Raw genomic sequence first — 93128 nt, 5'->3', positions numbered from 1 at the left:
CTTGCTCAGGGGCTCGGCTTGCTCAAGGCTCGGCGCGCTCTGCCGGCTTGCTTTCGAGGCGGTCCGCTGCCGGCCGGCCACTCATTGACCGGCGTGCTTCACTGGGCCGGTGAGCGACATGAATCGCGAACCCGCCCCCGGCGATGCCCCGACCAGCCATTTCTCGGCCGGCCGAGCTCATCGTCAGCCCGCCGGAGAGCCAACAACCGGCGATTCGGCAGCGGACGCTCCGACAGTCGACACCTCCGCGACAGACCCTCTTGGACCCGGCACGCCTGAAACCGGCTCGCCTGAAACCGGAACTCCTGAACCCGGAACTCCTGACATCGGCGCTCCCGGGACCGCGGGTCCTAGGACCGGCGCTCGCCCGACCGGCGCTCGCCCGACCGGCGCTCGCCCGACCGGCGCTCGCCCGACCGACGCTCCTGGGACCGACGCTCCTGGGACCGACGCTCCTGGGACGAGCGCCCCCGGCGCCGGGACATCTGAAACCGGCGCTCCTGGGAGCGACTCTGCGACCGGGAGCGCTGCGACTGGCGCTTCCGGAACTGGCGCTCCCAGAACTGGCCTTGAGGGGACTGCGGGGGAAGCTGACGAGCCGGAGGACTGGGCCGGGCCGGCGGGGCGGCGAGCGGCCAGGCGGACGGGGCGGCGTGGGTTCGCGGAGGCTGGCGACAGCGCGCCGAGCGCGGTCGGCTCGGCAGGCACGGCGGACAGCGGGTCGGGCAGCGCGGGCTCGGGCAGCGCGGGCTCGGGCAGCGCGGGCTCGGGCAGCGCGGGCGATGGTCGGGGTGGGACCTCGGGGCGGCGGCGTGGGCGGCGCAAGATGTGGCAGTTGGGGGCGGCTGCGGAAGGGCCGCTTGATGAGCTGCAGGCGCGACGGCGGCGGTGGTTTCTGGTCGGGATCGCGGTTGCGGCGGGCATCGTCGTGGTGGCGCTCTGTGCGGGCACATTGTCCGTGGTGTCGGCGATCCGGGGGGTCAAGGAGCGGGCGTCGGATGCTCGGGAGGTGCGCGAGCGGCGGGCGACCGACTGCCTGAGACTGGAGCAGCGGCTGAATCGGCTCACCCCGCCCGGCTCGACGCCTGGGCCGGCGGCTCGTGCCACGGCGATTCGCGACGAGAACGCGGCACTTCGCATCTATCTTGACGAACTGGACAGTCAACGGGATCAGGATGCGTGGCGACAACTGCTCGACGCTCGCACAGTGTTCGCCGACGCACTCGACAAGCAGGCTAGATCCCGTACACCAGCGTTTTATGTCGAACCCCGGACCGCCGCCGGCCTGGCCGTGTCCGATGAGCTCGCCCGCTGGTCGCCGGCGCCCTGCGCCGGAGCGGTCCGGCGGTTGGCGGCACCGGAGCTCTAGCAAGATCCATTACCTTGTTTGCGCACGTCGATGTGAGCGGGGCTCAAATTTGTGACCTGGCTGACCTCCCTGATCGGCAAAGTGTCGGACCCTCGGCGTAACGTGTGCCCCACATCACGCACCTAGGGCGGCTGGCGGGTTCGCCCGTTACCGCCGAGTCACTGGTTAGGCACGTCAGGGAGATCGAATGACGACGACGGCAACGAGGCCGGACGATGGGCGCAGTCGCGCCGCGATCGCGGCGAAGACGTTGCGCACCGACCGATGGTGGCTCCCCCCACTCATCACCTTTCTGGGCCTCGCGGCATGGGTCACTTATGCGACCGTCCGCGTCTTCATGCACAAGTGGTATTACGTCGACGACTACCACTACTTGACGCCGTTCTATTCGCCCTGTCTCACCGATCGGTGCGTCGAGGGTTCCGCCGAGTTCGGCACCCCGCTGCCCTCGTTCTGGCTCATTCCCGAAGCGGCGTTCACCCTGCCGTTCCTGCTGCTCTTCCGGCTGACGTGCTATTACTACCGGAAGGCGTACTACCGGGCGTTCTGGCTGTCGCCGCCGGCCTGCGCCGTGCCCGACGCACACCAGAAATACACGGGCGAGACCCGTTTCCCGCTGATCTTCCAGAACATCCACCGCTATGCGTTCTATGCGGCCGGGATCATCTCGCTGATCAACACGTGGGACGCGGTCCGGTCGTTCCACAGCCCGGGCGGATTCGGCTTCGGGCTGGGCAACATCATCCTGGTCGCCAACGTCGTGATGCTGTGGGCCTACACGCTGTCCTGCCACTCCTGCCGGCACATCGTCGGCGGGCGGCTCAAGCATTTCTCCAAACACCCGTTGCGCTACCGGTTCTGGCTGCTCGTGTCCAAGCTGAACGCCCGGCACATGATGCTGGCCTGGATCACGCTGGGCACGCTCGCGCTGACCGACTTCTACATCATGGCGCTCGAGGCCGGCTGGTTCTCCGACCTGCGCTTCGTGGGCTGAGGGGACGACGACGATGACCACACGCATCGAACGGCACCACTACGACGTCGTCGTGATCGGGGCCGGCGGCGCCGGCCTGCGCGCGGCGATCGAGGCCCGGCTCGCCGGCAAGCGCACCGCGATCATCTCGAAGTCGCTGTTCGGCAAGGCGCACACGGTGATGGCCGAGGGCGGCGCGGCCGCCGCCATGGGCAACGCGAACTCCAAAGACAACTGGATGGTGCACTTCCGCGACACCATGCGCGGCGGCAAGTTCCTCAACAACTTCCGGATGGCCGAGCTGCACGCCAAGGAAGCGCCGGAGCGCATCTGGGAGCTGGAGACCTACGGTGCGCTCTTCGACCGCACCAAGGACGGCAAGATCTCCCAGCGCAACTTCGGCGGGCACGAATACCCGCGCTTGGCGCATGTCGGTGACCGTACGGGTCTGGAACTCATCCGTACGCTGCAGCAGAAGATCGTCTCGCTGCAGCAGGAAGACTTCGCCGAGACCGGCAGCTACGACTCGCGCATCAAGGTCTTCGCCGAGACCACGATCACCGAGTTGCTGCTCGACGGCTCGGAGTCGGCCGACGGTGGCGCGGTCAAGGTGGCCGGCGCGTTCGGCTACTACCGCGAGACCGGCGAGTTCCTCCTGTTCGAGACCCCGGCCGTGGTGCTCGCGACCGGCGGGGTCGGACGCAGCTACAAGGTGACGTCGAACTCCTGGGAATACACCGGTGACGGCCACGCCCTCGCGCTGCGGGCCGGCGCGACGCTTATCAACATGGAGTTTCTCCAGTTCCACCCGACCGGCATGGTCTGGCCGCCGAGCGTCAAGGGCATCCTGGTCACCGAGTCGGTCCGGGGTGACGGCGGGGTGCTGCGCAACTCCGACGGCAAGCGCTTCATGTTCGAGTACGTCCCCGACGTCTTCCGCAAGCAGTACGCGGAGACCGAGGAGGAAGCCGACAGGTGGTACACGGACCCCGAGAACAACCGGCGTCCGCCCGAGCTGCTCCCCCGTGACGAGGTCGCCCGCGCGATCAACAACGAGGTCAAGGAGGGCCGGGGCACCCAGGCCGGCGGCGTCTTCCTCGACGTCTCCACCCGAATGCCGGCCGAGACCATCATCAAGCGCCTGCCGTCGATGCACCACCAGTTCAAGGAGCTGGCCGACGTCGACATCACGAAGCAGCCGATGGAGGTCGGTCCGACCTGCCACTACGTGATGGGTGGTGTCGAGGTCGACCCCGACTCCGCAGCCGCGGCCGGCAGTGTCATCGGCCTGTTCGCGGCCGGCGAGGTGTCCGGCGGCATGCACGGGTCCAACCGGCTCGGCGGCAACTCGCTGTCCGACCTGCTGGTCTTCGGCAAGCGGGCGGGCGAGCACGCGTCGGCCTATGTGGACGCGCTCGGCAAGCGGCCCAAGGTGGCCACGTCCGACGTCGAGGCGGCGCTGGAGGTGGCGCTGGCTCCGCTCAACCGGCAGGGCGGCGAAAACCCGTACACCTTGCAGCAGGATCTTCAGGCGGTCATGGGCGACCTGGTGGGCATCATCCGCCGGGAGGGCGAGCTGACCGACGCGCTCAAGCGGCTGCAGGAGCTCAAAGTCCGGGTGGCGAACGTCGGCGCGGCGGGCGGCCGGCAGTACAACCCGGGCTGGCATCTCGCGCTCGACCTGCGCAACATGATGGTCGTCTCGGAGTGCACCGCCAAGGCGGCGCTGGAGCGGGAGGAGTCGCGCGGCGGCCACACCCGCGAGGATTTCCCCGGCATGAACCCGAAGTGGCGCCAGGTGAACCTGGTCTGCTCGCTCGACAAGTCCGGTGACGTGCACCTCGAGCACAAGCCCCTGCCGAAGATGCGCGGTGAGCTGATCAACCTGTTCGACCGCACCGAGCTGGCGAAATACCTGACCGAGGACGAGCTGACCGAGTTCGACGCGCTGGAGGCGAAGTAATGGGCACCAAACGTCACTTCCGGGTCTGGCGCGGCGACCAGCAGGGCGGCGAGATCGAGGACTACGACGTCGAGGTGAACGAGGGCGAGGTCGTCCTCGACATCATCCACCGACTGCAGGCCACTCAGACGCCCGACCTGGCCTGCCGGTGGAACTGCAAGGCCGGCAAGTGCGGCTCCTGTTCGATGGAGATCAACGGCAAGCCGAAGCTCGGCTGCATGACGCGGATGTCCACCTTCGAGGAGGACGAGACCGTCACGATCACGCCGCTGCGCGCCTTCCCGGTCATTCGCGACCTGGTCACCGACGTCTCCTTCAACTACGAGAAGGCGCGCGAGACCCCGGCGTTCGCCCCGCCGGAGGGCGTCGCCCCGGGGCAATACCGGATGCAGCAGGTCGACGTCGAGCGCTCGCAGGAGTTCCGCAAGTGCATCGAGTGCTACCTCTGCCAGAACACCTGCCATGTGGTCCGCGACCACGAGGAGAACAAGGCGGCATTCGCCGGGCCGCGCTTCTTCATCCGGGCGGCCGAGCTCGACATGCACCCGCTGGACGCTCGCGAGGACCGGAAAGAGTACGCCCAGGCGCACCAGGGCCTCGGATATTGCAACATCACCAAGTGCTGCACCGAGGTGTGCCCGGAGCACATCAAGATCACTGACAACGCGATCATCCCGATGAAGGAACGCGTCGTCGACCGTCGCTACGACCCGCTGGTCTGGCTCGGCCGCAAGATCTTCCGGCGGGACGAACTGGAGCACGCCGGGTCGGGTCGAGGCGGCGAGTCGATGGCGCCGAGCACCTCCACCGGCGTGACCGGGGTGGCGGCAGGCACGCCGTACTCCAGCGCCCGCGGACCCGAGGCGCCGGCGGTCCGTGACGACGGCCGGATGGACGTGGCCGAACTGCTCCTCCCGCAGCAGGGCGGACCGTCGCCGTTCGGCGACGACCAGGAGTTCCCGCTCCCGCCGGGTGGGCTCGTCTACAACCACCCCTCGCCGGACAAGGACGAGGCCGACCCGCACTGACCCGATCGGCCGCCGGCCTTGCGGCCGGCGGCCGTTTCGCCTACGCCAGTTCTGGCGGCCGTTTCGCCTACATCGCGGTCTACCTAGGCCGGTTTGCCGGCGGCCAGCCAGCTCTCGAGGCCGTCGAGGAGCCGCTCGAGGCCGAAGGCGAAGGCCTCGGTCCACATCCGCTCCGGGTCGTCCAGCGTGGCATTTTCCTTGCGCCACCGGTCGTAGTTCGGGCTGTCGGCGGAGACCCTGTCGAGTAGCGGCTTCAGCTGCTCGGCCATCTCCTCGACCGGCATGCCGGCGCGTTTGGTGGCCGTCACGACCGCGGCCTGGGTGGTGGCCGAGCCAAGCGCGTGCGCGTGGATCATCGAGCTGACGTGCGAGACCTCGAGGCCGCTGAAGCCGGCTTCGGTGAGCAGCGCCACGCTGCGCTCACCCATGCGCATCGCATTGGGGCCGAGAGTCGGCTTGGTGCCGAACAGGCCAAGCACCCACGGGTGCCGCAGGAACGCGGCACGCATGCCGTTGGCCATCACCGACAGCGCCATCCGCCAGTGGGTGTCACCCGGCTCGGGCACGTAGATCTCGCCGAGCACCTCGTCGACGACGAGTTCGAGCAGGTCATCCTTGGTTGCCACGTGCCAGTAGAGCGAGGTCGCGCCGGCGCCGAGGCGGGTGCCGAGCCGGCGCATGCTCAGGCCGGCGAGGCCCTCCTCGTCGAGCATCGCCAACGCCGCCCGCACGATCTGCGCCCGGTCGAGAGTGGGCTGACCGGCCCGCTTGCGCGTTGGTGGGCGCAGCCACACCGAGTCGAAGAACAGCTCAGCCATGGCATCAGTCTATCGAGGGTCGAACAAGGTGCGATCTCAATGGTACGGTGTGCGAGTAACTCGAACACCGTACGAGGGATCTCATGACTGAACGCAATCCCCACAGGTGGCTGATCCTTGGTGTGCTCTGCCTGAGCCTGCTCGTCGTCGTGATCGACAACATGGTTCTCAACATCGCGATCCCGGCCCTGATCCGCGATCTGGGGGCCAGCTCCTCCGACATCCAGTGGATCATCGACTCGTACATCCTGGTGTTCGCCGGCCTGCTGCTCACCGCCGGCAGCCTCGCCGACCGACACGGCCGGCGTCGCGGCCTGGTCATCGGGCTGACCGTCTTCGGTGGAGCCTCGATCCTGGCCGTCGTCTGTCAGACCCCGGGTCAGCTGATCGCGGTCCGCGGCCTGATGGGCGTCGGTGCCGCGTTCCTCATGCCCGGCACCCTGTCGATCCTCACCACCGTCTTCGACGACGAGGAGCGCAAGAAGGCCATCGCCATCTGGACCTCGGTGTTGATGCTCGGTGCGCTCGGCGGCCCGACCGCGGGCGGCTTGCTGCTGGAGCATTTCTGGTGGGGCTCGGTGTTCTTGATGAATATCCCGGTCGCCGCGCTCGGAGTGGTGGCGGCGCTGGCGGTCATCCCGGAGTCGCGCGGTCCCGCCGGCCGTCCTGACCTGGTCGGCGCGCTGCTGTCGATGATCAGCACGACAGCAGTGGTGTGGGGCGTCATCAGCTCGGCCAAGGAGGGCTGGGCGTCGGCGCAGACGCTGAGCGGGTTCGTGATCGCCGTGCTCGGACTTACCGCGTTCGCCGTCTGGGAGCGGCGGGTCGCCGAGCCGATGCTGCCGCTCTCCCTCTTTCGTAATCGGAACTTCGCCGGTGCCAGCCTCTCGCTCGTGCTGCTGTCCTTCTCGGCCGGCGGCACGCTCCTGGCCCTCACCCAATACCTTCAGTTCGTCCTGGACTACCCGCCGGCGAAAGCCGGCCTCGCCTTCATCCCGATGATCGTCACTACGATGATCTGCAATGGCCTCGGCGTGGTCGTCGACAAGAAGCTCGGCGCCCGGGTCGCCCTTACCTCCGGTCTGTTGCTGATGGCAGCCGGCTTCGTCGTGATCGCCACGCTCGAACCGGGGGACGGCTTCCTGCACCTGGCCACCGCGATGATCCTGATGGGCGCGGGCAGTGGCGTGGCTGGTCCGGCCGCTGTCGGCACCCTGCTCAGCGCCCTGCCGCCGGAGCGCGCCGGGGTCGGATCGGCAGTCAACGACACTGTGCAGCAGGTCGGAGCGGCACTCAGCGTGGCCGTGCTGGGCAGCATACTGGCGACGGGATACCGGGCATCGATGCCGTCCGACGTCACCGAACAGGCGCGGGAATCGATCGGCGATGCATTGCGGATCGCGGCCCGGACCGGCGACACGGCCCTGGCCGAGCTCGCCAAGGCGGCCTTCGTCGACTCGTTGTCGATCACTGCGATGGTCGGCGTGGTGGGCGGGATCGCGGCAGCCATCGTCGCCGTCTCGGCTCTCCGCCCCAAGCCGGACGCCCCTGCCTCCACGTCAACCGCGCCCGATGAAGCCGCCGTGGCCGCCGAGCACTGACCCAGCGATCCCGACCAAAGTCAATAATCGAACGGATGTACTAGCATTATCCCGTGACCAGCAACTATCAACCGTCGATGCTCGATCTCGCGGCCGGGTCGGCACCCGCTCTCGAGCCGCTCGCGGGCCGGATCGTCCGGCATCAGCTGACCGTCGGGGCGTGGGTCGACGTGCTGCCCGGCTGGATGCAGGGTTCCGACGAGGTCTTCGAGACGTTGCTGGGCATCGACTGGCGAGCGGACCGCCGCCAGATGTACGACAACGTCGTCGATGTCCCCCGGTTGCTGCGGTGGTTCGGCGGTGACGAGCAACTGCCCCATCCCGCGCTCACGAGGGCGAAGGCGATGCTTTCCGCCCACTACGCCGAGGAGTTGGGCGAGGAGTTCGTGACAGCCGGCATGTGCCTCTACCGAGACGGCCGCGACAGCGTCGCCTGGCACGGCGACACCCTGGGCCGCTCCGCCCGCCACGACACCATGGTCGCCATCCTGTCCCTGGGCGCCCCGCGCCAGCTGTCCCTGCGCCCCCGCGCCGGCGGCCACGACACGCTCCGCTTTCCCCTTGGACACGGCGACCTGATCGTCATGGGCGGCTCATGCCAGCGCACCTGGGAGCACGCCATCCTGAAAACCGCAAAGCCCGTGGGGCCGCGCGTGAGCATCCAGTTCCGCCCGATCAACGTCGCCTGAGGCGCTTGCCGGTAGCTGAGCACGGCAAGGAGGGCCAGTCCGAGCCGCCGGAAAAGGCGTGACCCGGGAGCCCGCCGAGGCGCCACGACCAGGCACGACCGGGGCGCCGCCTCGATGCGGCGTGACCGTGGATGCCGGGCGCCCCGCCGGGGCGAATTCGACGAGGTCGATGTCTGGGTGGGCGAAATCCCGCGTGGGTTGATTGGTCTTAGTCGATTCATGTGCGGGGCTTGTTACGGACAAGTAACGAAAAGGTTGACGTCCGGGCGGGGAAAGTTACACTGCCAGTGTAAATAGTTGACCATCGCTCTCTCCACTTCGGACGTCTGCCGGTTGACTGGGAGGTGACCTTGTCCACGCATGTTGAGCAGGGGCTTTCGCTGCACGACATCACGGTTCGCTTCGGTGGGCTGGTGGCTCTCGAAGACGTCTCGCTGCGGGTTTCGCCCGGGCGGGTGGTGGGGGTGATCGGGCCGAACGGGGCGGGGAAGACGACGCTCTTCAATGTGGTGTGCGGGTTCGCGGTGCCGCAGTCGGGGTCGATCACGCTCGACGGGAAAGCGTTCAGCCCCAAGCCGCATCAGCTTGCCCGGCACGGGATCGCTCGCACGTTGCAAGGGGTCGGGCAGTTCAACGGGATGACGGTGCTCGAGAACGTGCTCGTCGGGGTGCGGCACCGGGGGGCGGGCACGGCGGCGGCCTACGAGGCCCTGGAGCGTTGCGGGGTGGCGGACGTCGCCGACGCGTACCCGGCCTCGCTGCCCAATGCCCGGCGCAAGCGGGTCGAACTTGCTCGGGCCCTCGCGTCGCGGCCCCGGATTTTGATGCTCGACGAGCCGGCCGGTGGGCTCGACGGCGCCGAGATCGACTGGCTGGCCGAGTTGATCAAGGCGGTGGATACCACGGTTCTGCTGGTGGAGCACCACATGGACCTGGTCATGTCGGTGTGCGACGAGATTCTGGTCCTCGACTTCGGCAAGCCGATCGCGCTCGGCTCCCCGGCCGAGATCCGGGCCGACGACAAGGTCACCGAGGCCTACCTGGGGACGGCGGCGTGAGCGGGCCCAGGCCGCCGCTTCTTCGGATCGACGGGCTCAGCGCGGGCTACGGCGGGGCGGCGCCGGTGCTTCGGGACGTCAGCCTCACGGTCGAGAGCAAACAGATCGTTGCGGTGCTGGGGGCGAACGGGGCGGGCAAGACGACCCTTTTGCGTACGGTCTCGGGCCAGCTCCGCAGCAGCGCCGGCCGGGTCGTCTTCGACGGGGTGGATCTGCGCGGGGTCAAGGTCGAGCGGATGGTGCGGCACGGCATCGCGCATGTCCCGGAGGGGCGCGGCGTCGTCACCGAGCTGACCGTGGACGAGAACCTGCAGCTGGGCGGGCTGTGGCGGAAGCCCCGGCCGGCGCTCGACGACATCTACGACCTGTTCCCGGCGCTGGCCCGGCGCCGCGGCCACCTCGGGCACCAGCTGTCCGGTGGGGAGCGGCAGATGCTGGCGATCGGCCGGGCGCTGGCCGCCGAGCCGCGGCTGTTGTTGCTCGACGAGCCGTCGCTGGGGCTGGCGCCGAAGATCACCGCGCAGATCATGGCGCTGCTTCGGGACCTGCGGGATCGCACGGGGCTGGCGGTGCTGCTGGTCGAGCAGAACGTGCGCAGCGCGCTGTCCGTGGCCGACGAGGGGCTGGTGCTCTCGCTGGGCCGGGTGGTCACCCGCAACGACGCGGCGACGCTGGCCGGCGACGCCGACCTCCGACACGCGTTTCTGGGGTTCTGACCGTGGACCGATTCCTTTATCTGACATTCGACGGGCTCAGCCGGGGTGCGGTCTACGCGGCGTTCGCGCTGGCGCTCGTGCTGATCTGGCGGGCGGCCCGGATCGTGAACTTCGCACAGGGCGCCATGGCCGTGGCCACGGCCTATGCCGGTTACTCGGTGGCCAACGCGACCGGCTCCTACTGGCTCGGCTTCCTCACTGCTGTCGTCGCCGGGCTGCTGCTCGGGGCGGTGGTCGAGCGGGTGGTGATGCGGTTCGTCGACCATTCGTCGCCGCTCAACGGGGTGGTGGTGGCTCTCGGTCTCGTCCTGATCATCCAGGGGGTGCTGGGGATGATCTACGGCAACGAGTTCCGGCCGGTCGAGGCCCCGTTCAGCCGGGACGCGTTCCTGATCGGCGGCGTCGCCCTGCTCTCGCGGTACGACCTGTTCGTGTTCGCCGCGGTGGGTGCGGTGGTCGTTCTGCTCACGCTTCTTTTCACCCGTACGCCTACCGGACTGCGCATGCGGGCGGCCGCGTTCGCCCCCGACGTCTCGCGCCTGCTCGGCGTTCCGGTCGGCGGCATGCTGACCCTGGGCTGGGCGCTGGCGGCGGCGGTCGGTTCGCTGGCCGGGATGCTCGTGCTCCCGACCGAGCTGGGCCTGCACCCGAACGCGATGGATCTCCTGTTCATCTCGGCGTTCACGGCAGCGGTGCTGGGTGGCCTGGACAGCCCGGTCGGCGCGGTGGTGGGCGGCCTGGTGGTGGGACTGGTGCTGGCCTACGTGAGCGGCTACTTCGGCGCCACGGTCGCTCCGATGGCGGTCCTGTTCCTGCTCGTGGCCGTCCTGCTGACCCGGCCGGCCGGACTGTTCGCCAAGGCGAAGGCGAGGACCGCATGACAACCGTGGCCATACCCGAAAAGGTCGAGCGGAGACGAGTGCCTACCCGGCGGCGAGTCAGCCCGCTGCTGGTCGTGCTTGTCGCCGCGGCCGTGATCGCGGTCCTCACCTACACCCTGCCGCCGTTCCGGAACTACCAGCTGGCGACCATCGGTGCGTACCTCTGCGTGACCGCGGGACTGACGGTCCTCACCGGACTCAACGGCCAGCTCTCGCTCGGGCACGGCGCCCTCATGGCGACCGGCGCCTACACCCTCGCCCTGATGCAGAACCGCTTCGACATGCTGGTCCTGGGCCTGGCGGCGGCGATCGTCGTGACCACCGCGGTCGGCGCGATCATCGGCTTGGCGGCGGCCCGGCTGCGCGGTCCCTACCTGGCCGGCCTGACCCTGGCGGTGGCGGTCGTGGTCCCGTCGATCACCAGTACGTTCGACGAGACGTTCAACAGTGATCAGGGTCTGACCGTCGCGCTCGAACCGCCGCCCGGCACGATCGGGGTCGAGCAGTGGCAGGCCTGGCTGTGCTGGGGTGCCGCGCTGGTCACGGTGCTGCTCCTGGCGTACGCGATCCGTGGTCGTTTCGGCCGTGACCTGCGTGCCGTACGCGATGACGAGACCGCCGCCAAGCTCGCCGGGGTCGGCGTCGCCCGTACCCAGGTCCTGGCCTTTGTCGTCTCCTCGGCCTGCGCCGGTCTGGCCGGTGCCCTTTTCGCCGTGCTCGCCCAGAGTGTCTCCCCCGGCGCGTTCCCGCTGACGCTGTCGCTGTTCCTGCTGATGGCGATCGTGATCGGCGGACTCGGCCGGCTGTCGGGCGCGGTGATCGGCGCCTTTCTGCTGGTGGCGCTTCCTTCGGTGGCGCAGTCGATCGCCGAGGACGCCGGCTCGCAACGGCTGGAGGGCAACCTCGCGCTCACCTTCTTCGGCGTCGTGCTCGTCGTCGTCATGCTGGCCGCCCCCGGCGGCCTGGCATCCCTGCGGTTCCCCACAAAGCAGGCATCCCTGCGGTTCCCGACAAAGAAGGCGTCCCTGCGGTTCCCGAGAAAGAAGCAGAAAGGCCAAGAATGAGACGCACCGCGACCGTCCTCGCCGCGCTGCTGCTGGCCGCCGGCTGCAGCAACGGAAACAGCTCCGGTGGTGGCAGCGGCGACACCCCCGGCGTGACCGACTCCGAGATCGTCGTCGGCACGCACATGCCGCTCACCGGCCCGGCTGCGGCCGGGTACTCCAAGATCGCGCCGGCCACCAAGGCCTACTTCGACTACGTCAACGCGAACGGCGGCGTGTACGGCCGCAAGATCACTTACAAGATCATGGACGACGGCTACAACCCGGCGAACACCCAGCAGGTCGTGCGGCAACTGGTGCTCCAGGACAAGGTCTTCGCCATCCTGAACGGGCTCGGCACGCCCACGCACACCGGCGTGCTCGACTTCCTCAAGACCAACCGGGTGCCCGACCTGTTCGTGGCGAGCGGTAGCCGCAGCTGGAACCAGCCGGACAAATATCCCGGGACGTTCGGCTTCAACCCGGACTACACGGTCGAGGGCAAGATCCTCGCGACCCACGTCAAGGAGACCTACCCCGGCAAGAAGGTCTGCTTCCTCGGGCAGGACGACGACTTCGGCAAGGACAGCCTGGTCGGCGTCGAGAAGGTCCTCGGCCCGGTCGCGGCCAAGCAGACCTACGTGACGAGCAACCCCAACGTCGGCCCGCAGATGGGCGCATTCAAGGCCGCTGCCTGCGACGTCATCATCCTGGCCACCATTCCCGGCTTCACCGCGCTGTCCATCGGCACCGCCGCGAAGATCGGCTTCAAGCCGCAGTTCGTGGTGAGCAACGTCGGCTCCGACCCGACCACCCTGACCAAGACGCTGGGCCAGGCGGCGGGACTGCTCGAGGGCGTGGTGGCGGCCGGTTATCTGCCGCTGGCGAACGACGACGCGAACCCGTGGATCCAGCTCTTCAAGAAGGTCAACACCGAGCACAACGCCAACGCCGAATTCGACAACAACGTCGTGTACGGCATGTCGGTCGCGTACCTTTTCGTCCAGTCGTTGCAGGGCGCCGGCAAGGACCTCACCCGCGACAAGCTGACCGCCGCAGTGGTGAATGGCGGCTTCACCGGGCCGGGCCTGGTGTCCGTGCGGTACTCGGACAAGGATCACTCGGGGTACGGCGGTGAGCAGCTGACCAAGATCACCGGAGGCAAGGCGGCCTACTTCGGTACGCCCTACCAGACCGACGACGGCGACGGGCCGGTCACCGCGTACTCCGGGGCGGCGGTCACGCCTCCACAGAACGGAATTCCTACGGCACAGTAACGTCTGAGATCGAATCGAAAAGCGGACGACGTCTGAGATCGAACAGATAAGCGAACAAGGGAGCGGCGATGGCGGACCAAGTGGCGATCGTGACCGGAGCCAGCCGGGGAATCGGCTTCGCCATCGCACAACGCTTCGTGGCCGAGGGTTACCGGGTGGCGATCACCGGGCGTAACGCGGAGGCCCTGGACCAGGCGGCCAAGGATCTCGGTGGTCCCGAGGTCGCGATCGGCATCGCCGGCAAGGGCGACGACGCCGACCATCGCGCCGAGGTGATCGACACCGTGCTCGGCCAGTACGGCCCGATCACCACGCTGGTCAACAACATCGGCATCAACCCGGCATACGGGCCGCTCGGCTCGCTCGACCTCGGCGCCGCCCGCAAGATGATCGACGTGAACGTCCTCGGCACGCTCGGCTGGGTGCAGGAAGCCCTACGTGGCGGGCTCACCGAGGGCGGCTCGATAGTCAACATCTCCTCGGTCTCCGGGGTCCGCCCGGCGCCCGGCATCGCGTTCTACGGCGTCACCAAGGCCGCCCTGATCCACCTCACCGAGGAGCTGGCCGTCGAGCTGGCCCCCAAGGTGCGGGTCAACGCGGTCGCCCCGGCGGTGGTCAAGACCAAGTTCGCGACCGCCCTCTACGAGGGGCGCGAGGAAGAGGTCGCGGCCACCTATCCGCTGCGCCGGCTCGGCGTGCCGGAGGACGTGGCCGGCACGGTCGCCTTCCTCTGCGGGCCGGACGCCGCCTGGATCACCGGCCAGACCATCGTCATCGACGGCGGCGTGACCCTGACCGGGGCGGTCCAGTGAGCGGGCCCGATGCGGGGAGCCGGCCCGAGGCGGGGAGCCGGCCCGAGGCGGGGAGCCGGCCCGAGGCGGGGAGCCGGCCCGAGGCGGCCCGGCGGGTCGTCGTCACCGGCGCCGGTGGTGGCATCGGGGCGGCGCTGGCCCGCCGGTTCGCAGCCGACGGGGCCGAGGTCGTCGTCAGCGACCTCGACGCGGCGGCGGCGCAGGCCGTGGCGTCCGAGATCGGCGGTCTCGCGGCGCCGGCCGACGCCGCGAACGAGGACGACACCCGGCGGCTGATCGAACTGGCCTGGGCCGAGCTCGGCGGCATCGACCTGTTCTGCTCCAACGCCGGCATGCTCAGCGTCGGCGACGAGAACACTCCCGACGACGACTGGGCCCGCTCCTGGAACGTCAACGTCATGTCGCACGTCCACGTCACCCGGCACCTGCTGCCGCGCTGGCTGGACCAGGACGGACCGCACCGGCTGCTGATCACGGTGAGCGCGGCCGGCCTGCTGTCGATCCTCGGCAGCGCGTCCTACGCCGTCACCAAACACGGCGCGCTTGCCTATGCCGAGTGGCTGCGAGCGACGTACGCCCATCGGGGTCTGATCGTGCAGGCTCTTTGCCCGCAGGGTGTGCGCACCGACATGCTGACGCGGGGCGAGACGAGCGGCAGCGCGAGCTCGACGATGCTGGCCGACGGTGCGCTCGAACCGGCCGAAGTGGCCGAGGTGGCGGCGAAGGCGCTCGACGGGGAGAACTTCCTGGTCCTACCGCATCCGGAGGTGGCCGAGTACTACCGGCTGCGGGCCGCCGACACCGACCGGTGGCTCGGTGGGATGAACAAGATCCAGCGGACGTTCGAGGGCGGCACCCGGTGAAGGGCCTCGACCTGGCCGCACTGCAGAAATATCTCGGCTCCGCGCGCGAGCTGACCGGGACGATGTTCGTGGGCGGGCGGTCCAACCTGACCTACGCGGTGACCGACGGCTCGCAGCGCTGGGTTCTGCGGCGCCCGCCGCTCGGGCACGTCCTGCCCACCGCGCACGACATGGTTCGGGAGCACCGGGTTCTGGAGGCGCTGTCGAAGGCCGGTTTTCCGGCGCCGCGTCCGGTGCTGCTCTGCACGGACATCTCGGTCATCGGTGCTCCGTTCTACCTGATGGAGCACGTCGATGGGCGGATCTATCGCGACGAATCGGACTTGGCGGCGCTCGGTGCCACCTCCTTGCACAGGTTGATCCTGTCGTTGGTGGACACCCTGGCCGACCTGCACGCGCTCGACCCGGCGGCGATCGGGCTCGCCGATTTCGGGCGCCCCGACGGCTTCAACCAACGGCAGGTCAGCCGGTGGAAGAAGCAGCTCGACGCCTCCCACAGCCGCGATGTCCCCGGCATCGAGGAGCTGCACGCCCGGCTGGCCGTGGACATCCCGGGCGGCGGGCCGGGCACGGTCGTGCACGGCGACTTCCGGCTCGACAACGTCCTGATCGGCGACCAGCTCGACGTCAAGGCGGTGCTCGACTGGGAGATGTCCACGCTCGGCGACCCGCTCAGCGACGTCGCCCTCATGCTTGTCTACGCGGAACTGCCGCTGCAGGTCGGTGACGGTGCGGCGACCGTACCGATGAAGGTGCCCGGACATCCCACGCTGCGCGAGATGAGTGACCGCTACGCGTCGCGCAGCGGACGCGATGTCAGCGACTTGCACTGGTACGTCGCGTTCGCCGCGTTCAAGCTCGCGGTGATCCTCGAGGGCGTGCACTACCGATATGTTCAAGGCCAGACGGTCGGTGCCGGTTTCGAGTCGATCGGCAACCTGGTCGGCCCGCTGGTGATGCGCGGCCACGAGGCGCTGGAGGGAAACTGATGGACTTCGACTTCGACGCCAAGACTTCGGACTACCAGAAGCGGTTGCTCGCCTTCATGGACGAGCACGTCTACCCCGCGGAGCCGTCGCTCGCCTCGCACGACGGCTGGGAACCGCCGGCCGTGCTGCCGTCGCTGCAGGCCGCCGCGCGCGGCGCGGGCCTGTGGAACCTCTTCCTGCCGGGCTCGAACGGCGCCGGCCTGACCAACCTCCAGTACGCCCCGCTCGCCGAGATCACCGGCCGCAGCCCGTCCCTGGCACCGGCCGCGCTCAACTGCGCCGCCCCCGACACCGGGAACATGGAGGTGCTGAACGAGTTCGGCTCCGCCGCGCAGCAGGAACAGTGGCTCCGGCCGCTGCTGGACGGGTCGATCCGCTCCGCGTTCGCGATGACCGAGCCGGGCGTCGCCTCCTCGGACGCCACCAACATCGGCACGCGGATCACCCGCGACGGCGACGAATACGTCATCACCGGCCACAAGTTCTACATTTCCGGCGCGATGAACCCGAACTGCAAAATCTTCATCGTGATGGGCAAAACCGACCCGGACGCCGCCCGCCACGTGCAACAAAGCATGATCCTCGTGCCCCGGGACACCCCCGGCGTGCGGGTCGAGCGCGGCATGCGGGTCTTCGGCTACACCGACGGAGATCACGGCGGGCATGCCGAGGTCTACTTCGATGACGTACGCGTACCCGTCGCGAACCTGATCGGCGAGGAGGGCAGCGGTTTCGCCATCTCGCAGGCGCGCCTCGGCCCCGGCCGCATCCACCACTGCATGCGCCTGATCGGGATGGCCGAACGCGCCCTGGAACTGATGTGCACGCGGGCGCTGGCTCGCACCCCGTTCGGCAAACCGCTCGCCGAGCAGGGCGTGGTGCAGGACTGGATCGCCGAGTCGCGGGTGCGCATCGAGCAGGCCCGCCTGCTCGTGCTCAAGGCCGCCTGGTTGATGGACACGGTGGGCAACAAGGGTGCGCACACCGAGATCCAGTCCATCAAGATAATCGTGCCCGCCACCACGGAATGGATCGTCGACAAAGCGATCCAGTCGTTTGGCGCGGCCGGTGTCGGGCAGGACACTCCATTGGCCGGCCTGTGGGCCGCCGCCCGCACCCTACGCCTCGCCGACGGCCCGGACGAGGTGCACAAACGCTCCCTGGCCAGACGGGAGTTGAACCGCTACCGGAGCGACAAGTGACTCAGAAAGTGGACGGCCGCACGGCCCGTTCCGAACGAACCCGCAACGCGATCGTCGACGCCCACCTGCAACTGATCCGCGACGGCGACCTGCGCCCCACCGCCGACCGGATAGCCAAACAGGCCGGGGTGTCGCTGCGCGCCCTGTGGTCCCACTTCGCCGACATGGAGGCGCTGTTCGCCGAAAGCGGCCAGCGCGTCCTGGAGTCGAGGGACGCGGCCCACCGGCCGATCTCCGCCAAGCTGCCGCTGCCCGACCGCATCGAGGCCTACTGCAAACAGCGCGCCCGCATGCTCGAGCAGATCACCCCGAACGCCAAGGCGTCGGCGGTGAAGGAGCCATTCTCCGAGGCGCTGCAGAAGTATCGAAAGCTGCACTTGGCGCGGGTACGCGAGGAGGTGTCGGCCCTCTTCGCCGCCGAACTGAAGGGCGACGAGGAGTTGCTGAACGCGGTCATCGCGATAAGCATGTGGTCCACGTGGTCGACCTGGCGCGACGTGATGGGCTTGTCCGCAACAACCGCGCGGGCAACCATGGCCCGCGCCATCACGGCCCTGTTGACCGTCGGACATTAGTGCGAGGTTGACCTCGGATCATGGTCTCCGGGCAGCCGGTCGACGGTCAGGCAGATCAGCGTGCCCTCCAGAACATGGTGGTCGCCTTTGTGGTCGAGCCACGCAGCTCGATGCGTCAGCCTGGGGTGCAGCCGGTCCTAGCTGATGGCGATGGCGACGGCGACGTCGTCACTCGGGCCCCGCCGGACCCCGTCCAGGACCGCCGTCCACGACGTGCGTCCGGGCTCGAGCGCGCGACAAACGAGTACGGCCCGCCCGGGATGAACTGATCAGCGTTGTGGCCACGGCCATACTCGTGACAGAACAGCCGGTCCGGGCTCGTCGCGGCATCGGGTCGCAGCCACGGGCTCACATCGACCGCGAGCATCACCGGCCGTTATCCGCGCGTGGCCACACCAGCCCCGCCAGCACGATCCGCAGCTGTTCAACATCGATCTGGCCCTGATTCAACCCGTCGTATATGGCACCGTGACCCCGCCAGTGCTCCGCCACCAAGGTCAGATCCACCAACGCCCTCACCGGCACCTCGGTGCACAACATCATCGCAGCACACATCGCCAACGAGGCCTTCGCAATTAACCCGCCTCGTCGCCGAAGACGTAGCCCGGCTCTGAGCGGAGAACTGTCAGCCAGCCGGGGCATGGTGTCCGCGCCGCGCCACCCCGCTGCGCCGGGGCGCGGCGAAGATTCCGGCGCTTTATCGAATTCCAGAAAGGGTAAAACATTGGGAAGCGACGGGATAGGCCGCGAGCCCCACTTCCTCGATCAGCTCGGCCATTCCGACCGACGGATTCAACTCCCGGACCAATGATTCCGTCAGCGGCACGGTCCTCCATATTTGTTCCACGGCTTCCCTGGAAACCGGCATCGGGTAATAGGTCTCCGCGAAATCCACATAAAGTGGGGGAGCTTCTTCACAAAGAACCCGCATCATTTCAGAACCATCGACATCCGACGAACTGGTATCCGTCTCCGGAAGATCGACGCTCCCGTGCCGCCATTGCCCGTCCGTCGCCGCCCGCCACATACAGAAGGTAGCCGAAAGAACATCCTTATACATGAAACTTGGCTCTTCGAGAAGGCTTTCAAACTCCGCAGGAAGACCGTCGAGCATCCCAGGCCAAAGCTCATCGCTATTCTCTGCCGGGCTCATCGGTGACTCATGAGCGAAACCACGAACGAACGCGCCTGCCGGAAAAGTGACAGACAGATCATCGCCAGTCCCGCTGTCCATCCAGAACAACTGCGAATCGAGCCGCCATTGGACTGAATAAAAATAGCGGCGCGAATCTGCATTCGGACACAGGATTGCGTCCAGCACAGCTAAAGACTGCGCACGCTGCCGTAGTAGCCCTATGCTCGGCATGATTCGGGCAATCTCATAGACGGACACTCATCATCCAATCATTCGGGCCACCTTCATACTGGCTGGAAAACCGGCTATCTCGGCACGTCAATCAGGTTAAGACCACGTGCGTCTCGCATCAACCCTGCCTCGCCCAACGTTCGTTCGTCCCATTCGTCGACCGTGCTGTTTGATTTGCTCCGGTTACACGCCCGACAGGCGACACATCCATTATGCGCCGCCTCGCAGCCATTCCGCGGCCCGGCCGAAGCCGGGCCGCGCGCACGCGCTATAGGCCTACGGCCCCGCGCGCACGCCCGCCTACGTCAGATCACGCACGGCTTGGACGAAGCTCCGCACTTTCAGAGACACCGCAGCAGATAGATCGGAAGATATCGATGTTGCGTCGGCTTTGACGGCAACGATGACGGCAACGCCGTCGCACGTCGGCAGACTTCGGCGCACGCAGCACCGACCTGGCTACAGATTGTAGCCAGGTCGGTGCGCCGCATTACGCGAGCTTTTATCGACGAGAATTGCTCGCCGAACCCCTCGCCCTAGAGACCCTATTCGGAATCCAGCGGGTAGGAGTCAAGCCAATCCCAGTCGCCCGGCAGGCCTCGCAAGAAGGACAGACCTCGATCCAATGCCTCACGCAGGGAGCGGAAGTCAGAATGGAACGACGCCGATTCACCCAACCCCGGGCCAGACAGCATTAGCGTCCACGGTTTTTGCCCGAAGCCAAACCTCTCGTGGTCAACCTTGAGCAATGCAGAGACCCCACGACGACCCAAGTCCTCCATCAGTTCGGGGAGGCCGAATCCAGTTTCGATCATTAGTAGCCCCTCAGCATACCTGCGATTTCACCGACATCCATCGTATGGCCCTTCTTGGTCGAGTCACTGACTCGGGCAATCACCGACCAGAGATCATCCGATGTCGGTCCGCTGATGACGTTATTTCTGCGCATCAATTCTGAGACGACTGCATGAGCGGTCCGTTTGTTGCCGTTATTGTACATGTGCGAACCGGCAATATCTCGAATCATGACCCCGGACTTCTCCCAGAAGCTTCCATATCGAGAAGCATTCGCCAAAGCATTGGCTGCCGATCCGTTCAGTTCTCTTTCGCCACCGAAACTGCGATTGATGGCATCGATCTCGTCGGGCGCGACACCATTCTTAAAGCCACCGCCGCAGTTGTGGACGAGGACCGGGGTTGTGCCGGCGAGCACATAGTACGTGTGGACGTCTTTGATGGTTAGGTCGTACATGGTCTGGGCGTCGGTGAAGTTGTTGACGCTCAGGACTGTGATCGAGGTGCCGTCGGTGGAGCGGAGACTGTCGCCTTCGGTGAGGTCGCCAGCGTTGACCCAGCGCTGTTGTGTCTCGTCCCAGAACGGGTGGTACTGGGTGGTGTGCACAACCGTGGCCTGGCCGTCGGCCTTCACGGTGACATCGGTCAAGGCGGTGTCATGGTTGACGTGGACCTCGTCGACCACCCGCTCGGACTTATCCCCCGTCTCCGGGTCGCCGGCCAGCACGTGGTCGCCGACCTGCACGGCACCGATCTGCTTGGCAGTCCCGTCCGACATAACCACAGCCGTGGTCGGAGCGAAGCTGTGACAACTGGGCTTCGGTAGGGCCGCGCCCTCAGCCGATTCCGCGGCACCGCGCGTGAAGGCTCCGCGGGTCAGGCCGCTGGCTATGTTGCTGGCTTCCTTCTTCATGGCGGCGGCACCCGCGTTGAACGCGGCCCGGCCACCCGCTCCGGAAGCCAAGTTGGAGAAGCCCGCCCTGAGACCCGCGTTGCCTATGGAGCCCAGACCGCCGGTGAAACCGCCGACCACCCCGCCGATCGCGCCCTGAACCAGCATGCCGCCGAGACTGAAGTTGCCCTTGTGCTCGACCTTGGTCTCGACCGCGTACTGCACCATGCTGCCGACCGCACCCGCGGCGGCCCCGCATGCGACCGCGCCCACACCGGTCCAGCCGATCGCCGCCTCGCAACCCAAGCCGACCACGATGCCTGCGGCGGCGCCGGCGATGACGGCCTTGTGGTCGTCGATCCAGCCGCCGGCCTTGCACGTCCAGCCACACTTCTTTTTCTTCTTCGGCGTCGGCTTGCTCGACGGCTGATCGTCGTCGTTGTTGCTGCCGTTCTTCAGGAGCTGATATGCCTCGTTGACACTCTGTTGGCTACCCCCACCGTCCGGCGTCGCGAACATCTCGCCGGACGGGTCGGACTTCATGACCGGGCTGTTGTCGGAGTAGGCGTAGCCCTCCATCGACTGCGGGTCGCCGCTGTCGAGTACCGGGTCGACCGAGATGAAACGGCCCAGGGCCGGATCGTATTCGCGGGCACCGAGGTGAGTCAGACCGGTCGGATCGGAGGTGCCGCCGACGAAACCCTTCGTATTCACCCACGGCGTCGATGTGCCGCGGGCCGTGCCGAACGGAGTCTGGCGGCGGATCGTCGACGTCTGGGTCTGCTCGTCGACGCTGACGTTCTGAGTGCCCTGGTGGTCGGAAGCCAGCCAGGTCAAACCCGACGACGTACGCTGCGCGACCGTGCCACCGCCGAATGAGTAGTAGCGGGTACAGCTCGTAGCGCCCGTGCTGTTGGTGAAGCGCACCTCTTCGTTCGGCAGGTAGAGCGTCTTTCCACCGGTGTCGCGGCTGATCAGCCGGTTGCCGTCGGCGTCGTACAGGTAGCTGGTGCTGCCGGCCGTGTCGGTGACGCTCTGCAGGTTGCCCTCGGCGTCCCAGACCAGGGTCTGCGTGCCGTTCGGGCCGGGGCGGGTCTTGGTGTTGCCGGCCTTGTCGTAGGTGTAGGCCGCGGAACGGGTGCCGGTGTTGTCGGTCGTGGTAGTGCCGTCCAGGCCGTGCGGCTGACCGGTGGTCGGGTCCGTCGGGGTGCTGTCGGTGTAGGTGTAGCTGGTGGTGACATCACCGTTGGCGGTTCCGTGGTCGGTGAGCGAGGCGCGGGCGCCGCCCAGGCTGTAGGTGTAGCTCTGCCAGTACGGCGCGGCTCCGCCCAGACCGGCCGTGGACCGGGCCGTTGCGCAGTTGCCGGAGGACGGTGTCCAGGCTTCGGTCAGCCGCTGGTAGCGGTCGTAGGTGAAGCACTGTGTGTCGGCCGCGGCGTCGTCGGCCATCTTCGTGACATTGCCGGCGTCGTCGTACGTGTAGTGCAGGTCGGTGACCGTGTTGGGCGAGATGCCGTCACGGTGGACGCTTATCTCGTTCATCCGGCCGGTGGTCTGGTCGGTTTCGAAGTTCAGGTAGGCGCGCGAGCCGGTGCCGCTGTAGAAGCCGGTGTAGAGCGTGTACTGCGTGGCGTGGCCCAGCGCGTCGTACTTGCTGTCGGAGACGATGCTCGACCCGGTCTGCGTGCCGTAGGAGTTCAGCAGCGTCGAGGGCTGGTCGTCACCGTTGTAGCCGTAGAATGCGGTTTCCAGTTGCAGGTCACCGCTGGTGGGATAGCCGGCCGCCCGTACGCTCCCGTCGGCGTTGTAGCCGGTGGAGAACTTGTAGTCGCCACCGAGCCCGTTCTCCCCGGACGGAATCGTGACCATCGACTCGGTCGGCTGGTAATGCTGGTCGTACTTGTTGACCGCCGTGATGTAGCGCTTGGTCCCGTCGATCCGGCTGGACTGGGAGGGCCGGCCCAGCACCCGCGTGGTGGTGCCGTCGAAGAGGGCCTGGTCGTAGTCCCACTGGGCGAGCTGGCCCGACGAGGAGACGCTCGTGCCCTTGTAGAGTCCGATCTTGCGGTCGAGCGCGTCGTAGGTGTGGAACAGCTGCGCGTTGTTGCCATCCTGGCTGGTGGTGAGCTTGCCGGCGTCGTCGTACTTGTACATGGACTTGCCGGCGTCCGGGTCGGTGCTGCTGATCTTGCGGCCGCGGAGGTCGTAGGTGTAGGTCCACTTGCTGCCGTCGGGCGTGGTGACCGAGTCGAGCAGGCCTTTCGCGTTGTAGGCGTAGTCGGTGTGGTCGTAGTCGGTGCCGGTGGCCGACCGGGTCGGATACTGCCGCAGCTGGATGGTGCGGCCGCGAGCGTCGACCCAGGTCGAGGACGCGGTGGCGCCGGTGGGCGGTTCGACGTCGGTGTGGTCACCGCCGTAGACCGTTGTGGTACGCCAGCGCTCGACCGTGCGCGGCTGGAAGATCGAGCTGATCGCCCGGCCGGCGCCGTCGAAGACGGTCCGGGTCTGGTTGGGTACGTCCTCCTGCTGCATCGGCTTCACCACCGACGTGCCGGGCGAGCCGGTCGGATCCCAGTAGGCGCCGTTGCTGAGATAGGCGCGTCCGGCGGCGTCGTAGAACGTGTCGGTGAGGATCCGGCCGCCCTTCGGCGACGACGTCTGGGTCTGCCGGGTACGCAGGAGGCCGTCGTAGAGGGTGTACGACTTCGTGACCCCGCCGGTCGGGTTGATGTGGCTGGTGGTCACGGCGTTCACGCCGTCGGTGCGGATCAGGTAGTCGTAGGCGACGTCAGCGGGATCCGACAGGCTGCGGCCCGGGGACCACATGCCGGTGAGCCGGCCCAGACCGTCGTACTTGAGGGTGGTCCGCAGCTGGTTGACGTCGACCGTAGCGGTGGCCAGACCCCAGGCCGGCTCGATGATGCTTGTCGTGGTCCAGCCCATCGGGTTGGTGTCGACGGTCTGCGTGACCGGCCCGGTCCGGGCGGGCGTGTACGCCGTCGCCGAATGATGGTCGAGCACGTCCCACGAATCGACCACCCGGCCGAGGTCGTCGTAGGCCGACTTGGTGACCGCCTTGTAGCTGGGACTGCCGTTGTTGTAGGCGATCATCTGGTCGGTCTCGGTGACGTCGCCCTTGGTCGGCGCGACACCGTACCCGTGACTGTCGTACAGCGTGAGCGCGTCCCCGATGACGTTCGCCTCGGCGACGGTGCCGCCGGTCTGGCCGCAGCCCACCGCGTACGTCTGAATTCGCTGCGGCAGCGACGTCAGCCACAGCGTGGTGTTGCGGGGTTCGTACGTGGTGGCCGTGCATTGTTCGTCGCCGGTCACCGCCTCGTCGCCGTAGTCGTCGGTGCGGGTCGGCATCCCGTAGTCGTCGAACGTGGTCTTGGTGTAGGTCGTCCGGGTCCACGGCGCGTGGTCGAGCGTGACCCGCGAGTGGGTGCCTTCGATGTTGACGAACCGGGACTCCACTGTCGCACCGGCGATGGTGCGGGTGGCCCGGGCGGCCGACTTGACCGGGTCGTTGATCTCGCCGGACACCTCGGCGCCGTCGGGCCCGTTGAGCGTCCGCGTCTCCCGGACCATCCCGGTGTACGCGTCGTCGTCGGCGACAAGCACGCTCCGCGAGTCCTTGACCGAGGCGGACCGCTTGGTGGTCGCGGTGAGGTAGTCGCCGTTCATGCCGCGGAAGTAGGTCGACTCGGTGTAGGTCTGGCCGCCTGGATCGCCGGTGGTGACCCCGACCTTCTCGTAGCCTCGCCACTGCGACCAGGTCTTCGCGTCGTCGTCGATGAGCCCGTCGTCGTCGGTGTAGTGCCACGCCGGTGTGCCGATGTAGTCGTAGTGATGCAGGACGCGGGTGGCACCGCCGGTGCGGTCGGTCTCGGTGACCTCGTTGACGACGTAGCGGTTGAAGTAGTCGGTCTGCTGGGGGTATCCGGACGGCGTCCACTTCACCGGGTAGCAGCGTTTGGTGTTCTGCGCCGGGCTCGACGGCTTGCTGGTGGGCGAGCAGTCGGTGTCGAGGTAGTCGACGTGGACGATCGCACCGGTCTCGCTGTTGATGTCGGTGAGGCGCCGCCAGTTCATGGGCGGTGCGTTGTCGACGGCGTCGACCCGGTTGGGCAGGTTCTTGCCGGTGAACGTCACGTCCGGGATCGACGTACCGTCACCGCCGCCGACCAGGCCGACGTGCGAGATCTTGGCAAGCCACAGGCCGGCCCGGGTGCCGTCCTCGGGGTCGGGGTAAGAGTGGGTGAGCGTCCACCGCTCGACATTGCGGAACTTACCGGTAAGCGCCTCGTACGTGCCGGTGGTGACGGTGGCGAGGCGCCGGGTGCTGAAGAACGACGGCATCCGGGCGGTGCAGGTGGTGCTGCTCGTGCAGGCCAGGTCCCAAGGTGTGTCCGGCCAGTGGGTGCCGTCGTGGACGGTGCAGTTGTTGAGGCAACGATCGTCGTAGCCGAAGTCGACTCGAGCGGACGCGTGCCCGTTGAAGATCGTGTCGGTGCCGGTGGCGAGATCGGGTTCGACCCGGGTGCCGTACGAGACGTGGTCGAGACGGCCGCCCCGGATGTAGGACTTCACCCCGACCGCGGACGACTGGTAGTTGTTCGAGTCCGTCCCGTACCAGAACGACATGGTGTTGTAGTGCGGGTCGACGACGTAGTCGAGGTTCCAGCGCCAGCCCTGCACGCACGACGACGCCGCGAACGTGTCCTTGTGGCATTTCTCGCCCGTGTTGTTGCCGAAGACCGGCACGGTCCACGCCGACATCGTGGTGTCACCGGACGAGTAGCCGGGCAGCTTGTTGCGACCGAACCAGTACTGCGTGCCGTTGGCCGAGGTGACGACCCACCACTCACCGTTGTAGGTGCCGTTGTCCGCGCCGAACCGCCGCTCGATCCTCGAGCCGTCGTCGTTGCGGAGGTGCCACAGGTTCTCGTTGGCGTTGTCCCGGATCAGGTCGCCACCGGAGCCGTTCAGCGACAGCGACGCGTTGTCGGTCACCCAGCACTCGTCGTCCGAGGTACCGCCGTCGGAGCTGCAGTTCCTGTAGCGCCGCTCGATGAACCCGCTGGTGCCGAGCTCGAAACCCTCACCGATGTCGGACGGCTGATTGTTCGACGAAACCATCCGCCCGTCGACCGACTGCGACGAATAGCCCAGCTCCACCGTGGGCATCGGCCCGTTCAGGCCCGGCGGCACGCGCATCGGGAAGGACCAGGAGAAGTTTCCGGAGGATCCACCGGCCGACCAGGTGCCGGACGCGTTGAGCGTGGTCGCGCCGTAGCTGCCGGTCGGTCCGGTCGGGGTGGCGGCGAGCGCCATCAGCGTCGACGCCCCCACGGCGACGTCGGCGGTCGCCTGCTTCGCGGCGACATCATTCCGGGTGGGGACCGGCTGGCCGGCGCATTCCTTGCGCTCCGGGGTGGTCAAGGCACAGTCGGGGAGCCGTACGAGTTGGAGCCGTGCCGCCCAGTCACCCCCGTACGCGGTCGCGAACTTTCTGTAATCGACGCTCACCCCGACAGAACCGCTCTTCGTGAGCGACCCGGCCGTTCGGCCCACGCGGAAGAGCAAGCCGGCCATCTTCGCGCGGGCCGAGGTCGCCTGATCGAGGATTTCCACGCGCGTGGTTGAGGAAGCCTGGCCGGCGACCCGAACCGGCGCGGGGCCGTCCGCCGTGGGCCACACCGGTTTGGGCTGGTCGGCAGCCCGCTTGGCGTGGTCGGACGGAAGCGACTTCACAGGCACCGCACGCACAGCGACGTCAGGCTGCACGGCTGCCGCGGGCGGGGCGTAGGGCTTGGGCTTGGCCGCCCAGGCCGGTTGCTGCTGCAGGGTGACGAGCAGGGCGGCCGACATCGCGAACGAGACCGCCGCGCCGAGCCGGGAGTTCCACTTGTGCATGACCGGCTCAGCTTTCTTCGATGGGGACAGGCTGAGAGAACGTGATGGCTTTGCTGGCGCGCAGCGCTCGCATGACGGTCTCGTAGTAACTGACGCCCTGCTGTTCCGGGCCCCAGGTCCAGATCTCGATGTCGTTGCCAGTGGCAGCCGAGTCCGGCAGGTTCTTGAAGGCCACGGTCTGATTGCCGCTCTCGTCGAAGATCACCTCGAAGGTGAACCGGACATTCGGGTGATCGGTGAGGACGGCGTCGCGCCATTCGATGACGGTCCTCCGGTTGGGCGCCGTCCCCGACGTGCCGGTGTACACCCTCGTCTGGCTGTCGGCCTTGACGTCGCTGGCCGGCCACACCCATAGGCCGCCTGCGAGTGCGTTGCCGTCGGTGTCCGAGGTGAACTGGATCTCACCCTTCTCGATCACGCCCACGGACGAGACTGTGCGTCCGAAGTACGGGATCTGGAAGCCCAGTGGCACCGTCACCGGAGTGTCGCCGTTGAGCGCCACCGCGGTGGCGCCCGGCGTGAACGCCGTCGTGGTCGGAGCGCAACTGGGGTCCCAGTCGTCGATGCGGGGCACCAGCGTGAGGTCGACAGTGCGGTCGCCGGTGACCTCGAGGTCCGGCTCGCTGTTGCGCACACAACCGGCCAGCCCCCAGAGTCCGTACGTCCCTTCCTCGACGTCGGTGAACTCGTAGTGGCCGGCGGAGTCCGTCCAGTCCTCGTAACCTTCCATGTACGCGTAAGCGCCCAGAGCGGGCTGGCCGTCGTAGTAGGCGGTGCCGGAGACCGTGTAGCTCGGGATCGGCCACGCGTCGTCGGGGTAATCGAAGAGCAATGCCGTGTTGTTGGCCAGGGTCGGCGTCTCGAAGACGTGCTGCACCGCGTATCCACCACCGGGACTGGTGATGCCGACCGCCGCGACCGCGCCCTTCGAGTTGTCGTCATAGAGCCCCGAGTAGAGGAATGTGATGTCGCCGTTGGGCGCGAGCATCACCTCGAAGTTGAACCGCGGTGCGGTGGCCGGGTCGTCCGTGACGAAGCGGACGTTGCGCCACTCGATGAGGAAACGCTGAGCGGCCCCGGTCCCGCTGGCCTTCGTCCACACGCTCGACTGGGAGTCGAGCTCGAGATCGGCCCAGAACGGCATCAGGGCGGCAACCGGCGCGAAGTCGCGGGCCGGCAGGCTGACCGGAGCGTAGTCGATCCAACCCTTCGGGTCCGAGAACGTCATCACGCCGTTCGTGGAGAGCCACGCCTGGTTGTAGGTCTTGCCGTAGTAAGGAAGCGGGAACGGCAGCGCGATCGGGCCGCTGACCTCGTCGTCCCCGGTCAGGTCGACCTTCGTGGTACCGGATGTGAACGCGGTGTTCGGCGTTTCCGCGCAGCGGTAGCCGAATCGGTCGCCTTCGGACTTGAGTTGCAAGTCGCGAACGGTCGCGGAGTGGATCTCCACCCCGGTTGTGGCGGTAGCCGCCGCACAGCCGGTGCCGAGTCCCGACGCGCTCACCGAGTAGTCGCCCTCGTCCATCCCGGTGAACGTGTAGCCGCCGGTTGCGTTCGAGGTGGTGGTCAGGTCGCCCGGTCTGAGCAGAACCGTGACGCCGCTCAGCGGGTTCCCGTTGGCCCCGTCGGTGATCCGTCCGGTCAGCGACGGCGCCGTGGTGAACTGCACGATCTCGGCCGCGGCCGCCGACTCGGAGCCGGCCGCGTCGACGCCCCACGCGAAGAACTGCGCCGCGCCCTCGGAGGTCGACGTGACGGTTACGGTGACCTGCCCGCCGGCGGACGGCAACGTCACCGTCGTCGCCGCACCCGTGCCGAGCTGGTATTTCACCTTGGTGACCGCGGTGTCGCCACCGGCGCTGAGCACCGCGGTCAAGTTCCGCCCGGCGTAGGTGCTCTTGCTGCTGAACGTGATCAACGGCGGGTTCGGATAGTTGATCAGCGCGAACTCGTGCTCGGCGCTGCCCACGACCCGGCCGTAGATCCGCACGTCGTCGATGGCACCCGGGAAGTAGCTGCCGGAGGACGCCCGGCCGACCGTCACCGCCCCGGTGGCATCGAACGAGGTCGCCGTGGCGGTCGACGTCTGTAGGGTGCCGTTGATGTAGAGCCGCAGCGCGTGCGAGGTGCCGTCGTAGGTGGCCAGCAGTCGGGTCCAGGCGCCGGTGGGGGCGACCGCGTTGGACAGCACGGCGACCGTGGCCGGCGCGCTCACGTCGGTCGGCGCGACCGCGAACCGCCACTTCTGGTCGGGTACCGAGTAGCTGAGCTGATAGGCCGACGTGTTGGAGCCGCTCTGGGCGACGATCACTCGCTGACCGGAGCCGGTCAGCGAGTCCAGCTTCACCGTGGCGGCAATCGTGAAGCTGCCGTTGGAGTGCAGCGTCTTGGCCGCGCCGGTGTCCGGGTCCTTGGTGGCGATCGGCCCGCCCGTGGCCGCGGATTGCGAGCCGCCGTCCAACTGGAGGGCCTTGCCGTAGCCGCCACGCCCGGCCACCCACGTCCCGCTCGCGGTGAGGGTGTTGCCGTGCATACTGCCGTCGATGCCGGTCTGGCCGTCGAATGTCCACCGCGCGTCGGGCCCGGTGCCGGCTCGCACGCTGAACGTGTAGGTGAGCGGCGCCGAGTAGTTTCCGGCCTTGTCCCTCGTCCACACCCGCATGTTGAAGGTCTGATCGGCGTCCGGCGTGATCATGACGGTCGCCCCGGGGCTGGTCTGGGTCGCCGCGACCTGGGTTGCCGCGGCCGCGCTGACGCCGGGGTCGAGCGTGTAGGCGTAGCCGGCGAAGTCGGCCGGGACGACGCTGGGCGGCTGCAGGGTGAAGCTTCCGGCGGTGCCGACACCGCCGTGAAACTGCCCGTCGTTCGGATAGATCGTCGAGGTGACGCCCGCGGATGGGCCGGGTGCCGTGACGTCGACCTGGAACTCACAATTGGCCGAGTACTGGCCGTAGTCGATGCTGTCGTTGGCGATGGCCTGCACGATGTAGACCCCGCCGTCGGTCAACTTCCCGGCCGGAATGGCGGCGTTCGCGTACTGGCCCGAGACGACCGACGTCTGTGCGGCGGTCTGCGTGCTGGTGCGGCTGCCGCCGTAACTGTAGTAGTAGAACCAGCCGGTGAGCAGCTTGGCCGTGCCGTCGGGGTCGCTCACCCGAGCCCGCAGCGCCGGTGTCAGCGTCCGAACGTAGGGCCGCGAAGCGCCCCGCGTGCACGGCTGGCCGTCGATGGTGATCTGGTCAGGCACGCTCGGGTATGAGTTGTAGATGACGGTGAGCAGCGCCGTACCGGCGTCGAACTTCTTCCACTGATTGAGGCTGCTCTCGTCGACCGCCCGCAGACCGAGGGCGATGGTGCCGTTGGTGCCGCCGGACGCGGTCTGCAGCGCCGAGGTGACCCCCCACTCGGTCCGCCGCCGCACCTTGTCGTGTGCGTGGCTGTTCGCGGTGGCGAAGACTTTGCCGCTCCAGCTCGCGGAGTTGTTCTTCCAGTTGGTCGCGGAGTTGATCGCACCGACGACCTTCACCTGGGTGCCGTAATTGGTATTCGTGTAGGAGTAGACGGTGTCCATCGACAGCTTCGCGTCCTGGACGTGCTTCTGCAGAAGCACGGAAATGTTGAACGCGAAGATCGATCGATAGATCATCGAGACCGGCTGGTTGGTGTAGCCGACCTTGGCACACTGGATCGACGCGTATGGACTCGGACAGTCCTGTTTGTCGTGGCTCCAGTACTCCTGATCCGGATACTTACTGTTGATCATCGTCCAGGCGGTCTTGCCGAGTGCCGGGTCGATGTAGACCGGGAACTTGGTGGCCCGGTCCCGCAACATTGTGATGTCCGGGCGGACGATCAGATCGTTGGCGGCCAGTTGCACAGGCATCGCACGGCGGGCAGCACCCGGGGTCACGACCCGGGCGGGCGGGCTGTCCCGCACCGGCGTCGAATCCCACATGACCGGGTTGCCGGAGCCGAACAGCGTGGCGCCGGAGTCGTCGACTGCGCGCAACACCCCCGACTCCTCCTGCTCGAGCCGCAGCCCCTTGACCGTCGTGTGGAACCGGATCTCGGCCAGTGCCGGGTTGGCGGCGGCTGTCGCGTTCTTGACCACGAGGACCTCGGAGAACCCTTCGGCCTGCGCGGTGAGAACCAGATCCACACCGGGAAGGACGTCGGCGTACGTGGCATTCGCCCCGGACAGAGTCGGAGCCGGAAGCGCGGCGGTCCAGTGCAGTCCGAGTTCGGCGCCCCCCTTGCCGAGGGTCGCGGCCGGTCCGGTGCCACCCCCGGAGAACGAAATCTTCAACGACGTCGCAACCGGTGTGATCCGCCCATCGGCGGCGCGCTTCAGCGTCGGGTCGGGCTCGACCCAGTGCCCATCGGAGCCGAGGACTCGCTGGACAGTCGCCGCGGTCTCGGCGGTGAATGATCCATTCGGGTTCGCGTAGACCCGGGTCTTCTCGCCGAGCCCAGCGAGCACCTCGACCCGACCCTCGCAGCTCGCTGCGGCCTTGGTGGCGGCGGTTTCGTCGGCGGCACTGGCGGGACATCCGGCCGGTGGCACGGCCATCGCCGAGGGCGCCGCACTCACCACGGCGACCGGAATCAGAAGGACTGCCGAAAGATTGGACAGGCAGAATCGCGCACGCCGACGCACCAACGCCACCGTCTTCCCCGTTAAGAAGGCCGCAAAAGATGGATGGGCGTCCGGTTTCGGTTGAACGCTGATCGGAGATTAGGCACTCGCGCCATACATCGTCAAGAGCATCAATATTGACTATTATCTAAATAAACGTGACGTTATGGATGTCGGATCGCATTACGCAGGCGGATTCCGCTGAAACCGACGGAGCTGGCGATCACCTCGTTCCAGAACGGCCACAGGTTGGGCAGCAGGCGCAGTTGGATGCCGGCCGCCTCGTGGCAGGCGAGCAGGCTGCCGATCGGCTCCGGGTCGGCCAGGGGAGTCACCGGCTCGGTGGCCACCATGGCGTGTGGGTCGGAGCCGGGGGAGGCGATCGGCGCGAAGGCGGTGGCGGCGAACCGGTAGGTGTAGACGGTGGTCGTCCGCATCGCGTCCAGCCAGCCGTACTCGATGGCGTGGGCGCGGCTCCCGCAGCCGGCGCCGATGAGCCGGGCCCGGTCGTCGGGGGTGGTGGAGTCGCGGATCCACGCCATCGCGCGCGGGCACTGGCGCGGAAACCAGTAACTGGGGGCGTTCCGGGCGTCGACCGCCCACACGTAGGGCGTCGTCTCGGCGGATGTCGCCGCTACGTGTGGGATGAAGCGCTTGATTGTCGGGTCTTCGGAGAAGTGCAGGACCTCGCCCGGGTTCGGTCGCATCCGGACAGAATTACAGGTGCACCACCGAGCGGGCGCCCTCGCCGCGGGACATGCGGTCGAACGCCTCCGGTACGTCGGCCAGGGTGATGCGGTCGGAGATGAGGTGGTCGATGTTCAGGTCGCCGGAGAGCACGTCGGCGGCCAGCCGAGGGATCTCGGTGTCGAAGTCGGCGGCACCGTAGACGGATGAACGCAGGGTGCGGGCCGACGAGAAGATGTCCAATGCGGACAGCTGGACCAGGTCGTCGTTGCTGCCCATGCCGACCACCGTGACGTGGCCGCCGCGGCGGGTGGCGCGCCAGGCGGCGCGGATCGTGGCGGCCCGGCCGACGCATTCGATGGCGTGGTCGGCGCCGCGGCCCTCGGTGCGGATGCGGATCTCCTTGGACAGCGCGTCGGAGGAGACCACGAAGTCGGTGGCGCCGGCCGCGGCGGCGAGTTCCTGCTTGGCTTCGGAGACGTCCACCGCGATGACCGAGGAGGCGCCGGCCGCGCGGGCGGCGGCCACCGCCGAGAGGCCGACGCCACCCAGGCCGATCACGACCACCGACTCGCCCGGGGCGACCTCGGCGGTGTTGCGTACGGCACCGGTTCCGGTGAGCACGCCGCAGCCGAGCAGGGCGGCCTTCTCGAACGGCAGTTCCGCCGGGACCCGGATGACGGCGTTGGCCGGTGCGACCACGTAGTCGGCGAACGCGCCGAGGCCGAGCGAGACGTGTACCGGCGCGTCGTCGAGGGTGATGCCGTTCTCCAGCGCGGCGATACCCGACGACGTGGCGCACAGCCACGGCTCGCCGTTCGAGCAGAACCAGCATTCGCGGCAGGGTGGCTGCCAGTTGAGCACCACGTGGTCGCCGGCCGCGGCTCGGGTCACGTGCTCGCCGGCCTCGACCACCTCGCCGGCGGCTTCATGACCGAGCACCAGGGGGTACGGGGCCCGGATCGTCCCGTTCACCATGGACAGATCCGAGTGGCACACACCAGCGGCCCGGACGCGTACCTTGACCTGACCCGGTCCGATCTCGGGCAGCCGCAGCTCGGCGACGGCCGGCCGAGCACCGGCGGAACTGACGACCAAACCGTTGAAGTAGTTGCTCATCGCTGAATCGCCTTCGTCTGCTGGAACTCGGCCAGACCGTATTCGCCGAGCTCGCGCCCGACGCCGGACTGCTTGTACCCGCCGAACGGCGCAACCGGGTTGAACGCCCCGCCGTTGATGTCGACCGCACCGGTACGCATCCGCCGAGCCACCGCCAGGGCCCGGTCGGCCGAGCCCCACACGCCGCCGGCCAGGCCGTAGCGCGAGTTGTTGGCGATCGCCACGGCTTCGTCGTCGTCGGCGAACGGGATGATCGACAGAACCGGGCCGAAGATCTCCTCCTGGGCCAGCTCCGACGCCGGGTCGACGTCGGCGAACACGGTCGGCGCGACGAAATGCCCCTTTTCCGGGAGCACAGCATCCGGTCCCCCGGCAACGAGACGCGCGTCGGCCCGGTCCACGAAGCCGCGTACCCGGTCGCGCTGGGCGGCGGAGACGAGCGGGCCGAGCCGGGTGCCCTCGTCGAAGGGGTCGCCGACGGTGTAGCCGGCGGCGGCCTTGGCGGCCAGCGAGACCGCCTCGTCGTAGACCGAGCGGTGCACGAGCATCCGGGTCCAGGCGGTGCAGGTCTGACCGGAGTTGAGGAAGGCGTTGCCGACCCCGACCTTCACCGCCTTGACGACGTCGGCGTCCTCGAGGATCACGTTGGCCGACTTGCCGCCCAGCTCCAGGGCGACCCGGGCGATGCGGTCGGCGGCCGCGTGCGAGATGGCCCGGCCGGTGGCGGTGGAGCCGGTGAACGACACCATGTCGATGCCGGGGTGACCGGCGATGGCCGCGCCCACCTCCGCGCCGGTGCCGGTGACCAGGTTGAGCACCCCCCTCGGGACCTCGGCCTCGAGCGCGGCGTCGAACAGCAGGTAGGCGACGAGCGGGGTCAGCTCGCTGGGCTTGAGCACCACCGTGCAGCCGGCCGCCAGGGCCGCCGCCACTTTCGCCACCACCTGGTGCAGCGGGTAGTTCCACGGGGTGATGGCCCCGACCACGCCGACCGGTTCGTGGACGACCAGGGAGTTGCCGATCGTCTCGGCCGGCTGCGGGCGTACGGCCAGATCCGCGTACCCCCGAAGGACCGTGAGTGGAAGTCCGGCCTGCACCGCTTTCGCGACCTTGAGCGGCGTGCCCAGCTCGAGCCCGACGGTCTTCGCGATGTCGCCCGCCCGGGCGGCGAGCGCGGTGTGCAGCCGGTCCAGCACCTCGCCGCGGTCGGCCATCGACCGGCCGGCCCAGCTGTCGAAGGCGTCCCGGGCCGCCGTCACCGCGCGGTCGACGTCGTCCGCCGTGCCGGCCGGAACGTGCGCGATGGTCTCCTCGGTCGCCGGGTTCTCGACGCCGATCGTGGCGGCGGACGACGGCGGCACCCACGCGCCACCGATGAACAGATGCGGACGGTCCAGCGAAGTCATCGGCGACTCCCCATTTCTGTCTTCAGGCCGTTGATGAGCAGGTCCAGGCCGAGTTCGAAGGCACCTTCGTCCACGGCTCGCTGATGCGCCGCCAGCCGGGGCGCGTTGTGCAGGTGCGGATAGCGGTCGTACAGCTCGGGGTCGATGTCGAAGCCCAACGCGAACGAACCTAGCGCCGAACCGGTGACCAGGTAACGCATGAGCGCGCCGATGTGGGTGGCGCGGGCCGGTGGCCAGCCCGCGTCGACGAGCGCGCCGAAGACGGCTTCGGCCATGGCGAGGCCGGCGGGCCGGCGGCCGGGCCCCTGGGCGAGGACCGGGACGATGTTCGGGTGCTGGGCGAGCGCGGAGTGGTATTCGGTGGCCCAGCGGCGCAGGGCCTCGGGCCACTCGTGGCGCTGGAAGACCGACAGATCGATGGTGGCGATGACCGCGTCGACCACCGCATCCACGATGTCGGCCTTGGTGGGGAAGTGGTTGTAGAGCGACGGGCCCCGCACGCCGAGCTCGGTGGCGAGCCGCCGCACGCTCAGCGCCGCCAGCCCTTCGGCATCAACCAGCGCGCCGGCCGCGGCGACGATCCGCTCGCGGGTCAGCAGCGCCTGTTTCGGTCGCGCCATCGAAGCACCCTTCCCAAGGAAAACTTACGCCGCTAGTTTAAGCCCATGGACTTCTCGCTCACCGACGAGGAACGTGCGATTCGCGATACCGCTCGTCAGTTCATCACCAAAGAGGTCATGCCGCTGGAGCAGGAAGCCCTGCTCCGCGAGCGCCGCCACCAACCCGGCCTCGAGCTCAGCGAACTGCGCGAGCTCCAGCAGAAGGCGAAGAAGTTCGGCTTCTGGGGCCTGGCCACCCCGGAGGAGTACGGCGGGATGAACCTGCCGGCGATCCTCCAGTCACTGATCTGGACCGAGCTGGGCCGCACCTTCGTGCAGTTCAAGTTCGGCGGCGAGGCCGACAACATCCTCTTCTACGCCAACGAGGAGCAGAAGCGCGAGTTCCTGCTGCCGACCATCGAGGGCGACCGGATCTCCTGCTTCGCGATCACCGAACCGGGCGCCGGCTCGGACGCCGCCAACATCAAGCTCCGGGCCGTACGGGACGGAGACGACTGGGTCCTGAACGGTGAGAAGACGTTCATCACCAACGGCAACGACGCCGACTTCGCGATCGTCGTGGCGGTGACCGACCCGGCTCGGCGGGCGAACCAGGGCGGCGCCACCGCGTTCCTGGTCGACAAGTCGATGGGCTGGCGCTCCGAGTTCATCCAGACGATGGGCGAGGGCGGGCCGGCCGCGCTGATCTTCGACGACGTCCGGGTGCCGCACCGCAACATCCTCGGCGAGCTCGGCCAGGGCTTCGAACTGGGCATGAAATGGATCGGCAAGGGCCGCTACCTGATCCCCTCCAACGCCCTCGGCATCGCCGAGCGGGCCCTCGGCATGGCGATCGACTATGCGAACACGCGCGAGACCTTCGGCAAGAAGATCGGGACGAATCAGGCCATCCAGTGGATGATCGCCGACTCCGAAGTGGAGATCGAGGCCGCCCGCTGGTTGATCCTGCGCGCCGCGTGGACCGTTGACCAGGGCGAAGACCCGAGGCACTCTTCATCAATGGCCAAGCTCTACGGCGCCGGGATGGTCAACCGGGTCGTCGACCGGGTCATGCAGGTTCACGGCGGCATGGGTTACACCCGCGAACTCCCGATCGAACGGTGGTACAGGCAGGTCCGCCTGATGCGGATCTACGAGGGCACCGACGAGATGCAGCGGCTGATCATCTCCCGCGACCTGCTCCGGGGTTACACGAAGATCGGAGGACACCTCGCATGACACAGTTGTCGCTGGCCACCGTCCTGGCCGAGGCGGCCCGGAAATACCCCGCGCAGCCGGCGGTGATCGACAGCCTGACGGGTGAGCGCATCACCTACGCCGACCTGTGGTCCCAGACCCTGGCGTACGCCGCCGGCCTGCGAGCCCTGGGAGTCGGAGCCGGCGACACGGTGGCCATCCAGATCCCCAACCTCGCCGACTTCCCGCGGGTCTACTACGCGGTGCTCTCGGTCGGCGCCACGATCGTGCCGATGCACCTGCTGCTCACCCCGGCCGAGAACGCCTACGTGCTCGAGGACAGCGGCGCCTCGCTGCTTGTCGCGCATTCCTCGCAGCTCGCCAACGCCACCGAGGCCGCCGGGCGGACCGGGACCAAGGTGGTGTCGGTCGGGCCGGCCGTCCCGGGGATCGAACGGCTGGAGGACGCGTCGGCGGCGGTGCCGCCGCTGCGCACCTACGAGAGCCGCGAGGCCGAGGACGTCGCCGTCGTCTTCTACACCAGCGGGACGACCGGCAAGCCCAAGGGCGCGCTGCTCACCCACCTCAACCTCGTGATGAACACGATGGTCAACGTCTTCGACATCCACGACCTGCGACCGGGCGACGTCGTGCTGGGGTGCCTGCCGCTGTTCCACACGTTCGGCCAGACCGTCGGCATGAACGGCACCTTCCGGCTCGGCGGGACGCTGGTGCTGATGGCCCGGTTCGCCGGGGATGCCGCGATCGACCTGATGGTCAAGGAGAACGTGACCATCTTCCACGGCGTACCGACCATGTACATCGGTCTGCTGGAGGCCGCCCCCAAGGCCGATCGCCTGCCTGAGCTGCGGTTGTGCGTCTCGGGTGGGGCGTCGCTGCCGGTGGCCGTGCTCGAGAAGTTCGATCAGGTCTTTCAAGCGAAGATCTTCGAGGGGTACGGGCTGTCCGAGACCTCGCCGACCGCGACCACCAACCAACCCGCCTTCGGCACCCGGCCGGGCACGGTCGGACATCCGATCTGGGGGGTCGAGGTGGAGATCGCCCGGCCCGAGATCGACGACCGGATCGAGCTGATGGACGCCGGTGAGCTCGGCGAGATCGTGATCCGGGGGCACAACGTCTTCGCCGGCTACCTCAACAACGAAGAGGCCACCGAGCAAGCGGTGGTCGACGGCTGGTTCCGCTCCGGCGACCTCGGCACCAAGGACGAGGCGGGCTTCATCACGATCATCGACCGCAAGAAGGACCTGGTGATCCGGGGCGGCTTCAACGTCTACCCGCGCGAGGTCGAGGAGGCCCTGGCCCGGCACCCGTCAGTGGTGCAGGTCGCGGTGATCGGGGTGCCCGACGCGGTGCACGGCGAGGAGATCTGCGCGGTGGTGGTTCCTGATCCGGGTGGCGTCACGGCCGAGGACCTCATCGAGTGGTCGAAGGAGAAGCTGGGCCGGCACAAGTACCCGCGCCAGATCCGGTTCGTCGAGTCGCTGCCGCTCGGGCCGAGCATGAAGGTGCTCAAGCGGGAGCTGCGCAAGACCTACTCAGCCCCGGCTTCGCCGGAGTAGCTCCGGGAGCTCGGCCACGATCGGCTTGTCCGCGGGCAGCCAGGGCACACTGTCCAGCTCGTCCGCGGACAGCCAGCGTATGGCAGTGTGCTCGAGCGCCCGCGGCTGGTCGCCGCCGAGCAGAGTGACGGCGAACACCCGCAGCACGGCACGGCCGTGCGCGAGCGGCACGTCGGGACCGATCCGGTCACCGACCTCGACGCGGACGTCCAGTTCCTCGACGCACTCGCGAGCGAGCGCATGTTCGTCGGACTCGCCCGGCTCGACCTTGCCGCCGGGGAACTCCCAGCGGCCGGCGACCTCGGGCGGGGCGGACCGTTCGCATGCGAGGACGCGACCCTCGGTAATGATGGCTGCCGCCACGATTACTTTGCGTGACTTCGCGGCGCTGACCTGCTGTTCCCCCGGCATGAGATCAGAGCTTCCCATAAAAGTTAACCGTTCTGGTTGCCCGAGCCGTCCCGATCGTCACGCAAACACGGATATGTGGGCGTGGACATGTTTGCGCCGGAAGACAAGACTGTGGGCACCGACCATGACGACACGGCGACAGTTTGGCCACAAGCCGGCAACGACGCCTAGGGGGTGCGGCGATGCGGGCCAGAAGGCGACGGGGAAACCGGTCCGACTATCTGACCGATGCACTCGCTCTGCTGAGCGGGTGGGAGCGCGACGGCGTACAGCTCAAGCGCGAGCTGGCGTGCGACGAAAGTCAGCATGCCGCATTGACGGAACGAATCAAGGTGGCGGCGGACACACTGCACATCCGGCCGAGTATCCGGCGTTTCGACGGTCACACACAGATCTGTCTCGGCGACCGTGACGGCGAGGCCATCACCGACGGTGAGGTCACTTTGGCTGCGCGAATCGAAGATTTCTACCGCACCGTGGTGGGCAGTCAATAGCTACGCTCGGCCTCATGAGCGACGTCATCTACGACAACAAGGGCCAGCTCCAGCAGATCCAGAGCGGCCTGCTCGAGGGCGAGCAGATCATCGCCGTCTACGACGCGGTCGGGGCCGGTACCGGCTTCATCGGGCTGACCAACCGGCGCGTCATCATCCAGGACAAGTCGTTCGTCGGTAAGCGCGTCGCGATCACCAGCATTCCGTACAGCAAGGTGAGCAGCGTCAGCGTGGTGAGCAACAAGAGCTGGGCCGGCGAGTTCTTCTCCTCCGGCACCATCGTCATCACCGTCGGCACGCACCAGCACGAGGTGGAGTTTCGCGGGGTCGAGAAGACCCAGCACGTCCACAACGTGATCCTGCACTACGCGTCGTAGGTCAGCGTTCTGATGGGCAGCGGCGTCTCCACCACCGAGCCGTCCGCTGCCCGCTTCAGCTCGTAACCCTTCGGCCCGTCGCGATCCGCGACCACCTCGGCCAGCTCCGCTCCCCGATAGACCAGGGCGGCGCCGTCGTCGGTGGCATAGCCGTCGCCGAGTGTGCCGTCGGCGACCAGCTCGTGCATCTTGGGCCGCCGCTGCGCCTCGCCGTCGTAGTGCACCCCGTTGCTGTAGGGCAGCCAGCCCAGCCCGTCGGTGAAGCCGCGCAGCTCAGGGCCGTAGCTGTCGGTGCTGCCGCCCTGGTGCCAGCAGATCGAACCGGCCGAGATGCCGCCCAGGATCACACCCTGCTGCCAGGCCTCGTACAGGATCTCGTCGAGGCCGTGCGCGCGCCAGACCGCGCAGAGGTTGGCGACGCTCCCCCCGTGCACCCAGATGATGTCCTGGGACAGCAGGTGCCCCCGGATGTCGGAGATGTTGGGCATCGGAAACAGCGCCAGGTGCGACGGACGGAACTCGGTCCCGGCGAACGCCGAGTAGCACGCCCCGATCAGGGTCTGCGGATCACCCGTGGCCTGGGTGAGGAAACAGATCTTGGGTGCCGCCGAACCGGACAACTCGGCTGCGAACCGATGGATCCGGCCGGGGCGGAAGTCGTAGGGCCCGCGCGGTCCGTGCTCGAATCCGGCGCTTCCCGCAATGATCGTCGTCACCGCATCATCATGGCGCACGAATCGGCGGTCTCCAGGACGAGATCCGCCACCAGGTCGATCGCCTCCGACAACCGCAACGGATCACCGTCGGTCGCGCCGAAAGCCGCGTCCACCCGCTCCCGGAACCGCTCCGGAGCGCCCGGCAACCCGGCCGCGGCCGCCACCGCGCCCTTCTCGTTGATGAGCCACCGCCCGGCCGCCCCGTGCAGCGCGTGCGCGCACACCCCGACCGCCCGGAAGAGACAGCCGGCCACATAGGCGCTGTCCCGCCGAGACACCGCCTTGCGGGCCAGCGCGACGAGGAAATCGGCCTCCCACAGCCCGGCGACGAGCGACTCGGACAGCTTCGCCGGGAAGACCGACAGCTTCTCCCGCAGCGCGGTCAGCTCGCCGCTCCGGTCGACCAGGATGCGGCTGAGGGCGAGCTCCCCCGCATAGGCGTGGTCGGGAAACCCGAGCGGATGCCCGGTCTGCTGGTGGAACGCGTACTTCCCGCGCTCGGCGTCGGCCCAGCTCGCGAGCACCCGATCGAGATCGCGGTAGATCCAGTCGACGGCGGCACCGTCGATCTTCAGCCAGCCACCGCCGTCGACCCACGGGCCCCAGCCACCCGGCGCGGTGACCACCGCCGACGGGCCGGCGATCGACTTGGCCAGCCGGTCGAGCCGGTCCACGTCGAGCGGATGTCGGTAGTAGAGACCGACGTCGGTGTCGGAATCGTCGGCGTGGGCGCCGCGGGCCCGGCTGCCGCCCAGCACGATGCCCACCACGCCGGGCACCTCGGCGACGCGCAGGGCCAACTCGATCAGACGTTCATCGCTCAGCGACACGGCTCAAGTGTTCCCCGGGCGGACCCGTGCCGACACCGAATTCCCGGTCAGCAGGAGAGTTCGAGTTGATCGAGGAGCACGACGTCCGGGTCGGCGGTCGCGGCCGATTCGTCCGTACACGCGGCCGGCAGCCCGAGCGGAACGCACGGCCCGCACTCCGTGTGCCGGCGCGAACGCGACCCCAACGCCACGATCTCGTCCTGTGGCTGTTTGGTGACGGTCGAGTCGATCAGCCGCCGCGCGCCCGGCCGCCCGCGCGTGACAGTCACGGAATAGCGCACCGTCTCCATCCCGGGCACGCCGGGCCGCTCGACCCGCCGGGTGCCACGCGGCAGGGTCGGGTCGCGGAACACCTGCGTCTCGAACGGGATCGCCCGCGTCTCCACCTCGGTCCGGGTGATGGTCACCGGCGCGGCCGGGCGCGCGGCAGTCGTCGACGTGCCCGCCGGCGCATGCGGCCGGACCTGCGGCCGGGTCTGAGTCTGCGTTCGGGTCTGCGGCCGGGTCTGGATCCGGGTCCGGGTCCGCACCTGGGGGCGGGTCTGCAGCTGGGGGCGGGCCTGGACCCGGGTCCGGAGCTGAGTCTGCGGCCGGGCCCGCGGCTGGGTCCAGGTCCGGGGCTGCGTCCGGGTCCGAGACTGGGTCCGGGTCCGGGTCCGAGGCTGGGTCCGGCCCTGGGCCCGGGTCCGGGCCTGGCTCTGGGCCCGGGTCTGCGCTTGGGCCCGGCCCTGGGCGGCTGCCGTCCCCGGCCGCCGGAAGTCGGCCGAGGACCGGGGCAGAGTGCGGTCGGCCGGACTGACGTCGCGCACCACCGGCGGGAGCGGGTCCCCACGGAAGACCGGTGGCTCGACCGGCGATTCATCGGCCGGCGGGACCAGTGCCGGGCCGGCCGCTGCCCGCCCCGCGTCGGTATCCGCCTCGGTCTTGTCGTCGCCCAGCACAAGGGTGGCGATGCCGATGACACCACCACCGACGACAAGCAGCAGCGCACTGGCGAGGGTTGTCATCCGTACCCAGAACGGCAACCTGGCCCACCAAGACTTTCGTGGCATTTCAAGCAGTTGCTGCCAAGAGTCACTAGTTGTCTGGTTTTGCACCACAGCATTGTGCATTGCGAAGCTCGGAGCGCAAGCATTCGCCCCGCGCTCGTACGATCGATGCCATGTCCGCCACCACACCCCCGGACGGGCTCACCTCGCTTTCCACGGAGGAGGAGGCGGTCATGCGTGCCCTGGGCCGCCTGATGCTCGTCCTGCCACGGGCCCTCAACAATGACCTCGAGCGCGAACAGCGCATGACCGCCAGCGAGTACAGCGTGCTGCGCCACCTCTCCGAGTCGAGATGCGGCCGCATGCGCATGAGCGAGCTCGCCCAGGCCTGCGACATGTCCCTGAGCGGCATGACTCGCCTGGCCGCGAAGCTGGAGCGACAGGGCTACCTCAAGCGCACCAAATGCGACTCGGACGCCCGCGGCTGGAACGCCGAGCTCACCGATCAGGGCCTGGCTCGGCTCCGCGAGGCGTGGCCGACCCACCTCGCCAGCGTCCGCCGGCACATCTTCGACCACCTGTCGGAACTGGACCTCCACAAGCTCGCCAACGCCCTGAATGCCATCGCCGCCGACTCTTGACGTATTCCGTTATGGGTATACGATTTCTCCATGGCACGTGCGGCAACCACGACGGATGCGTTCAACGCGGTCGCCGAACCCCGGCGACGGCAGATCCTCGACCTGCTGGCCCAGGGCGAGCGACCGGTAAACGACCTGGTCGAGATGCTCGGCCTGGCCCAGCCCCAGGTCTCCAAACATCTGCGCGTGTTGCGCGAGGTCGACCTGGTCCGCGTCCGCGACCAGGGCCGACAGCGGCTCTACCGGCTCAACGCCGCGCCGCTGCGCTCGATCCACGACTGGCTGCGCAAGTACGAGCAGAACTGGACCGCCCGCTTCGACCTGCTCGACACCGTTCTGACGGAGCTCAAACAGGAGGAATCCGATGGCCTCAGCGAAAGTCACCCTTCCGTCCGACACCCAGATCCTGATCACCCGTGAGTTCGACGCGCCCCGTGACCTGATCTGGCGCGCCTACACCGAGCCCGAGCTCATCAAACGCTGGTGGGCCGGCGAGCGCGGCACCGTCACCACCGCCGAGGTCGACCTGCGGGTCGGCGGTCGATGGCGCTACGTGATGACCGCGAACCCCGGCTTCGAGGTGGCCTTCCACGGCGAATACCGCGAGATCACCGCCCCCGAGCGTCTGGTCAACACCGAGGCGTTCGAGGGCATCCCCAACCCCGACAGCAACGCCGCCCTGGTGACGGTGACGCTCACCGAGAAGGACGGCCGGACCTATCTGGAAGTCCTCACCGAGATGAAGGACCGGGCCGGTCGGGACGCGATCATCGAGTCCGGCATGGAAGGCGGCATGCAGGAGTCGTACATCGCCTTGGAGAAGGTCGCCCAGTCACTCGCCTAGGCCGTACACCCGGAGGGTTTCCGTGAGCATCTCCTCCTGGACAGCCGCCGGATAGGCATCGGGGTCGGCGGCGGCGAAGGCCGCCGCCCCCTCGACCATCGCGCCCAGCGCCACCGCCACCGTGGCCCGCCGCCGCGCCGCCCACTCCGGCGCCGCCGCCGCGACCAGGCGCTCCAATCGCTCCCGCCACAGCCTGTTGTTCCGGCGATGAATCTCGATCAGCTCGTCATCGGCGAACGCGGCGGCCAGGAACCCGATCCACACGACGCTGCCGTTGATCGACTCGGGATCGATGGCCAGCCCCTGCCGGAGCACCGCCCGCAGCGCGCCCCGAGGCGTCGCGGCGGCGGCCTCGAGCGCCTCCACCCGGCGGCGACTGGTCTCGTGCAGCAGTTCGCGCGCGTGCCGCAGCAACGCCTGCCGGTTGGGAAACCGGTGCATGACCAACCCGGTCGTGCAGCCGGCCGCGGTGGCCACGGCCCGCACCGTCAACCGCTCCAAACCCTGCTGAGCCAGCACGTCCCACACCGCCCGGGACAGCGCTTCCTGCTGAGCGGCCTGATCAACCGTGCGTGACACGCGTCTCGCCTCCCCTGTCTCGTAACGGATGTTACCGTAACGCCTGTTACGACTGCACCGGGAGACTTCATGAACTGGACCATCGAGGAACGACCCTGGACCGACCCGGCGGGCGCCGCCCTGCGCGCAGCCCAGCGCACAGAACTCGACGAGCGGTACGGCACCGACGAGCACGAACCCGGCGCCGCCCCCTCCGCCGCCGACATCGACGTCTTCCTGGTGGCACTGGACCCCACCGGCGAGGCCATCGCGTGCGGCGCCCTACGCCGCCTCGACCCGACAAGCGCCGAGCTCAAACGCATGTACGTGGCGCCGGCCAGCCGCGGCTCCGGCGTGGCGACCGCCGTACTGCGCGCGCTGGAGGAGCGGGCCTACTCCCGTGGGTGGACAACGTTGCGCCTGGAGACGGGGCCCGCCCAGCCGGACGCCATCCGCTTCTACCGGCGCGAGGGCTACCAGGAGATCCCGCTGTACGGCGCCTACATCGGATCCGAGCTCTCGGTCTGCTTCGAGCGCTCCTTGCCGAGCAGCCGCTCCTCATTGCCGAGCAGGCGCTCCTCGTAGTCGCACGCCGCTACGGCCGACAAGCTACGCCGCCAAAGGTCGGCGAGAATGGCCGAGACAGTTCGGATCCGATCGTCCAGGCTGACCCGCGGCGCGAAGTAGAACTCACACACGTGATCGAAGAACAAAAAGCCGGACCCGGCACCGGCTTCCTCGTTGTCGTCCACGAAAAACTCAAGCCCCTCCGCGTCGACCGCACCCGCTATCCACGCGCTCAATTCCGCGCGCCCAGGCGCCCCGTGGACGAAGACCTTGCAGTCCAACTCCGACAAGTCGACGTCTTCGGCAACGGTGAGCGGCGGCTCATCCAGGCGCGCTGAAACGATCCAAGTCTCGTCCTCCTCGGAGGTGACGCCACACACCACGCGTTCACCGAGGTCCATCGCGACGAACTCCGGTTCGCCGGCGTAGGTCCCCAGATGCTCGGCCAACTGGACCGGACCGGTGATCATCACTTTCCGCCAGCCCTGCCGCCGCGCGCCAGGTCCAGCGAAATGAATCCAAAAAGGACGATCAGCGACGATTACCCGCGCTCTCGTGGCGATCTCCAGCCACTCCTCGTCGACTTTGTTCAGAAGTGCAGGAGAATCGTCCGGCACTACCGAATCCGGCGTGACCCCGGCGCCGATAAGCAATTTCCAGGCGGTCATGGGCGACACAGTTGGGGACGACGATTCGTCCAGGAGCGTAAGACCCGCTCGCGAGAGCGCCTCGTCGCGGCCCGGCTCGCTCAATGCCTGAACCGGTCGAACACCGAGCGAGATGACACACCCGTCAGCTGCGTCGGGAACATACGACCGTCCGTATAGAACTCCGGATCGGGGAGTGCTCTCAGCACATCCGCGAAACGCGGGGTGTCTCCGTCCCCCAGGTCCAGGACACCGACATTCTGACCGTCCGATGCGTACTCGAACATGAGGCCCGCCTCGCCGGACGCCTCGTACCAGAACTTCGTCGTGGCGATCAGCTCGCCGCTCGCGGCGTACTCCAAGCCCATGATCAGCTTCTCGGCACGATCGACGAGCTCGGCAACGAATCGCTGCGCCACGCCGTCGACGGCATATCGAGCGGTGAGTTCCCAGTGGAAACCCGCCGGTGCGGGCTCGCTGCCGGCTATCGCGAAGTCGATCCCCGGGTAGTCACGTGGGTGAGTCTCCAGGATCGAGCCAAGCTCCTCGGCGTAGTAGTCGACCTCGACCAGTTCGCCACGCCTGTAGAGCTCAACCCGGGTAAGCGCGCCGGATACGTCGAACAGCCTGCGCGAATACCTGTCGGCCGCGCTGACCTCCTCGGCCGTCGCCTCGACCGAAGACTTCGGGTCCCAGCCCAGGGACAGCTTGCTGCTCATGCTCGACCCACCGGAAGTTCCATCCACGGATACATCATCAACACACTCGATTCTCGCATGACCGAAAAATCGATACCCGGAAGCGAGAACTCCACGACGATCGGCAGAAGTTCATTCGGCGTTCGTATCGACTATTTCCGGTCGGTGAGTGGGGACCCATCCAGGCGCGCCGAAACGATCCAGGTCTCGTCCTCCTCGGAGGTGACGCCACACACCACGCGTTCACCGAGGTCCATCGCGACAAATTCCGGTTCGCCGGCATAGGTCCCTAGGTTCTCGGCCAACTGGACAGGACCGGTGATCATCACTTTCCGCCAGCCCTGCCGCCGCGCGCCGGGCCCAGCGACATGAATCCAAAAAGGAACGCCGGCGACGAGCACCTGCGCCCTCGTGGCGATCTCCAGCCACTCCTCATCGACCTTGTCCAGATGTCCAGGAGAATCGTCCAGCACTACCGAATCCGGCTTGACCCCGGCGCCGATAACCAATTTCCAGGCGGTCATGGGCGAAACAGTCGGGAACGACGACTCTTTCAGCAGCGTCAGACCCGCTCGCGAGAGCGTCTCTTCTGTGTTCCCGGGCTGATCCATCATTTTTCCCTCGGATAGTCCAGATGGTGCTTACCACCCATTTGAGCATATCGCTCGGGCTCCGAGGTAGCGTCCCATCCAAAGTTGACAGCCATGCGCGTCCGGTCGATCTTGGGCTCACCAGCGTGGAAATGAGGTCCACGGTTCGGATCGTTGAGATGCTCGGCGATCACCCTCGAACCGTCTTCGGTCTCGAACTGCAGATAGGTTCCGTGTGCGCCCTCGTCCCTTGAAAAAAGATAGTTCGGGAACCCTCGGCGCAGAACATCGCTGCCCACCTCCCACTTGGCATCGGGGGTGGTTCCGAGCGGAATTCCGGCGCGTTCATATGCGGCGTCCAGCGCCTCTTGCCGACTGCCGAAGGGAATGTTCACCACTTTCGGCTCATTCGATGATCCGGCCGGGTCGGCGGCGATGAACGGGCCGTCTCCCGTGTGCATCGGGCGCGGGCGGGCCTGTCCGTCCACCGTCAGCGCGTCCATCCGGACCACGTCCGACGGGAAGCCGTTGCCGGAATGGGTGGGGATGGGATGGCGATCGTTCAGGGAACGGTTCTGCGGATCGAGATAGAGAATCGTGCCGTTCTGGTTGACGGCCGCCACCTCGTGCGTACGGCCGGCTTGGTCCTGCGTCGTTATGAAGGCCATCGAACCGTGGCCCAGGCCGAGCAGGTGATCGCGCAGCCGACTCTGGGCCAGTCGGATCTGGTCACGGGCGGTCTGCGGGTCGGTCGTCGGGCTGACGTTTGTCAAGCCTTCGAAACGGCCGCCGGTGGTGCTTTCGATGCGGGCGGTCACGCCTCGCTCGGCGCCCGTGGGGCGGTTCGGGTTGCCGTTGCGGTAGCCGTCGAACGTACGTGGCGCGGACACTCGAGGGCGGCCGTGCATCCACGTGTCATAGAACGACAAGACCGTGTCGCCGCAATTGTTGGACCGGGTCGGATCGGCTTCCGGGCCGCCGTCGTTCTGCAGGCCGAACCAGTTTCCGTCCCGCGGGTCGGCGTGCCGCACCGGGTTGCCGTCGCGGTCGCGTGGCATGGCACGTTCCAGGTCGGTCTGGTGAATCGCCAGGGGCAGCCGCAATCCGCCGCGCTGGTTGTAGCGGCGCGACATGTCGATCGGATGCGGGCCATCACTGCCGGTCAATGCCGAGCGGTCGCTCGTCTCCACCGGGCCGGGCGCCAGGTCGTTGCCGCCGTCGACCTCGTTCAGCCGTCCCCAATCGTTGCCGGTCAATTCGACGTCGCCGAGGTCACCGCCGTTTTCCACGTCACGGGCGTGGGCTCGGAGGTCGTACGCGTCCTCCATCGCCTGGTCCCGTTCGGCCCGATGCCGATCGACGGCCGCAAGGTCCCCCCGCCGATCGGCCGCGCGGATGGCGTCGGTCAGTTGGTCGGCCCGGTACTCCTGAGCGCGCGCCTGATCCCGCAGATCGCGCCCGACGTCCTGCCGGTGCGCGTCGGCATAGTCATGCCGCGTCTTGTGGTTCGCGTAGTCGTAGTTCTCCCGGCCACGCCGATCAGCGACCTCACGCGCATCAACATCCGGCGCAAGCGCCGTCGTCATCCGCGTCGGCTCAAGCACCGACAGCGGGTCACGGTCGGTCTTTGCCGAATGCGGTTCGAGTGCCGACAGCGGATCGGAAACTCGCGGCCCATTTCGCATTTGCTGGGTACGGGCGGAGCCGTCATCCACAGCCGACCCGTCCCGGTTCTCCACCACCGGCGTCGCATCAGTCCTCGGCGCCGTCTCGATCGTGGGCGTCGCCCGAGTCGGCGGCGGCTTTCGTGTCTGTGGCGGCTGCGGCTGCGGCTGCGGCTGCGGCTGCGGCTGCGGCTGCGGCTGCGGCTGCGGCTGCGGCTGCGGCTGAGTGTTCACCGGGGGTGGGGGCGGCTGGTTGACCTGCTGGAGCTGGGCCTGCTGGAGCTGGGCCTGCTGGAGCTGGGCCTGCTGTTGCCGGTAGGCCAGCGGCGGAGGCGGCGGCACCGGCTGCCTGCTGTGGTAGGGCGCCGGCGGCGTGTTCGGCACCGACATCGGGTGGCCCTGGCCGTCGACCATGAGCGCGTTCACCGTGACGACGTTGGACCCGTTCGTGGTGCCGGTATGTCCGTAGAGCGTGCGGTGCCCCGGCCCGCCGGCGAAGTTGGTCGCGTCCTGGACGTCGCCGGTCTGCGGATCGACGAAGTACAGCGTCCCGTTGTGGTTGACGGCGTTCCAGGCATGCCAGCCGCCGTGGCCGTTCGGGCCCTCCCACTCGTTGATGATGATGGCCATCGAACCGTGGCCGCCCTGCAACAGGGTTCGGGCCACCGAGGCGAACGCGTTGTCGATGTCGACCTTGGCATCGGCCGGTGCCTTGTGCGACACGTTCGGCGTGACCTGCGTGAAAGAACTGCCGGTCGCGTCCTCGGCCCGGAAGTGTCCGTCCGCCTCACCGATGTGCCGGTCGTACCCGCCGTTCGAATAGGTGTCGACGGTACGAGGCGCGGACACAGTCGGGCGCCCATGGACGTACGTCTCGAAGAACGACAACGAACAGTCGAGACAGTTCACCCCACGGGTCGGATCCGCGCTCGGCCCACCGTCGTTGAGGAGCTGAACGTACGGCCCGCGGGGGTCCGGCGTGCGCAGCGGCACCCCGTTCTGATCGCGCGGCACCATCCGCTCAAGGTCGGTCTGGTGCAGCTCGAGCGGCACCCGAAGCCCACCGGGCCGGTTATATTTCCGCAGCGTACGGGCATTCGGCGGGTTGCCGCTGCCGGACAACGCGGACTGGTCGTTGCTCCATAGCGGCCGATCCGACAGGTAGCCGTCGTCGCCGTTGGCCTTGCCCCAGTCCGGGGACTGCCGAAGGTCCAGCATCCGTATGTCGACCAGCTTCTGATCGAGCCGGAGGTTCGCCTCGGCTTCCTTCCGCTTGTACAGCGCCTCCATCCGACGGTGGTGGTCGGCGCCCCGGAAGTTGAGCAGCAGCTTCGACCGCCGGGCGGCCCGCCGCGACCTCTCCTGCTCCTGCTGATAACGCACGATCTCCCGGTCGATCGGGCCGATCTCCCGGTAGTAGACGTCGTTGAGAACGTCCCGCTTCCGCCGGTCGTACCCGTCGAAATACCTGCTCTCAGCCCGAGCCTCCGCAGCCGTCCGCGCCGTCAGGTGCGGCCGCGAATGCGCAGGCCCCGCCGCCACGAACGCGTCGTCCGCCCGTCCCCGGTCCCCTTGCTCTGGCCGCGAGTCCCCTGGTCCCGGCCGCGAGTCCCCGGGGGCCGGCCGCGAGTCCCCGGGGGCCGGCGGCGGCGTCCCCGCATCGGGCCGCCCAGACTGCGCGGGAGCCGGCGGCGAAGGCCTGGTCGGCGCCGCGCCATTCGGTCGCCCTACGTCCGTACCACCCGGCGCCGTCCCCGAGGGCGAGGTCGTCGGACTTCCGGCCGCCGGGCGCGTGGCCGCCGGGCCGGCGCTCGCGGGACCAGTGCTCGCGGGACCAGTGCTCGTAGGCCCCGTCGTCGTAGGACCGCCGGTCGTAGGAGTAGCGGTCGCAGGACTGGTCGTGGTCGAAGCGAAGCGGGTCTCAATGTGCGGGCTATTCGAAGTCGGGCCGCTCGAAGTTGGGCTCGGGCTCGTGACACCCGGACTCGTGATGCTCGGGCTGGCCACGCTCGAGGTCGTGACAGTCGGTCCGGCCACGCTCGGGCTCGTGACGCTCGGGCTCGTGACGCTCGGGCTCGTGACGCTCGGGCTCGTGACGCTCGGGCTCGAAACACCGGCGCTCGTGACGGTCGGGCCTGGGCCGCCAGGACCCGCAATGCTCGAGCCGGAAATGCCGGAACTCGCGACGCTTGAGCTCGTGACACTCGGACCCGATGTGCTCGGGCCGGCCAATCCTGCGCTCGACACGTTCGGGCTGGAGACGCCGGCGCTCGCAATGGTGGGGCTGCTGACGCCGGAGCCCGAAAAGCTGGTATTCACGCTTGGCGCGGAGGTCGGGCCAGCAGTGGTGATCGAAGGGGCTGCGGAGTTGCTCGTGTTCGGCGCGAAGTTCACCGCCGGCGCGTTGTTGCCCCCGGAACCGCCGGCCGAAGCGGATAGCGGCGAGGAGGCTGAGAGGCTGGTGTGCGCGGGGGCGTCGACCGTGGGCGCGGCTGCGGCGAGCGTGGCCTCGCCATGGGCCGATGACGAGGTGTGAACGGTCCCCGAGGGCGCGGCGCCCGTGATGGAAACCGACGAATCGGAAGAAAGCGAGGAACCGGAGGCCGCGCCATGTGACAAGACCGAAGCGCCCGGGGACGCGGCATGCGAAGAGGAATCCGGGAACGTGGCGTGCAGGGGGCCCGGGGAAGCCGCGTCCGAGAGGCCCGAGGAAGCGGCATGCGAAGGGCCTGGGGAAGTCGCGTGCGAGGAGCCTGGGGAAGCGGCGTCCGAAAAGCCTGGGGAGCCTGGGGAGCCTGAGGAGGCAGCGTGGGACGAGGGCGCTGGGGAGTTGCTGGTGGGCACGTCGGCGACTGCGGACGTCAACGGCGTACCGGAAGGGGTTGATCCGGGGGACGCGGCCGGCGGTAAGTCGCTCAGGGTGAGGTCGCCGGCGCCGACGAGGGTGGCGTTCAGGCCCTTGACGTCGTGGTGGGCGTTGCCGATCGCGGAGCCGGTGGCGCCGGAGGTGGCCGATTTGGCGAGGCTGTCGAAGTCGGACAGGTTGCCGGTGGCGGCGTTGCCGCCAAGGTCGCCGAGGAGTTCGGAGGCGGCGCCGCGGAAGATGCCGCTGCGTTTGCCGGCGCCGATGTTGCCGCCGCGGGCGGCGAAACCGCCGGCCGCGCCCGCGCCGGTGGCGATGCCCAGGTCGGCCAGGTCGCCCAGGTCGAGTTTGTTGCGGCCGGTCGCGGTTTGGTAGGCCGTGATGCCGGCGTTGGTGAGCAGTTCCTCGCGGGCTTCTTCGCGGCCCTCCTTGAGGGCGTGCTTGCCGAGCTTCTTGAGCCCCTTCTTGGTGAGCACATCCTTCGCGACGCGCTTGCCCATGTCTTTGAGGCCCTGTTTGAGGGCCTTCTTGGCGAGCTGCGCGACCAGTTTCTTGAAGATCTGCTGGATCGCCATGCGGGTCGCGGCGATCAGCCCGCCGGCGGCGGGTGAGGCGGCGCCGAGAGTGAGGGCGACGGTTACCGCCATGCCGATCAGCTCGATGACGAAGATGCCGAGTTCGATCCAGGCTTCGAGTTTGGCGCTCTCGATGTCGGCGCCGCACTCCTCGACCATCTTGCCCATCTCGGTGGCGAACTCGACGAGGGCGTTGAGCGGGGCGTCGGAACCGTCGGCGACCCTGTGCCAGGCCGCGATGAACGCCTCGACGGTGGTGCCGGCACCACCGTACGCGTCAATGATGATCTGGGCCGCCTGGGCGGCGTCGTCCCTCGGCGTGACCATGGCGGTGGCCAGGTCGTACCACTGGTCGGCGACATCCCAGGTGATCTTCTCGTTGCCTTCCGGCCAGTCGAAGCCGACCACCCATTCGAGCGCTTCGTAGGCCCAGCCCGGTAGATCCCACGGGCAGAAGTCGAGTGGATGCGGGATCGGACTCGGCAGGACGGTCATGACGTCCGGTAGGACTTGCTGACGTTCTCGCCGGAGCGCTGGTCGGCGCCCAGGTTGTCCTCGACGGAGGCGATCGCGGCGTCACCGAGCGACTCGACGTAGACCGCGACCTGGCCGAACGCCTCGGTGAACTGCTGGAGCAGCGGGGCGTAGTTGCTGTGGAACGCCGCCCCGATGTCGTCCCTGCCCCACGGCTGTCCCTGGCTGGCGACGGCGATCGCGGCGACGGTGCTGTTGTCGAGGCTGACCATGCTCTTGCCGGCCGAGGAGAGGTCGCGTCCCCCGGCGGCGGCGCGCTGCGGGTCGAGGGAGAGCTGCTCACCGCCCATCGTCGTCGCCTGCCTCGGTCATCACGCGATCCTGGCGGGACAGCAGCGTGCCGAAGTTGCCGTCGCGCATGAACCGGGCCGCGCCCGAGTCGGCCGGCAGATATTCGCCGACCATCTCCTGCACCTGGTCGGTGGTCTTGGCGACGGCCTGTTCGACGGTCCGCAGGATCTTGCGGGACAGTTCGTCGGCGTCGGCCCGGCGGTAGATGTCGGGGTCCAGCTCGAGGTTGATCAGCTGGCCCCGTGGCCCGACGGTGGCGCGGACCAGCCCATCCGGCGATTCGGCCGTCACGGCCATTCTGGACAGACGCTCCTGCATCTCGTCCAGCCCGGAGCGCAGGCGTTCGTACTGTGACACCACATCGTCGAAACGGGCGCGCAGCGCACGGTTCGCGTCGCGGTCGGCCTGTCTGGTCACGGCGTCTCCCCCCGAAAACTCGCGATTTGCCAGAAAAAACTACCAGCCGGCGCCCTCCCGGGGCTGCCCGCCAATTGACGTTGTCGAATAGTTCTAAGCTCGCTCCGAGGGACCGAAGGGGGAGCGGCCTAGATGATCACGCTGGCCGAGGCGGAGCGGATCGCCACGGGGTGGGCTGAGAAGGAATCGATGTGGCGCGGTTATCCGTGCACACCGCACGTCGATGAGCTGGCACTCGGCTACGCGGTCTGGATGCGGCTGCCCCCGGACGTGCGCACCGAGCCCGGCCAGGACGTGACCACAGTCATCGATCGCGCCACCGGCCGCCTGTCGCACTGGCCGCCCGCCCCGCTCGACGAACTCGACCAGCGTTACTCAGAACGCCGCGACGCCGCGGTCGGTTCACATCAGACCGCCGACCCCGTCGCCGAGCTGTGGCGGGAGGCGTTCCGCCGGGTCAGCCCCGCCGTCGCGGCGCACCTCACGCTGGGCGGCCGGCTGTTCCGGGCCCGCGGCGCCAAGGGCGACCAGGAATTGCGGCACCATCCGATCGTCGCGCGGTTGCTCGGCGCGGTCCCGCGGGGCGGCCTGGTGCGGGGTGCCGACCGGCACGCCGAACTGCTGGTCGTCTCCGACGTGCTGTTCGAGGCCGACCGGGCGCGCACCTCGGGCGGCCAGGAGCCGCTCACCCTCGACGAGGCCGGCCACCTGCTGCAGCAGGGCCTGTTCGAGACGTTCCACATCCGCGAGTCCGGCGACCCGCTCGGCGGGCAGCCGGCCGCGCTCTGCGCCACCTGCTCGGACCTCCTCCTCGCGCTCCGGGTGATCGCGGCCGAGGAGCGTACCTATGTGGAGGCTCAGCGGTTGACCTCGGGTGACGACCCGGTGCCGGGTCTTTTCCCGGCCGAGGTGGCGTGGGAGCTCGCGGCCGGCGGCTGGGATCTCGGCACGATCGAGGAGCGGGCCCGCGAGGGCGTGGAGACGGTCGTCGGCATCGAGATCACCGAGGGGTCGGAGTTCACCATGCGGCTCTTCGACGCCGCCCGGGACGCCTACGTCGAGTTCTACCGGGTGGCGCCGCGGCGCAACGGGCCGGGTCGCGCGCAACGCGTCCGGGAGTTCGCGATCGGCGGCGGCTCGATCCAGCACCTCGCCGACCCGCTCGCCGAGTTCGGCATCATCCTCGACGCGCAGGTCTTCCCGCTCGGCGTCGAGGGTGCCGACGAGGCGGTCCTGGTGATCGACGACCGCGGCCGGGTCTTCGCCCTCGACCAGGGCGGCGAGTGGTTCATCGCCGACACCGTGCACGAAGCGCTGGTCGCCCTGCTCACCGGTCGACCGGCGGCGCGCGTACGCAACGACGGCACCTGGGAGACCGCATGATCACCCGAGCCGACGTCGAGGCCGCCGCGGCCACCTGGGCGCGAGCCGAGTCGCTCACCGCCGTGATCGACGAGTTCGACCTCGGCTTCATCGTCCGCCTCCTGCCCAGCGACGTCGGCACCGGCGCGACAGTCGTCGACCGGGCGACCGGGCGGGTGTCGACCTGGCCCAACCTGCCGGGCGGCACCCTCCAGCGGATCTACCGGGAGCGGCGGGCCGACATCGTCGACCCGCCCCGCACCGCCGACCCGGAGGTGCAGCTGCGCCGCGAGGCCCGCCGCCGGATCGCCCCGAGCGTCGCCGCGCACGCCACCGTCGCCGGGCGGCTCTACATCGCCCGCGGGGCCAAGGGCGATCAGGAGCTCAACCACCACCCGCTGGTGCTGGAACGGCTAGCCGAGCAGACGCCGCAGGAAACGGTGCGCGGCTGCGAGCGGCACGCCGAGTTGCTCGTCTGCTCCGACGTGCTGCACGAGACGGATCGGCGGCGGTCCCTGGCGGGTCAGGCTCCGCTGACCCTCGACGAGGCTCGGGCGCTGCTGCGGGAGTCGACGTTCGAGACATTCCAGATCCGGGTGCCGGGTGACCCGCTCGGCGGGCAGCCCAACGATCCGTGCGAGACCTGCACGTACGTCCTGACCCAACTCGCCCTGCTGGAATGGTCGGCCACCGGCGCGCTCCACCCGAGCACCGCCGCGCCCGAACCCAACCCGGACCCGGCCCGGTTCTCCGACGTGGTCGCGTCGGAGTTGCTGCGCGGCTCATGGCTGCCCGACGTCGCCCCCGAGATGTACGTCGCGATGGCCGAGTTCGAGATCGGCCACGCCCTCGAGGTGCCGGGTCAGCAATACCGCCACGAGTCGTTCCCGGCCGCCGTCGACGCGCTCGCCCAGACCGGCTCGGTGGTCCTGCACCGACGCGCGCCCGGCCTCGAGCAGCGGACCCGACTGGTCTACATCTCCCCCGACTGGGCCCAGCACAGCGCCGACGCACTTGGCGAGTTCGCCCAGGTCATCGGCGCCCGGCTGATCCCGATCGGGAGCGTCAACAACGAGTCGGTCCTGGCCGTCGACGAGCGCGGCCGGATCTTCGACCTCGACCAGGCCGGCGAGTGGTTCATCGCCGACAGCTATCTCGAGGCGCTCGAGACGCTCACGCTCGGCAAGACCACCCACCGGGTCCGCGACGACGGCACCTGGGGTTACTGACGGCGCCAGATGCTGACCTGGTCCGTGCGGTAGGCCCGCAGGAGCTTGAAGCCGTACTTCGTGCCGTCGAAGTTGAGGTCGGCGCGACTCGGGTAGTACCGGCCGATCATGACGTCGGCGTCGGCCGGCGGCTCGTCCTGGGAGAGCAGCTTGACCTCGGACCAGTACACGTCGTGGTAGAGCACGTAGTAGGCGTTGTTCGTCATGTGACGCCCGAAATACACCTTGTCGCCGGGGCCGACGCCGATCTTCCCGAGGTCGACGGACAGCGTGAACCGCTTGCCCAGCGGCTCGATGACGTGGTTGCGCATCACCGACATGGTCACGCCGTTCGCCACGACGATCAACGCGAGCACCGGGATCGCGAGCTTGCGCAGGCGCGTGACGGCCAGGAGCACGGCCAGGCCGACAAGACCGATCAAGGCACCGACGTACGGGCGGAGACTGCCCCATCCGGCGGTGATCGTCATGATGTCCGGGCCACCGAACGGACCGTACGACAGGTGGTGCCCACGCTCGGCCGTGTAGTTCAGCCGGTACGCGATCACCGCCCCGCCCACGGCCAGGATCAGCACCGGGACGATCGCGTATTTCAGAAGGCTGCGGAGCTTGCTGTCGACCAGGACGGCGAAGCCGAACAGGATGTAGAACGGGACGAACACCTGCACGTAGCGTGAGTAGAGCGCGTCGGCCGTGGTGTTCACCAGGCCGGCGAGGATCACCGCCGCCCCGAGTGCCGTGCCGATCATGCTGAACAGGGCGACACCGGCGGTCCACCGGTAGGCCGCGTCGCGCACCGGCCGGAACATCTCCACCGCGCTGGCCGCCCAGGCCAGACCGGCCAGACCGGCGGTGACCACGCACATGTACCAGATGTTGGTGCCGAACGAGGCCGCGAACACCTGCAGCCGCTGGCCGCTGGTGAAGACCGACAGGGTGCCGCCGCCGACGATGTCGCCGCGCAGGTGGACCTTGGTGCCGACGACCATGATGAGGATCTGGTTGAGCACCGCCATCAGCACCAGCGGCGCGGCCGCCAGGGCCGCCATCGACCAGGTGGTGCGGCGCCGGAAGAGCAGGAAGGCCAGGAACGCGAAGTAGACGAGGGCGAGGATCGTGCCCCGGATGTGCACCATGTAGAGCACGCCGGTCAGCACGCCCGCGGTGATCGCCGCACCCTTGCGCTCCGGCTCGCTCAGCCACCAGTGGATGGCGAGGAACCAGCCGAGCAGGATCGGCGCCATGATCGAGTCGGTCATGCCGACGAGCGACCAGAACACCCCGGCCGGCATGGTGGCGGCGACGAAGGCGGCGGCCAGCGCGACCCAGGTCTTCAACCCGAACATCCGCCGGGCCAGCAGGTAGGCCACCGGCAGGGTGAGAGCGCTGACCATCGCATTGATGACGTGCACGATCTTGTACGAGGTCGCGAAGTCCAGGCCGAACATGAACGCCGGCGAGACGAGCAGCGGGTAGCCGATGCGCCGGAACAGCGGTGTCTCCGAGCTGAAGCCACCGGGGCCACCGGCGATGGCCCGGGCCGCGTTCATGTAGCTGTCTTCATCGGAGTGCGCAATCGGGTGCGTGACCGGATGTCCCAGCCACAGCCGCCATAGAACTCCGGCCAGCCAGCCAAGAATGAGAACGGCCACGATCACCCATCGGGTGCGGCCATTGTCCCGTTTTGTCGCCGTCGTTTCGCCGTGCGAAATCGGCATGACGCTCGTCGCCATGGTGATGGTTTTTCTTTCCTGCCGGGGACCGGTCGCGTCTACCAGCGAATGACCGGGCGAACGATAGCAGTCGGAAGGCGCCGCTACCGCCCCTCGTACCGCTACACATAAACCTACAGAACGGACATAACTCGACCATCCGCCGTTAAGCCGTTGTAGCGGAATGCGGCAAACATCAGCAACTGTCGCCGCGCATAGGCCGCCGACAGGATGGTGTAGTGTCCGCTCGCCGAAGCTCTGACGGCGGGGGAAAGGTAATGAGGCTGGTATTTGTAACGGCGACCACAGGCGTGATCATGCTGGTCGTCATAATCGAGTTGTTGCGACGACGGCAGCTGCGCGAGAAATACGGCGCACTGTGGCTGCTCGTGGCTATTGCCGTGCTTCCGCTGGCGTTCGTGCCGACCCTCCTCGACGGGTTCACCGAGTTCCTCGGCATCGCGTCCGGATTGAGCCTGTTCCTGTTCCTGAGCGTCGTCTTCCTGCTCCTGGTGACCGTGCACCTCTCCTGGGAGAGCAGCCGGCTCGAGGAGGAGACCAGGAGCCTGTCCGAAGAGATTGCCCTGCTTCGGGCAGATGTAGCCGAATTGCAGGAGTTGCGGGAGAAAGCGAAAACGCCGTGACCGCCCCCACCGCCGAACGCGTATTGACGATCCTCCCGGCCTGGAACGAGGCGGAGTCGATCGCCGCGGTCATCAAGGAACTTCAGCAGGAGATGCCGGGCATGGACGTCCTGGTCGTCGACGACTGCTCCCGCGACGCGACGGCCCGGGTGGCGCGCGCTGCCGGGGCCAAGGTCCTGCGCCTGCCCTACAACCTGGGCGTCGGCGGAGCCCGCCGCCTCGGCTACCGGTACGCCGTCGAGCACGACTACGACATCGCCGTGCAGATGGACGCCGACGGGCAGCACGACCCGCGCTACATCCGCGACATGGTGGAAGCACTCGACCGCGCCGACCTCGTGATCGGCGCCCGGTTCGCCGGCGAGGGTGCCTACCAGGTCCGCGGGCCGCGCCAGTGGGCAATGAAGCTGCTCTCCAAGGCGCTGTCGGTGATCGCGAAGACGAAGCTGACCGACACCACCTCGGGGTTCCGGGCGTGCCGCGGCGAACTGATCAACTTCTACGCCTACAACTTCCCGGTCGAATACCTCGGCGACACGGTCGACACCATCGTCCAGGCAAAACGATCCGGTTACGCGATCACCCAGATCCCGGTCTCGATGCGGCCACGACAGGGCGGCACCCCGAGCGCCTCACCGGCCAAGTCCATGGTCTACCTGTTCCGTTCCGGCCTGGCCCTGCTCCTCGCCCTGGTGCGCCGGTGACGGCAGTCAGCGAATCCGTTCTCCGGATCACCAAGAGCAGCGGTTTCCGGTTCCTCATCGTCGGCGGCACCAGCGTGGTGGTCGACGCCGGCCTGCTCTGGATCCTGCACGGCGTGCTCGGCATGTGGTTGTCCCCGGCCACCGCGCTCGCGTTCCTGGCCGGTTTCGTGGTCAACTTCGGCCTCAACCGCCAGTGGGCCTTCGCCTCCACCGGCCGCCTGCGTCACCAGCTCGCCAAATACCTGGCACTGGTCGCGGTGAACCTGCTGATCACCGTGCTGCTGGTGAAGGCGCTGACCGCGCTGGGCGTGATGTACCTGATCGCGAAGGTCTTCACCACCGCCATCCTGTCGACGGTCAACTACTTCATCTCCCGCCGGTGGATCTTCATCTAGGCCCGATCGACCCGTCCCGCATCCAGCACCTCGGCACGTCCGCGGCGCACATGCTTGCGTAACGCAGCCGCGCGAGCGAGCCTCAGCAGTGATTGCCACCTCCTGCTCGTCGTCGGAGAGCAGCTTTGAGAGCCCTTCGCGGTCGAGGGCCTGCGCGGCCGCGCAGGCCCCGGCAGGCGTCGAGGTCGAGCGGGAAATCACGATCCGGCTCGACGAGCGAAACCGCCCTGAGCCGGACTTCCTGGTCACGACGGGACCCCAGTCCTATGTGCCGACCGGGATTCATCGCCACGACCGGCGCGCCACGGTGCCGTGCCCGATCAGACTCGACCTGGACGGCTGGTTCCCGGTCCCCGTCATTGAGCCGGGACACCAACGCCGTCAGCAGTGGTCCTAGACGTTGAAGCGGAACTCGACCACGTCGCCGTCCTTCATGAGGTAGTCCTTGCCCTCCATGCGGACCTTGCCGGCGGCCTTCGCGGCGGACATCGAGCCGGCCGCCATCAGGTCGTCGAAGCTGACGATCTCGGCCTTGATGAAGCCGCGCTGGAAGTCGCTGTGGATGACGCCGGCGGCCTCCGGGGCGGTCGCGCCGACCGGGATCACCCAGGCGCGCGCCTCCTTGGGGCCGGCCGTCAGGTAGGTCTGCAGGCCGAGCGTGTTGAAGCCGACGCGGATCAGCTGGTTGAGGCCCGGCTCGGTCTGGCCGGTCGACTGGAGCAGCTCCAGTGCCTCGTCCTCGGGCAGCTCGATCAACTCCGACTCGATCTTCGCGTCCATGAAGACGGCTTCGGCCGGGGCGACCAGGGCACGCAGTTCGTCGAGGAACTCGGCGTTGCCCAGTTCGGCCTCGTCGACGTTGAAGACGTAGAGGAACGGCTTCGTGGTGAGCAGGTGCAGCTCGGCCAGCAGCTCGACGTCGAGGTCGGCGGCGGCTGCGCCGGTGTACAGCGTCGTGCCGTCGTTGAGCAGCTTGAACGCGGTCTCCGCGGCGGCCACGACGGGCGCCCGGTCCTTCTTGAGCTTCGCTTCCTTCTGCAGGCGCGGCAGCGCCTTCTCGACCGTCTGCAGGTCGGCCAGGATGAGCTCGGTGTTGATCGTCTCGATGTCGTCGGCGGGCGAGACCTTGCCGTCGACGTGCAGCACGTTGGGGTCGCTGAACGCGCGCACGACCTGGCAGATCGCGGACGCGTCGCGGATGTTCGCGAGGAACGCGTTGCCGCGGCCCTGCCCCTTCGACGCGCCGCGCACGAGACCGGCGATGTCGACGAAGCTCACCGGGGCCGGCAGGATCTTCTCGCTCTTGAACAGCTCGGCGAGCTTCTCCAGGCGGTCGTCGGGCAGCCCGACCACACCGACGTTCGGCTCGATCGTGGCGAACGGGTAGTTCGCCGCGAGCACGTCGTTCTTGGTCAGGGCATTGAACAGGGTGCTCTTGCCGACGTTGGGCAGGCCGACGATTCCGATGGTGAGGCTCACGGAGTCCCAGTTTACGCAGGGTTCGGCGGCGCTTCGGCGGGGGCAACACTGATGTCCGATTCCCGCCAGCCCAGGCCGGGCCGACCGGGGCAGACTCAACGGCATGGAACTGGACTTCGAACGCTGCTACCGAGCCGTCGACAGCCGGGACCAGCGCTTCGACGGCTGGTTCTACACGGCCGTGACCAGCACCGGCATCTACTGCCGGCCGTCCTGTCCGGCCATCACCCCGAAACGGGCGAACGTCACGTTCCACCCGAGCGCGGCCGCCGCCCAGCGCGCCGGTTTCCGCGCCTGCAAGCGCTGCCGCCCGGACGCCGCACCCGGCTCGCCGGAGTGGGACGCGCGGGCCGACCTGGTGGGCCGGGCGATGCGGTTGATCGGCGACGGCGTGGTCGACCGGGACGGCGTGCCGGGCCTGGCGAGCCGCCTCGGCTACACCGAGCGTCACCTCAACCGGCTGCTCACCGCGGAGCTGGGGGCCGGGCCGCTGGCCCTGGCCCGGGCCCAGCGCGCGCAGACCGCGCGGATCCTCATCGAGACGACCGACCTCGGCCTCGCGGACATCGCGTTCGCGGCGGGTTTCGGCAGCGTGCGGCAATTCAACGAGACGATCCAAGAGGTGTACGCGCAGGCGCCGAACCAGCTCCGCGAGCGCCGTCCAGTGGCCCGGACCGAGGTGGGAACGATCAACCTGCGGCTCGCTTACCGGTCCCCGCTGCACGTTCCGGCGCTGCTCGACTTCCTCGAGACGCGGGCGCTGCCCGGGGTCGAGGAGCGCGTCGGGAACACGTACCGCCGGGGTCTGAATCTGCCGCACGGAAGCGCGATGGTCGCGCTGACCCCGGAGAAACGCTGGGTCTCCGCCACCCTGCGGCTCCGCGACGTGCGCGACCTCGCGCCGGCGGTGGCGCGCTGCCGGCGGCTGTTCGACCTGGACGCCGATCCCGACGCGGTCGACACCACGCTGAGCGCGGACGTCGCGCTGCGCGCGTCGGTCGATACCGAGCCTGGTGTACGGGTACCGCGAGCGGTCGACGGCTTCGAGATGGCGGTCCGCGCGATCGTGGGTCAGCAGGTGAGCGTGGCGGGCGCCCGAGCGACGTTGACCCGGATGCTGCGCGCCGCCGGGCTTTCCGGCGTCGCGTCGCCCCCCACCGATCGTCGGCCCGCCGCTCTCCCTGACCTCGTGGGCTTTCCCGCCGCCGCGGAACTGGCCGAACTGCCGGACTCGGCGTTCGGGATGCCGGCGAACCGGCGACAGACGATCCGGCAGCTGGCCGAGGTGGTCGCGGCCGGGAAGATCGACCTGGAGCCGGGCGCGGACCGGGAGGAAACGGTCGCGCGGCTGGTGGAGCTGCCGGGGATCGGCCCGTGGACCGCCGGATATGTGGCGATGCGGGCGATCGGCGATCCCGACGTGTTCCTGCCGACCGACCTGGCGGCGCGACGGGGCGCGGCCGCGCTCGGCCTGCCCACCACTCCGAAGGCCCTGGAGAAGCACGCCGAGCGGTGGCGACCGTGGCGTTCCTACGCGCTGATCCGGCTGTGGCGAGCGTCGTGACCGGAGTTGTCCACAGGCCCACAGAAAATCTCCCGGCCCCGCCCCGAACCGGCCAGGCTTGTTCCCGAACCCCCTGGAGGACCCATGTTGAGATACAAGACGATCGACAGCCCGGCCGGCCCGCTCACCATCGTGGTGGGCGAGACGGGCGGCGTGCGCGCCGCCGGTTTCACCGGTGACGTGAGTGAGCTGCTGCCGCTGATTCACCCGACACTGCGGGCCGACGCGCGTCCCGACGACGACATCGGGCCGGTGCTCGAGCACCTGCGGTCCTATTTCGACGGTGCTCCGCTCGCGCTCGACCAGGTGGTGGTCGAGCAGCACGTCGGCGGCGAGTTCATCGCGCACGCCTGGCGGGTGATGCGCGAGATCAAGCCGGGCAGCCCGGTGACCTACAGCGAGTTCGCCCTGCTGGCCGGGCGGCCGGCGGCGTTCCGGGCGGCCGCGGCGGCCTGCGCGCGCAATCCGGTCGCGCTCTTCACGCCCTGCCACCGGGTGCTCCGGCTCGACGGTTCGCTCGGCGGCTACCGCTGGGGGCTGCCGGTGAAGCGCTGGCTTCTCGACTTCGAAGCGACCCACTGACGTGATTATCGGAGGCCCGGTGCGGGCGGCAGTCGTAGCATTCAGGCCATGACTGATACGGGAACGACCGCGCGCGCCGGTCTCCCCGAGCGTCCGTCGCTTGACGGCCTCGAGGACAAGTGGGCGCGCCGCTGGCAGGAGGAGGGCACGTATGCATTTGATCGCTCGAAGGAGCGCTCGGATGTGTACGCCATCGACACCCCTCCGCCGACCGTATCGGGCGAGTTGCACATGGGGCACGTCTTCTCGTACACCCACAGCGACACCGTCGCGCGCTTCCAGCGCATGCGCGGAAAGACCGTCTTCTATCCGATGGGCTGGGACGACAACGGGCTGCCGACGGAGCGGCGGGTTCAGAACGTCTACGGTGTCCGCTGCGATCCGAGCCTGCCCTACGACCCGCAGTGGCAGCCCCCGACGCTGAGCACGTCGGCGAGCCGGGGCAAGGAGACGGTCTCGATCTCGCGGCGCAACTTCGTCGAACTGTGCGGGCGGCTGACGGCCGAGGACGAGAAGGCGTTCGAGGCGTTGTGGCGGCGGCTCGGGCTCTCCGTCGACTGGAACCTGACCTACACGACGATCGGGGCCCGGGCGCGGGCCGTCTCGCAGCGCGCCTTCCTCAACAACCTGGCCCGCGACGAGGCCTACACCGCCGAGGCACCGACGCTGTGGGACGTCGGATTCCGCACCGCGGTCGCGCAGGCCGAGTTGGAGGACCGCGAGCGCCCGGGCGCCTATCACCGGCTGAAGTTCCACGGTCCCGGCGGTCCGGTCGAGATCGACACGACGCGGCCGGAGCTGCTGCCGGCGTGTGTCGCGGTGGTTTTCCACCCGGGCGACGAGCGTTACCAGCACCTGCTCGGCAAGACGGTCCGCACGCCGTTCTTCGGCGTCGAGGTCCCGGTCCACGAGCACCCGCTGGCCGCGCCCGACAAGGGCACCGGCCTCGTCATGGTCTGCACCTTCGGTGACCTGACCGACGTCATCTGGTGGCGTGACCTGCGGCTGGAGACCCGGGTCGTGCTCGGTCGCGACGGCCGCTTCCTGCCCGACCAGCCGGCCGGTGTCCCGGTCGCGGCCTACCAGCAGTTCGCCGGCCTGACCGTCAACGCGGCCCGGCGCGAGATCGTCCGGTTGCTCGTCGAGGCCGATGACCTGGTCGGCGAGCCCACGCCGATCACGCACCCGGTGAAGTTCTACGAGAAGGGCGACTCGCCGCTCGAGATCGTCACGAGCCGGCAGTGGTTCATCCGCAACGGCGGGCGCGACGGCGAGATCCGCGATCGCATGCTGGCCCGGGGTCGCGAGCTGCGCTGGTTCCCCGAGCACATGCGACACCGCTACGAGCACTGGGTGACCGGCCTGACCGGGGACTGGTTGATCAGCCGGCAGCGGTTCTTCGGCGTGCCCATCCCGATTTGGTACCGGCTCGACAACGCTGGCGAACCGGACTACGACCAGCTTCTCATACCGGACGAATCGTCGTTGCCAGTCGACCCATCCTCGGAGTGTCCGCCGGGGTTCGACGAGTCGCAGCGTGACGTCCCGGGCGGCTTCACGGCCGATCCCGACGTCATGGACACGTGGGCCACCTCGTCGCTGACGCCGCAGATCGTCGGTGGCTGGCACGACGACGAAGACCTGTTCCGGCGGGTCTACCCGATGGACCACCGCCCGCAGGCGCACGAGATCATCCGCACCTGGCTGTTCTGCACGGTCCTGCGCGCCGACCTGGAGGGTGACGCGCTGCCGTGGCGCAACGCCGTCCTGTCCGGCTGGATCCTCGACCCCGACCGCAAGAAGATGTCCAAGTCCAAGGGCAACGTCGTCACGCCGATGGACCTGCTGGTGCAGAACGGCTCCGACGCGGTCCGCTACTGGGCGGCCAACGGGCGGCCCGGTGCCGACCTCGCGTTCGACCCGGCCCAGATCAAGGTGGGCCGGCGGCTCGCGACCAAGCTGCTCAACGCGTCCAGGTTCGCGCTCGGACCGGGCGCGGCCGCGGCGCTTCGGCAGCCGGTCACCGAGCACCTCGACCGGGCCATGCTGATCCGGCTGGCCGACGTGGTCACCGCCGCGACCGAGGCCTTCGACCGCTACGACCACACCGAGGCGCTCCAGGTCACCGAGAGCTTCTTCTGGACGTTCTGCGACGACTACATCGAGCTGGTCAAGGAACGGGCCTACGCGCAGGGCCCGGCGGCCGACTCGGCGCGGGCGGCCCTGGCCGCCGGCCTGTCGGTGCTGCTGCGCCTGTTCGCCCCGTTCCTGCCGTACGTCACCGAGGAGGTCTGGTCGTGGTGGCGCTACGGCTCGGTGCACGCCTCGACCTGGCCGACGAGGTACGAGCTGACCCGGGTCGCGCCGGACGGTGACGCCACCCTGCTCGAACTGGCCGGCGAGGCGCTGCGCCAGGTCCGGCGGGCCAAATCCGACCGGAAGCTGTCGATGAAGGCCGAGGTCCCGCTGGCCGAGGCGCTCGGCCCGGCGGCGATGCTCGACCGGCTCGCGCTCATCGAGGGCGACCTGCGCTCGGCCGGCCGGATCGGCAAGCTCGACCGCCTGCCCGACCGTACGCCGGAGCTGGTCATCGCCTGCGCGTTCTGAGCCGTCGCCGGGTTCCGGGGAAAACCGGGACCCGGCAACCCGGCCGGGGCAGCATGAGGGCATGTCGATCGCGCCCGAGCAGGTCGAGGCCCCGGCCACCGACGCAGTGCTCTTCCGCTCCTCGCCGATCCGGACCTTCGTCGCCATCTTCCTGCTGCTGATGGTGTCCTTCGCGGCGGTGTCCCCGATCGTCGCGATCGCCGTCGGCGGCACCGGCAACCCGTGGTGGCAGACGTTCCTGCAGGCGGCGGTGATCTGCGTGCTGGCCGCGGGTGCCTACGCGTGGTCGACCCGCGGCTCGCTGACCACGTGGGTGCGGGTCTCCTCCGGCGGCCTCGAGGTGGCCGCCCAGGGCAGCGACCCGATCCTGCTGGACTGGCCGGACATCGAGTCGTTGGTGGTGCGCCGGCAGGGCATCCGCACACTGCTCGAGGTCACCCCGGTCGACCTGGACCGGGTGCACCCGGTCGACGACGACGGCGGCCCCGGCGGCCCGGCGATGACCCTCACCGGCGACGGCCCGGCCTTCACCGCCGACCTGAGCGAGGTGTGGCCGGGCCCCCGCGCCCTGAAGCGCGAACTGGCCCGGCACATGCCCTCGAAGCCGATCGCCTGACCCGCCACCGCAAAGCCGCAGCCCGGCGGAGAAGCTAGAAGTCGAAGTCTCCGCCGCCGTCGAAGCCACCGCCGCCGTCGAAGCCACCCAGGTCGTTGCCGCCGTCGAAGTCGCCCGCGGCGTCCTGGAACCCGTCCTGATAGCCGTCGCCGTAGCCCATGTCGCCGAAGCCCGGCGAGAACAGCGCGTCGAAGATCAGCATGCCGCCGAGGACACCGGCGCCGGCGCCGAGCGCGGTCTTCCAGACCGGCGTCGAATACCACCCGGCCGGCACCGGCCGGCCCTGCACGCGGCCACCCGGGTAGTAGTACGGCGTGTCGGCGCCCGGCTGCGGGCCGGCTCGGTAGCTGTGCCCCTGCACGTTCACCTCACGCGCCTGCGTCAGCTGACCGACGCCCTGCGCACTGGCCAGCGGCGGCAGGTCGGGACCGGGGTCGAGGCCCATCGCCACCCGGGCGGCCCGGACGTACTGCAAGCCCTCCAGCGCCGATTCGCGGGCGAGGGAGAACTGGTGGGTGGTCTTGGCCTGCTGAAGCTGCCCGCCCGCGGCGTTGTAGCGCTCGCTGGCGTCGGCGAGGGCCTGCCGGGCGGCCGGCTCGTCGGCGTGCAGGTTCATCACCTGACCGCCGAGGCGCTCGTACCACCGCTGGGCGTCGGCCCGGGCGTCCTCCAGCCGCGTCGCCTCGGACGCGCCCTGGTTGCGGCGGGCGAGCAGGACCACGAGAAGGACGATGATGACGATGCCCAGAATCAGCAACACACTCATGTTCCAACGGTACCTTCACGATTCTTGTCGTACCGGTCTGGCAGTCTTCGTGGGGTGACCGTCGCAACGCTGGCCGTGATTCTTCTCTGTCTGGCGGCCGGCGCCGCCCTGGGCTGGCTGGCGGCGCGGTTGCGGGCGGCGGCCGACATCGCCCGGCTCGAGGCGACGGTCCAGGCCCACCGGGACGGTGAGGAGCGGCTCGAGCAGTCGCTGCGGGCGTTGTCCTACGAGTCGGCCGCCCAGTCGCAGGAGTCGGTCGCGCTGGCGGTGGCCCCACTGCACGACACGCTGCGGCGTTACGAGCGGCGCGTCGGCGAGTTGGAGCGCGACCGGGTCGACGCCTACGCCGAGTTGCGCGAGCAGGTGCGGGCCATGGGCCAGGTCTCCGGTGAGCTGCGCACCGAGACGAAACAGCTGGTGGCGGCATTGCGCACGCCACAGGTGCGGGGCCGCTGGGGCGAGCATCAGCTGCGCCGGGTGGTCGAGGCGGCCGGTCTGCTGGAGCACTGCGACTTCGCCGAGCAGGTCACCGGCGCCACCGATCATCAGGGCGTGCGCCCCGACCTGGTGGTCACGCTGCACGGCGGACGCAGCGTCGTGGTCGACGCGAAGGCCCCGTTGGATGCCTATCTGGCCGCTGCCGAGGCGCGTGACGAGCGCACCCGCGACGACCATCTCGGCCGGCACGCCCGGCACCTGCGCGGGCACATCGACGCGCTGGCGAGCAAGCAATATTGGACTGCGTTCGAGCCGTCCCCCGACTTCGTGGTGCTGTTCGTGCCGGCCGACGCGTTCCTCGACGCGGCGCTGCAGCACGACCCGTCGCTGATGGAGCACGCGTTCCGGCGCAACGTGGTGCTGGCCACGCCGGCCACGCTGGTGGCGATGCTGCGCACGGTGGCCTATTCGTGGCGGCAGGAGGAGCTGGCCCGCAACGCGGTCGAGGTGCACGCGCTGGCCCGGGAGCTCTACGGCCGGCTCACCACGCTCGGCGACCACGTCGGCAAGCTGGGCACAGCGCTGGGCGGGGCGGTGACGGCCTACAACCGGGCGGTCGGATCGCTGGAGTCCCGGGTGCTGGTCAGCGCCCGCAAACTGGCCGAGATGGGCGTCTCCCGGCAGGAGCTGCCCACCCCGCCACAGGTGGAGACGGCGCCGCGGCAGCCGCAGTCACCGGAGTTGTTCGTCGAGGACCTCAGGCCTTAGCGGCGGCCGCGGCCTTCATGTCACGGCGCAGTTCCTGCGGCAGCGAGAAGGTGAGCCGCTCCTCGGTCGTGGTGTATTCGGTGACCTCGCCGAAGCCGCGTGCCGCCAGGTGCGACAGCACGTCCATGACCAGGTCCTCGGGCACGCTGGCGCCGGAGGAGACACCGATCGTGGTCGCACCCTCGAGCCACTCGTCCTGGATCTCGGAGGCGTAGTCGACCAGGTGACCGGCGCGGGCGCCGGCGTCGACCGCGACCTCGACCAGCCGCACCGAGTTCGACGAGTTCTTCGAGCCCACCACGATCACCACGTCGCAGTCGGGAGCGATCTCCTTGACCACGTGCTGGCGGTTCTGCGTGGCGTAACAGATGTCGTCGCTGGGCGGCGACTGGAGCAGCGGCAGCTTGGTCTTGAGCCGGGCCACCGTCTCCATCGTCTCGTCGACCGAGAGCGTGGTCTGCGACAGCCAGACGACCTTGGCCGGGTCGCGCACGACGACCTTGTCGACCGAGTCGGGACCGTCGACCAGCTGGATGTGCGCGGGCGCCTCGCCGGCCGTGCCGACGACCTCCTCGTGGCCCTCGTGGCCGATGAGCAGGATGTCGTAGTCGTCGGCGGCGAACCGCTTGGCCTCGTGGTGCACCTTGGTGACCAGCGGGCAGGTGGCGTCGATCGCCTTGAGGTTGCGGGCCCGAGCCTGCTCGTGCACCTCGGGAGCGACGCCGTGGGCCGAGAAGACGACGGTGGACCCCTCGGGGACCTCCTCGTTCTCCTCCACGAAGATCGCGCCACTCGCCTCGAGCGTGCTCACCACATGCTTGTTGTGCACGATCTGCTTCCGCACGTAGACGGGCGCACCGTACAGCTTCAGCGCCTCCTCGACGGTCTGCACCGCCCGGTCGACGCCGGCGCAATAGCCGCGCGGCTTGGCCAGCAACACACGCTTACGAGCTTCGGTCACCCGGCCATGGTACGTGGGGACGACCGCTTGCGACCCTCGTGCGATCGGCGCCACAACGCCGGGGCGGCATACTCGTCGGGTGGTGGACGAGATGTTGGTCGATGAGAAAAGTAGCCGGTGGGCAGCCGCCGGGCGTCTGGCGCGCTGGATCATGGGCGCGTTATCCCTGGTGGGCGGCCTGACCTGGATCCTGGCGGCGTCGCACGGCCCGACCGATCTCGCGGTCGGCCTGGTGCTGGCGGCGGCCGGTTTGGTGCTGCTCATGCCGCATCGCATCGAACTTCCGCGCCGGTTGACCGCGCTGGTGGTGGCCGGCTTCGCGGTGGTCGGCACGGTGGCCGGGCTGGTGGTGCTCACCGAGCGGGTCGGCTCGTTCGCCTACGTGGCCGACCGGGGTTGGCCGTTCATGTGGGTCCAGCGGTACGCGGTTGCCGACGACGCCGCGACGGCCCGGAGCCTGGCCGCGTCCGCCAGCTGGACGGTCGACATGATCTCGTTGAGCGTGAACCTGTTGGTGTGGGCGTACGCCGGCATGTTGCTTGTGGTGATCGGCGTGCTGATGCGTCGCAACCGGGATGGCCAACGGCCGGATTCGGCCCGGTAGGGCGGCTTTTGCGGCAATACTCGGTCGCATGCGCGACGCCGGGCCGCGAGCCGCCGACGAGGAGCAGGGCCTCCAGTCCTACCTGAGCATGGCTCGCCTGCTGGTCGGCTGGGCCGGCCTCGGGTTCGGCGCGCTCAACCTGCTGATGGGCCTGGTCAGCGCGCCCTACGTGATCTTTCATGGGGTGGTGCTGGCCACCGGCGGCGTGCTGCTCTCCGCGGGTGCGCTGCGCCGCCGGCCGGGTCGGATCGCCTGGCCGACCGGCCTGGGCGTGGCCCTGGCCGGACTGCTGATCAGTTCGCTGCCTCGCACGCCGGCGACGTTCTGCTGCATGAGCGAGTTCGACAAGCGGCACGGTTTCCCGTTCACCGTCCTGGCCCAGCAGTCCGGGCACTGGCAGCTGGACGGCGCGCGTCTGCTCGCCGACCTGTTCTTCTGGGCGTGCGTCGGAACGCTCGTGCTGTTCGCGCTCACCGCCGTCACCCCGGCCCCACGCTCGGTCCCGCGCCCGGCGCCGGAGCCGCCGCCGAGCACCGCCCGGCACGCCGAGCCACGGCCCGAGACGGTGGACGACGAGAATGTCAGAGGTCTTCCGTAGTCTGGCCGGGTGAGTGACCCCGAGACGCCGAAAAGCTCCGCCGACGAGCCGTGGCCGGTTCGCGTGGTCAGCCAGAAGGTCGGGGCCTGGATCGCGAAGCTCGGCTGGGTGTGGGTCGACGGCCAGGTCGCCCAGATCAGCCGGCGCCCGGGCTCGGCGGTGGTGTTCCTGACCCTGCGCGACCCGTCGGCCGATCTCAGCCTCACCGTCACCGCCCACCGCGACGTGCTCGACGCCGGTGCCCCGGAGCTGTCCGAGGGCGCCCGGGTGACGCTGCACGCCAAGCCGGAGTTCTATCCGGCGCGCGGCACCCTGAGCCTGCGCGCCGACGAGATCCGCCAGGTCGGCCTGGGCGAGCTGCTGGCCCGCCTCGATCGGCTGAAGAAACTGCTGGCCGCCGAGGGCCTGTTCGCCCGTGAGCGCAAACGGCGGCTGCCGTTCCTGCCCCAGCGCATCGGCCTGATCACCGGCCGGGCGAGCGCGGCCGAGCGGGACGTCCTGATGAACACCCGCCGCCGCTGGCCCGCCGTCGACTTCCGGGTGATCAACGTGCCGGTCCAGGGGCCGACAGCGGTTCCGCAGATCATCGACGCGCTCAAGGTGCTCGACAACGACGACACGATCGACGTCATCGTGATCGCCCGCGGCGGGGGCAGCGTGGAGGACCTGCTGCCGTTCTCCGACGAGGCGCTGTGCCGGGCGGTCTTCGGCGCGCGCACCCCGGTGGTGAGTGCGATCGGCCACGAGACCGACGCGCCGCTGCTCGACTACGTGGCCGACCTGCGCGCCTCGACCCCGACCGACGCGGCCAAGCGCCTCGTGCCCGACCTTGGCGAGGAACGGCAGCTCATCGAGTCGGCCCGGCGCCGCCTCGACCGGGCCGTGCGGACCCTGATCGACCGCGAGGAGCACCGCGTCGAGGCGTGGCGGTCGCGGCCGTCGCTGGCCCGGCCGGAACTGCTGATCGATCAGCGCGCGGCCGACGTGACGGCCCTGCGGGACCGCGCGGTGCGCAACCTCGAGCATCGGCTCCGCCGTGCCGACGACGACCTGCGGCACACGGTGGCCCGGCTCCGCGCACTGTCGCCCGCCGCGACCCTCCAGCGGGGTTATGCGATCGTCCAGCGCGCCGACGGCCACGTGGTGCGCGCGGCAAGCGATGTGAAGACCGACGACGTCCTGCGGGTGCGACTGGCCGAGGGCGAGCTGCACGCGACCGTGAAGGAGAGCTAGACATGGCCGACGAGACGCTGAGCTACGAGCAGGCGCGCACCGAGCTGGCCGGCGTGGTCGAGCGGCTCGAGCAGGGCGGCTCCTCGCTGGAGGAGTCGCTGTCGCTGTGGGAGCGCGGCGAGAAACTGGCCGACGTCTGCCAGCGCTGGCTCGACGGGGCCCGGGAGCGGATCGACGCCGCCCGGGCCGCGCGTGAGTCGGATTAGGCGTTGAGCATGGCGTAACTGCCGGACGGCAGCTCCTTGACCTTGCCGGTCGGCTTGGTCAGCGCGGCCTGCTCGCCGTAACCGGTGACGGTGAAGGTCCACTTGCCGGCCGGGGTCTGCGAGGCCTCGGACGCCGGGGCGTCGATCACCAGTTCGGTGAGCCGGCCCTTGTCGTCGAGCTTCGCGGTGTAGGGCAGCTTCGCGGCGCCGGCGCCCATGCCCTCGAGGGTGTCGTTGTCGAGGAAGCCGTCCGGCGACTTGACCTTGGTGCCGTCGATCGTGCCGGTGATGGTCTTGCTGTCGCCCTTGGCGTCGGAGGCGGCGGCGAGCAGCGCGCCGACGTCGATCACGTCCGGCTTGCTCAGGTCGAGGTCGAGGTCGCTGCCCTTCTTGAGCTTGGTCGTGTCGACGTGGAACCAGGTGTCCCCGGGGGCGCCCTTGGAGAGCATGCTCTTGCCGTTGGAGCTCATCCGCACCCAGCGGTTCGGGTTGGTGATCACGAACTCGAGCTTCATCGTGAACGACTCGGCACTCGCGTCGATCGCCAGCTTCGCGCTCTTGCTGGGCAGGTGCACGAGACCGGTGACGACGGCACCCGGTCCGTCGACGCCGAAGGCGTAGTTGCCTTCCTTCATCGCCTTGGTCGACGAGGCCAGGGCGGTCTTGGGGTCGGCCGCGGCCGTGGTGGTGGTCGTGGTGGCCGGGCCGGTGCCACCGGCGGTGTCGGTGGAGTCACCGCAGCCGCTCAGTCCCAGGCTCAGAAGGCCGGCCAGAGCCGCGGTGGCGAAGGTTCCCCGTGTAGTCATCATGGCGCGGAACCTTAGATGAGCGTCGAAGTATACGAACAGACCAGGTGGGGTTAGCCGTTCAGCCGGGCGTAGCCGGAGGACGGCAGATTCCGGATCTTGCCGGTCGGCGCGGTCTGCGACTTCTGCTCGCCGTACCCCGAGACGGTGAGGACCCAGCGGCCGGCCGGCGTCTCGATGTCCAGTTCGGCCAGCCGGCCGTTGCCGTCCAGGTTCGCGGTGAAGGGCAGGGCCGCGGGAAAGTTCAGGTACGCCGACTGCGTCCGGGCACCGTCGACGGTGCCGGTGATCGTCTTCGGGTCGCCGGTCAAGCCGGTCGTCGCGGCCACGATCGTGTCCAGGCCGACCAGGTCGGGGTCGGTGAGCTCGAGGGCGAGATCGCTGCCCGGCCGGACCCGGCTCGAATCCACCAGGTACCAGGTCGGGCCGTCGGCGGACCGGCGGACCCAGCGGTTCGGCTCGGCGATCACGAGCTCGACGGCGTCGGTCGTGATGCGGGCGCTCTCGCTCGGCAGGTGCACGATGCCCTCGGTGGTTCGGGCCGGCGACGCGACGACGAACGTGTAGTTACCGGCCTGGAGGGCTTCCGCGGCGGTGCCGAGCGCGTCCCGCAGCTCCGCCGACTGGTCGTAACCGGGGGCCGGAGCGGTGGGACGGGGCGAATCGCCGCACCCACCGAGCAGCGTGGCAAGGGCGGCCACGGCGACAGCCACCCGCAATGTGGTCATGCCGGGGCAGCGTAGGTCTAGCCCAGAGCGGTGGCCAGGGCCTCGAGGTTCGACATGTCGGTCTTGCCGACGACCAGGATCGTCCGGTTCGGCGAGGCGAGAACCAACGCCTTCTCCCCCGGCCGGGCGTCGTACACCGTCCACACCCCGGCCGCGTTGCGGTAGTTGCCGAGCGCCTTGGCCGAATCGCCGAGCTCACCGGGCAGCAGCGAGGCCGTCGGCACACTGCTCTCGACCAGCTGGATCGGGTCCTTGTCGGGGTCGACGTAGCCCAGGCGCAGCGTGGCCCCGGTGGCCTGGCGCTTGAAGGTGGCGCTGGAGGTGTGCCAGTCGTCGCCGAGGCCCTTCGGCGCCAGCACCGGGAACGCGCCCGCCTGCTGCGCCTCCTGGATGGCCGGGGCCGGGTCGACGGTGATCGGCGCATCCCCGCTGAGCAGGGTGCGGTAAAGGATCAGCAGCAGCGCGATCGGCACGATCAGAACGGCCAACGACACGAACATGTCGCGCGGCGAACGTTCCTCGCCGCGGCGCAGGCGCGGAGCTTCCTGGGGTACGGGATCCACGTCTCCATTGTTAACCATGTCGCTGACGCGGGACTTTGCGCATCCGCGCATGTGAGGATCGGGTGATTACCAGCCCCGCAACGTCGCGAGGAGGCCTTCTCATGCCTGCCCGTTTTCCCCAGGATCTCGACCGCAACATCGCCCTCGACCTGGTCCGTGTCACGGAGGCGGCGGCCATGGCCGCCGGCCGTTGGGTCGGTCGTGGCGACAAGAACGGCGGTGACGGTGCGGCCGTCGACGCCATGCGCAAGCTGATCAACTCGATCCAGATGCAGGGTGTCGTGGTGATTGGCGAGGGCGAGAAGGACGAGGCCCCGATGCTGTTCAACGGGGAACGGGTGGGTGACGGCACCGGCCCCGAGGTGGACGTGGCGGTCGACCCGATCGACGGCACCACCCTGATGAGCAAGGGCATGCCCGGCGCGGTCGCGGTGCTGGCGGTGGCCGAACGGGGCGCGATGTTCGACCCGAGCGCCGTCTTCTACATGGAGAAGATCGCGGTCGGCCCGGACTGCGCCGACGTGGTCGACATCAACGCCGGCACCACCGAGAACCTGCGCCGGATCGCCAAGGCGAAGCGGTCGAGCATCTCCGACGTCACGGTCTGCATCCTCGACCGGCCCCGGCACGCCGAACTGGTGGCGGAGGTGCGCCAGGCCGGCGCGAACATCAAGTTCATCTCGGACGGCGACATCGCCGGGGCGATCTCGGCGGCCCGGATGGAGTCCGACGTGGACGTGCTGATGGGCATCGGGGGTACGCCCGAGGGCATCACCGCCGCCTGTGCCCTGAAATGCCTGGGCGGCACGATCCAGGCGAAGCTGTGGCCGAGCGACGACGCCGAACGGGAGAAGGCGCTGGCCGCGGGGCACGACCTGGACCGGGTGCTGACCACCGACGACCTGGTCACCGGTGACAACTGCTTCTTCGTGGCGACCGGCGTGACCTCGGGCGACCTGCTCAAGGGCGTCCGTTACCGGTCCGGCGGCGCGCACACCCAGTCGATCGTGATGCGGTCGAAGAGCGGGACGATCCGGGTGATCGACTCGTACCACCGCCTGGAGAAGCTCGCGCTCTACTCCGCTGTGGACTTCGACGGCCACCTGCCGACCGTGCCGATGGGCGACCCGGTCATCTGACCTCGAGTGCCCGGCGCAACAACGACTTGAGCTGGCTGACCTCGTCGGCCGTCAGCGCCGCCAGAAACGTGCGCTCCGCCTCGGCGTGGATCCGCGACCCCTCGTCGAGGAGTTCCCGGCCCCGCTCGGTCAGGTGCACGAGGTTGCGCCGCCGGTCGACGGGGTCGGGCCCCCGCCGCACCAGACCTTTGGCTTCGAGCGCGTCGACGAGGGCGACCATGGTGGTGCGGTCGACGCCGAGCCGGCTTGCCGCCTGCTGCTGCGCCAGCGCCTCCGAGCCGCCGAGGACCGTGAGCACCGCCAGCTCGCGCCCGGTGAGGCCGAGCGGGGCGAGCGCCGCCGCCGACCGCTCCGCAAACGCCGACTGAGCGTGTTTCAGCAGGTAGCCGAGCCGATCCGCGAGCATGTCGCCAGAATAGCCGCAGCACAGATAGTCAGTATCACTGACGATCAGCTAGCCTGAGCTTTATGGGGAGACTTGAATTCGGCTGGAAGGCCTCGCAACAGCACTTCACCATCGGCGAATACCGCGAGCTGTGGACCGTGGTGGACGAGAGCGGCTTCGACAGCTGCTGGGTGTTCGATCACCTCCGGCCGATGGGCCGGGACCGCACCGGCGACATCTTCGAGGCCTGGACGATCCTGGCCGCGATGGCCCAGGCCACCCGGCGGGTGCGGCTCGGCACGCTGGTGACCGGCAACGGTTATCGGCATCCGGCGCTGCTGGCCAAGATGGCGGCCACCGTCGATCACCTCTCCGGTGGCCGGCTCGACGTGGGGCTCGGCGCCGGCGGGGACCCGGAGGCCGACGCCATGGTCGGGCTGCCGGTGGCGGCGCCGCGGGAGCGGGTCGAGCGGCTCGACGAGGCCGCAGCGGTGCTGCGCCTGCTCTGGGACACCCCGGTGGCCGACTTCGCGGGCAAGCACTATCAACTGGCCGGAGCCGTCGCCGATCCGAAGCCGGTGCAGCGGCCGCTGCCGCTGTGGATCGCGAGCAACGGCGAGCGACTCGGCCTGCGCGTGGTGGCGCAACGAGCCGACGGCTGGCTCACCGCGACCTTCGACGACGAGCCCGGCGACCTGGGGCGGTTGATGGCGGTGCTCGATCGGCATTGCGATCAGGCCGGGCGCGACCCGGCCGGCCTCCGTCGCGGCGTGCAGTTCCCGGTCGGCGAAGACGCGGACCGGACGCTGCGGGCAGCCGCACGGTTCGCGGCGGCCGGTTTCACCGACCTGGTGCTGATGCCTCGCGGCGGTCGGGTCGAGCAGGTCGCCGAACTGCTGCCGCGGCTTCGGGAGCTGGGCTGATCGTCCTCAGAGGTCGGTGAGCGTGGTGCCGGCCGAGGACGGTGCCAGGACCCGCTTGGGGCGCTTGCGGCGGAGCAGAACGGCCGCGAGCGCGCCACCGAGCAGGCCGAGTAGATGACCCTGCCAGGAGATCGCCGCGTCGGTCGGCAGGATGTTGTAGACCTGGTACCAGTACAGCAGGCCGATGAACAACGCCACCGCGAAGTTCCACCAGCTGCGCTCGACCAGGCCGCGGGTCAGCAGCAGGCCGAGATAGCCGAAGATGACGCCGCTCGCGCCGACCACCACGCTGTTGGGGTCGCCCACGAACCACACGCCGAGGCCGCTCACCAGCATGATCAGAGCGGTCGACCAGATGAATCGGCGCACCCCACCGGCCAGGGCGAAGGTGCCGACCAGGATCAGTGGAACTGCGTTGCCGTAGAGGTGGTCCCAGCCGGCGTGCAGGAACGGGCTGAACAGGATGCCGTCGAGGCCGTTGACGTGGTGCGGGATGATGCCGCCGGCCACGTCAAGCTGACCCGAGCCGATGCCTTTGTCGATCGCCTCGACCAGGAACAGGAGCGGGATGACAGCACACATGGTTACGAAGGCTCGGCCCAGCGAGGCGTAGAACGCATCGGTTCCGAACTTCGCCGCTTCTGACTGTGGGTCGGTGCCGCCGTAACTCATCGTTCGATGGTCCCAGGCAACGGCGAAAGCCGCCAATATCAGCTCAGCCGAGCGACCGCTTTGCGAATTTCGTCGCGGAACGTAGCGATCTGGGTGTAGACGCCCGGATAGCCGTCTCGGGCGCAGCCCAGCCCCCAGCTGACGATGCCGATCTGCACCCACCCACCGTGCGCGTCGCGGCCGACCATGGGTCCGCCCGAGTCACCCTGGCAGGTGTCGACCGTCTTGGTGCCGGCGCAGATCGACTCGTCGGCGACCAGCCGCACCCCGGCCCGCTTGTACTCCTTGGCGCACTCGTCGTCGGAGACGGTCGGCACGGTGGCGTAGTGCAGCCGTTGCTCCTGCTTCAACGAGTCCTCGCGGGTCTGCCCCCAGCCCATGACGACGAACTCACCCTTGTCGGCGTCGGTGCCGCTGAGCGGGAGCACCGGCAGGTTCAGCGGGTGGTCGAGGCGGATGACCGCCCAGTCGTCGCCGCGGGTCTCGTCGCGGAAGCCGGGCGCCCGGTAGACCCGTACCGAGTGGGCGCTCTGCGCTTTGGGGGATTTCAGGTCGACCGCGCCCGCCACGACCTCGATCTTCTCGGTATCGCCGGTCCCGTCCACGCAGTGCCCGGCGGTGAGCACGACGCGCGGCGCGGTCAACGCGCCCCCGCAGCCCATCGACAGCCGGACCACCCAGGGGAACTTGCCCTCGGGCGCCGGGACCCCACCGACCACTTCGCGGATCGGCCGCCGCGCGCCGCCGGCGTAGGCGACCCCGGCTATCGCGGCCAGCCCCACCGCAATGGCGCCCGCCAGCAGTCGAGACACGACATTTCTTGCCATAAGCCGCATTTGATCACAACAAATCGGCCGCGCGGCATACGCCGCGCGGCCGATGATCAAGTTCGTCCAATTAGTACGGAATCAGTACCAACCGGTGTCTTGCGAGTGCGACCAGGCTCCACAGGGGGTGTTATAGCGGCCTTCGATGTAGTTGAGGCCCCACTTGATCTGCGTGGCCGGATTGCTCTTCCAGTCCGACGCCACCGACGCCATCTTGCTGCCGGGCAGAGCCTGCGGGATTCCGTACGCACCCGAGCTGTGGTTCGTGGCCTTGTAGTTCCACCCGCTCTCCTTCTTGAACAGCTTGTCCAAGCAGGGGAACTGGTCGAGCCCGAAACCGGCCTGGAGCATCAGGGCACAACCCACGCCCCGGCTGCCGCTGTATTCGCTGCAGGAGCTCGGGATGTCGCCGGTGTAGGAAACCGGGCCCCCGCTGTCGGCGGACTTGGTCTTGGCCGTCGCAGTCGCCGCCGCAGCAGCAGCCGCGGCCGCCTCAGCCGCCGCCTTCTTCTCGGCGATCGCCTTGGTCTCGACCGTGTGCGCCTTGGTCGCTGCCGACTTGGCCTCCGTCGCCGCCTTGGCCGCCGCGTCACCCTCAGCCTCGCGCTGGAACGCGCGCGCCGCGGCGTGCTGGCTCTGGCGCTGCTTGAGCAGCTGCATGTCGTCCACGTCCACCTGGACGATGTTCGACGCTTCGGAGGTCCGCTGCTGCGCCTGGACCACTCGGTCCTGTCCGAGGTACACACCCGCGATCAGACCCGCCACAAGCAGGCCGACCGACGCGACACGCACTCCGACCCGGCTCGCAAGCCGATTCACGAAGTATCCCTTCGTCGGGGGCAATGACGCGGCACGTCCGGCCACCGGGAACGGTGGTGGGCCGTGCCGCGAGCACCGCGACCACTCGGGCCGACATCTCGATCAACTTCGATCGGGAAAGTGGCCCGACGTCGATCTCCGACGAAGACGACCACGCGATGATGCTCGCCGAACACCATGGCGCAGAGTTAAGTGGATGTGAAATGGTGGCGCGCTACTGTGACTTTGCTCACGCAAATTTTACGCGCAAACCAGGCGAAACCTCCCCCGCACGAGTGTCACCTCAGAGAGGAATCTCCTCCAACAGGTCGGTGACCACCTCGGCGATCGGTGACCGTTCGGAACGGGTGAGCGTGACGTGCGCGAAGATCGGATGTCCCTTCAAGGCCTCGATCACGGCGGTTACGCCGTCGTGTCGCCCGACCCGCAGATTGTCCCGTTGCGCGACGTCGTGGGTCAGCACGACGCGCGACCCCTGGCCGATGCGGGACAGCACGGTGAGGAGCACGTTGCGTTCGAGTGACTGCGCCTCGTCGACGATCACGAAGGCGTCGTGCAGGCTCCGGCCGCGGATGTGGGTCAGCGGCAGCACCTCGAGCATGCCGCGCGCCATGACCTCCTCCATCACGTTGGCGTGCACCACCGCGCCGAGGGTGTCGAAGACCGCCTGCGCCCACGGCGACATCTTCTCGTTCTCGGTGCCGGGGAGATAGCCCAGCTCCTGGCCACCCACCGCGTACAGCGGGCGAAACACGATCACCTTCTTGTGGCGGTTGCGCTCCATCGTCGCCTCGAGGCCGGCCATCAGCGCGAGCGCCGACTTACCGGTGCCGGCCCGGCCACCCAGCGAGACGATGCCGATCGACTCGTCGAGCAGGATGTCGAGCGCCACCCGCTGCTCGGCGGAGCGGCCGCGCAGGCCGAAGGCCTCCCGGTCCCCCCGGACGAGGCGGATCGACTTGTCGGGATTCACCCGGCCGAGCGCGGAGCCACGTGTGGAATGAATCACCAGGCCGGTGTGGCACGGCAGGTTCTCGGCCTCCTCGACCTCGAGCTCCTCACCGGCGTAGAGCGCAGCAACCCGCTCCTCGCTCAGCTTGAGGTCGGCCATGCCGGTCCAGGTCGGGTCGCTGGCCTGGCCGTGCCGGTATTCGTCGGCGGTCAGGCCGACCGAGGCCGCCTTGACCCGCAGCGGCATGTCCTTGCTGACGAGCGTCACGTCGCGGCCCTCGGCGGCCAGTCCCAGCGCGACCGAGAGGATGCGGGTGTCGTTCGAGTCGTTGCGGAAGCCGTACGGAAGCACACTCTGGTCGGCGTGGTTCAGCTCGACCTGGAGGGTGCCGCCCTCGTCGTTGCAGAGCACCGGCGTGTCCAGCCGGCCGTGCTTGATCCGCAGCTCGTCCAGCATGCGCAGCGCCTGCCGCGCGAACCAGCCCAGCTCAGGGTGATGCCGCTTGCCCTCCAACTCCGAAATGACCACGAGCGGAATCACCACTTCGTGGTCGGTGAACCGGCGGAACGCCGCCGGGTCGGACAGCAGGACCGAGGTGTCCAGAACAAAAACCCGGCCCTGCGGGGCCGGTTCCGCGTCGGCGTGACGGTCACGGGAGGTGCGTCCCGTGGCGGCGCGGGTGCTGGATTTGTTGCCCTCGGCGTCAGATCGGCGTGGTGTCACAGGCCTGCTCCAGGGGCGGGCGTGCAACCCGTCGACGCCCGCGGTTCGCACCTCCGGTGCCCGGCACGTACACGGGGTCGGATTGCGGGCCCCGTGGCGTACTTGTCGCAGGTCCGGGCCTACCGTCTGGCTCGGGATGACCCCGCGCCATGGGAAGAACGCTAGCGGTGATCGAACCAATCCGGTAGTACGCAAAACTTGGCTCGCGACAATTTCTCGGGCTCGCAACCGGACGTACGACAGGTAATCTGGCCTCGTGGCTGAGACTCCGCGCCCGAACCATCCGCTGAGCATTGCCGACGCGTGGGCGGTAACCGCTCAACGGTCGGCCGAGACCACCTTCTTCTTCGACTTCGACGGCGTCTTGTCGCCCGTCACCGACGACCCGGACGCATCACAGCCGGTCGCCGCGGTGCCGGGCGTGCTCGAACGACTCGCGACCGCTGTGCGGCGGGTAGCGATCGTGTCCGCCCGGCCGGTCAGTTTTCTGCGGTCGCGATTCCTGTCGTTGGAGCGGGTCGACCTCTACGGCCTCTACGGCCTGGAGGTCTGGCACGACGGCGAGGTGGTGACCGAGCCGGCCGCCCTGCCCTGGATACCGGCCATGGAGAGCCTGGCCGACCGAGCCCGCACCGAGCTGCCCCCACAGATCCTGGTGGAGTTCAAGCGCCTCTCGGTGGCCCTGCACTACCGCACCGCCCCGCAACTCGGGGGTGAGGTGGAGCGCTGGGGTCACGAGCAGGCCGAACGCCATGGCCTCAAGATCCAGGGCGGTCGCATGGTGATCGAGCTGAAACCGCCGGTCGACCAGGACAAGGGCATGGTCATCACCGAGGGCGTCCGCAACGCGGGCTGCGCCTGGTATTTCGGCGACGACATGTCCGACATCAAGGCGTTCGACGCGCTGCGCGCCCGCGAGGCGGTCGATCCCGGCTTCTTCGGGGTCGCGGTCGCGGTGGCCAACCCGGAGACCGGCGCCGACGTGTCCAACGCGGCCGACCTGACGCTCGACTCGCCCGATGCCGTGGCCCAGTTCCTCACCGACGGTCTGAGTCGCTTCTGACGCGCTAGGCGCCGTAACGGCGCTGCCGGTTGCTGTACGACCGCAGCGCCCGGAGGAAGTCGATCCGGCGGAAGTCGGGCCAGTTGGCGTCGTGGAAGTAGAACTCCGAGTGCGCCGACTGCCACAGCAGGAAGCCGGAGAGCCGCTGCTCGCCGCTCGTGCGGATGACCAGGTCAGGGTCGGGTTGGCCGCGGGTGTAGAGGTGCTCGGCGATGTGCTCGACGTCGAGAACCTCGGCGAGTTCCTCGAGCGTGCCGCCGCGCGCCGCGTGCTCCTGCATCAGCGAGCGCACCGCGTCCGCGATCTCGCGGCGCCCGCCGTAGCCGACCGCCATGTTGACCTCGACCCCGACGGTGCGGTCACGGGTCTTCTCCTGGGCCGCCTTCAGCGCGGTCGCGGTGTCGGCCGGGAGCAGGTCGAGCGCACCCACCATGCGCAACCGCCAGGGGTTGCCGTCCTCGGCCAACTCGGCCGCGAGGTCCTCGATGATGTTCACGAGTGGGTCGAGCTCGGCCGACGGGCGACGAAGGTTGTCGGTCGCCAAGAGGTAGAGCGTGACGTGCTTGATGCCGGCCTGGTCACACCAGGCGAGCAGCTCCTTGACCCGGACGGCACCGACGCGATGCCCGTCGTTGGGGTCGACGAAGCCCATCTCACGAGCCCAGCGCCGGTTTCCGTCACACATGACGCCGACATGCTGAGGCACCGGCTTGCCGGCCAGCTTTCCGGCCAGCCGCCGCTCATAGAACGAATAAACCAGAGACCGCACGCTCATCGGGGCCAACCCTAGCCCTGTCAACGGCGGGCGGCGTCGTCCGGGAGGGTTCTTTTCTGCCGTCCCGCGCATCCGGGGAGGGCACGCCGGGTGCGGCGAGCACGGCTCACCGCACCCGGAGATCAGGCGTCGGCGAGGCGGGCGCGCAGGGCGTCGAGCTCAGCCCAGAGTACGGCGGGCAGCTTGTCGCCGAACTCGGTGAACCACTCGGTCACCTGCGGAATCTCGGCCAGCCACTCGTCCCGGTCGACGCGCAGCACCGCTTCCAGCGCGGCCTGGTCGAGGTCGAGGCCGGTGACGTCGATCGCCCGCGGCGTCGGGACCTGGCCGATGGCCGTCTCGACCGCCTCGCCCGTGCCGTCGAGGCGCTCGACGATCCACTTGAGCACCCGGCTGTTCTCGCCGAAGCCCGGCCACAGGAAGCCGCCGTCGGAGTCGCGCCGGAACCAGTTGACGTAGAACACCTTCGGCAGCTTGGCGGCGTCCCCCGAGGCGCCCTTGGCCATGTCGATCCAGTGCTGGAAGTAGTCGCCGGCGTGGTAGCCGATGAACGGCAGCATCGCCATCGGGTCGCGCCGCACCACGCCGACCTGACCGACCGCCGCGGCTGTCGTCTCGCTGGACAGGGTGGCCCCGAGGTAGACCCCGTGCACCCAGTCGCGCGCCTCGGTGACCAGCGGAACCGTGGTCTTGCGACGGCCACCGAAGAGGATCGCGTCGATCGGGACGCCACGGGGATCGTGGTATTCGTCGGCAAGAATCGGGCACTGTTCGATGGGCGTACAAAATCTGCTGTTGGGGTGGCTCGAAGGGGTTTCGGACGACGGGGTCCAGTCGTTGTTCTTCCAGTCGGTGAGGTGCGCGGGGGGCTCGCCCATGCCCTCCCACCAGATGTCGCCGTCGTCGGTCAGCGCCACGTTGGTGAATACCGAGTTGCCGCGGGCGAGCGTGCGCATCGCGTTGGGGTTGGTGTGGAAGTCGGTGCCGGGCGCGACGCCGAAGAGGCCGTATTCCGGGTTGGTGGCCCAGAGCCGACCGTCCTCACCGAACCGCATCCAGGCGATGTCGTCGCCCACCGTCTCGACCTTCCAGCCGGGCAGGGTCGGCTCGAGCATCGCGAGGTTGGTCTTGCCGCAGGCCGACGGGAACGCGCCGGCGAGGTAGCGGACCTGACCCTCGGGCGAGGTCAGCTTCATGATCAGCATGTGTTCGGCGAGCCAGCCCTCGTCCCGGGCGGCGACACTGGCGATACGCAGCGCGTAGCACTTCTTGCCGAGCAGCGAGTTGCCCCCGTAGCCGGAGCCGTAGGACCAGATCTCCCGCGTCTCCGGGAAGTGCGAGATGTATTTCGTCTCGTTGCACGGCCACGCCACGTCCTGCTGACCGGGCGCCAGCGGCGCGCCGACCGAGTGCAGGCAGGGCACGAAGTCCTTGTCCGCACCCATCGCGCTCAGCACCTCGGCCCCCATCCGGGTCATGATGCGCATGCTGGCGACCACGTAGGGGCTGTCGGTCAGCTCCACGCCGAACATCGAGGTCGGCGCGTCGAGCGGGCCCATGCAGAACGGGACGACGTACATCGTCCGGCCGGTCATGCAGCCGCGGTACAGCTCGGTCATCGTCGACTTCATCTCGGCCGGCGCCATCCAGTTGTTGGTGGGACCGGCGTCCGCCTCGTCGACCGAGCAGATGTAGGTGCGCTCCTCGACCCGGGCGACGTCGCCGGGGTCGGTGCGGGCCCGGAACGAGTTGGGCTTCTTGGCCGGGTCGAGGCGGACCAGGGCACCGGAGTCGACGAGGGCATCGGTGATGCCGCTCCATTCCGACTCCGAGCCGTCGCACCAGACGATCCGGTCCGGCGTGGTCAGGGCGGCTACCTCGTCGATCCACGCGAGCAGACGCGGGTGTGAGGTCGGGGGCTGAGGCAAGGCGATCTCCTTCGGTCGGCACTGACCAATGACCCATCGCGGCCGGTGACACCCGGCCCGCAGGTCATGGGAGTCAACTCAGACTAGGGCGGAGAGGGATGGCGTTCGTCGGTATTTCCTGTGGACAACCGCACAATCCTCGGTCGATGTGCTTACAGACGATCGATTCTTCGCTCCCAAGCGCACTTCCGCGCATCAGCGGGGAAACAGCCGGCACGCGGCTGGCCGTTCGGTTGACTTCCGTAAAACGGACTTAACGCCCTAAACTGCGGGTATCTGGTCTTTCCTCTCACTTCCGCTTCAGGGGGCAGGAATGACGACGCCGATCGCTGAACCCGACTCGGATACCGACCTGCTGGCCGCGGTCCGGGGCGGCGACACCGCCGCCTATGGAACGCTCTACGAACGGCACCGGACCGCCGCCCGGCAGCTGGCGTACGGGCTCACCCGCGACCCGGCCGACATGGAAGACCTGGTCGCCGAGACGTTCGCCAAAGTGTTCGCCTCGCTGCGCTCCGGCCGAGGTCCACTCGTCGCGTTCCGCGCCTACCTGAACACGACCATGCGGCACGTCTGCTACCACCGAGCCCGGCACGACCGGCGACTCGAGTTCACCGACGACCTGTCCCGCTACGACGAGGGCGAGCCGTTCACCGACCCGGCGCTCGACCGGCTGGAGCGGGCGTACGCGGCGGCCGCCTTCAGACAGCTGCCCGAGCGCTGGCGGGACGTGCTCTGGCAGACCGCCGTCGAGGGCAACACGCCCGCCGAGGTGGCCGGCATGCTCGGCATGACACCGAACGCCGTGGCGGTGCTCGCTCATCGGGCTCGTGAGGGCCTGCGAAGTCTCTATCTCCAGCAGCACATCGCGGTCGCCGAGCACCCGGAATGCCGATGGGCGGGCGACCGGCTCGGCGTCCACCTGCGGGGCCGGCTCGCCCCACGGGACGCCAACCGGATGCGCGGTCACCTGCGCTGGTGCGACGAATGCCGGGGGCGGGTCGCGGAAATCAGCGAGATCGACGGGCTCCGTCACCCTCCGTACCGACAGCGTCACCATGCCCCGTCGGCCGGTTAAGACTCGCCAACGAAAACTGCGGTGCGTGACGCGGGTCGGTACTCTCGGAACGTGCCCGAAACCCCGCAACCGCAGCCTCATGATCCGCGGTCACGCGGGCTGCGGACCAAGCTGCGGGCGCTTCTCCGCGAGGTGAGCAAGTTCGGCACGGTCGGTGCCATATCGTTCGCCATCGATCTGTTCATCTTCAACGTGTTGCTGCAGACTGGTGTCGAGACCCTGCTCGCCAAGACGATCTCGACTGTCTTCGCCACGACCGTCGCGTTCACCGGCAACCGGTTCTGGACCTGGCGGCACCGCACACACGACAACATGGCCCGGCAATACACGATGTTCTTCGTGCTCAACGCGATAGGCCTCGGCATCGGCCTGGCCTGCCTCGCGATCAGCCACTACGGCCTCGGCCAGATCTGGCCGGAGCTGCGCACCCCGCTGGCCGACAACATCTCCGGCCAGTTCGTCGGCACCGCGGTGGGCACTCTCTTCCGCTTCTGGTCCTACCGCCGGTTCGTGTTCCGCGACACATCTCCCCCCGATCAGGGCGGCTCGGGGCAGCAGTCGGGCAGGCCCACGACTAACGTGGCGACGCCCTCACCCGTCCGTGACTCGGCGTGACCGCCATTTCCCCCAAAGGTTGTCCAATGCCCTCAGCCAGTACGTTGCCGGAGCGCTTGCGCCGTCTCGCTCCCGAAGCCATCGCCTTCGGTGTCATCGGAGCCGGTAACACGTTGCTCTACATGGCGATCACCTGGCTCGCCCTGCCGATCGGCGCGGTCAAGGCCAGCATCATCGCGACAGTGGTCACCACCACGCTGGCGTACTTCGCGAATCGTTACTGGACCTACCGCCACCACACGCGCACGGCCCTGCGCCGGGAATACGCGCTGTTCTTCGGCTTCAACCTGGTCGGCATGGTCATCCAGTCCGGCATGGTGGCGATCGGCAAGTACGGTTTCGGCCTCACCGAGCAGCACGACGAGGTCGCGTTCATGGGCGTGACCCTGATCGGCATCGTGATCGCCACGGTGTTCCGCTTCTGGGCCTACCGCACCTTCGTCTTCCTCAAGCCGCCGGTCGACGGCCACGAGGCCGACCTGGCCGAACTCGACGCGATGGCCGGCCTGGCCGAGCTCAGCACCGAGCAGCCCGAACCCACCCGCTAAGACCCGAGCCCACCCGCTAAGACCCGCGGAACAGCCCGCCCCGCTTGCGCTGGGGCGGCACCTCCGGCTCGTCCTCGGGCTCCCCGTCCTCGTAGTCCTCCGGGTTTCGCAGGCGGTCCTGCTCGATCACCTCATACAAGGCCGTCTGCACCTGGTTGGCCCGCGGGACGCCGGCGAGCACCGCCGCCTGGTCGCCGATCGACTCGATGGTCAGCGTGCCGGCGCCGAAGACGCGGTCCAGCAGCGATTGCGTCATCAAGTGGTTGTCGATCCGGTTGAGCGGCAGATCCCGCCGCTCCCGGGCGAGCACGCCGTCCTGCAGCAGGACCCGCTCGGTGGTCACCACGTAGTGCGTGCAGCGCCAGATCACCAGCGGGATCACGCCGTACCGGATGCCGTAATAACCCATGATCAGGGCGACCACGCTGAACGCCAGGTAACCGCCGTTGTTCTGCGGCAGCATCACCCAGGACAGAATCGTCGTCGCCAGCGCCAGGAGCGCGACCAGGCCGGGGCGGATCGCCGTCTTCCCATGCGGATGCAGGTGGAAGACGACTTCTTCCGCCTCGGTGAGAACCTCGTCCGGGAACGCCACGCGGTCAGCGTACGTGCAGCACGTCACCGGCCGAGACGCGATGGGTGACGCCGTCAGCCGAACGGACCACCAACTGCCCACCGTCGTCGACCGAGGTGGCCTCGCCGAGGATCTCGCCGCCCGCCGGCAGCAGCACCCGCACCTCGCGCCCGAGCGTCGCGCACCCCCGGCGGTACGCCCCGAGCAGCCCGGACAGTTCCGCGTCGCCGCCCGCCTCGCGCCAGCCGCCGTACCATCCGGCCAGCCCGCGCAGCAGCGCCCGCAGCAGCGGATCGCGGTCGAGCCCGGCCGCCCCGGCCACCTTCAGCGACGTCGCCGGCAGGCCGTTCGTCCCGGGCAGTTCCTCCCGGCGGGTCGTCACGTTCAGTCCGATGCCGACGACCACCACATCACCGGACGCCTCGGCCAGGATGCCGGCACATTTGCCGCCGCCCACCAGCAGGTCGTTCGGCCACTTCAGGGCGGCGTCGACCTCGGCGACCCGTTCCACCGCCTCCATCAGGGCCACCCCGGCCATCAGCGGCAGCCAGCTGAAGGCGCCCGGCCGGAGCGCCGGCCAGTCCCGTTCCGGCCGCGCGAGCCCCGGGCGCAGCAGCACGCTCAGGGTGAGACCGGCCCGCGGCGGCGACGTCCACTGCCGCTCGCGGCGGCCCCGGCCGGCGGTCTGCTCCTCGGCCACCACCACCAGGCCCTCGGGTTCGTCGGCCATCGCCGCCGTGGCGGCGTCGGCGTTGGTGGAGGCGGTCCTGGCTCGTACGTCGATTCGCGTCCACAAGCCGTTCGGCGTGACCAGGGCACGTTCCAGCGAGCGCGGCGAGAGCGGCGGGCGGTCGAGGTCGGTGTACGGCGACGCGGGCATTCACCGACTTTAGATCAGCGGTGCGGCGGATCGGCCGCGTGCCTGCTTACATACCTCGTGCTCGGGTCGGCCGGCGGTTCGGTGTCCGGGCCCGGGGCGGAGTCGATCGACGAGATCGTCGGGCGGGGCCGCGGGCGGGGCCGGTGGCGCTCGGCCGGATCCTCGAACTTCTGGTTACGCATCGGCCAGGTGCTGGGCGGGCGGGATCGACGGTCCTCGTTCATCGGCCAGACCGAGACGAACTCGGTGGGCTCGGCCGGGACCGGGTTGAGGTCGAAGCCGGTGGCGGGCTCGTAGTCGGGCACCGCCGGGAGCCGCTCCACCAGCAGCGGCCAGCCATAACCCTGCGCCGACGGCTCCGGGTCGGGGTTCAGGTCGACCGGGATCGGGGTCCAGTACTCGCCGGCGCGCGGCTCGTTCGCGGGCTCCTGGTATTCGGGGCGGACCCAGCCCTCGACCCGGTCGCCGTAGCGGTCGGGCCGCGGCGGACGCGTGGCCCGATCGGCCTCGGCACAGAGATCGCTGTCCTCGGCGGGCAGCGGCCGGTCCAGGCCACCGAAGACCTCGCGTTCGCCGCGCCGGGGCGGCGCGTCGAACAGGGCCACTCGATCGATGTCCTCGAAGCGCGGCTCTCCGCTGTGCCGCGCCGACGGGGCGTACAGAGCCTCGTCGTCCTGGTCGAAGCGGCTCCGGCGGCCCCGGCGACGCCTCGCCGGCGGCTCCGGGAACAACTCGTTCTCGACCGGGGCAGGGTCGAACTCGGCGTCGTCCGGGTCGGCGGCGAACCCGAGCGAGGCGAGACCGCCGTGTTCGTCCTCATCGGAGGAGTCGGCCACGCCGTACGCCTTGGTCCGCCCGCCTGGTCTCGAGACCACCGTGCGTCGCGCCGCCCGCCGGGCCCGCCGCGACCTCGCGGGTTCGCCCTCGACCGGCAGTTGTTCCGCCACCTCGACGAACTCCGGTTCGGGGAGTTCGTCCGGAACGGGCGCCGGTTCGTACGCGTGCACCGGCTCGAGGACGGGCGCCGGCTCGAAGACGTGCACCAGCCCGGAGACGGGCACCGGCTCCGGAGCCAGGGCCGGCCGCGGCCGGGGGGCCTCGATCGCCTCCGGGTCCCGTTGGGCGTGACGATTCGCACCGCCGAACAGGACGGCGCGGAAGCTGATCAATGTGGCGAGGCCACCGGCGATGAGGGCAAGCCCGGCCGCGGTCATCCAGTTCGTCACGAGAACAGTAACGAATCGGGCATTGCGTGCGAAACGCTCCGATAGTGGCGCCGCTTTCTTCCAGGATTACGATCACCCCGGAGATACTCGCCGGTAGCCACAGCCGTGAGGAGCATCGTGACCACGCAGCCGGAAGCGGTCCAGGCCGACATCCACACCACCGCCGGGAAGCTCGCCGACCTCGAACGGCGAACCGACGAGGCAGTTCACGCCGGATCCGCTCGAGCGGTGGAGAAGCAGCACTCCCGAGGCAAGAAAACCGCCCGCGAGCGCATCGAACTGCTGCTCGACGAGGGATCGTTCGTCGAGCTCGACGGCCTGGCCCGGCACCGGTCGACCAACTTCGGACTCGACCGGAACCGGCCGTACGGCGATGGCGTGGTCACCGGCTACGGCACCGTCGACGGCCGCCAGGTGTGCGTCTTCTCCCAGGACTTCACGGTGTTCGGCGGCTCGCTGGGCGAGGTCTTCGGCGAGAAGATCGTGAAGGTCCTCGACCTGGCGATGAAGATCGGCTGCCCGATCATCGGGATCAACGACTCCGGTGGCGCCCGCATCCAGGAAGGCGTCGTGGCGCTCGGCCTCTACGCCGACATCTTCTTCCGCAACGTACGGGCCAGCGGCGTCATCCCACAGATCTCACTGATCATGGGGCCGTGCGCGGGCGGTGCCGTCTACTCGCCGGCCATCACCGACTTCACCGTGATGGTCGACCAGACCTCGCACATGTTCATCACCGGCCCCGACGTGATCAAGACGGTGACCGGCGAAGAGGTCGGCATGGAGGAGCTCGGCGGGGCTCGCACCCACAACACGCGCAGCGGCAACGCGCACTACCTGGCCTCGGACGAATCCGATGCGATCGACTACGTGCGGGCGCTGCTGTCCTACCTGCCGTCCAACAACCTGGACGAGCCGGTCATCTTCGAGGAACTCGCCGCCCTGGAGATCTCGGACGCCGACCGCGCGCTCGATCAACTCATCCCCGACTCGGCCAACCAGCCCTACGACATCAAAACGGTCGTCGAGACCGTCGTCGACGACTTCCTCGAGGTGCAGCCGCTCTACGCGCAGAACATCGTGGTCGGCTTCGGCCGGGTCGAGGGCCGCCCGGTCGGCGTCGTCGCCAACCAGCCGATGCACTTCGCCGGCACCCTCGACATCGCGGCCAGCGAGAAAGCCGCCCGCTTCGTGCGCACCTGCGACGCCTTCAACATCCCGGTGCTGACCTTCGTCGACGTGCCCGGCTTCCTGCCGGGCACCTCCCAGGAATGGGACGGCATCATCCGGCGCGGGGCCAAGCTCATCTACGCGTACGCCGAGGCCACGGTCCCCAAGGTCACGGTCATCACCCGCAAGGCGTACGGCGGGGCGTACGACGTGATGGGGTCCAAGCACCTCGGCGCCGACCTGAACTTCGCCTGGCCGACGGCGCAGATCGCGGTGATGGGCGCCCAGGGCGCGGTCAATATCCTCTACCGGGGCGAGATCGACAGCCCCGAACGTCGCGCCGAACTCATCCAGGAGTACGAGGACGCGCTCGCCAACCCCTACATCGCGGCCGAGCGCGGTTACGTCGACGCGGTCATCGCCCCGTCGCAGACCCGCACGCAGGTGATCCGGGCGCTCCGGACCCTGCGTACCAAGCGGGAGACCCTGCCGCCGAAGAAGCACGGCAACATCCCGCTCTAGGTCAGCACGCCGCACCGCCGCACCGCCGTGGCGCCGTGGCGGTCAGGCGGACTGCGGCAGCCACTGGCCGGCGAGCATGAAGGCGCCGATGACCAGGGCCCCGACGTTGACGAGCAGGAACACCCCGACCCAGAAGAGCGCCGGGACATGGCTCAGGTGGGCCAGCTGATCGGCGTCGGAGTCCCGCATGCGACCCCGGCGGCGGAGGCTCTGCAGCTCGAAGACCGGCCGCACTCCACCGAAAAGCAGGAACCAGACGCCGGCGTACGCGAAAGCGGCCTGCACCTGCGGACTCGCGAACCACGACACCGCGAACACGATCGCGCCGGTCACCAGCACCGAGACGACGCCGAACGCGTTCCTGATGTTGATCAGCATGAGCAGCAGCAGAACGATCGCCAGCCACAGCAGCAGCGTGATGCGGTTGCCGCCGAGCAGCCACGCGCCCAGCACGCCGATCAGCGACGGCGCGACATAGCCACCCAACAAGGTGAGCATCATGCCGGGCCCGGTCGGTTTACCCGACGACAGGGTGAGGCCGGACGTGTCGAACTCGAGGCGAATGCCCCGAAGGCGCCTGCCGGTCACGAACGCCATCAGAGCGTGCCCACCCTCGTGGGCGATGGTCACGGCGTTACGCGCTATCCGCCAGACCGGGCGGAACCCGACTGCGAGCAGCCCGGCCACCGCGGTGAGCAGCACGAGCAGGCCCGGGGGATCCGGCTGGGCGCCGAGCAAATTGTCCCAAAGATCAGATACACCGTCGATCGCCACGCGGGCGACTGTAGCCGATCACGCTAAGCGCGACGTCGGGCAACGGCCTCACGAGTCTTCGAAGTCGTCTGCTGGGCGAGCAACTGACGGGCCGCGAACACGCCACCGGCGACCACCGCGAGAGTCGCGAGGATCAGCACCATGGCGACCACGCCCCCGGTCGCGACGAGCAGCGCCACATCGGCGACAGCCACCAGCATCCAGAGCGCGATCTTCGGCATACTGCCGTGTCGTCGGCGGCTCATGAGGGCACCTCCATCTGTGATGACCGATCAATTACCCACTTGACCTCGATCATGCACATCGACGGTGCTACAAAGGCTGGAACGTCTGGTAGATCAGCTTCAGGTCGCTCTGCGAGGCGGCCCAGTCGCTGGTCGACACATACCAACTCAGCGAGAACGCCGCGCTGCTGTCGACCCGGATGTTCCGCCGGATCACGTGCTGCGGGTTCCCGGAGTCAGTGGTGTAGGTGAACTCCCAGTCGGCCACCGACTCGTAGTTGCGGTAGGTGGCCGGCTTGAGGCTGATGAGGTGGTAGTCGAGATAATTGCGGTCGCGCTCCTGCTGCTGCCAGTCCTTGAGCGCATCCGGCTTCGGCGACGTCGTGCGGCCGAGAAGCAACATGCGGTTGTTGTACTTGAACCGGATCTCGGAGTCGCCGCCGCTGATACCGGTGAGCTTCGCCGGCAGCGCGATCTTGAACGCCGGCACGTTTCCGCTAGCCGGATAGGTGCGATACGACCAGTTGGCCGGAATCGCCACGTCTCCGCCGGCGGGCGGCGCGCTGCTTGCCGCTTTCGACGGCGCCGTGGTCGTCGGAGCCGCCGACGACGGGGCAGCCGACGACGGCGCGGTGCTCGCCTGCGCCTTGGTCGGTTGCGGTCCCGGCGTCGTCGCCGTCGGTCCGCCCACCCCCGGCGCCGCGCCCGACTTGTCGTCGTCCTTGCCGAACGCCTGCGCCACCAGCGTCACAATCAGAGCCAGCACCAGCAGGACGATCGCCGCCCCGATAGCCGCCTGCCGATAGGTCAGCCGAGTGCCGAAAACCGTCACGCCACCCCGCACGGGCCGCGGCTCCATCGGCCGCCAAGCCGGCCGACTGGACCGACCGATCCCGCCGAGCGGCGAACCCGGCGCGATGCCCTCGGCCGGCTCGACACCCGCCTCGGCTGGACCCGACAATCCCACAACCGGACCCTCGGCCACCGCCTTACGTGGGGCGCCACCGGCCTTCCGTTCTCCAGCCTCAGCCGTACGCGCTTCAGCTTTCCGCGCCTTGTTTGCGCGCGCCTCGGCCTTGCGTGCTACCGCCTCGCGTGCTTCCGCCTCTGCGTCGGCCTTGTTAGTCGACGTCTCCGCCGGCGTGTCGAGCGGCTTGGCTTGGGCGTTCAGCGGCGCGCTCGGCAACGCGGCTTCTGCATCCGCCGCGCCGGCCTGCGCCTCGAGAGTCTCAGCAGGCGCGCTTTCCGCGTTGGACTTCGCACCCGACGAATTGCCGGGAGCGCCCATCGTCGCGGCCTTCGCACCGAGCGTCTCCGCCTCTGCGCCCGGAGTCGCAGTGCCTTCAGTTCCAGCAACTCCAGGCCCTTGAGCTGCTGCGTCCTTGGTCGCTGCGCCCTCTGACCCTGCGCCCTGAGTTCCAGAGCCCTCCGTCGCGGCGCCCTCCGTCGCGGCGTCTGAGCTCTTGGGCTTGGCGTTTACCGACTTCGCCTCGATCGACGGTTCGGCGTTATTCGACGGCGCGGGCGCATCGGTCGCCTGGGCGGACTCCGACTCAGCGCGCGTTTCCGACGTAACGGTCGCCGCAGCGACTGCCGTGGCGGCTGCTGCTGCCTCAGCGGTCGCGGTTGCCTGGCTCGACTTGGCGGATCCGTCGGATTTGCCATCGTCGTCGGCTTTAACGGTTTTGTCCGTCGACGCAGCGCTGTTCGCCTTGGCCGGGGTGTTCGTCGACGCAGAGCTGTCCGTCCTGGCGGCGCTGTCCGTGGTCGCGGCGCTGCCTGTCTTGGCCGAGCCGCCTGTCTTGGCGGCGCTGCCCGCCGTCGCCGCGCTACCGATCGTCGCCGTGCTACTCGCCGGTGCGTCGCTGCCCGTGGTCGTCGCGCTGTCCGCCGTCGCCGGGGCGCCCGTCGTCGCAGAGCCGTCCGTCTTGGCGGCGCTGTCCGTCGTCGCGGCGCTGTCCGTCGTCGCGGCGCTGTCCGTCGT

Annotated in this window: 86 protein-coding genes and 2 pseudogenes; 47 read left to right on the top strand and 41 right to left on the bottom strand. The window is 68.8% G+C overall.

Translation table 11 applies throughout. The annotated features are described in order from the left end of the window. The first annotated feature begins 826 nt into the window (after positions 1–826). The 4 genes from Afe05nite_RS02780 (at position 827) to Afe05nite_RS02765 (ending at position 5333) form a co-directional block, all read left to right on the top strand. Complete coding sequence (locus Afe05nite_RS02780; protein WP_203815345.1) at positions 827–1369, top strand: hypothetical protein; 543 nt, start codon at positions 827–829, stop codon at positions 1367–1369. A 187-nt stretch (positions 1370–1556) separates the two neighbouring features. Further along, positions 1557–2363: a succinate dehydrogenase subunit SdhC gene (gene sdhC / locus Afe05nite_RS02775; protein ID WP_203815344.1), complete on the top strand. Its 807-nt coding sequence runs from the start codon at positions 1557–1559 to the stop codon at positions 2361–2363. A gap of 13 nt (positions 2364–2376) precedes the next feature. Next, positions 2377–4305, top strand: coding sequence for a fumarate reductase/succinate dehydrogenase flavoprotein subunit (locus tag Afe05nite_RS02770; RefSeq protein ID WP_203815343.1), 1929 nt, complete (start codon positions 2377–2379; stop codon positions 4303–4305). After that, complete coding sequence (locus Afe05nite_RS02765) at positions 4305–5333, top strand: succinate dehydrogenase/fumarate reductase iron-sulfur subunit (protein WP_203815342.1); 1029 nt, start codon at positions 4305–4307, stop codon at positions 5331–5333. The genes Afe05nite_RS02770 and Afe05nite_RS02765 overlap by 1 nt, the downstream gene beginning before the upstream one ends. Positions 5334–5416: 83 nt before the next feature. Here Afe05nite_RS02765 and Afe05nite_RS02760 read toward each other — a convergent pair whose 3' ends face one another. Beyond that, the gene (locus Afe05nite_RS02760; protein ID WP_203815341.1) at positions 5417–6151 is read right to left on the bottom strand and encodes a TetR/AcrR family transcriptional regulator; all 735 of its coding nucleotides are present in this window, start codon (positions 6149–6151) and stop codon (positions 5417–5419) included. 83 nt (positions 6152–6234) lie between these two features. Between Afe05nite_RS02760 and Afe05nite_RS02755 the strand changes: the two genes are divergently transcribed. The 12 genes from Afe05nite_RS02755 (at position 6235) to Afe05nite_RS02700 (ending at position 17857) form a co-directional block, all read left to right on the top strand. Further along, the gene (locus tag Afe05nite_RS02755; RefSeq protein ID WP_203815340.1) at positions 6235–7752 is read left to right on the top strand and encodes an MFS transporter; all 1518 of its coding nucleotides are present in this window, start codon (positions 6235–6237) and stop codon (positions 7750–7752) included. A 53-nt stretch (positions 7753–7805) separates the two neighbouring features. Beyond that, positions 7806–8441 carry an alpha-ketoglutarate-dependent dioxygenase AlkB gene (locus Afe05nite_RS02750; protein ID WP_239117499.1) on the top strand — a complete coding sequence of 212 codons (636 nt, stop codon included), beginning with the start codon at positions 7806–7808 and terminating at the stop codon, positions 8439–8441. Positions 8442–8791: 350 nt separating this feature from the next. Then, positions 8792–9499, top strand: a complete 708-nt coding sequence (locus Afe05nite_RS02745; protein WP_203815339.1) for an ABC transporter ATP-binding protein — start codon at positions 8792–8794, stop codon at positions 9497–9499. Further along, the gene (locus tag Afe05nite_RS02740; RefSeq protein WP_203815338.1) at positions 9496–10215 is read left to right on the top strand and encodes an ABC transporter ATP-binding protein; all 720 of its coding nucleotides are present in this window, start codon (positions 9496–9498) and stop codon (positions 10213–10215) included. Before Afe05nite_RS02745 ends, Afe05nite_RS02740 begins: the two co-directional genes overlap by 4 nt. Positions 10216–10217: 2 nt before the next feature. Continuing rightward, a complete protein-coding gene (locus Afe05nite_RS02735) occupies positions 10218–11096 on the top strand; it encodes a branched-chain amino acid ABC transporter permease (protein WP_203815337.1) in 879 nt (292 codons plus the stop codon). Then, positions 11093–12160: a branched-chain amino acid ABC transporter permease gene (locus tag Afe05nite_RS02730; protein WP_203815336.1), complete on the top strand. Its 1068-nt coding sequence runs from the start codon at positions 11093–11095 to the stop codon at positions 12158–12160. Before Afe05nite_RS02735 ends, Afe05nite_RS02730 begins: the two co-directional genes overlap by 4 nt. Then, the gene (locus tag Afe05nite_RS02725; protein ID WP_203815335.1) at positions 12157–13416 is read left to right on the top strand and encodes an ABC transporter substrate-binding protein; all 1260 of its coding nucleotides are present in this window, start codon (positions 12157–12159) and stop codon (positions 13414–13416) included. The genes Afe05nite_RS02730 and Afe05nite_RS02725 overlap by 4 nt, the downstream gene beginning before the upstream one ends. Before the next feature lie 68 nt (positions 13417–13484). Further along, positions 13485–14228, top strand: a complete 744-nt coding sequence (locus tag Afe05nite_RS02720; protein ID WP_203815334.1) for an SDR family oxidoreductase — start codon at positions 13485–13487, stop codon at positions 14226–14228. After that, complete coding sequence (locus tag Afe05nite_RS02715; protein WP_203815333.1) at positions 14225–15091, top strand: SDR family oxidoreductase; 867 nt, start codon at positions 14225–14227, stop codon at positions 15089–15091. The genes Afe05nite_RS02720 and Afe05nite_RS02715 overlap by 4 nt, the downstream gene beginning before the upstream one ends. Continuing rightward, the gene (locus Afe05nite_RS02710) at positions 15088–16080 is read left to right on the top strand and encodes a phosphotransferase family protein (protein WP_203815332.1); all 993 of its coding nucleotides are present in this window, start codon (positions 15088–15090) and stop codon (positions 16078–16080) included. The genes Afe05nite_RS02715 and Afe05nite_RS02710 overlap by 4 nt, the downstream gene beginning before the upstream one ends. After that, positions 16080–17282 carry an acyl-CoA dehydrogenase family protein gene (locus Afe05nite_RS02705; RefSeq protein ID WP_203815331.1) on the top strand — a complete coding sequence of 401 codons (1203 nt, stop codon included), beginning with the start codon at positions 16080–16082 and terminating at the stop codon, positions 17280–17282. The genes Afe05nite_RS02710 and Afe05nite_RS02705 overlap by 1 nt, the downstream gene beginning before the upstream one ends. Next, complete coding sequence (locus Afe05nite_RS02700; RefSeq protein ID WP_203815330.1) at positions 17279–17857, top strand: TetR/AcrR family transcriptional regulator; 579 nt, start codon at positions 17279–17281, stop codon at positions 17855–17857. The genes Afe05nite_RS02705 and Afe05nite_RS02700 overlap by 4 nt, the downstream gene beginning before the upstream one ends. Positions 17858–17972: 115 nt before the next feature. Here the strand turns inward: Afe05nite_RS02700 and Afe05nite_RS44810 are convergent. The 9 genes and pseudogenes from Afe05nite_RS44810 to Afe05nite_RS02650 form a co-directional block, all read right to left on the bottom strand. Then, positions 17973–18397 (bottom strand): annotated as a pseudogene (locus Afe05nite_RS44810) (transposase). 157 nt (positions 18398–18554) lie between these two features. Then, the gene (locus Afe05nite_RS02685) at positions 18555–19250 is read right to left on the bottom strand and encodes a hypothetical protein (protein ID WP_203815327.1); all 696 of its coding nucleotides are present in this window, start codon (positions 19248–19250) and stop codon (positions 18555–18557) included. Positions 19251–19768: 518 nt separating this feature from the next. Next, the gene (locus Afe05nite_RS02680; protein ID WP_203815326.1) at positions 19769–20038 is read right to left on the bottom strand and encodes a hypothetical protein; all 270 of its coding nucleotides are present in this window, start codon (positions 20036–20038) and stop codon (positions 19769–19771) included. Next, positions 20038–26829 (bottom strand): polymorphic toxin-type HINT domain-containing protein, encoded by a 6792-nt coding sequence (locus Afe05nite_RS02675; protein ID WP_203815325.1) that lies wholly within the window; start codon positions 26827–26829, stop codon positions 20038–20040. The genes Afe05nite_RS02680 and Afe05nite_RS02675 overlap by 1 nt, the downstream gene beginning before the upstream one ends. 7 nt (positions 26830–26836) lie before the next feature. Next, positions 26837–31420, bottom strand: coding sequence for an NIDO-like domain-containing protein (locus tag Afe05nite_RS02670; protein WP_203815324.1), 4584 nt, complete (start codon positions 31418–31420; stop codon positions 26837–26839). A 209-nt stretch (positions 31421–31629) separates the two neighbouring features. Continuing rightward, positions 31630–32172, bottom strand: a complete 543-nt coding sequence (locus Afe05nite_RS02665) for a DUF6886 family protein (RefSeq protein WP_203815323.1) — start codon at positions 32170–32172, stop codon at positions 31630–31632. A 10-nt stretch (positions 32173–32182) separates the two neighbouring features. After that, positions 32183–33271, bottom strand: a complete 1089-nt coding sequence (locus Afe05nite_RS02660) for an alcohol dehydrogenase catalytic domain-containing protein (protein ID WP_203815322.1) — start codon at positions 33269–33271, stop codon at positions 32183–32185. Then, complete coding sequence (locus tag Afe05nite_RS02655; RefSeq protein WP_203815321.1) at positions 33268–34677, bottom strand: aldehyde dehydrogenase family protein; 1410 nt, start codon at positions 34675–34677, stop codon at positions 33268–33270. The genes Afe05nite_RS02660 and Afe05nite_RS02655 overlap by 4 nt, the downstream gene beginning before the upstream one ends. After that, complete coding sequence (locus Afe05nite_RS02650) at positions 34674–35297, bottom strand: TetR/AcrR family transcriptional regulator (RefSeq protein ID WP_203815320.1); 624 nt, start codon at positions 35295–35297, stop codon at positions 34674–34676. Before Afe05nite_RS02650 ends, Afe05nite_RS02655 begins: the two co-directional genes overlap by 4 nt. A gap of 45 nt (positions 35298–35342) precedes the next feature. On the opposite strand from Afe05nite_RS02650, the gene Afe05nite_RS02645 reads away from it, so the two are divergent. Together Afe05nite_RS02645 and Afe05nite_RS02640 are read left to right on the top strand one after the other, a co-directional pair. Beyond that, positions 35343–36515, top strand: coding sequence for an acyl-CoA dehydrogenase family protein (locus Afe05nite_RS02645; RefSeq protein WP_203815319.1), 1173 nt, complete (start codon positions 35343–35345; stop codon positions 36513–36515). Beyond that, complete coding sequence (locus Afe05nite_RS02640; RefSeq protein WP_203815318.1) at positions 36512–38056, top strand: long-chain-fatty-acid--CoA ligase; 1545 nt, start codon at positions 36512–36514, stop codon at positions 38054–38056. Before Afe05nite_RS02645 ends, Afe05nite_RS02640 begins: the two co-directional genes overlap by 4 nt. Here Afe05nite_RS02640 and Afe05nite_RS02635 read toward each other — a convergent pair. Next, positions 38033–38467, bottom strand: a complete 435-nt coding sequence (locus Afe05nite_RS02635; RefSeq protein WP_203815317.1) for a (deoxy)nucleoside triphosphate pyrophosphohydrolase — start codon at positions 38465–38467, stop codon at positions 38033–38035. The genes Afe05nite_RS02640 and Afe05nite_RS02635 overlap by 24 nt on opposite strands. Before the next feature lie 182 nt (positions 38468–38649). Between Afe05nite_RS02635 and Afe05nite_RS02630 the strand changes: the two genes are divergently transcribed. Together Afe05nite_RS02630 and Afe05nite_RS02625 are read left to right on the top strand one after the other, a co-directional pair. Beyond that, positions 38650–38961, top strand: coding sequence for a pterin dehydratase (locus Afe05nite_RS02630; RefSeq protein WP_203815316.1), 312 nt, complete (start codon positions 38650–38652; stop codon positions 38959–38961). A 14-nt stretch (positions 38962–38975) separates the two neighbouring features. Then, positions 38976–39338 (top strand): PH domain-containing protein, encoded by a 363-nt coding sequence (locus tag Afe05nite_RS02625; RefSeq protein ID WP_203815315.1) that lies wholly within the window; start codon positions 38976–38978, stop codon positions 39336–39338. Here Afe05nite_RS02625 and Afe05nite_RS02620 read toward each other — a convergent pair. The 3 genes from Afe05nite_RS02620 to Afe05nite_RS02610 are packed head-to-tail and all read right to left on the bottom strand — an operon-like array spanning position 39326 to position 41891. Next, positions 39326–40054: a Type 1 glutamine amidotransferase-like domain-containing protein gene (locus Afe05nite_RS02620; RefSeq protein WP_203815314.1), complete on the bottom strand. Its 729-nt coding sequence runs from the start codon at positions 40052–40054 to the stop codon at positions 39326–39328. The two genes, Afe05nite_RS02625 and Afe05nite_RS02620, sit on opposite strands and share 13 nt — an antisense overlap. Continuing rightward, positions 40051–40884, bottom strand: a complete 834-nt coding sequence (locus Afe05nite_RS02615) for a nucleotidyltransferase domain-containing protein (RefSeq protein WP_203815313.1) — start codon at positions 40882–40884, stop codon at positions 40051–40053. The genes Afe05nite_RS02620 and Afe05nite_RS02615 overlap by 4 nt, the downstream gene beginning before the upstream one ends. A 47-nt stretch (positions 40885–40931) precedes the next feature. Then, positions 40932–41891, bottom strand: coding sequence for a G5 domain-containing protein (locus tag Afe05nite_RS02610; protein ID WP_203815312.1), 960 nt, complete (start codon positions 41889–41891; stop codon positions 40932–40934). A 155-nt stretch (positions 41892–42046) separates the two neighbouring features. Here Afe05nite_RS02610 and Afe05nite_RS02605 point away from each other — a divergent pair, with 155 nt between their 5' ends. The 3 genes from Afe05nite_RS02605 to Afe05nite_RS02595 are packed head-to-tail and all read left to right on the top strand — an operon-like array spanning position 42047 to position 43358. Then, positions 42047–42514, top strand: coding sequence for a MarR family winged helix-turn-helix transcriptional regulator (locus tag Afe05nite_RS02605; protein WP_203815311.1), 468 nt, complete (start codon positions 42047–42049; stop codon positions 42512–42514). 30 nt (positions 42515–42544) lie between these two features. Further along, on the top strand, positions 42545–42934 hold the full coding sequence (locus tag Afe05nite_RS02600) for an ArsR/SmtB family transcription factor (RefSeq protein ID WP_203815310.1): 390 nt from the start codon (positions 42545–42547) through the stop codon (positions 42932–42934). Continuing rightward, positions 42879–43358 (top strand): SRPBCC family protein, encoded by a 480-nt coding sequence (locus Afe05nite_RS02595; protein ID WP_203815309.1) that lies wholly within the window; start codon positions 42879–42881, stop codon positions 43356–43358. Before Afe05nite_RS02600 ends, Afe05nite_RS02595 begins: the two co-directional genes overlap by 56 nt. On the opposite strand, the gene Afe05nite_RS02590 is transcribed toward Afe05nite_RS02595, so the two are convergent. After that, positions 43347–43937 carry a TetR/AcrR family transcriptional regulator gene (locus Afe05nite_RS02590; protein WP_239117497.1) on the bottom strand — a complete coding sequence of 197 codons (591 nt, stop codon included), beginning with the start codon at positions 43935–43937 and terminating at the stop codon, positions 43347–43349. The two genes, Afe05nite_RS02595 and Afe05nite_RS02590, sit on opposite strands and share 12 nt — an antisense overlap. Positions 43938–44006: 69 nt before the next feature. On the opposite strand from Afe05nite_RS02590, the gene Afe05nite_RS02585 reads away from it, so the two are divergent. Then, positions 44007–44501 (top strand): GNAT family N-acetyltransferase, encoded by a 495-nt coding sequence (locus tag Afe05nite_RS02585; protein WP_203815308.1) that lies wholly within the window; start codon positions 44007–44009, stop codon positions 44499–44501. Here Afe05nite_RS02585 and Afe05nite_RS02580 read toward each other — a convergent pair. The 6 genes from Afe05nite_RS02580 to Afe05nite_RS02540 all read right to left on the bottom strand — a co-directional run bounded on the left by Afe05nite_RS02580 (position 44417) and on the right by Afe05nite_RS02540 (position 52762). Continuing rightward, the gene (locus Afe05nite_RS02580) at positions 44417–45151 is read right to left on the bottom strand and encodes a hypothetical protein (RefSeq protein WP_203815307.1); all 735 of its coding nucleotides are present in this window, start codon (positions 45149–45151) and stop codon (positions 44417–44419) included. The genes Afe05nite_RS02585 and Afe05nite_RS02580 overlap by 85 nt on opposite strands. Positions 45152–45231: 80 nt before the next feature. Continuing rightward, positions 45232–45849, bottom strand: coding sequence for a hypothetical protein (locus Afe05nite_RS02575; protein ID WP_203815306.1), 618 nt, complete (start codon positions 45847–45849; stop codon positions 45232–45234). Positions 45850–45980: 131 nt separating this feature from the next. After that, positions 45981–46442, bottom strand: coding sequence for a hypothetical protein (locus tag Afe05nite_RS02570; RefSeq protein ID WP_203815305.1), 462 nt, complete (start codon positions 46440–46442; stop codon positions 45981–45983). Further along, positions 46439–52015, bottom strand: coding sequence for a toxin glutamine deamidase domain-containing protein (locus tag Afe05nite_RS44450; protein ID WP_275407436.1), 5577 nt, complete (start codon positions 52013–52015; stop codon positions 46439–46441). Before Afe05nite_RS44450 ends, Afe05nite_RS02570 begins: the two co-directional genes overlap by 4 nt. Then, on the bottom strand, positions 52012–52344 hold the full coding sequence (locus Afe05nite_RS02545; protein ID WP_203815300.1) for a hypothetical protein: 333 nt from the start codon (positions 52342–52344) through the stop codon (positions 52012–52014). Before Afe05nite_RS02545 ends, Afe05nite_RS44450 begins: the two co-directional genes overlap by 4 nt. Continuing rightward, on the bottom strand, positions 52334–52762 hold the full coding sequence (locus Afe05nite_RS02540; protein WP_203815299.1) for a YbaB/EbfC family nucleoid-associated protein: 429 nt from the start codon (positions 52760–52762) through the stop codon (positions 52334–52336). Before Afe05nite_RS02540 ends, Afe05nite_RS02545 begins: the two co-directional genes overlap by 11 nt. A 132-nt stretch (positions 52763–52894) precedes the next feature. Between Afe05nite_RS02540 and Afe05nite_RS02535 the strand changes: the two genes are divergently transcribed. After that, on the top strand, positions 52895–54145 hold the full coding sequence (locus tag Afe05nite_RS02535) for an SUKH-3 domain-containing protein (protein ID WP_203815298.1): 1251 nt from the start codon (positions 52895–52897) through the stop codon (positions 54143–54145). After that, positions 54142–55353, top strand: a complete 1212-nt coding sequence (locus tag Afe05nite_RS02530; protein WP_203815297.1) for an SUKH-3 domain-containing protein — start codon at positions 54142–54144, stop codon at positions 55351–55353. Before Afe05nite_RS02535 ends, Afe05nite_RS02530 begins: the two co-directional genes overlap by 4 nt. On the opposite strand, the gene Afe05nite_RS02525 is transcribed toward Afe05nite_RS02530, so the two are convergent. Next, a complete protein-coding gene (locus tag Afe05nite_RS02525; RefSeq protein WP_203815296.1) occupies positions 55347–57005 on the bottom strand; it encodes a glycosyltransferase family 39 protein in 1659 nt (552 codons plus the stop codon). The genes Afe05nite_RS02530 and Afe05nite_RS02525 overlap by 7 nt on opposite strands. Before the next feature lie 338 nt (positions 57006–57343). Here Afe05nite_RS02525 and Afe05nite_RS02520 point away from each other — a divergent pair, with 338 nt between their 5' ends. The 4 genes from Afe05nite_RS02520 to Afe05nite_RS02505 all read left to right on the top strand — a co-directional run bounded on the left by Afe05nite_RS02520 (position 57344) and on the right by Afe05nite_RS02505 (position 59205). After that, positions 57344–57709 (top strand): DUF2304 domain-containing protein, encoded by a 366-nt coding sequence (locus tag Afe05nite_RS02520; RefSeq protein WP_203815295.1) that lies wholly within the window; start codon positions 57344–57346, stop codon positions 57707–57709. Continuing rightward, a complete protein-coding gene (locus Afe05nite_RS02515) occupies positions 57706–58413 on the top strand; it encodes a glycosyltransferase family 2 protein (protein WP_203815294.1) in 708 nt (235 codons plus the stop codon). The genes Afe05nite_RS02520 and Afe05nite_RS02515 overlap by 4 nt, the downstream gene beginning before the upstream one ends. After that, positions 58410–58808, top strand: a complete 399-nt coding sequence (locus tag Afe05nite_RS02510) for a GtrA family protein (RefSeq protein WP_203815293.1) — start codon at positions 58410–58412, stop codon at positions 58806–58808. Before Afe05nite_RS02515 ends, Afe05nite_RS02510 begins: the two co-directional genes overlap by 4 nt. Positions 58809–58896: 88 nt before the next feature. Continuing rightward, the gene (locus Afe05nite_RS02505) at positions 58897–59205 is read left to right on the top strand and encodes a hypothetical protein (protein ID WP_203815292.1); all 309 of its coding nucleotides are present in this window, start codon (positions 58897–58899) and stop codon (positions 59203–59205) included. Here the strand turns inward: Afe05nite_RS02505 and ychF are convergent. Further along, positions 59202–60287 carry a redox-regulated ATPase YchF gene (ychF, locus tag Afe05nite_RS02500; protein WP_203815291.1) on the bottom strand — a complete coding sequence of 362 codons (1086 nt, stop codon included), beginning with the start codon at positions 60285–60287 and terminating at the stop codon, positions 59202–59204. The two genes, Afe05nite_RS02505 and ychF, sit on opposite strands and share 4 nt — an antisense overlap. Positions 60288–60390: 103 nt before the next feature. Here ychF and Afe05nite_RS02495 point away from each other — a divergent pair, with 103 nt between their 5' ends. The 4 genes from Afe05nite_RS02495 (at position 60391) to Afe05nite_RS02480 (ending at position 65656) form a co-directional block, all read left to right on the top strand. Continuing rightward, positions 60391–61851, top strand: a complete 1461-nt coding sequence (locus Afe05nite_RS02495; protein WP_203815290.1) for a DNA-3-methyladenine glycosylase 2 family protein — start codon at positions 60391–60393, stop codon at positions 61849–61851. A gap of 84 nt (positions 61852–61935) precedes the next feature. Beyond that, a complete protein-coding gene (locus Afe05nite_RS02490; RefSeq protein WP_203815289.1) occupies positions 61936–62433 on the top strand; it encodes a methylated-DNA--[protein]-cysteine S-methyltransferase in 498 nt (165 codons plus the stop codon). A 48-nt stretch (positions 62434–62481) separates the two neighbouring features. After that, the gene (gene valS / locus Afe05nite_RS02485; RefSeq protein WP_203815288.1) at positions 62482–65040 is read left to right on the top strand and encodes a valine--tRNA ligase; all 2559 of its coding nucleotides are present in this window, start codon (positions 62482–62484) and stop codon (positions 65038–65040) included. Between the two features lie 61 nt (positions 65041–65101). Beyond that, positions 65102–65656, top strand: a complete 555-nt coding sequence (locus Afe05nite_RS02480) for a hypothetical protein (protein ID WP_203815287.1) — start codon at positions 65102–65104, stop codon at positions 65654–65656. Between the two features lie 34 nt (positions 65657–65690). On the opposite strand, the gene Afe05nite_RS02475 is transcribed toward Afe05nite_RS02480, so the two are convergent. Next, on the bottom strand, positions 65691–66422 hold the full coding sequence (locus Afe05nite_RS02475) for a hypothetical protein (RefSeq protein ID WP_203815286.1): 732 nt from the start codon (positions 66420–66422) through the stop codon (positions 65691–65693). A 54-nt stretch (positions 66423–66476) separates the two neighbouring features. Here Afe05nite_RS02475 and Afe05nite_RS02470 point away from each other — a divergent pair, with 54 nt between their 5' ends. After that, positions 66477–67628 carry a DNA recombination protein RmuC gene (locus Afe05nite_RS02470; protein ID WP_203815285.1) on the top strand — a complete coding sequence of 384 codons (1152 nt, stop codon included), beginning with the start codon at positions 66477–66479 and terminating at the stop codon, positions 67626–67628. Here Afe05nite_RS02470 and Afe05nite_RS02465 read toward each other — a convergent pair. Further along, the gene (locus tag Afe05nite_RS02465) at positions 67618–68742 is read right to left on the bottom strand and encodes a 4-hydroxy-3-methylbut-2-enyl diphosphate reductase (protein ID WP_438867447.1); all 1125 of its coding nucleotides are present in this window, start codon (positions 68740–68742) and stop codon (positions 67618–67620) included. The two genes, Afe05nite_RS02470 and Afe05nite_RS02465, sit on opposite strands and share 11 nt — an antisense overlap. Here Afe05nite_RS02465 and Afe05nite_RS02460 point away from each other — a divergent pair. The 4 genes from Afe05nite_RS02460 to Afe05nite_RS02445 are packed head-to-tail and all read left to right on the top strand — an operon-like array spanning position 68681 to position 71230. Further along, a complete protein-coding gene (locus Afe05nite_RS02460) occupies positions 68681–69193 on the top strand; it encodes a hypothetical protein (RefSeq protein ID WP_203815283.1) in 513 nt (170 codons plus the stop codon). The two genes, Afe05nite_RS02465 and Afe05nite_RS02460, sit on opposite strands and share 62 nt — an antisense overlap. A 28-nt stretch (positions 69194–69221) precedes the next feature. Next, positions 69222–69791, top strand: a complete 570-nt coding sequence (locus Afe05nite_RS02455) for a hypothetical protein (RefSeq protein WP_203815282.1) — start codon at positions 69222–69224, stop codon at positions 69789–69791. A 9-nt stretch (positions 69792–69800) separates the two neighbouring features. After that, on the top strand, positions 69801–71024 hold the full coding sequence (gene xseA, locus Afe05nite_RS02450; protein ID WP_203815281.1) for an exodeoxyribonuclease VII large subunit: 1224 nt from the start codon (positions 69801–69803) through the stop codon (positions 71022–71024). Positions 71025–71026: 2 nt separating this feature from the next. Beyond that, the gene (locus tag Afe05nite_RS02445; RefSeq protein WP_203815280.1) at positions 71027–71230 is read left to right on the top strand and encodes an exodeoxyribonuclease VII small subunit; all 204 of its coding nucleotides are present in this window, start codon (positions 71027–71029) and stop codon (positions 71228–71230) included. Here Afe05nite_RS02445 and Afe05nite_RS02440 read toward each other — a convergent pair. Genes Afe05nite_RS02440 through Afe05nite_RS02430 form a run of 3 tightly spaced genes read right to left on the bottom strand, consistent with a single transcriptional unit; the run spans position 71227 to position 73327 of the window. Continuing rightward, positions 71227–72039 carry a hypothetical protein gene (locus tag Afe05nite_RS02440; RefSeq protein WP_203815279.1) on the bottom strand — a complete coding sequence of 271 codons (813 nt, stop codon included), beginning with the start codon at positions 72037–72039 and terminating at the stop codon, positions 71227–71229. The two genes, Afe05nite_RS02445 and Afe05nite_RS02440, sit on opposite strands and share 4 nt — an antisense overlap. A 50-nt stretch (positions 72040–72089) precedes the next feature. Beyond that, entirely contained in the window at positions 72090–72764 is a 675-nt protein-coding gene (locus Afe05nite_RS02435; RefSeq protein WP_203815278.1) for a hypothetical protein, read from the bottom strand. A 17-nt stretch (positions 72765–72781) separates the two neighbouring features. Then, positions 72782–73327: a DUF4245 domain-containing protein gene (locus Afe05nite_RS02430; RefSeq protein ID WP_239117495.1), complete on the bottom strand. Its 546-nt coding sequence runs from the start codon at positions 73325–73327 to the stop codon at positions 72782–72784. Positions 73328–73428: 101 nt separating this feature from the next. On the opposite strand from Afe05nite_RS02430, the gene glpX reads away from it, so the two are divergent. Further along, positions 73429–74466, top strand: coding sequence for a class II fructose-bisphosphatase (gene glpX / locus Afe05nite_RS02425; protein WP_203815277.1), 1038 nt, complete (start codon positions 73429–73431; stop codon positions 74464–74466). Here the strand turns inward: glpX and Afe05nite_RS02420 are convergent. After that, positions 74459–74872, bottom strand: coding sequence for a MarR family winged helix-turn-helix transcriptional regulator (locus Afe05nite_RS02420; RefSeq protein ID WP_203815276.1), 414 nt, complete (start codon positions 74870–74872; stop codon positions 74459–74461). The two genes, glpX and Afe05nite_RS02420, sit on opposite strands and share 8 nt — an antisense overlap. A gap of 62 nt (positions 74873–74934) precedes the next feature. Here Afe05nite_RS02420 and Afe05nite_RS02415 point away from each other — a divergent pair, with 62 nt between their 5' ends. Further along, the gene (locus tag Afe05nite_RS02415; protein ID WP_203815275.1) at positions 74935–75774 is read left to right on the top strand and encodes an LLM class flavin-dependent oxidoreductase; all 840 of its coding nucleotides are present in this window, start codon (positions 74935–74937) and stop codon (positions 75772–75774) included. 6 nt (positions 75775–75780) lie between these two features. On the opposite strand, the gene Afe05nite_RS02410 is transcribed toward Afe05nite_RS02415, so the two are convergent. The 4 genes from Afe05nite_RS02410 to phoH2 form a co-directional block, all read right to left on the bottom strand. Further along, positions 75781–76446, bottom strand: coding sequence for a rhomboid family intramembrane serine protease (locus tag Afe05nite_RS02410; protein ID WP_203815274.1), 666 nt, complete (start codon positions 76444–76446; stop codon positions 75781–75783). Between the two features lie 38 nt (positions 76447–76484). Continuing rightward, positions 76485–77273: a S1 family peptidase gene (locus Afe05nite_RS02405; protein WP_203815273.1), complete on the bottom strand. Its 789-nt coding sequence runs from the start codon at positions 77271–77273 to the stop codon at positions 76485–76487. An 81-nt stretch (positions 77274–77354) separates the two neighbouring features. Further along, a complete protein-coding gene (locus tag Afe05nite_RS02400; RefSeq protein WP_203815272.1) occupies positions 77355–78092 on the bottom strand; it encodes an aggregation-promoting factor C-terminal-like domain-containing protein in 738 nt (245 codons plus the stop codon). A gap of 283 nt (positions 78093–78375) precedes the next feature. Then, complete coding sequence (phoH2, locus tag Afe05nite_RS02395; RefSeq protein WP_203815271.1) at positions 78376–79767, bottom strand: RNA 5'-3' helicase PhoH2; 1392 nt, start codon at positions 79765–79767, stop codon at positions 78376–78378. A 256-nt stretch (positions 79768–80023) separates the two neighbouring features. Here phoH2 and otsB point away from each other — a divergent pair, with 256 nt between their 5' ends. After that, complete coding sequence (gene otsB, locus Afe05nite_RS02390; protein WP_203815270.1) at positions 80024–80830, top strand: trehalose-phosphatase; 807 nt, start codon at positions 80024–80026, stop codon at positions 80828–80830. 4 nt (positions 80831–80834) lie between these two features. Here otsB and Afe05nite_RS02385 read toward each other — a convergent pair whose 3' ends face one another. Both Afe05nite_RS02385 and Afe05nite_RS02380 read right to left on the bottom strand, forming a co-directional pair. Beyond that, the gene (locus Afe05nite_RS02385; protein WP_203815269.1) at positions 80835–81605 is read right to left on the bottom strand and encodes an isoprenyl transferase; all 771 of its coding nucleotides are present in this window, start codon (positions 81603–81605) and stop codon (positions 80835–80837) included. 122 nt (positions 81606–81727) lie between these two features. After that, complete coding sequence (locus Afe05nite_RS02380; protein WP_203815268.1) at positions 81728–83533, bottom strand: phosphoenolpyruvate carboxykinase (GTP); 1806 nt, start codon at positions 83531–83533, stop codon at positions 81728–81730. Positions 83534–83846: 313 nt separating this feature from the next. On the opposite strand from Afe05nite_RS02380, the gene Afe05nite_RS02375 reads away from it, so the two are divergent. The 3 genes from Afe05nite_RS02375 to Afe05nite_RS02365 are packed head-to-tail and all read left to right on the top strand — an operon-like array spanning position 83847 to position 85774. Next, positions 83847–84611 carry a sigma-70 family RNA polymerase sigma factor gene (locus Afe05nite_RS02375; RefSeq protein ID WP_203815267.1) on the top strand — a complete coding sequence of 255 codons (765 nt, stop codon included), beginning with the start codon at positions 83847–83849 and terminating at the stop codon, positions 84609–84611. A 51-nt stretch (positions 84612–84662) separates the two neighbouring features. Next, positions 84663–85226 (top strand): GtrA family protein, encoded by a 564-nt coding sequence (locus tag Afe05nite_RS02370; protein ID WP_203815266.1) that lies wholly within the window; start codon positions 84663–84665, stop codon positions 85224–85226. A gap of 26 nt (positions 85227–85252) precedes the next feature. Beyond that, complete coding sequence (locus Afe05nite_RS02365; protein ID WP_203815265.1) at positions 85253–85774, top strand: GtrA family protein; 522 nt, start codon at positions 85253–85255, stop codon at positions 85772–85774. Between the two features lie 16 nt (positions 85775–85790). Here the strand turns inward: Afe05nite_RS02365 and Afe05nite_RS02360 are convergent, their stop codons facing one another. Genes Afe05nite_RS02360 through Afe05nite_RS02350 form a run of 3 tightly spaced genes read right to left on the bottom strand, consistent with a single transcriptional unit; the run spans position 85791 to position 88454 of the window. Further along, complete coding sequence (locus Afe05nite_RS02360; RefSeq protein WP_203815264.1) at positions 85791–86369, bottom strand: PH domain-containing protein; 579 nt, start codon at positions 86367–86369, stop codon at positions 85791–85793. A gap of 4 nt (positions 86370–86373) precedes the next feature. Next, complete coding sequence (locus tag Afe05nite_RS02355; protein ID WP_203815263.1) at positions 86374–87228, bottom strand: biotin--[acetyl-CoA-carboxylase] ligase; 855 nt, start codon at positions 87226–87228, stop codon at positions 86374–86376. Positions 87229–87242: 14 nt separating this feature from the next. Further along, a complete protein-coding gene (locus Afe05nite_RS02350) occupies positions 87243–88454 on the bottom strand; it encodes a hypothetical protein (protein WP_203815262.1) in 1212 nt (403 codons plus the stop codon). A gap of 117 nt (positions 88455–88571) precedes the next feature. On the opposite strand from Afe05nite_RS02350, the gene Afe05nite_RS02345 reads away from it, so the two are divergent. Then, on the top strand, positions 88572–90146 hold the full coding sequence (locus Afe05nite_RS02345) for an acyl-CoA carboxylase subunit beta (protein WP_203815261.1): 1575 nt from the start codon (positions 88572–88574) through the stop codon (positions 90144–90146). 42 nt (positions 90147–90188) lie between these two features. On the opposite strand, the gene Afe05nite_RS02340 is transcribed toward Afe05nite_RS02345, so the two are convergent. The 3 genes from Afe05nite_RS02340 to Afe05nite_RS02330 form a co-directional block, all read right to left on the bottom strand. Beyond that, on the bottom strand, positions 90189–90920 hold the full coding sequence (locus Afe05nite_RS02340) for a M50 family metallopeptidase (RefSeq protein ID WP_203815260.1): 732 nt from the start codon (positions 90918–90920) through the stop codon (positions 90189–90191). A 23-nt stretch (positions 90921–90943) separates the two neighbouring features. Beyond that, a complete protein-coding gene (locus tag Afe05nite_RS02335; RefSeq protein WP_203815259.1) occupies positions 90944–91165 on the bottom strand; it encodes a hypothetical protein in 222 nt (73 codons plus the stop codon). Positions 91166–91232: 67 nt separating this feature from the next. Further along, complete coding sequence (locus Afe05nite_RS02330) at positions 91233–92432, bottom strand: serine/threonine kinase C-terminal domain-containing protein (protein WP_203815258.1); 1200 nt, start codon at positions 92430–92432, stop codon at positions 91233–91235. A 181-nt stretch (positions 92433–92613) separates the two neighbouring features. On the opposite strand from Afe05nite_RS02330, the pseudogene Afe05nite_RS02325 reads away from it, so the two are divergent. Further along, positions 92614–93128 (top strand): annotated as a pseudogene (locus Afe05nite_RS02325) (hypothetical protein); the annotation flags it as partial.

It is taken from the genome of Paractinoplanes ferrugineus (assembly GCF_016862195.1).
Classification (GTDB): domain Bacteria; phylum Actinomycetota; class Actinomycetes; order Mycobacteriales; family Micromonosporaceae; genus Actinoplanes; species Actinoplanes ferrugineus.
The sequence above is the reverse complement of the archived record's forward strand: the minus strand, read 5'-3'. Positions and strand labels throughout refer to the sequence as shown.

Bases quoted from the DNA above. Each gene is read 5' to 3' on its own strand.
- Afe05nite_RS02780 (WP_203815345.1), top strand. From the start codon at position 827: ATGTGGCAGTTGGGGGCGGCTGCGGAAGGGCCGCTTGATGAGCTGCAG.
- sdhC (WP_203815344.1), top strand. From the start codon at position 1,557: ATGACGACGACGGCAACGAGGCCGGACGATGGGCGCAGTCGCGCCGCG.
- Afe05nite_RS02770 (WP_203815343.1), top strand. From the start codon at position 2,377: ATGACCACACGCATCGAACGGCACCACTACGACGTCGTCGTGATCGGG.
- Afe05nite_RS02765 (WP_203815342.1), top strand. From the start codon at position 4,305: ATGGGCACCAAACGTCACTTCCGGGTCTGGCGCGGCGACCAGCAGGGC.
- Afe05nite_RS02760 (WP_203815341.1), bottom strand. From the start codon at position 6,151: ATGGCTGAGCTGTTCTTCGACTCGGTGTGGCTGCGCCCACCAACGCGC.
- Afe05nite_RS02755 (WP_203815340.1), top strand. From the start codon at position 6,235: ATGACTGAACGCAATCCCCACAGGTGGCTGATCCTTGGTGTGCTCTGC.
- Afe05nite_RS02730 (WP_203815336.1), top strand. From the start codon at position 11,093: ATGACAACCGTGGCCATACCCGAAAAGGTCGAGCGGAGACGAGTGCCT.
- Afe05nite_RS02725 (WP_203815335.1), top strand. From the start codon at position 12,157: ATGAGACGCACCGCGACCGTCCTCGCCGCGCTGCTGCTGGCCGCCGGC.
- Afe05nite_RS02720 (WP_203815334.1), top strand. From the start codon at position 13,485: ATGGCGGACCAAGTGGCGATCGTGACCGGAGCCAGCCGGGGAATCGGC.
- Afe05nite_RS02705 (WP_203815331.1), top strand. From the start codon at position 16,080: ATGGACTTCGACTTCGACGCCAAGACTTCGGACTACCAGAAGCGGTTG.
- Afe05nite_RS02680 (WP_203815326.1), bottom strand. From the start codon at position 20,038: ATGATCGAAACTGGATTCGGCCTCCCCGAACTGATGGAGGACTTGGGT.
- Afe05nite_RS02675 (WP_203815325.1), bottom strand. From the start codon at position 26,829: ATGCACAAGTGGAACTCCCGGCTCGGCGCGGCGGTCTCGTTCGCGATG.
- Afe05nite_RS02665 (WP_203815323.1), bottom strand. From the start codon at position 32,172: ATGCGACCGAACCCGGGCGAGGTCCTGCACTTCTCCGAAGACCCGACA.
- Afe05nite_RS02660 (WP_203815322.1), bottom strand. From the start codon at position 33,271: ATGAGCAACTACTTCAACGGTTTGGTCGTCAGTTCCGCCGGTGCTCGG.
- Afe05nite_RS02655 (WP_203815321.1), bottom strand. From the start codon at position 34,677: ATGACTTCGCTGGACCGTCCGCATCTGTTCATCGGTGGCGCGTGGGTG.
- Afe05nite_RS02650 (WP_203815320.1), bottom strand. From the start codon at position 35,297: ATGGCGCGACCGAAACAGGCGCTGCTGACCCGCGAGCGGATCGTCGCC.
- Afe05nite_RS02645 (WP_203815319.1), top strand. From the start codon at position 35,343: ATGGACTTCTCGCTCACCGACGAGGAACGTGCGATTCGCGATACCGCT.
- Afe05nite_RS02640 (WP_203815318.1), top strand. From the start codon at position 36,512: ATGACACAGTTGTCGCTGGCCACCGTCCTGGCCGAGGCGGCCCGGAAA.
- Afe05nite_RS02635 (WP_203815317.1), bottom strand. From the start codon at position 38,467: ATGCCGGGGGAACAGCAGGTCAGCGCCGCGAAGTCACGCAAAGTAATC.
- Afe05nite_RS02630 (WP_203815316.1), top strand. From the start codon at position 38,650: ATGCGGGCCAGAAGGCGACGGGGAAACCGGTCCGACTATCTGACCGAT.
- Afe05nite_RS02625 (WP_203815315.1), top strand. From the start codon at position 38,976: ATGAGCGACGTCATCTACGACAACAAGGGCCAGCTCCAGCAGATCCAG.
- Afe05nite_RS02610 (WP_203815312.1), bottom strand. From the start codon at position 41,891: ATGACAACCCTCGCCAGTGCGCTGCTGCTTGTCGTCGGTGGTGGTGTC.
- Afe05nite_RS02605 (WP_203815311.1), top strand. From the start codon at position 42,047: ATGTCCGCCACCACACCCCCGGACGGGCTCACCTCGCTTTCCACGGAG.
- Afe05nite_RS02600 (WP_203815310.1), top strand. From the start codon at position 42,545: ATGGCACGTGCGGCAACCACGACGGATGCGTTCAACGCGGTCGCCGAA.
- Afe05nite_RS02595 (WP_203815309.1), top strand. From the start codon at position 42,879: ATGGCCTCAGCGAAAGTCACCCTTCCGTCCGACACCCAGATCCTGATC.
- Afe05nite_RS02585 (WP_203815308.1), top strand. From the start codon at position 44,007: ATGAACTGGACCATCGAGGAACGACCCTGGACCGACCCGGCGGGCGCC.
- Afe05nite_RS02580 (WP_203815307.1), bottom strand. From the start codon at position 45,151: ATGACCGCCTGGAAATTGCTTATCGGCGCCGGGGTCACGCCGGATTCG.
- Afe05nite_RS02575 (WP_203815306.1), bottom strand. From the start codon at position 45,849: ATGAGCAGCAAGCTGTCCCTGGGCTGGGACCCGAAGTCTTCGGTCGAG.
- Afe05nite_RS02570 (WP_203815305.1), bottom strand. From the start codon at position 46,442: ATGATGGATCAGCCCGGGAACACAGAAGAGACGCTCTCGCGAGCGGGT.
- Afe05nite_RS44450 (WP_275407436.1), bottom strand. From the start codon at position 52,015: ATGACCGTCCTGCCGAGTCCGATCCCGCATCCACTCGACTTCTGCCCG.
- Afe05nite_RS02545 (WP_203815300.1), bottom strand. From the start codon at position 52,344: ATGGGCGGTGAGCAGCTCTCCCTCGACCCGCAGCGCGCCGCCGCCGGG.
- Afe05nite_RS02535 (WP_203815298.1), top strand. From the start codon at position 52,895: ATGATCACGCTGGCCGAGGCGGAGCGGATCGCCACGGGGTGGGCTGAG.
- Afe05nite_RS02530 (WP_203815297.1), top strand. From the start codon at position 54,142: ATGATCACCCGAGCCGACGTCGAGGCCGCCGCGGCCACCTGGGCGCGA.
- Afe05nite_RS02520 (WP_203815295.1), top strand. From the start codon at position 57,344: ATGAGGCTGGTATTTGTAACGGCGACCACAGGCGTGATCATGCTGGTC.
- Afe05nite_RS02495 (WP_203815290.1), top strand. From the start codon at position 60,391: ATGGAACTGGACTTCGAACGCTGCTACCGAGCCGTCGACAGCCGGGAC.
- Afe05nite_RS02490 (WP_203815289.1), top strand. From the start codon at position 61,936: ATGTTGAGATACAAGACGATCGACAGCCCGGCCGGCCCGCTCACCATC.
- valS (WP_203815288.1), top strand. From the start codon at position 62,482: ATGACTGATACGGGAACGACCGCGCGCGCCGGTCTCCCCGAGCGTCCG.
- Afe05nite_RS02480 (WP_203815287.1), top strand. From the start codon at position 65,102: ATGTCGATCGCGCCCGAGCAGGTCGAGGCCCCGGCCACCGACGCAGTG.
- Afe05nite_RS02475 (WP_203815286.1), bottom strand. From the start codon at position 66,422: ATGAGTGTGTTGCTGATTCTGGGCATCGTCATCATCGTCCTTCTCGTG.
- Afe05nite_RS02460 (WP_203815283.1), top strand. From the start codon at position 68,681: ATGTTGGTCGATGAGAAAAGTAGCCGGTGGGCAGCCGCCGGGCGTCTG.
- Afe05nite_RS02465 (WP_438867447.1), bottom strand. From the start codon at position 68,742: ATGATCCAGCGCGCCAGACGCCCGGCGGCTGCCCACCGGCTACTTTTC.
- Afe05nite_RS02455 (WP_203815282.1), top strand. From the start codon at position 69,222: ATGCGCGACGCCGGGCCGCGAGCCGCCGACGAGGAGCAGGGCCTCCAG.
- Afe05nite_RS02445 (WP_203815280.1), top strand. From the start codon at position 71,027: ATGGCCGACGAGACGCTGAGCTACGAGCAGGCGCGCACCGAGCTGGCC.
- Afe05nite_RS02440 (WP_203815279.1), bottom strand. From the start codon at position 72,039: ATGATGACTACACGGGGAACCTTCGCCACCGCGGCTCTGGCCGGCCTT.
- Afe05nite_RS02435 (WP_203815278.1), bottom strand. From the start codon at position 72,764: ATGACCACATTGCGGGTGGCTGTCGCCGTGGCCGCCCTTGCCACGCTG.
- glpX (WP_203815277.1), top strand. From the start codon at position 73,429: ATGCCTGCCCGTTTTCCCCAGGATCTCGACCGCAACATCGCCCTCGAC.
- Afe05nite_RS02420 (WP_203815276.1), bottom strand. From the start codon at position 74,872: ATGCTCGCGGATCGGCTCGGCTACCTGCTGAAACACGCTCAGTCGGCG.
- Afe05nite_RS02415 (WP_203815275.1), top strand. From the start codon at position 74,935: ATGGGGAGACTTGAATTCGGCTGGAAGGCCTCGCAACAGCACTTCACC.
- Afe05nite_RS02410 (WP_203815274.1), bottom strand. From the start codon at position 76,446: ATGAGTTACGGCGGCACCGACCCACAGTCAGAAGCGGCGAAGTTCGGA.
- Afe05nite_RS02405 (WP_203815273.1), bottom strand. From the start codon at position 77,273: ATGGCAAGAAATGTCGTGTCTCGACTGCTGGCGGGCGCCATTGCGGTG.
- Afe05nite_RS02385 (WP_203815269.1), bottom strand. From the start codon at position 81,605: ATGAGCGTGCGGTCTCTGGTTTATTCGTTCTATGAGCGGCGGCTGGCC.
- Afe05nite_RS02375 (WP_203815267.1), top strand. From the start codon at position 83,847: ATGACGACGCCGATCGCTGAACCCGACTCGGATACCGACCTGCTGGCC.
- Afe05nite_RS02365 (WP_203815265.1), top strand. From the start codon at position 85,253: ATGCCCTCAGCCAGTACGTTGCCGGAGCGCTTGCGCCGTCTCGCTCCC.
- Afe05nite_RS02355 (WP_203815263.1), bottom strand. From the start codon at position 87,228: ATGCCCGCGTCGCCGTACACCGACCTCGACCGCCCGCCGCTCTCGCCG.
- Afe05nite_RS02335 (WP_203815259.1), bottom strand. From the start codon at position 91,165: ATGAGCCGCCGACGACACGGCAGTATGCCGAAGATCGCGCTCTGGATG.
- Afe05nite_RS02330 (WP_203815258.1), bottom strand. From the start codon at position 92,432: ATGGGCGCTCCCGGCAATTCGTCGGGTGCGAAGTCCAACGCGGAAAGC.